97 protein-coding genes, 5 tRNA genes, 1 other RNA gene, 2 pseudogenes and 1 riboswitch (2 of these 106 cut by a window edge) are annotated in these 115,343 nt (G+C 61.5%); of the genes and pseudogenes, 71 read left to right on the top strand and 34 right to left on the bottom strand.

Translation table 11 applies throughout. The annotated features are described in order from the left end of the window. From AC3A4M_RS12100 to AC3A4M_RS12030, 15 genes are all read left to right on the top strand, one after another. On the top strand, positions 1 to 290 hold the 3' portion of the coding sequence (locus tag AC3A4M_RS12100) for a hypothetical protein (protein ID WP_498735946.1). The gene continues 193 nt to the left of window position 1, outside the view; the window shows 290 of its 483 coding nt (coding positions 194-483); its start codon lies beyond the left edge, outside the window; its stop codon occupies positions 288 to 290. A gap of 201 nt (positions 291 to 491) precedes the next feature. Continuing rightward, a complete protein-coding gene (rpsP, locus tag AC3A4M_RS12095) occupies positions 492 to 932 on the top strand; it encodes a 30S ribosomal protein S16 (RefSeq protein WP_074702046.1) in 441 nt (146 codons plus the stop codon). Further along, positions 933 to 1,175 carry an RNA-binding protein gene (locus tag AC3A4M_RS12090; protein WP_074702047.1) on the top strand — a complete coding sequence of 81 codons (243 nt, stop codon included), beginning with the start codon at positions 933 to 935 and terminating at the stop codon, positions 1,173 to 1,175. Positions 1,176 to 1,287: 112 nt separating this feature from the next. Beyond that, positions 1,288 to 1,836, top strand: coding sequence for a ribosome maturation factor RimM (gene rimM, locus AC3A4M_RS12085; RefSeq protein WP_498731659.1), 549 nt, complete (start codon positions 1,288 to 1,290; stop codon positions 1,834 to 1,836). Continuing rightward, on the top strand, positions 1,837 to 2,628 hold the full coding sequence (trmD, locus tag AC3A4M_RS12080) for a tRNA (guanosine(37)-N1)-methyltransferase TrmD (RefSeq protein WP_498735945.1): 792 nt from the start codon (positions 1,837 to 1,839) through the stop codon (positions 2,626 to 2,628). A gap of 233 nt (positions 2,629 to 2,861) precedes the next feature. Then, positions 2,862 to 3,221 (top strand): 50S ribosomal protein L19, encoded by a 360-nt coding sequence (gene rplS / locus AC3A4M_RS12075; protein ID WP_074702050.1) that lies wholly within the window; start codon positions 2,862 to 2,864, stop codon positions 3,219 to 3,221. A gap of 120 nt (positions 3,222 to 3,341) precedes the next feature. Further along, positions 3,342 to 3,968, top strand: a complete 627-nt coding sequence (gene lepB / locus AC3A4M_RS12070) for a signal peptidase I (RefSeq protein ID WP_498731657.1) — start codon at positions 3,342 to 3,344, stop codon at positions 3,966 to 3,968. A gap of 2 nt (positions 3,969 to 3,970) precedes the next feature. Beyond that, positions 3,971 to 4,726, top strand: a complete 756-nt coding sequence (lepB, locus tag AC3A4M_RS12065; protein ID WP_498735944.1) for a signal peptidase I — start codon at positions 3,971 to 3,973, stop codon at positions 4,724 to 4,726. Beyond that, entirely contained in the window at positions 4,723 to 5,436 is a 714-nt protein-coding gene (rnhB, locus tag AC3A4M_RS12060; protein ID WP_498735943.1) for a ribonuclease HII, read from the top strand. Before lepB (AC3A4M_RS12065) ends, rnhB begins: the two co-directional genes overlap by 4 nt. 89 nt (positions 5,437 to 5,525) lie before the next feature. Beyond that, entirely contained in the window at positions 5,526 to 5,852 is a 327-nt protein-coding gene (locus AC3A4M_RS12055; protein ID WP_074702055.1) for a DUF2469 domain-containing protein, read from the top strand. A gap of 129 nt (positions 5,853 to 5,981) precedes the next feature. Then, positions 5,982 to 6,338, top strand: coding sequence for a YraN family protein (locus AC3A4M_RS12050; RefSeq protein WP_264668384.1), 357 nt, complete (start codon positions 5,982 to 5,984; stop codon positions 6,336 to 6,338). Further along, positions 6,338 to 7,885: a YifB family Mg chelatase-like AAA ATPase gene (locus AC3A4M_RS12045; protein WP_498735942.1), complete on the top strand. Its 1,548-nt coding sequence runs from the start codon at positions 6,338 to 6,340 to the stop codon at positions 7,883 to 7,885. Before AC3A4M_RS12050 ends, AC3A4M_RS12045 begins: the two co-directional genes overlap by 1 nt. Further along, positions 7,885 to 9,090, top strand: coding sequence for a DNA-processing protein DprA (locus AC3A4M_RS12040; RefSeq protein WP_498735980.1), 1,206 nt, complete (start codon positions 7,885 to 7,887; stop codon positions 9,088 to 9,090). The genes AC3A4M_RS12045 and AC3A4M_RS12040 overlap by 1 nt, the downstream gene beginning before the upstream one ends. A gap of 88 nt (positions 9,091 to 9,178) precedes the next feature. Beyond that, a complete protein-coding gene (locus AC3A4M_RS12035) occupies positions 9,179 to 10,132 on the top strand; it encodes a tyrosine recombinase (RefSeq protein WP_498735941.1) in 954 nt (317 codons plus the stop codon). A gap of 206 nt (positions 10,133 to 10,338) precedes the next feature. After that, a complete protein-coding gene (locus AC3A4M_RS12030; RefSeq protein WP_074702062.1) occupies positions 10,339 to 10,842 on the top strand; it encodes a DUF3145 domain-containing protein in 504 nt (167 codons plus the stop codon). Between the two features lie 122 nt (positions 10,843 to 10,964). Here AC3A4M_RS12030 and fabF read toward each other — a convergent pair whose 3' ends face one another. The 6 genes from fabF to aceE form a co-directional block, all read right to left on the bottom strand. Beyond that, the gene (gene fabF / locus AC3A4M_RS12025; RefSeq protein WP_498731619.1) at positions 10,965 to 12,200 is read right to left on the bottom strand and encodes a beta-ketoacyl-ACP synthase II; all 1,236 of its coding nucleotides are present in this window, start codon (positions 12,198 to 12,200) and stop codon (positions 10,965 to 10,967) included. Positions 12,201 to 12,294: 94 nt separating this feature from the next. Further along, entirely contained in the window at positions 12,295 to 12,540 is a 246-nt protein-coding gene (locus tag AC3A4M_RS12020; protein WP_074702064.1) for an acyl carrier protein, read from the bottom strand. A gap of 122 nt (positions 12,541 to 12,662) precedes the next feature. Next, a complete protein-coding gene (locus AC3A4M_RS12015) occupies positions 12,663 to 13,715 on the bottom strand; it encodes a beta-ketoacyl-ACP synthase III (RefSeq protein WP_498735979.1) in 1,053 nt (350 codons plus the stop codon). Between the two features lie 11 nt (positions 13,716 to 13,726). Then, positions 13,727 to 14,707 (bottom strand): ACP S-malonyltransferase, encoded by a 981-nt coding sequence (locus AC3A4M_RS12010; protein WP_498735940.1) that lies wholly within the window; start codon positions 14,705 to 14,707, stop codon positions 13,727 to 13,729. A gap of 94 nt (positions 14,708 to 14,801) precedes the next feature. Continuing rightward, entirely contained in the window at positions 14,802 to 16,079 is a 1,278-nt protein-coding gene (locus tag AC3A4M_RS12005) for a PucR family transcriptional regulator (protein ID WP_498735939.1), read from the bottom strand. Positions 16,080 to 16,243: 164 nt separating this feature from the next. Then, positions 16,244 to 18,985: a pyruvate dehydrogenase (acetyl-transferring), homodimeric type gene (gene aceE, locus AC3A4M_RS12000; protein WP_498735938.1), complete on the bottom strand. Its 2,742-nt coding sequence runs from the start codon at positions 18,983 to 18,985 to the stop codon at positions 16,244 to 16,246. 398 nt (positions 18,986 to 19,383) lie between these two features. Here aceE and AC3A4M_RS11995 point away from each other — a divergent pair, with 398 nt between their 5' ends. The 6 genes from AC3A4M_RS11995 to gnd all read left to right on the top strand — a co-directional run bounded on the left by AC3A4M_RS11995 (position 19,384) and on the right by gnd (position 24,001). Continuing rightward, a complete protein-coding gene (locus AC3A4M_RS11995) occupies positions 19,384 to 19,803 on the top strand; it encodes a DUF3052 domain-containing protein (protein WP_074702068.1) in 420 nt (139 codons plus the stop codon). Positions 19,804 to 19,807: 4 nt separating this feature from the next. Continuing rightward, positions 19,808 to 20,266 carry a peroxiredoxin gene (locus tag AC3A4M_RS11990; protein WP_498735937.1) on the top strand — a complete coding sequence of 153 codons (459 nt, stop codon included), beginning with the start codon at positions 19,808 to 19,810 and terminating at the stop codon, positions 20,264 to 20,266. A gap of 7 nt (positions 20,267 to 20,273) precedes the next feature. Beyond that, positions 20,274 to 21,161, top strand: coding sequence for an NAD-dependent protein deacetylase (locus AC3A4M_RS11985; protein ID WP_498735936.1), 888 nt, complete (start codon positions 20,274 to 20,276; stop codon positions 21,159 to 21,161). A 62-nt stretch (positions 21,162 to 21,223) separates the two neighbouring features. Beyond that, positions 21,224 to 21,296 (top strand) — tRNA-Val (locus tag AC3A4M_RS11980). Between the two features lie 158 nt (positions 21,297 to 21,454). Next, on the top strand, positions 21,455 to 22,405 hold the full coding sequence (locus AC3A4M_RS11975; RefSeq protein WP_498735934.1) for a serine hydrolase: 951 nt from the start codon (positions 21,455 to 21,457) through the stop codon (positions 22,403 to 22,405). 159 nt (positions 22,406 to 22,564) lie between these two features. After that, on the top strand, positions 22,565 to 24,001 hold the full coding sequence (gene gnd / locus AC3A4M_RS11970) for an NADP-dependent phosphogluconate dehydrogenase (RefSeq protein ID WP_498731609.1): 1,437 nt from the start codon (positions 22,565 to 22,567) through the stop codon (positions 23,999 to 24,001). A 67-nt stretch (positions 24,002 to 24,068) separates the two neighbouring features. Here the strand turns inward: gnd and AC3A4M_RS11965 are convergent, their stop codons facing one another. The 4 genes from AC3A4M_RS11965 to msrA form a co-directional block, all read right to left on the bottom strand. Then, positions 24,069 to 25,055 carry a diaminopimelate dehydrogenase gene (locus AC3A4M_RS11965; protein ID WP_498735933.1) on the bottom strand — a complete coding sequence of 329 codons (987 nt, stop codon included), beginning with the start codon at positions 25,053 to 25,055 and terminating at the stop codon, positions 24,069 to 24,071. A gap of 153 nt (positions 25,056 to 25,208) precedes the next feature. Beyond that, entirely contained in the window at positions 25,209 to 25,796 is a 588-nt protein-coding gene (epsC, locus tag AC3A4M_RS11960) for a serine O-acetyltransferase EpsC (RefSeq protein WP_074702081.1), read from the bottom strand. Positions 25,797 to 25,839: 43 nt separating this feature from the next. Further along, a complete protein-coding gene (gene cysK, locus AC3A4M_RS11955) occupies positions 25,840 to 26,775 on the bottom strand; it encodes a cysteine synthase A (protein WP_498735932.1) in 936 nt (311 codons plus the stop codon). 119 nt (positions 26,776 to 26,894) lie between these two features. Next, positions 26,895 to 27,419 (bottom strand): peptide-methionine (S)-S-oxide reductase MsrA, encoded by a 525-nt coding sequence (gene msrA, locus AC3A4M_RS11950; RefSeq protein WP_498735931.1) that lies wholly within the window; start codon positions 27,417 to 27,419, stop codon positions 26,895 to 26,897. 100 nt (positions 27,420 to 27,519) lie between these two features. Between msrA and AC3A4M_RS11945 the strand changes: the two genes are divergently transcribed. Further along, positions 27,520 to 28,434 carry a Nif3-like dinuclear metal center hexameric protein gene (locus AC3A4M_RS11945; protein ID WP_498735930.1) on the top strand — a complete coding sequence of 305 codons (915 nt, stop codon included), beginning with the start codon at positions 27,520 to 27,522 and terminating at the stop codon, positions 28,432 to 28,434. Positions 28,435 to 28,517: 83 nt separating this feature from the next. Further along, a complete protein-coding gene (locus AC3A4M_RS11940) occupies positions 28,518 to 29,258 on the top strand; it encodes a zinc ribbon domain-containing protein (RefSeq protein ID WP_498735929.1) in 741 nt (246 codons plus the stop codon). 19 nt (positions 29,259 to 29,277) lie between these two features. On the opposite strand, the gene AC3A4M_RS11935 is transcribed toward AC3A4M_RS11940, so the two are convergent. Then, positions 29,278 to 31,053, bottom strand: a complete 1,776-nt coding sequence (locus AC3A4M_RS11935; RefSeq protein ID WP_498735928.1) for an accessory Sec system protein Asp2 — start codon at positions 31,051 to 31,053, stop codon at positions 29,278 to 29,280. A gap of 4 nt (positions 31,054 to 31,057) precedes the next feature. Beyond that, entirely contained in the window at positions 31,058 to 31,831 is a 774-nt protein-coding gene (locus AC3A4M_RS11930; RefSeq protein WP_498735927.1) for a YaaA family protein, read from the bottom strand. 70 nt (positions 31,832 to 31,901) lie between these two features. Here AC3A4M_RS11930 and rnpB point away from each other — a divergent pair. Continuing rightward, an RNA gene (gene rnpB / locus AC3A4M_RS11925) (RNase P RNA component class A) lies at positions 31,902 to 32,289 on the top strand. 38 nt (positions 32,290 to 32,327) lie between these two features. Here rnpB and AC3A4M_RS11920 read toward each other — a convergent pair. Continuing rightward, a complete protein-coding gene (locus tag AC3A4M_RS11920) occupies positions 32,328 to 33,056 on the bottom strand; it encodes a glycerophosphodiester phosphodiesterase (RefSeq protein ID WP_498735926.1) in 729 nt (242 codons plus the stop codon). Positions 33,057 to 33,407: 351 nt separating this feature from the next. Here AC3A4M_RS11920 and AC3A4M_RS11915 point away from each other — a divergent pair, with 351 nt between their 5' ends. Both AC3A4M_RS11915 and AC3A4M_RS11910 read left to right on the top strand, forming a co-directional pair. Then, positions 33,408 to 34,883: a glyceraldehyde-3-phosphate dehydrogenase gene (locus tag AC3A4M_RS11915; protein WP_498735925.1), complete on the top strand. Its 1,476-nt coding sequence runs from the start codon at positions 33,408 to 33,410 to the stop codon at positions 34,881 to 34,883. 124 nt (positions 34,884 to 35,007) lie between these two features. Then, positions 35,008 to 35,217: a hypothetical protein gene (locus AC3A4M_RS11910; RefSeq protein ID WP_074702090.1), complete on the top strand. Its 210-nt coding sequence runs from the start codon at positions 35,008 to 35,010 to the stop codon at positions 35,215 to 35,217. Between the two features lie 7 nt (positions 35,218 to 35,224). Here AC3A4M_RS11910 and def read toward each other — a convergent pair whose 3' ends face one another. The 4 genes and pseudogenes from def to orn all read right to left on the bottom strand — a co-directional run bounded on the left by def (position 35,225) and on the right by orn (position 37,170). Further along, positions 35,225 to 35,797 carry a peptide deformylase gene (def, locus tag AC3A4M_RS11905; RefSeq protein ID WP_498735978.1) on the bottom strand — a complete coding sequence of 191 codons (573 nt, stop codon included), beginning with the start codon at positions 35,795 to 35,797 and terminating at the stop codon, positions 35,225 to 35,227. A 51-nt stretch (positions 35,798 to 35,848) separates the two neighbouring features. Next, positions 35,849 to 36,031 (bottom strand): annotated as a pseudogene (locus tag AC3A4M_RS11900) (acyl-CoA dehydrogenase family protein); the annotation flags it as partial. Positions 36,032 to 36,308: 277 nt separating this feature from the next. Continuing rightward, positions 36,309 to 36,381: transfer RNA gene (locus tag AC3A4M_RS11895), tRNA-His, on the bottom strand. A 174-nt stretch (positions 36,382 to 36,555) separates the two neighbouring features. Beyond that, positions 36,556 to 37,170 carry an oligoribonuclease gene (orn, locus tag AC3A4M_RS11890; protein WP_498735924.1) on the bottom strand — a complete coding sequence of 205 codons (615 nt, stop codon included), beginning with the start codon at positions 37,168 to 37,170 and terminating at the stop codon, positions 36,556 to 36,558. A 230-nt stretch (positions 37,171 to 37,400) separates the two neighbouring features. On the opposite strand from orn, the gene mptB reads away from it, so the two are divergent. The 11 genes and pseudogenes from mptB to AC3A4M_RS11835 all read left to right on the top strand — a co-directional run bounded on the left by mptB (position 37,401) and on the right by AC3A4M_RS11835 (position 51,763). Next, a complete protein-coding gene (gene mptB, locus AC3A4M_RS11885; RefSeq protein ID WP_498735923.1) occupies positions 37,401 to 38,930 on the top strand; it encodes a polyprenol phosphomannose-dependent alpha 1,6 mannosyltransferase MptB in 1,530 nt (509 codons plus the stop codon). Positions 38,931 to 39,024: 94 nt separating this feature from the next. Beyond that, positions 39,025 to 39,459 carry a DUF3224 domain-containing protein gene (locus tag AC3A4M_RS11880; protein WP_498735922.1) on the top strand — a complete coding sequence of 145 codons (435 nt, stop codon included), beginning with the start codon at positions 39,025 to 39,027 and terminating at the stop codon, positions 39,457 to 39,459. Positions 39,460 to 39,546: 87 nt separating this feature from the next. Further along, positions 39,547 to 40,395 (top strand): ABC transporter permease, encoded by an 849-nt coding sequence (locus AC3A4M_RS11875; protein WP_498735921.1) that lies wholly within the window; start codon positions 39,547 to 39,549, stop codon positions 40,393 to 40,395. Next, positions 40,379 to 41,170: an ABC transporter ATP-binding protein gene (locus tag AC3A4M_RS11870; protein ID WP_498735920.1), complete on the top strand. Its 792-nt coding sequence runs from the start codon at positions 40,379 to 40,381 to the stop codon at positions 41,168 to 41,170. Before AC3A4M_RS11875 ends, AC3A4M_RS11870 begins: the two co-directional genes overlap by 17 nt. Before the next feature lie 56 nt (positions 41,171 to 41,226). Beyond that, positions 41,227 to 42,243 carry a glycosyltransferase family 2 protein gene (locus tag AC3A4M_RS11865; protein WP_498735919.1) on the top strand — a complete coding sequence of 339 codons (1,017 nt, stop codon included), beginning with the start codon at positions 41,227 to 41,229 and terminating at the stop codon, positions 42,241 to 42,243. Continuing rightward, positions 42,240 to 43,064, top strand: coding sequence for a CDP-alcohol phosphatidyltransferase family protein (locus tag AC3A4M_RS11860; protein ID WP_498735918.1), 825 nt, complete (start codon positions 42,240 to 42,242; stop codon positions 43,062 to 43,064). The genes AC3A4M_RS11865 and AC3A4M_RS11860 overlap by 4 nt, the downstream gene beginning before the upstream one ends. A 5-nt stretch (positions 43,065 to 43,069) precedes the next feature. Continuing rightward, positions 43,070 to 43,993: a glycosyltransferase family 2 protein gene (locus tag AC3A4M_RS11855; protein WP_498735977.1), complete on the top strand. Its 924-nt coding sequence runs from the start codon at positions 43,070 to 43,072 to the stop codon at positions 43,991 to 43,993. Between the two features lie 94 nt (positions 43,994 to 44,087). Beyond that, positions 44,088 to 44,549 carry an FAD synthase family protein gene (locus tag AC3A4M_RS11850; protein ID WP_498735917.1) on the top strand — a complete coding sequence of 154 codons (462 nt, stop codon included), beginning with the start codon at positions 44,088 to 44,090 and terminating at the stop codon, positions 44,547 to 44,549. A gap of 75 nt (positions 44,550 to 44,624) precedes the next feature. Next, positions 44,625 to 47,267 (top strand): CDP-glycerol glycerophosphotransferase family protein, encoded by a 2,643-nt coding sequence (locus tag AC3A4M_RS11845; RefSeq protein ID WP_498735916.1) that lies wholly within the window; start codon positions 44,625 to 44,627, stop codon positions 47,265 to 47,267. Positions 47,268 to 47,367: 100 nt separating this feature from the next. Then, on the top strand, positions 47,368 to 50,160 hold the full coding sequence (locus tag AC3A4M_RS11840; RefSeq protein WP_498735915.1) for a glycosyltransferase: 2,793 nt from the start codon (positions 47,368 to 47,370) through the stop codon (positions 50,158 to 50,160). A 294-nt stretch (positions 50,161 to 50,454) separates the two neighbouring features. Beyond that, positions 50,455 to 51,763, top strand: a pseudogene (locus tag AC3A4M_RS11835) (ISL3 family transposase). Positions 51,764 to 52,126: 363 nt separating this feature from the next. On the opposite strand, the gene AC3A4M_RS11830 reads toward AC3A4M_RS11835, so the two are convergent. Further along, complete coding sequence (locus AC3A4M_RS11830) at positions 52,127 to 54,238, bottom strand: acyltransferase family protein (RefSeq protein WP_498735914.1); 2,112 nt, start codon at positions 54,236 to 54,238, stop codon at positions 52,127 to 52,129. Positions 54,239 to 54,411: 173 nt separating this feature from the next. Here AC3A4M_RS11830 and AC3A4M_RS11825 point away from each other — a divergent pair, with 173 nt between their 5' ends. Further along, complete coding sequence (locus AC3A4M_RS11825) at positions 54,412 to 56,238, top strand: glycosyltransferase (protein WP_498735913.1); 1,827 nt, start codon at positions 54,412 to 54,414, stop codon at positions 56,236 to 56,238. Between the two features lie 48 nt (positions 56,239 to 56,286). Continuing rightward, on the top strand, positions 56,287 to 57,561 hold the full coding sequence (locus tag AC3A4M_RS11820; protein WP_498735912.1) for a CDP-glycerol glycerophosphotransferase family protein: 1,275 nt from the start codon (positions 56,287 to 56,289) through the stop codon (positions 57,559 to 57,561). Here the strand turns inward: AC3A4M_RS11820 and AC3A4M_RS11815 are convergent. Beyond that, entirely contained in the window at positions 57,519 to 58,748 is a 1,230-nt protein-coding gene (locus AC3A4M_RS11815) for a CDP-glycerol glycerophosphotransferase family protein (protein ID WP_498735911.1), read from the bottom strand. The genes AC3A4M_RS11820 and AC3A4M_RS11815 overlap by 43 nt on opposite strands. A gap of 285 nt (positions 58,749 to 59,033) precedes the next feature. Between AC3A4M_RS11815 and AC3A4M_RS11810 the strand changes: the two genes are divergently transcribed. Further along, positions 59,034 to 60,371 (top strand): glycosyltransferase family 2 protein, encoded by a 1,338-nt coding sequence (locus tag AC3A4M_RS11810; RefSeq protein ID WP_498735910.1) that lies wholly within the window; start codon positions 59,034 to 59,036, stop codon positions 60,369 to 60,371. On the opposite strand, the gene AC3A4M_RS11805 is transcribed toward AC3A4M_RS11810, so the two are convergent. The 4 genes from AC3A4M_RS11805 to AC3A4M_RS11790 all read right to left on the bottom strand — a co-directional run bounded on the left by AC3A4M_RS11805 (position 60,368) and on the right by AC3A4M_RS11790 (position 66,341). Next, positions 60,368 to 63,052, bottom strand: coding sequence for a GH25 family lysozyme (locus tag AC3A4M_RS11805; RefSeq protein ID WP_498735909.1), 2,685 nt, complete (start codon positions 63,050 to 63,052; stop codon positions 60,368 to 60,370). The two genes, AC3A4M_RS11810 and AC3A4M_RS11805, sit on opposite strands and share 4 nt — an antisense overlap. A 413-nt stretch (positions 63,053 to 63,465) precedes the next feature. Next, positions 63,466 to 64,776: a TRAP transporter large permease gene (locus AC3A4M_RS11800; protein WP_498735908.1), complete on the bottom strand. Its 1,311-nt coding sequence runs from the start codon at positions 64,774 to 64,776 to the stop codon at positions 63,466 to 63,468. Between the two features lie 8 nt (positions 64,777 to 64,784). Continuing rightward, positions 64,785 to 65,291, bottom strand: a complete 507-nt coding sequence (locus AC3A4M_RS11795; protein WP_498735907.1) for a TRAP transporter small permease — start codon at positions 65,289 to 65,291, stop codon at positions 64,785 to 64,787. A 33-nt stretch (positions 65,292 to 65,324) separates the two neighbouring features. Then, positions 65,325 to 66,341 (bottom strand): TRAP transporter substrate-binding protein, encoded by a 1,017-nt coding sequence (locus tag AC3A4M_RS11790; protein ID WP_498735906.1) that lies wholly within the window; start codon positions 66,339 to 66,341, stop codon positions 65,325 to 65,327. A 291-nt stretch (positions 66,342 to 66,632) separates the two neighbouring features. On the opposite strand from AC3A4M_RS11790, the gene AC3A4M_RS11785 reads away from it, so the two are divergent. Beyond that, positions 66,633 to 67,643: a LacI family DNA-binding transcriptional regulator gene (locus AC3A4M_RS11785; protein WP_498735905.1), complete on the top strand. Its 1,011-nt coding sequence runs from the start codon at positions 66,633 to 66,635 to the stop codon at positions 67,641 to 67,643. Here the strand turns inward: AC3A4M_RS11785 and AC3A4M_RS11780 are convergent. The 5 genes from AC3A4M_RS11780 to AC3A4M_RS11760 form a co-directional block, all read right to left on the bottom strand. Next, positions 67,640 to 68,149, bottom strand: a complete 510-nt coding sequence (locus AC3A4M_RS11780) for a gluconokinase (protein ID WP_498735904.1) — start codon at positions 68,147 to 68,149, stop codon at positions 67,640 to 67,642. The genes AC3A4M_RS11785 and AC3A4M_RS11780 overlap by 4 nt on opposite strands. Then, positions 68,146 to 69,375, bottom strand: coding sequence for a D-mannonate dehydratase ManD (manD, locus tag AC3A4M_RS11775; RefSeq protein WP_074702126.1), 1,230 nt, complete (start codon positions 69,373 to 69,375; stop codon positions 68,146 to 68,148). The genes AC3A4M_RS11780 and manD overlap by 4 nt, the downstream gene beginning before the upstream one ends. A gap of 110 nt (positions 69,376 to 69,485) precedes the next feature. Continuing rightward, positions 69,486 to 70,928, bottom strand: coding sequence for a mannitol dehydrogenase family protein (locus AC3A4M_RS11770; protein WP_498735903.1), 1,443 nt, complete (start codon positions 70,926 to 70,928; stop codon positions 69,486 to 69,488). Next, on the bottom strand, positions 70,925 to 72,331 hold the full coding sequence (gene uxaC, locus AC3A4M_RS11765; RefSeq protein WP_498735902.1) for a glucuronate isomerase: 1,407 nt from the start codon (positions 72,329 to 72,331) through the stop codon (positions 70,925 to 70,927). The genes AC3A4M_RS11770 and uxaC overlap by 4 nt, the downstream gene beginning before the upstream one ends. A gap of 536 nt (positions 72,332 to 72,867) precedes the next feature. Then, positions 72,868 to 72,940: transfer RNA gene (locus AC3A4M_RS11760), tRNA-Arg, on the bottom strand. A 973-nt stretch (positions 72,941 to 73,913) separates the two neighbouring features. Here AC3A4M_RS11760 and AC3A4M_RS11755 point away from each other — a divergent pair. The 4 genes from AC3A4M_RS11755 to ettA all read left to right on the top strand — a co-directional run bounded on the left by AC3A4M_RS11755 (position 73,914) and on the right by ettA (position 78,765). Beyond that, positions 73,914 to 74,906, top strand: coding sequence for a GT-D fold domain-containing glycosyltransferase (locus AC3A4M_RS11755; protein ID WP_498735901.1), 993 nt, complete (start codon positions 73,914 to 73,916; stop codon positions 74,904 to 74,906). A gap of 965 nt (positions 74,907 to 75,871) precedes the next feature. After that, the gene (locus tag AC3A4M_RS11750) at positions 75,872 to 76,438 is read left to right on the top strand and encodes a single-stranded DNA-binding protein (RefSeq protein WP_498735900.1); all 567 of its coding nucleotides are present in this window, start codon (positions 75,872 to 75,874) and stop codon (positions 76,436 to 76,438) included. A 34-nt stretch (positions 76,439 to 76,472) separates the two neighbouring features. After that, entirely contained in the window at positions 76,473 to 76,976 is a 504-nt protein-coding gene (locus AC3A4M_RS11745; protein ID WP_498735899.1) for a DUF6993 domain-containing protein, read from the top strand. 106 nt (positions 76,977 to 77,082) lie between these two features. Continuing rightward, entirely contained in the window at positions 77,083 to 78,765 is a 1,683-nt protein-coding gene (gene ettA, locus AC3A4M_RS11740) for an energy-dependent translational throttle protein EttA (RefSeq protein ID WP_074703383.1), read from the top strand. Between the two features lie 131 nt (positions 78,766 to 78,896). Here ettA and AC3A4M_RS11735 read toward each other — a convergent pair whose 3' ends face one another. Next, positions 78,897 to 79,799, bottom strand: a complete 903-nt coding sequence (locus AC3A4M_RS11735) for an acyl-CoA thioesterase (protein ID WP_498735898.1) — start codon at positions 79,797 to 79,799, stop codon at positions 78,897 to 78,899. Between the two features lie 124 nt (positions 79,800 to 79,923). On the opposite strand from AC3A4M_RS11735, the gene AC3A4M_RS11730 reads away from it, so the two are divergent. Then, on the top strand, positions 79,924 to 80,412 hold the full coding sequence (locus tag AC3A4M_RS11730; protein ID WP_498735897.1) for an acyl-CoA thioesterase: 489 nt from the start codon (positions 79,924 to 79,926) through the stop codon (positions 80,410 to 80,412). A gap of 19 nt (positions 80,413 to 80,431) precedes the next feature. Further along, positions 80,432 to 81,073, top strand: a complete 642-nt coding sequence (locus AC3A4M_RS11725) for a DUF8185 domain-containing protein (RefSeq protein WP_498735976.1) — start codon at positions 80,432 to 80,434, stop codon at positions 81,071 to 81,073. A 36-nt stretch (positions 81,074 to 81,109) separates the two neighbouring features. Here AC3A4M_RS11725 and AC3A4M_RS11720 read toward each other — a convergent pair whose 3' ends face one another. Further along, entirely contained in the window at positions 81,110 to 81,538 is a 429-nt protein-coding gene (locus AC3A4M_RS11720; RefSeq protein ID WP_498735975.1) for a globin, read from the bottom strand. A gap of 258 nt (positions 81,539 to 81,796) precedes the next feature. Between AC3A4M_RS11720 and AC3A4M_RS11715 the strand changes: the two genes are divergently transcribed. Then, a complete protein-coding gene (locus AC3A4M_RS11715) occupies positions 81,797 to 82,240 on the top strand; it encodes an SRPBCC domain-containing protein (RefSeq protein ID WP_498735896.1) in 444 nt (147 codons plus the stop codon). Between the two features lie 65 nt (positions 82,241 to 82,305). On the opposite strand, the gene AC3A4M_RS11710 is transcribed toward AC3A4M_RS11715, so the two are convergent. Further along, positions 82,306 to 82,776, bottom strand: coding sequence for an OsmC family protein (locus tag AC3A4M_RS11710; RefSeq protein WP_498735895.1), 471 nt, complete (start codon positions 82,774 to 82,776; stop codon positions 82,306 to 82,308). A gap of 111 nt (positions 82,777 to 82,887) precedes the next feature. Next, positions 82,888 to 85,440, bottom strand: a complete 2,553-nt coding sequence (gene pepN, locus AC3A4M_RS11705) for an aminopeptidase N (RefSeq protein ID WP_498735894.1) — start codon at positions 85,438 to 85,440, stop codon at positions 82,888 to 82,890. Between the two features lie 261 nt (positions 85,441 to 85,701). Here pepN and AC3A4M_RS11700 point away from each other — a divergent pair, with 261 nt between their 5' ends. The 10 genes from AC3A4M_RS11700 to AC3A4M_RS11655 all read left to right on the top strand — a co-directional run bounded on the left by AC3A4M_RS11700 (position 85,702) and on the right by AC3A4M_RS11655 (position 93,960). Next, positions 85,702 to 86,175: a ribose-5-phosphate isomerase gene (locus AC3A4M_RS11700; protein ID WP_498735893.1), complete on the top strand. Its 474-nt coding sequence runs from the start codon at positions 85,702 to 85,704 to the stop codon at positions 86,173 to 86,175. 5 nt (positions 86,176 to 86,180) lie between these two features. Continuing rightward, positions 86,181 to 87,068: an Fpg/Nei family DNA glycosylase gene (locus tag AC3A4M_RS11695; RefSeq protein WP_498735892.1), complete on the top strand. Its 888-nt coding sequence runs from the start codon at positions 86,181 to 86,183 to the stop codon at positions 87,066 to 87,068. A 64-nt stretch (positions 87,069 to 87,132) separates the two neighbouring features. After that, positions 87,133 to 87,203: transfer RNA gene (locus AC3A4M_RS11690), tRNA-Gly, on the top strand. A 111-nt stretch (positions 87,204 to 87,314) separates the two neighbouring features. Next, positions 87,315 to 87,387 (top strand) — tRNA-Pro (locus tag AC3A4M_RS11685). Positions 87,388 to 87,441: 54 nt separating this feature from the next. Further along, positions 87,442 to 88,863 (top strand): trigger factor, encoded by a 1,422-nt coding sequence (tig, locus tag AC3A4M_RS11680; RefSeq protein ID WP_498735891.1) that lies wholly within the window; start codon positions 87,442 to 87,444, stop codon positions 88,861 to 88,863. Positions 88,864 to 89,115: 252 nt separating this feature from the next. Continuing rightward, positions 89,116 to 89,715, top strand: coding sequence for an ATP-dependent Clp protease proteolytic subunit (locus tag AC3A4M_RS11675; RefSeq protein ID WP_139005487.1), 600 nt, complete (start codon positions 89,116 to 89,118; stop codon positions 89,713 to 89,715). A gap of 51 nt (positions 89,716 to 89,766) precedes the next feature. After that, positions 89,767 to 90,441: an ATP-dependent Clp protease proteolytic subunit gene (locus tag AC3A4M_RS11670; protein ID WP_074702141.1), complete on the top strand. Its 675-nt coding sequence runs from the start codon at positions 89,767 to 89,769 to the stop codon at positions 90,439 to 90,441. 206 nt (positions 90,442 to 90,647) lie between these two features. Further along, a complete protein-coding gene (gene clpX, locus AC3A4M_RS11665) occupies positions 90,648 to 91,940 on the top strand; it encodes an ATP-dependent Clp protease ATP-binding subunit ClpX (protein ID WP_498731559.1) in 1,293 nt (430 codons plus the stop codon). A 51-nt stretch (positions 91,941 to 91,991) separates the two neighbouring features. Continuing rightward, entirely contained in the window at positions 91,992 to 93,284 is a 1,293-nt protein-coding gene (clpX, locus tag AC3A4M_RS11660) for an ATP-dependent Clp protease ATP-binding subunit ClpX (protein ID WP_498735889.1), read from the top strand. 55 nt (positions 93,285 to 93,339) lie between these two features. After that, positions 93,340 to 93,960, top strand: a complete 621-nt coding sequence (locus tag AC3A4M_RS11655) for a mycothiol-dependent nitroreductase Rv2466c family protein (protein ID WP_498735888.1) — start codon at positions 93,340 to 93,342, stop codon at positions 93,958 to 93,960. Positions 93,961 to 94,254: 294 nt separating this feature from the next. On the opposite strand, the gene valS is transcribed toward AC3A4M_RS11655, so the two are convergent. Continuing rightward, complete coding sequence (gene valS / locus AC3A4M_RS11650; protein ID WP_498735887.1) at positions 94,255 to 96,876, bottom strand: valine--tRNA ligase; 2,622 nt, start codon at positions 96,874 to 96,876, stop codon at positions 94,255 to 94,257. A gap of 102 nt (positions 96,877 to 96,978) precedes the next feature. On the opposite strand from valS, the gene AC3A4M_RS11645 reads away from it, so the two are divergent. From AC3A4M_RS11645 to ndk, 6 genes are all read left to right on the top strand, one after another. After that, positions 96,979 to 97,338, top strand: coding sequence for a DUF488 domain-containing protein (locus tag AC3A4M_RS11645; RefSeq protein ID WP_498735886.1), 360 nt, complete (start codon positions 96,979 to 96,981; stop codon positions 97,336 to 97,338). Positions 97,339 to 97,356: 18 nt separating this feature from the next. Next, positions 97,357 to 98,100: an SDR family oxidoreductase gene (locus AC3A4M_RS11640; RefSeq protein WP_498735885.1), complete on the top strand. Its 744-nt coding sequence runs from the start codon at positions 97,357 to 97,359 to the stop codon at positions 98,098 to 98,100. 346 nt (positions 98,101 to 98,446) lie between these two features. After that, entirely contained in the window at positions 98,447 to 101,734 is a 3,288-nt protein-coding gene (ileS, locus tag AC3A4M_RS11635) for an isoleucine--tRNA ligase (protein WP_498735884.1), read from the top strand. Next, positions 101,731 to 103,083, top strand: a complete 1,353-nt coding sequence (locus AC3A4M_RS11630) for a bifunctional folylpolyglutamate synthase/dihydrofolate synthase (protein WP_498735882.1) — start codon at positions 101,731 to 101,733, stop codon at positions 103,081 to 103,083. Before ileS ends, AC3A4M_RS11630 begins: the two co-directional genes overlap by 4 nt. 3 nt (positions 103,084 to 103,086) lie before the next feature. After that, the gene (locus AC3A4M_RS11625) at positions 103,087 to 103,554 is read left to right on the top strand and encodes a DUF4233 domain-containing protein (RefSeq protein WP_498731551.1); all 468 of its coding nucleotides are present in this window, start codon (positions 103,087 to 103,089) and stop codon (positions 103,552 to 103,554) included. A gap of 70 nt (positions 103,555 to 103,624) precedes the next feature. Further along, a complete protein-coding gene (gene ndk / locus AC3A4M_RS11620) occupies positions 103,625 to 104,041 on the top strand; it encodes a nucleoside-diphosphate kinase (protein WP_498731550.1) in 417 nt (138 codons plus the stop codon). A 108-nt stretch (positions 104,042 to 104,149) separates the two neighbouring features. Here ndk and AC3A4M_RS11615 read toward each other — a convergent pair whose 3' ends face one another. After that, positions 104,150 to 104,734 carry a vitamin K epoxide reductase family protein gene (locus AC3A4M_RS11615; RefSeq protein ID WP_498735974.1) on the bottom strand — a complete coding sequence of 195 codons (585 nt, stop codon included), beginning with the start codon at positions 104,732 to 104,734 and terminating at the stop codon, positions 104,150 to 104,152. A 495-nt stretch (positions 104,735 to 105,229) separates the two neighbouring features. Between AC3A4M_RS11615 and AC3A4M_RS11610 the strand changes: the two genes are divergently transcribed. From AC3A4M_RS11610 to AC3A4M_RS11580, 7 genes are all read left to right on the top strand, one after another. Beyond that, positions 105,230 to 108,616 (top strand): Rne/Rng family ribonuclease, encoded by a 3,387-nt coding sequence (locus tag AC3A4M_RS11610; RefSeq protein WP_498735881.1) that lies wholly within the window; start codon positions 105,230 to 105,232, stop codon positions 108,614 to 108,616. Between the two features lie 82 nt (positions 108,617 to 108,698). After that, positions 108,699 to 108,797, top strand: a riboswitch (TPP riboswitch). Between the two features lie 67 nt (positions 108,798 to 108,864). Next, positions 108,865 to 110,340 carry a bifunctional hydroxymethylpyrimidine kinase/phosphomethylpyrimidine kinase gene (thiD, locus tag AC3A4M_RS11605; RefSeq protein ID WP_498735880.1) on the top strand — a complete coding sequence of 492 codons (1,476 nt, stop codon included), beginning with the start codon at positions 108,865 to 108,867 and terminating at the stop codon, positions 110,338 to 110,340. Positions 110,341 to 110,561: 221 nt separating this feature from the next. Further along, positions 110,562 to 110,870 carry a 50S ribosomal protein L21 gene (rplU, locus tag AC3A4M_RS11600; protein WP_498639552.1) on the top strand — a complete coding sequence of 103 codons (309 nt, stop codon included), beginning with the start codon at positions 110,562 to 110,564 and terminating at the stop codon, positions 110,868 to 110,870. Positions 110,871 to 110,925: 55 nt separating this feature from the next. Continuing rightward, a complete protein-coding gene (gene rpmA, locus AC3A4M_RS11595) occupies positions 110,926 to 111,189 on the top strand; it encodes a 50S ribosomal protein L27 (RefSeq protein ID WP_169996650.1) in 264 nt (87 codons plus the stop codon). 130 nt (positions 111,190 to 111,319) lie between these two features. Continuing rightward, on the top strand, positions 111,320 to 112,900 hold the full coding sequence (obgE, locus tag AC3A4M_RS11590; protein ID WP_498731546.1) for a GTPase ObgE: 1,581 nt from the start codon (positions 111,320 to 111,322) through the stop codon (positions 112,898 to 112,900). Continuing rightward, positions 112,890 to 114,020, top strand: coding sequence for a glutamate 5-kinase (proB, locus tag AC3A4M_RS11585; protein WP_498735879.1), 1,131 nt, complete (start codon positions 112,890 to 112,892; stop codon positions 114,018 to 114,020). The genes obgE and proB overlap by 11 nt, the downstream gene beginning before the upstream one ends. 57 nt (positions 114,021 to 114,077) lie before the next feature. After that, positions 114,078 to 115,343, top strand: partial view of a glutamate-5-semialdehyde dehydrogenase gene (locus AC3A4M_RS11580; RefSeq protein WP_498735878.1) — the 5' portion only. The gene runs 54 nt beyond the window's last position; only the first 1,266 of its 1,320 coding nucleotides appear in the window; it begins with the start codon at positions 114,078 to 114,080; its stop codon lies beyond the right edge, outside the window.

Here is a 115,343-nt window from a genome sequence, read left to right as displayed (position 1 = left end):
TCCATTCCGTCGGCGAGGATGAACTGGCAATTGCCGACGTCGCCAGCGAGACCCTCTATGTCGCGCCGGAGTCGATGGTCCGCGCCTTGGCCGACCTGCTGGCCGAGACGTCCGACGACGGCGCCCCCGTCCTGCCCGACGTCGCCGCCGCGTGGGCTTCCGAAGAAGACATGCCGCTCAGCGGCGACGCCGCAGTGGAGTCGGTCAAGCGGATCGGCGAACTCGCTGCGGATGCTGCGGAAGACGGCCGCCAGCAGCTTTACGTCTGGAGCGGTACCGAATCCGTCTGACCGGCATTCGTAGCCGCTCGCACCGGTCCGGGAAGTCGAGTCGCGCGGATTGGGCTGTATCTGGCACAATAGACAGGTACTCGATCTGCGCGGCCCCTCTCTCCGCGCAAGTATCTTGTCCTTTGAACCCCAACCACGGCCCGCCCCACGGGTGCAGACATACGGGTTCGCCCATTTTCAGAACCAGGAGTGACCACAAAAGTGGCCGTAAAGATTCGCCTTAAGCGCCTCGGCAAGAAGTTCTCAGCCCACTACCGAATCGTTGTCATGGATGCCCGCGCCAAGCGCGACGGCCGTGCCATCGAGGAGATCGGACTGTACCGCCCCACCGAGGAGCCGTCGTACATCGACATCAAGTCCGACCGTGCACAGTACTGGCTCGGCGTAGGCGCCCAGCCGTCCGAGCAGGTTGCCGCCCTGCTCAAGATCACCGGTGACTGGCAGAAGTTCAAGGGTATTGAGGGCCAGGAAGGCACGCTCAAGACCAAGGCTCCCAAGGAAGCTTTCGCTGCTCCCGAGAAGGAGTCCGTGATCATCCCCGAGGCCATCACCCCGAAGGCCAAGAAGGAAGAGGCCGCCGACGAAGCCGCTGCAGAAGCACCGGCTGAAGAGTCTGCCGACGAAACCGCAAAGGCTGAGTAAATGCTGGCTGAAGCGCTCGAACACCTGGTCCGTGGCATCGTTGACCGTCCCGAGGACGTCAAGGTCATGGTAAAGACCAACCGCCGCTCAGACATTATTGAGGTGCGGGTCCACCAGGATGATTTGGGCCGCGTCATTGGCCGTCAGGGCCGCACTGCACGCGCACTGCGCACCGTCATCGCCGCACTGGCCGGTGGCGAGCAGGTTCGCGTGGATGTAGTGGATACTGACCGCCGCCGCTGAGCACGCTTCACATCAGTCATCGCATCCGGCCCCGCACCAGATAATGGTGTGTGGGCCGGATGTTTTTGTGCCCCGATTTTCTACCCTCAGACGTAGTTCGACAGGAGATTCCATGCAGGTCCAGGTTGCGCGGATTGGCAAACCCCACGGCATACGAGGCGAGGTCACTGTCCAGGTGATGACCGATGCGCCGGAGGAACGCTTCGTTCCGGGCACCGCCTTTGTCGTTGAGCCGGCGCGATTGGGGCCGTTGACGGTTGAATCGGCCCGTTGGAACAAGGACATCCTGCTGCTGGGCTTTGCGGAAGTGGTTGACCGGAACGGGGCCGAGGAGCTCCGCGGCGCCAAGCTGTTCGTCGATACGGAAGACGTCGACGATGATGAAGACGCCTGGTACGAACACGAGCTGGTCGGACTGCGGGTGCTGGTGAATGGACAGGAAGTCGGCAAGGTCGCCGCCCTGAACACCCTTCCCGCCCAGGACCTCCTGGTCGTCACTGCAGCCAACGGCGACGAAGTCCTGGTTCCCTTCGTGGAACAGATTGTCCCCGAAGTCGACGTAGAGGCCGGCTTCATCCGCGTCACCCCGCCCGCAGGTCTTTTTGAACTCAACTCGGCCGAAAGCCAAAGCACCCCCGACGACGGCGAGGGGGAGCGCTAAGTGCGCATCGACGTCGTTAGCATTTTTCCCGAATATCTGGCTGCCCTGGAGCTTTCCCTGATCGGCAAGGCACGCCAGGACGGCCTGCTGCAGCTGGACGTGCACGACCTGCGGGAGTTCACGACGGACAAGCACCGCACGGTGGATGACACGCCGTACGGCGGCGGCGCCGGCATGGTGATGAAGCCCGAACCCTGGGCGCAGGCCCTCGAATCCGTGCTGCCCGCGGACGAATCCCGCCGCCCCGTGCTGATCGTGCCGTCTCCGGCGGGTGAAGTGTTCACGCAGGCGGCCGCCCATGAGCTTGCGGAGGAAGAGCACCTGGTCTTTGCTTGCGGCCGGTACGAAGGCATTGACGAGCGGGTGCTGGACTGGGCCGAGGAGAGATTTACCGTCCGGCCGATGAGTCTGGGGGACTATGTCCTCAACGGCGGGGAAGTGGCCGTTCTCGCGATGGTGGAGGCCATCGGACGCCTGATTCCGGGTGTGGTGGGTAACCCGGAGTCCCTGGTCGAGGAATCGCACTCCGACGGCCTGCTCGAGTACCCCGTCTACACCAAGCCTTCGCAGTGGCGGGACAAAGAGGTTCCCGAGGTGCTGCTCAGCGGCAACCACGCCAGGATCGCTCGGTTTCGGCGCGATGAGCAGCTGCTGCGCACTCTCCGCCGCCGCCCGGACCTGATTGCGCGGCTGGATCCCGGCACGCTGGACAAGGCGGACAAGGCCTTGCTCGACAGCCAGGGCTACACCGTTTCGGCCACCGGCATCGCGCCGCGCCCAGCCAGCCGCTGACCCAAGCCGGCTCAATTGGCGGTGCCCGCGGCGGTGTGGCAAAATGAAGACTTGTGTTTGCTGGGCTCACGCCTGCCACAGGGGGCGTAGAGCCAACAGCCAGACACACCGGCGTGCCATTTCCGGATGCGCCGGTCTATCAGATCTTTCGGTATTGATGGTCCTGCCGCGCGCCGGACCCTCAGGCCGTGACCAAAGTGGATGACCTGTGGCGTTCACCAGGAGTGATAACAATGCACATCCTCGATTCAGTAGACGCCGCTTCCCTGCGCAGCGACGTTCCCGAGTTCCGCGCCGGTGACACCGTCAAGGTTCACGTCAACATCATCGAAGGCAAGAACGCCCGTATCCAGGTCTTCCAGGGCTTCGTGATGGGCCGCCAGGGCGACGGCGTCCGCGAGACGTTCACCGTCCGCAAGGTTTCCTTCGGCGTCGGCGTGGAGCGTACCTTCCCGGTTCACTCTCCGATCATCGACAAGATCGAAGTTCTGACCAAGGGTGACGTTCGCCGTGCCAAGCTGTACTACATGCGCGACCGCCACGGCAAGGCTGCCAAGATCAAGGAAAAGCGCGACTTCGGCACTGCCAAGTAGCCTCCCCTTTCTTAGGGCAGCTTGAACTAAGTGGTGCAAGAAATTCCAGTTCCGCGGGCCTCGTCCGGGGAACATGCAAAACGCCGGTCCGGATTCCCGGGCTGGCGTTTTGTCTTAGCTGTGCTCGCCGCGGCAATCGTGCTCAGCGCCGTGGTGCGCGCTACCCTGATCGACGTTTACTACATCCCCTCGGATTCGATGGAGCCCCTGCTGGATACCGGAGACAGGGTACTGGTCTCCCGAACTGATTATGCCTATGGACCCATCGAGCGGGGCGACCTGGTGGTTTTCGACGGCCGCGGCTCCTTCGCGCCCTTCGACAGCGGGAACCCCGCCTACGTGGACGCGCTGCTTGGGCTGGGGCAATGGTTTGGACTCATCGGCAGCGATACGGTTTACGTCAAGCGGGTCATCGGGCTTCCGGGCGACACAGTGGAATGCTGTGCTCCGGACGGTCGGCTAATGATCAACGGGGAAGCGGTTACTGAAGACTACGTGTATCCCGGAGATGCCCCCAGCGAACAGGAGTTCGCGGTTGAGGTGCCGCACGATAGGTTGTGGTTGATGGGGGACCACCGGTCGATCTCAGCAGATTCGCGTGTACTGCTCGGTGCGCCCGGCGGCGGTATGGTTCCCTTGGAAAGGGTAATCGGCAGGCCGATGGAAATCGTCTGGCCGCTGGAACGGTCCGGCCCGCTGGAGCGGACCGCTCTTGGCATCGATCCCGAAACGGACAAAGGAAAGTGAACATGGAGCAGGCCGCAGGCAAACGGAAAAACCCGGTTCTGGCCTGGCTGCGCGAAATCGCGGTCATTGTGGCGGTAGCCCTGTTGTTGTCGTTCCTGATCAAGACCTTCCTGTTCCGGGCCTTCTACATCCCGTCTACCTCCATGGAAAATACCTTGGAGGTCAACGACCGCATCTTCGTCAATCTGCTGGTGCCCGAGCCGTTCAGCCTCAACCGCGGGGACGTTGTTGTCTTCCAGGACGACCTCAGCTGGCTGCCTCCGGCGGAAACGAACGACGGCGATGGCTGGTTCCAGCAGGCCCTCACCTTTGTTGGGCTGCTGCCGGATAGCTCGCAGCAGCATCTGGTCAAGCGTGTGATCGGTGTCAGCGGCGACCGCGTGGTCTGCTGCGATGCCGACGGGCGGATTACCGTGAACGGTTATCCGCTCAACGAGCCGTACCTGCATCCTGAATCCGACAATGCGCGCCAGCCCTTCGAGGTCGTTGTTCCCGAGGGTAAAATCTGGGTCATGGGGGATAACCGGAACCACTCGGCCGATTCCCGCGAACACCGCGACGAGGAATCCGGTGGATTCATTGACATCGACGCGGTGGAAGGCAGGGCAGCCGTGATCGCCTGGCCGTTGGGCCGGATGGGTGTGCTGGGCAGCTATCCGGAGGTGTTCGACGCCGTCCCGGCGCCTGATGAAGCGAACCCCGGCCAGGAATCGGGCTCAGTGGAGGAAACCGAACCGGCACAGGGGGCCAGCCGATGACGCCGAAGGACGCGCATCTGCGCTTCGAGCGTTCGTTCAAGGCGCAGGGCCACCGGCTGATTGCCGGTGCGGATGAAGTTGGCCGTGGAGCTTTGGCCGGCCCCGTCTCCGTGGGCATGGTCCTGATCGACGCCACCACTGCCAAGGCGCTCAAAGGTGTGCGCGACAGCAAACTGCTCAGCGCCCCGGACCGCGAAGCTCTCGTGCCGGTGATCCGGACCTGGGCCGCCGCCTACGGCGTTGGCCATGCTTCCCCAGCCGAGATTGACAGCCTGGGCCTGATGGCCGCGCTGCGCTTGGCCGGAACCCGCGCCTGGCTGCAGGTGCTCGCCGTAGCCCGGCCGGATGTCGTGATCTTGGACGGTAACTATGACTGGCTCTCGGCACAGCCGCAGGCATCGCTCTTCGATGTATCCGACGGCGCCGGGTGCGACGCGCCAGTGCATACAAAGATCAAGGCCGATTTGCAGTGCCTTAGTGTGGCCGCCGCCAGTGTCCTGGCAAAGGTGGAACGCGACGCAATGATGGTAAAGCTCGCCGACGAGTACCCAGCGTATGGCTGGGAGGCCAACAAAGGCTACGCTACCGGCAGCCACCGCGCGGCCATTCTGGACAAGGGACCTTCAAGCCAGCACAGGCAGAGCTGGCGGCTGACGCCGGACAGCCCGGCCATGGCCGCCGTTGAACTGAGCGGAGCAGGACCGCTCTGACCGGTTCTTCGCCCGCGGTAATCGCCTCCCGTGAGGACCGAAGCCCGGCGGGGAACACAGACCTACCCGAACTGCGAGAAGATGGTGGCATGAGCGCCGAAGATCTTGAGAACTATGAAACGGACATGGAGCTGCAGCTCTATCGCGAATACCGCGACGTTGCGGGTTTGTTCAGCTATGTTGTGGAGACCGAGCGGCGGTTCTACCTGGCCAACCACGTCGATCTGCAGGCCCGCTCCGCCGATGGCGAGATCTACTTTGACCTGACCCTGCAGGATGCCTGGGTCTGGGACATTTACCGCTCGGCACGCTTCGTCAAGAAGGTCCGCGTGCTGACCTTCAAGGACGTGAACATCGAAGAATTGACCAAGACCGATGACCTGACGCTGCCCAAGGACGCAGACCTCGGCAACTAGCGTTTTTCCCGCCTGCCGACGGCCAATGGCCAATGCACTAGTCCTGCACAGCAATCACGGTCAGCAGCAACGTCCACATAAGGGCCGAAGTCCCTGTGTCATGCCGGTCCGTGCCGCCACGCTGGGGGTATGAGAGCCAAAGACAAACTGGGCAAAGACGGCGAAGACCTGGCGGCCAGGTATTTGGAGCAGGCCGGGCAGCGGGTGGTTGACCGCAATTGGCGTTCCGGCACGGGGGAGATCGATATCGTTGCCCTGGAGGGGGCAACGGTTGTCGTTTCCGAGGTCAAGACGCGGCGGAGTCCGGACTACGGGCATCCACTCGAGGCGATTACGCCTGCCAAGGTGCAGCGGCTGCAGATCCTGACCCTGCAATGGCTGCGGGCGCACGGCATGTCGGGCACCGGGTACCGCATCGATGCCGTAGCCATTCTCCATGACGGGCAGACGCCTCCGGTCATTGAGCATGTGAAGGCCGTGGGCTGATGGGACTGGGCAGAACATTCTCCGTGGCACTGGTCGGCCTGTCAGGGCACATCGTTGAGGTTGAAGCCGACATAGGCCAGACCCTCCCGGCATTTGTCCTTCTCGGCTTGCCGGACGCGTCGCTGAACGAGGCGAAGGACCGGATCAAGGCGGCGGCGAAGAACGCCGGAATCCCGTTGAGCCGGCGCAAAATCACCGTGAACCTCATCCCGGCTTCATTGCCGAAGAAGGGCTCGGGCTTTGATCTGGCAATTCTGATGTCCGCCCTGCAGGCAGCCGGTGATGTCCGGCCCAGCGGCGGGACCGTGTTCCTTTCCGAACTGGGACTTGACGGCAGGCTGAGGCCCATCCGGGGAGTATTGCCGGCCGTCATGGCAGCGGTTGATGACGGCCACCCAGAGGTCGTCGTGGCGGCGGCCAATCGGGCGGAAGCGGAACTGGTTCCGGGGGTCAAGGTCCGGAGTTATGGAACTCTGGCCGAATTGCTCCTTGCCTATGGGGCGGATCCGGTCCCGTTGCTGCTTCCGGTGGGAGGGGTAGAGGAAACTCCCACCGGGCGCGAGAGCCCGTCAGCCGGTGAATGCCGCGAACCCGACATGACAGACATCGCAGGCCAGCACGAAGCCAGGACTGCCATGGAGGTTGCGGCTGCCGGCGGGCACCACGTCATGCTCGTCGGTCCGCCCGGGGCCGGTAAGACGATGCTGGCGGAACGTCTGCCCGGTCTGCTGCCGGACCTGCCGGACCACCACGCCATGGAGGTCACGGCGGTTCATTCCCTGAGCAATACAGCCGCCCATTTGACCCAGTTGCTGCGGCGTCCGCCATTTGAGAACCCGCATCACACGGCCACCACTGCTTCCATCATCGGCGGCGGTTCCGGAGTCCCGCGCCCCGGTGCAGCATCCCGGGCACACCGCGGCGTCCTCTTCCTCGATGAGGCGCCTGAATATGACCGCGCCGTACTGGATGCGCTGCGGCAGCCGCTGGAGAGCGGGAACCTGGTGCTCCACCGGGCAGCGGGGACGGCTGCCTATCCTGCCCGCTTCCAGCTGGTGCTGGCGGCAAATCCCTGTCCCTGCGGCATGGCCAGCGGCAAAGGACTGGAGTGCAGCTGCACGCCCATGCAACGCCGCCGGTATTTCGGCAAGTTGTCCAAACCTCTAATAGACCGCATAGATCTTCAGCTGCGGCTCAACCGGCTGTCGCTGGCCGACATGGCCGGCGCCGCGGAGCAGGAAGCAAGCCGTACCGTTGCGGCACGGGTGCGCGAAGCCAGGAGGGCCCAAAGGGAGCGGCTGGCGCGTTGGGGACACGAACTGAATTCTGAGGTTTCAGCCGAGCTGCTCAAGACTGAGCTGCGGCTTTCGCGCACGGCAACGGTTGACCTCGACAAGGCAATGGAGCGCGATGTGCTGACCGGCCGGGGTTATGCCCGGGTGCTCAGGGTGGCCTGGACCATGGCCGATCTGGCGGGTCTGGCGGTTCCCGATCGAGACTGCGTCAGCACAGCGCTGGCTTTCCGCCAACAGGTGGGTGCAGCATGATGACGACGACTACACCGGCCGCCGACCGCAGGGCGCGGGCGGCCTTATCACGGCTCATGGAGCCTTCGGACTGGGTGGGACTCGCCCTTGTCGCGGCCGTTGGCGCCCTGGATGGACTGCGTATCGCTACAGGCGAGGTGAAACCGGGGCCGGAGCTGCAGGCTGAGCTGTACCGCCTGCTGAACCGGGAGCAGTCACGCAGCCAGCAGGGAATGCTTTCCGAAGCCCTGCAGCGCTGGCATCCGCGCATTAAGGATCTGGACCCGGATCGGGACCTGGCCACGATCGATCGCCTTGGCGGGACTGTTCTGGTGCCAGGCGATGAGTCTTGGCCAATGGCACTGGCTGATCTGGAGCTCGCAGAACCGCTGTGCCTGTGGGTCCGCGGGCAACACTCAGGCGGAATTCCTCCAGTAGAACGCACTGTAGCCCTGGTTGGTTCAAGAGACAGCACGAACTACGGCAACTCTGCTACCGGCGACCTGGCAGCAGGCCTGACGCAGAAGGGCTATTGCGTGACTTCCGGAGGTGCCTACGGCATCGACGCCCAGGCGCATCGGTCTGCCCTGGCAGCCGCGGAGCCAGGGCATTGGCCAGCCACCGTTGCCATCATGGCGTGCGGGCTGGACCGCTACTATCCGGCGGGGAATGAGGAACTGCTCCGAACGGTGGCCAGCCGAGGCCTGCTGCTCTCCGAGCTTCCGCCGGGCGCCGCACCCACTCGCTGGAGGTTCCTCCAGCGCAACCGTTTAATCGCCGCGCTGGCCGGTACCACGGTAGTCGTAGAAGCCCGGTGGCGCTCGGGTGCGCTGAACACGGCGCACCATGCTGCTGGACTTGGCCGTCCGGTCGGCGCAGTGCCGGGCTCCATTTACTCGGCGAACTCTGCGGGCACCCACCGGCTGCTGCGGGACGGCAGCGCAGTCTGCGTAACCGACGCTGCGGAAGTCGCTGAACTGGCGGGACCCCTTGATGCAGGGGCAGCCGGAGAGCAGCAGGCGCCGCTCTCCGATCATGACGGTCTCAGCGTGGAGGACTTGCTCCTGCTGGACGCACTGCCTGTGAGGCAGGGAACCACGGTCGAGAAGCTTTCGGCTGTAGCCGGGTTGCCCATGAGGGCGGTGCTGGCGGGGCTCGGCCGGCTGGAGATCATGTCCCTTGCCCAGCAGGATTCGTCGGGCTGGCGGCGGCAACGGCGGGGCTGAATGCTGGGTGGTCCTAGCTTCCTAAATCCTGCCGAAGCCTAACGTGTGGCGTCTTGAGTTCGAGACCGGGATCGAGCACAGTGGAACGATGAATGCTCGTGAGACGCCGGAAGCTGCATTGAGCCGGCCATGGCCGGAAAACTTCAGCTCAGCGTTCAGCGGGTTTGAAAAGTACCTGACTGCCGAACGTGCCCATTCGGAACACACCACACGTGCCTATCTCGCCGACCTCCATCAGCTCTTCAACTTCGCGGCGGGCAACTCCATAACTGATTTACGTGGACTCAGTCTGCTGACTTTACGTGCTTGGCTGGGCACCATGAATGCCGACGGACTGGCCCGGTCCAGCATCGCCCGCCGTGCCGCGGCCGCCCGAATGTTTACCGCGTGGGCCCTCCGCGAAGAGCTGATCGGAAGCGATCCTGCAGTGCGCTTGCAGGCCCCCAAACGCCAACGGACGCTGCCCCACGTCCTGCAGCGGCGCCAAGTGGAACAACTCTTCTTGACGCTGTCCGAGGAAGCGGCCGAGGGGCAGCCCGTTCCGCTGCGCGACCGTGCGCTGATCGAACTTCTCTACGCCACAGGAATTCGTGTAGGGGAGTTAGCCGGACTGGACATTGACGACCTTGACCAGGACCGCAGGCTGGTACGCGTGCTGGGTAAGGGCAATAAGGAGCGCGCTGTTCCCTATGGCGTTCCTGCCGCTACTGCGTTGGACGACTGGCTTCGCCGCGGTCGGGGAGCGCTGGCCACGGATGCCAGCGGTCCGGCGCTGTTTCTGGGCCGCCGGGGAAAACGGATCGACCAGCGGCAGGTGCGGGACGTTTCCGCACGCCTGTTTGCCGGACTGGGCGACACCGCCGCCACCAGCCCGCACGCATTGCGCCACAGTACCGCCACCCATCTGCTCGACGGTGGCGCGGACCTCCGCGCCGTCCAGGAGATTCTTGGCCATGAGTCCCTGGCGACTACACAGATCTATACCCATGTATCGGTGGATCGCCTGCGAGCAAGCTATAAGCAGGCACATCCACGCGCCTAATGCGGCCGGTGAATGGCAACTCGGTAGTTACGCTGGCGGAATTCCCGGACATGCGGCAGAATGAGTCACATAATCCATCGGGTTGACGAAATACTGATAGATGTATCGTCGAATCAACCTGAGCAATAGCAGCGTCGGAATCAGATAACTGTCCGTGGGCTGAAGGTCGTTGGGGAAGACGTACCTACAGCAAATTGGAGGATGGGATGTCTGTTGTGATGACGCGTGGTGTGCTGTTTGTGCATTCGGCGCCTACAGCGCTATGCCCCCACATCGAGTGGGCCGTCGGATCCGTCGTGGACAAGCGAACGGATCTTGACTGGACCCCACAACCTGCTGCGCCCGGAATGTTCCGGGCCGAACTCTCGTGGATTGGTCCACAGGGGACAGGTTCTATGCTGGCGTCCGCCTTGCGCGGCTGGGCCCACCTGCGTTATGAGGTGACAGAAGAGCCGAGCCCCGGCGTCGACGGGGGCCGCTGGTCGCATACGCCCGAACTCGGCATATTCCACGCGGCAACAGACGTCCATGGCAACATCATGGTTTCGGAAGACCGCATCCGCTACGCCTACGAGACGGGCGCCGGTGATCCGGCAGCTGTGTACCACGAGCTCTCCTTGGCGCTGGGCGAGGCTTGGGATGAAGAGCTGGAACCCTTCCGGCATGCAGCCGAGGGCGCGCCCGTCCGGTGGCTTCACCAAGTCGGCTGACGCTCCTGCATCAAGCGTCTTCGCCGCTCATCCAACATCAAAGCAAAGGAGAGGCTGCCCAGCGAACCGCTGGGCAGCCTCTCCTTTGCTAATCTACGGCAGGAACTCCTGTTCCCGTACGGTCAGGCGTTCCGGAACACGACGACGGCGTTGTGTCCGCCGAAACCGAAGGAGTTGTTCAGCGCCACAATGTCGCCGCTGGGCAAATCCCGGGCGGAGGTCACGACGTCCAGCGGGATCTCCGGATCCTGGTTATCGAGGTTGATGGTCACAGGTGCCTTGCGTTCGTACACGGCAAGAGCCGTCATGACAGATTCGACGGCGCCCGAGGCACCCAAGAGATGTCCGGTCTGTGACTTGGTTGCCGAGACCGAGACATTGTCCACCTGATTGCCCAGGGCAGCCTTGAGTGCCGTGTACTCGGGCTTGTCGCCGACCGGAGTGGAGGTGGCATGAGCGTTGACATGGACCACGTCTACGGCCTGGGCGCGGGCGTCAAACATAGCTGCCTTGAGCGCCCGGGTGGCTCCAAGGCCTTCCGGATCCGGGGCCGTGATGTGGTACGCATCGGCGGTGACTCCGGAGCCGGCGAGTTCGGCGTAAATACGGGCGCCGCGGGCCAGGGCATGTTCCTCGGCCTCGAGGACGAGCGCGCCGGCTCCTTCGCCCATGACGAATCCGTCGCGGTCCACATCGTATGGCCGTGAGGCGTGCTCAGGGTCGTCGTTGCGCTTGGAGAGCGCCTGCATGGCGCTGAAGGCGGCAATCGGCATGGCATGGATGGCAGCTTCGGCGCCGCCGGTCATGACGACGTCGGCCTTGCCAGCGCGGATGAGATCAACGCCCATGGCGATGGCCTCGGTGCCTGAGGCGCACGCGGAAACAGGAGTGTGGGCGCCGGCGCGGGCACCCAGATCCATGCTCACCGCTGCTGACGGGCCGTTGGGCATCAGCATGGGCACAGTCATCGGCAGGACCCGGCGGGGCCCCTTTTCCCGGAGGGTGTCCCAGGCATCCAGAAGTGTCCAGACGCCGCCGATACCCGTAGCGAAAGCCACGGCCAGCCGGTCGTGGTCGATATCCTCGATGCCCGAGTCCTTCCAGGCTTCACGGGAGGCGACCACGGCGAACTGCGTGGAGGGATCCATTCGCTTGGCCTCGACGCGGGTCAGCACTTCGTCCGGCTTGTTCGAGGCCCGACAGGCAAAGGTCACGGGGAGCTCGTAGCGGGCTACCCAATCGTCTTCAAGGGTGCGGGCGCCTGACACGCCCTTGAGAGCGTTCTTCCACATCGTGGGGACGTCGCCGCCGATGGGCGTGGTGGCGCCAAGGCCGGTGATGACTACTTTGCGTGCCATTTACTTATTCTCTCCAAGGGTGTGGGGCAAAAAATGCAAGAGTCGGCGGCCGGACCGATTTCCATCCGGCCGCCGGTCCCTGTGAAGGGAAAACTTACGCCTGGGCGTTGGCGATGAAGTCCACGGCGTCGCCAACGGTCTTGAGGTTCTTGACCTCTTCATCGGGAATGCGGACGCCGAACTTTTCCTCAGCGTTGACGACGATCGTCATCATGGAGATGGAGTCGATGTCCAGATCGTCGGTGAAGGACTTGTCCAGTTCGACAGCCTCCGGAGCGAGGCCGGTTTCCTCGTTAACGATTTCGGCCAGGCCTGCCAGGATTTCTTCGTTGCTAGCCATTGAAGGCTCCTTTTCTTATGGTGCCGGCACGGTGTCCGGCCGGGGTTGTCAAACCGCTGAATACGGCTTGGAATGGAAAACTGTTCACATGCAGGGGAAAATGCAGCGGAACGACTGCGATACTACGGCAGAACGATGACCTGTGCACCGAAGACCAGCCCCGCGCCGAAGCCGATCTGCAACGCCAAGCCTCCGCTGAGCTGGGGGTTTTCCTGCAGCAGCCGGTGCGCGGCCAGTGGGATGGACGCCGCGGACGTGTTCCCGGCATCTGCGATGTCGCGGGCGACCGCGACACTTTCCGGAAGCTTGAGCTGCTTGATCATCTCGTCGATGATGCGCATATTCGCCTGGTGCGGGACGAACGCGGCCAGCTCTTCCGGCTTGACCCCGGCCTCGTCCAAGGCGCGTTTGGCAACCTTCGCCATCTCCCACACGGCCCAGCGGAAGACCGACTGTCCGTCCTGCCGCAAGGTGGGCCACAGCTTCTTGCCGTCCTCGGTCCGTTCTGCGGCAGCTGCGGAGAGAGAACCCGCGGCCTCTGCCGCCAAGGACAGCTCCCGCACGTCGTTCAGCGAATGGGTCATGCCGATGACGTCCCATTTGCTCCCGTCCGAGCCCCAGACCGACGGTCCGATGCCGGGTGTGTCGGACGGGCCGATAACAACGGCGCCTGCACCGTCACCGAGCAGGAAGGAGATGGTCCGTTCGGAGTTGTCGATCACATCCGAGAGCTTTTCAGCTCCTACCACCAGAACGTATTCGGCCGCGCCGGAACGGACCAGGGCGTCGCCCTGGGCAATGCCGTAGCAGTAGCCGGCGCAGGCAGCGGAAATATCGAATGCCGGCGCGGGCGTTGCCCCCAGCCGGTCTGCCAGGGCTGCAGCGGCCGACGGCGTGGCGTACGGGTGCGAGACTGTCGAGACGATGACGGCCCCGAGCTGGGAGGCTTCGATGCCGGCCTTCTGGAGTGCTTCATTGGCAGCGCCCTCGGCCATGTCCACAACGGAGGTGTCCGCCCCGGCCCGGTGGCGCGTCACAATTCCGGTCCGCTGGCGGATCCATTCGTCCGATGACTCAATCCACTGGCAGACATCGTCGTTCGTGACGATGACATCGGGCCGGAAGGCTCCCATACCGAGGATGCGGGAATGTTCGCGCAGTGGGGACTGGCGCATGACGGGGGTGCTCACTGGTGGATGTCTCCAGACTTATGTTCATTGATAAGGGCGGCGCCGGCCGGTGTCTGCTGTGTATGTTCGGCGATGAAGGCACGGGCCTGCTCGAGCTGATCAGGGGATTTCAGGGCCATTGTAGCGACACCCTTCATGCCACGCTTCGCCAGCCCCGTCAGCGTGCCCGCTGGCGGCAGTTCGAGCAGGCCGGTCACGCCAACGGAGAGCAGTTCTTCCATGCACAGATCCCAGCGGACGGGCCTGGAGACCTGGGCGATCAGACTGTCCAGGTTCTGCTCGCCGCCCGCAACCGGTTCGCCGTCGTAGTTGGATAGCAGCGTCAGTGCCGGAGAGGCAGGGGAAAGCTGCGGACGAAGCCCTTCCAAGACACCGACGGCGGGCGCCATGTGTTCGGTATGGAATGCGCCGGCCACCTTCAGCGGGATGACACGGGCCTTGGCCGGAGGGTTATCCGCCAGCTTCTGGAGTTGGTCAAAGGTGCCGGCTGCCACGATCTGCCCGCCGCCGTTCGCGTTCGCGGGCGTGAGCCCGGCGGCGTCGATAGCTGCGAGGACTTCCGCCTCGTCTCCGCCGAGCACTGCACTCATGCCTGTCGGCGTCTGGGCCGCGGCCTGGGCCATCGCGTTGGCGCGTTCGCGGACAAAGGCCATCGCATCGTTTTCCGTTAGGGCGCCGGCTATGGCCGAGGCCGTAATTTCACCGACAGAGTGTCCGGCCACAACCGTGGAAAGATCCAGCGGCTCGTCCGCCGTCAGTGACCTGGCCGCCATGAGGCCGGCCGCGACGATCAACGGCTGGGCGACGGCTGTATCTTTGATGGTCTCTTCGTCGGAAGTGGTTCCGTGGGCTACGAGGTCCAGCTTCGCAATGTCGCTGAGCAAGCTCAGATGCTCAGCGACGCCGGGGACGTCTAGCCAAGGGGAGAGGAATCCTGGGGTCTGGGAGCCCTGGCCCGGGCAGACAATTGCAAGCACTTATCCAGCTTTCCAAAGAGGTTGGGTTTCTTAGGGTGTTTTGGCAAACGAAGCTCGCCTGATCCCTTTGTAGGAAGTCTACAAGGACAGGTTGTTACTGCCGAGTAGGCGCCCGCTCTTGGGCGGGCCGCGCCGCGGCCACCAGGCGGCCAACAACGAGGGCTGTTTGCAGAACGAACGCCTCGCGGGGGAGCAGTGGATCCCAGCCAGTCACGTCGCACACTCTCCGCAGACGGTACCGCACGGTGTTGGCGTGGACGAAGAGTTCCCTGGCGGTCGCCTCCAGGGAATGGCCGAGGGACAGGTAGCTGGAGAGCGTTTCGCTGAGTCCGTTTCCGGCGTTGACCAGCGGCACGTAGATGTACTTGTACAGGTCGCGGCGTGCGGCGTCGTCTCCCGACATAACACGTTCGGGCCACAGATCGTTTGCCGCCACAGGACGTGGCGCACCTGGCCATGCCCTTGCGGCCGAGAGGCCGGCGAAAGCTGCCTGCGCCGACATGCTTGCGTCTACCAATGATTTGGTTTCCGGTCCATAGACAACGGGGCCGGGGCCGAACAGTTCGCTGAGCCGGATGAAGGCTGAGCCCTGGTCGGAGATGCCGCCAAGTACCAGAATCAGCCTCTCGCCCTGGATCCCCACCAAGGTATCGTCGGCAAACCGTGAACTGGCCCGGCGTATTTCGGTGACGAAGGACGGGCTCGGTTCAGGCGGGGAGCTGCCGACCATGACGGTAATCCTGCCGGCGGATTTCCAACCGACGGCGGCGATACGAGAACGCAAGGCGTCCGAGCTCTCGCCACGCAGGATGGCGTCGACGACAAGCGCCTCCAGCCTTGTGTCCCAAGCACCACGGGTCTCGGCGGCACGCGCATAGACGTCCGCGGCGGCGAAGGCCACCTCCCGGGAGTACCTCAGGACTGCCTCACGCAGCGATGCTTCGTCGCTGCCGCCGGCCAAGTCGCTGACCTGGTCCTCCACGGCTTCAACGACCACCCGGATCAACTGCAGGGCGCGTTGCAGGCTGATTGACCGGGTAAGTTCGGTCGGAGCCGTACCGAAAACGTCGTTCATGACCCAGGCAGGCGATGCCGGACGTTCATACCAGGTCACGAAGGAGGCGATACCTTTTTGTGCAACCAAGCCCAGCGCGGCCCGCTCGTCGGGACGAAGGCTGCGGTACCAGGGCAGCTCGCTTTCCAGCCGCTTGAGCGTCGTGGTAGACAATGCGCCGATCTTAGACCTGAGCCGGTCAAGGGTGGCTGCGGTAGCTGGCGGCTGCTTGCTTGAGGACGGTCTGGCGCCGCGAGCCGTGCTCTTCGGCGACGCTTGCGGGGCCGGGGTTGCGGCGTTGGTCCGGGGCTGGGGCATGCCTTGAGCATACGCACTTGGCGGCCTGTGCTCCATTCGCTCTTTTGTGTGGTTCCTACTAAAAAGGCGGGAACTGTTCCCGAGCCCGACGCGGGTCGGGGAGATAAAAAAGCAGCGGGCACCCCTTCCGGAGGTCCCGCTGCTTTTCCACTCATGCCGCTTGGTCAGGAATCGCCGCCGGCGTTTCCTGACGTACCGGCCGTGACGTCGTTGAGCTTGTACCGGTCGAAGGCTTCCTTGGGAGCGTTCTGGTCCACCTCACCGCGGCGGGCGAGCATTTCCAGAGCGCGGACGACGATCGAGTGGCTGTCGATCTTGAAGAACCGACGGGCAGCTGCACGGGTGTCGGAGAAGCCGAAGCCATCCGCACCGAGTGTGGCGAACTCATTGGGCAGGAACTGGCGGATCTGGTCCGGCACCGCCTTCATGTAGTCGCTCACGGCAACAATGGGCCCGGTGGCGCCCTCAAGCTGTCCCGTGACAAACGGCTTGCGCGGCTCGGAGCCGGGGTTCACGAAGGCTTCTTCCTCTGCCGCCAGGCCATCCCTGCGCAACTCGGTCCAGGAAGTGACGGACCATACGTCGGCGGAGACGCCCCATTCGTCGGCGAGGATCTGCTGCGCCTCAAGCGCCCAGGGTACCGAGACACCGGAAGCCAGCAGTTGGGTCCTGGGACCGTCAACCTTGGCCGGCGCCAGCAGGTAGATGCCCTTGAGCAGACCTTCGACGTCGAGCTCTTCGGGCTCTGCCGGCTGCAGGATCGGCTCGTTGTAGACCGTCAGGTAGTACATGACGTTCGGATCCTTGGAATCGGGTCCATACATGCGCTCCAGGCCGGACTTCATGATGTGTCCGATTTCGTAGCCGTACGCGGGATCGTAGGTGACGACCGCCGGGTTGGTCGAAGCGAGCAGCGGCGAATGGCCGTCTGCGTGCTGCAGGCCTTCTCCGGTGAGCGTGGTCCTGCCGGCCGTGGCGCCGATGATGAAGCCTCGGGTCATCTGGTCCCCGGCGGCCCAGAAGGAATCACCGGTGCGCTGGAAACCGAACATCGAGTAGAAGATGTAGATCGGAATCAGCGGCTCGCCGTGGGTGGCATAGGCGGTTCCTGCAGCTGTGAAGGCGGCGGTGGAACCGGCCTCGTTGATGCCCGCGTGTAGGATCTGCCCGGAAATGGACTCCTTGTAGGCCAAGACCAGATCGCGGTCCACGGACAGGTAGTTCTGGCCCTTGGGGTTGTAGATTTTCGACGTCGGGAAGAACGAGTCCATGCCGAAGGTACGGGCTTCGTCCGGCACAATCGGGACAACCCGCTTGCCGAAGTCCTTGTCCCGCATCAGATCCTTCAGCAGACGCACGAAAGCCATCGTGGTCGCAGCCATCTGCTTGCCGGAGCCGCGCTTGGCAACCTCGTAGGCCTTGTCGTCAGGCAGATGGATCGGCTCCGCAGTGTTCCGCCGCTCGGGCACGTAACCGCCCAGAGCCTTGCGCCGCTCCTGCAGGTACTGGATCTCGGGGGAGTCCTGTCCTGGATGGTAGTACGGCGGCCGGTACGGGTCGGCTTCGAGCTGCTCGTCGCTGATCGGGATCCGCAGGTGGTCGCGGAACTGCTTCAGATCATCCAGAGTCAGTTTCTTCATCTGGTGGGTCGCATTGCGGCCCTCGAAGTGGGTGCCCAGGCCGTAGCCCTTGACGGTGTGCGCCAGGATGACCGTCGGCTTGCCCTCGAACTCGGTGGCAGCCTTGTAGGCGGCGTAGACCTTGTGGTAGTCGTGGCCACCGCGCTTGAGGTTCCAGATCTCTTCATCGGAAAGGTGGGACACCATTTCCTTGGTCTGCGGAGTCTTGCCGAAGAAGTGCTCGCGGACGAAGCCGCCGGACTCGGCCTTGTAGGTCTGGTAGTCGCCGTCCGGGGTTTCGTTCATGACGCCTACCAGGGCGCCGTCCTTGTCGGCGGCCAGCAGGGGATCCCACTCACGGCCCCAAACAACCTTGATGACATTCCAGCCGGCGCCGCGGAAGAACGCTTCGAGTTCCTGCATGATCTTGCCGTTGCCGCGTACCGGGCCATCAAGGCGCTGGAGGTTGCAGTTGATGACAAAGGTGAGGTTGTCGAGGTTTTCGTTGGCGGCCAGCTGGAGCAGGCCGCGGCTTTCCGGCTCGTCCATTTCGCCGTCGCCGAGGAAGGCCCAGACGTGCTGGTCCGATGTGTCTTTGATGCCGCGGTTGTGCAGGTAGCGGTTGGACTGCGCCTGGTAGATGGCGTTCATCGGGCCGATACCCATGGAGACCGTCGGGAACTCCCAGAATTCCGGCATCAGCCGGGGGTGTGGGTAGGACGAGAGCGCATGTCCGGCCTTGGACTTCTCCTGCCGGAAACCGTCCAGGTCCTCTTCGCTCATGCGGCCTTCGAGGAAGGCACGGGCATACATGCCTGGGGAAGCGTGTCCCTGGAAGAAGACGTGGTCGCCGCCGCCGGGGTGGTCCTTGCCGCGGAAGAAGTGGTTAAGCCCGACTTCATACAGGGTGGCCGCGCCGGCGTAGGTAGAGATATGACCGCCGACGCCGATGTCGGGCCGCTGCGCGCGGTGCACCAGCACCGCGGCATTCCAGCGCAACCAGGCCCGGTACTTGCGTTCGATTTCTTCCTTGCCCGGGAACGCAGGTTCCTGGTCGGCGGGAATGGTGTTGACATAGTCCGTGGTGGTGACCATGGGCACGCCGACGCTCTGGGCGCCCGCTCGTTGCAGCAGGGAGCGCATGATGAACTGTGCGCGCTCGGTGCCTTGGGACTGAATCAGCTGGTCCAGCGATTCGATCCATTCCGCGGTTTCCTCAGGATCGCGGTCCGGGAGCTGGTGTGTCAGCCCGCTCAGGATGTGCGAGGTATCTTCTCCTGCGCTCACGTCCAACCTCTCTTATGTGCAGATTGTGTCTGCGCCGTGCATGGTCAAGCGTCCCGGCCGCGCTTACGGCGGGCAATGTCTCCGGCTTCAAGCGGAAGCATTGGTCGCTGAATCCCGGCGCAGTCCGGTTTGGACGCGCGCGGATATTCTTCGTGCAACTCTAGCCGCTCATAGTCCCATAGCGTAGCCGCGGGGCTGCCCGTGAACCCGTTGATTACGCGGTGGAACGACGCACTATCACAATTGCGGCAGGGGCTGCCTTTTTCACACCGGACGCGGCGGCTGGCTTGATGCATCCGCAAATAGGGTGTTGGCTTGTAGTATCCATTACAGGACCGACCCGGTCCTTTACATGCAGGTATGACAGTTGCAAGACAGTTCCAACCAGGAGGAGCACAGTGAGCGAGGCCGAGGCCGCCACGGTTGACAATGTGGCAGGCAAGTTGGGTTTCAAAGACGGAGACCTAATACAGGAGTTCGGCTACGACGAGGATGTGGATTTCGATCTGCGTGCCGACATCGAAGAGTTGACTGGCTCCGAACTGCTCACCGAGGACGACCAGGATTCCGTAGATGCTGCCATTCTCTGGTGGAGGGACGGTGACGGAGACCTGGTGGACGCGCTGGTGGATTCCCTCACCATGCTGGACGACGGCGGTGTGGTGTGGGTCCTGACACCGAAATCGGGACGGGACGGCTACGTGCCGCCGTCGGATATCCAGGAAGCAGCACCCACGGCAGGACTGCACGTAACCACGTCAGCAGGAGTCTCCGATGACTGGGCAGCAGCCCGGCTCGTAAGCAAGAGGAACAAATAACCGTATGAGTTTTCCCGCCGTCGGCAAGGCCGCCCCGGATTTTGAGCTGTCCAACCAGTTCGGGGAGCCGATCCGTCTTTCCGAACTCCGCGGCCAGTCCGTCGTAATCGTCTTTTACCCCTTCGCTTTCTCCGGGATCTGCACCGGCGAACTGTGCGCGCTTCGCGACGATCTGGCGTCCTTCAAGGATCAAAACGCCCGTTTGCTAGCCGTGTCCATTGACCATAAGTTCGCGCTGCGGGCCTTTGCCGAGCAGGAAAGTTACGAATTCGATCTGCTCGCCGACTTCTGGCCGCATGGCGGCGTGGCGAAGGCTTATGGCGTGTTCGACGAAGAATCCGGAATGGCAGGACGCGGAACGTTCATCGTGGACGCGGACGGAATCCTGCGTCACGTGATCAACAGCCCTCGTACCCAGGCGCGGGATATCCAGGAGTACCACCGCCTGCTGAAAGAGCTTTAGGCAGCTTATGGACCGGGGACGGTTTGACCAGGCGCTCAGTGCCATGGCCGGCCGTCGTCTTGCTGTCCTCACGGGTGCCGGCCTCAGCACGGATTCGGGCATCCCGGATTACCGGGGGCCGGACTCCGTGCCGCGCAGCCCCATGACCTATCAGCAATTCGTGTCGGATGAACTGTTGCGGCGCCGGTACTGGGCGCGCAACCATGTCGGATGGCGCCACATGCACCGGGCCGAGCCGAATGCCGGCCATCTCGCTCTGGCGGCCCTGGAGCATGCGGGGCTGATGACAGGCCTGATCACCCAGAACGTGGACCGTCTGCATGAAGACGCCGGCAGTATCAATGTGATTGACCTGCACGGGCGGTTCGACAAGGTCATCTGCCTGCAGTGCCGCCGGGTAATCGACCGTTCTGAACTTGCGGACCGGCTGGAAGGACTAAATCCCGGCTGGCCCGACTCCTCGGCCGACCCCGGCGACGTGGCCCCCGACGCGGACGCCGACGTCGGTGATACGGCGCACTTTGTCATGGCGGACTGCGAAGTGTGCGGCGGGATGCTGAAGCCGGACTTTGTTTATTTCGGCGAGAACGTTCCCAAGGACCGCGTCGCCGCGGCCTATGCGATGGTCGACCGGGCCGAGGCACTGCTGGTGGCGGGATCATCGCTGACGGTCATGAGCGGGCTGCGTTTTGTCCGCCATGCCGCCAAAACAGGCAAGCCGGTGGTCATCATCAACCGCGGCAGCACACGCGGTGATGACCTGGCGGCGGTGAAGCTCGAGGCAGGCGTCTCTGAGAGTCTGGAGAGCCTCGCAGCGGAGCTTCCCGCCCTGTTCGCCGATGATGCAGCTGGTGCCAGTGAGTCCAGTTGGCACATCGGGCCAGTTATCCGGTAGAGTATTTCCTTGTGATGTTGCGGCGGATAACGCACTGCGGCACTGTACAAAACATCACCATTGGGTCTTTAGCTCAGCTGGTAGAGCGCCACGTTTACACCGTGGATGTCATCGGTTCGATCCCGGTAGGACCCACCCTCGCAGGGTTCCGGCAACGGAGCCCTGCTGTATTTAACGGCAATACGTGGCCAGTTCCAGTCGCAGCGTGCAGGTGCTGCACAGGTTGCGCGGAGACCTCGCCCATGTTGCTGTGGTAGCAAAGATGAAACCGGTTTCCGATCCGAAGGTAGTTAATGCCTAGCACCAAACGTCGGCCAATCTTTGCCCTGGTGGGCAGTGCCGCCGCCATCCTCCTTGCCGCGCAGACTGTAGACGTAGCGGTCGACAGCCGGGGCGGGGACGAGGACCTGCAGGCCCAGGCCATCTCCAGGGCAAGCCAGGTAGAGAATCACCGGGTGAACGGCCAGGAAGGCGCTGGCGCGGATGCGAAGGCGCCTGAGCCAAGCCTGGATGAGCAGCAGTTTTCGGCCGCAATGGACGAGTATGCAGCCGCAACAGGGAAGACGTTCTCCGCCGCGGTGTACGACCCGGCCACGGATGAAACCTGGACCTACAACGCCCGCCAAGGCTATATGGAAGCAAGCATCGTCAAGGTGTCCATGGTCCTGACGCTGATCCGTGAAGCCACGGAGGAAGGCCGGGGACTGACTTCCGATGAGATGGACCTGGCGGCCCGCATGATCCAGTCAAGCGACAATGACGCCACTAACGAGCTCTACCGGAACATCGGCGGGGCCGAGGCGTTGCAGGAGACCTACGACCTGCTGGCCTTGACGAGCACGGAGGCGGGCCCCCTCTGGGGCGCGTCGACCACCACTGCAGCTGACCAGCTCAAGATCGTCAACGCCGTCATCTACGGAACCGACTGGCTGAATGAAGACCAGTTGGCCTATCTCCAGAAACTGATGAACCGGGTGGAATCGTCCCAGTACTGGGGAGTTCCTTCCGGCACCACCCACGCCTCAGTGGCACTGAAGAACGGCTGGCTGCAGGACGACGACGGCAAATGGGATGTCAACAGCATCGGCTACGTCAGTGAGGACAGCACGGAGTACGGGATCACCGTTCTCTCGTCGGGCCATCCGGAGATGGAAGACGGTGTCTCGCTGATCGAAGACGTTGCGGGCATCATCCATGAACTCGAACACAGCGATGCAGCCCAGGGGCGCGCCGGGTCCAACTGACCCCCGTAAAGCCGGTGGGCACCAAGAGCTGGCCGTGCAAAATAGTGCAACGGCTTAACCGCCCGGGCGCTGCCGGACTAGGCTGGAGCGTGGATACCTATCCGGGCTGCCCACGCGAGCAGGCCCGGGTCCACGCAAGCAAACAAGCACTGGAGAGTAATGAGCGCACACATCGGTGTGACAGGTCTGGCAGTCATGGGCGCCAACCTGGCACGGAATTTTGCCCGTAACGGTTACACCGTTGCCTTGCACAACCGTTCGGTGGAGAAGACCGATGCCCTGCTGGACCAGCACGGGGATGAAGGCGACTTCGTCCGCACCGAGTCACTGCAGGAGCTGGTGGACTCGCTGCAGAAGCCGCGCCGTGTGCTGATCATGGTCAAGGCTGGAAAACCCGTGGATTCTGTCATCGAGCAGCTGACTCCGCTGCTTGAAGAGGGCGACATTGTCATCGACGCCGGCAACTCGCACTATGAGGACACTCGCCGGCGCGAAGCCGCATTGGCCGAGAAGGGCCTGCACTTCGTCGGAATCGGAGTCTCCGGCGGCGAGGAAGGCGCCCTGCTCGGTCCGTCCATCATGCCGGGCGGTTCGCGCGAATCCTACGATTCCCTCGGCCCCATGCTGGAAAAGATTTCAGCAAAGTACGACGGCGATCCCTGCTGCCGCTGGATCGGCACCGACGGCGCGGGTCACTTTGTGAAGATGGTCCATAACGGCATCGAATACGCGGACATGCAGGTGATCGGCGAGGCCTTCGACCTGCTGCGGTCCGGCGCCGGCATTGAGCCTGCCGAGCAGGCAGAGATCTTCACCGAGTGGAACAAGGGCGAGCTGTCCTCGTTCCTGATCGAGATCACTGCGGAGGTACTGGCACATACGGACGCCAGGACCTCGAAGCCGTTTATCGACGTCGTTGTTGACTCCGCCGGCCAGAAGGGCACCGGGCGCTGGACGGTTGTCTCGGCACTGGAACTGGGCTCGCCGGTATCGGGTATCGCCGAGTCCGTCTTCGCCCGCGGCTTGTCCTCGCAGAGGGACCAGCGGGCCTTGGCGCAGGACGTGCTGGCCGGCCACGAAGAGCAGGTGCAGGTACCCGAAGGCTTCGTCGAGGACGTCCGCCAGGCGCTGTTCGCGTCGAAGCTGGTCAGCTACGCCCAGGGCATCGACATGCTCACCTCGGCCGCGAAGGAATACGGCTGGGAACTGAAGCTGGACGAAATCGCTTCGTTATGGCGTGCGGGCTGCATCATCCGCGCCGAGCTGCTCGATGACATCATGAAGGCCTACGCCGATGAGGACCGCCCCGAGAACCTGCTGTTCGCTCCGGCCTTCGCCGAAGCCATTGCGGCAGCGGTCCCGGCCTGGCGCCGCGTCGTGGCGACCGCCGTGCAACTGGGCATCCCCGTCCCGGTCTTCTCCAGCTCCCTGGCCTACTACGACGGCCTGCGCCGCAAGCGGCTGCCGGCTGCCCTAACGCAGGGCCTGCGCGACCTGTTCGGCGCCCACACCTACCGTCGGGTTGACGCCGAGGGCACCTTCCACACGCAGTGGAGCGGCGATAAGTCCGAGGTCGAGGCTGTGGACACGCACTAACAAGGCGAACGGTCCTGCCGGAGCGGTCTGATGGGCCGCACCGGCAGGACCACTAGCCTCGGCAGGATTACAGCAGTTCGGCGCGTAGGTCCGCTGCGGACTTGGGCGAGAGCAGTCCCGGCGGCACGTCCAGGACGGTCACGGCGCCGAACTGGCCCTGCTGGTTCAGCCGGTGCACCGCGCGGGCGTAGGCCACCAGGACGCTGGCGGTGAACTCCGGGTTGCTCTCGAGCGTGAGGCCGTATTCTATGACCTGCGCATGCTCGCCGCTGGTGTTGCCGCTGCGGATCGAGAAACCGCCGTGCGGCATTGCGCGGTGGTCCCGGGCGAGTTCCTCGGCCGTGATGAAATGCACCTCGGTATCGTACTGGTCAAAGTAATGCGGCATCGTCACGATGGCCTCCTTGACTGCCGCGGGATCCGCGCCGTCCGCCAGCACCACGAAGCACTCGCGTACATGCTTCTCCCGGGTCTCCAGCTGCGGACGGCCGCCATTGCGGACCTTGTCGATGGCCGTCTGCGAGGGAATGGTGTACTGCACGCCGCCGGCTACCCCGGGCACCCTGCGGACGGCATCGGAATGCCCCTGGCTCAGGCCACGGCCCCAAAACGTGTACGTGTCGCCGTCGGGCAGGAGAGCCTCACCGTAAACCCTGTTGATGGAGAACATGCCCGGATCCCAGCCGGCGGAAATCAACGCAGTCTTCCCGTTGGCGCGTGCCGGGCCGTCCACGGCGTCGTAATACTCCGGAATACGCGCATGGGTGTCAAAGCTGTCCACGGTGTTGAACTGTGCAGCCAGCACCGGTCCCTGCGCAGGGAGGTCTTCCTTGGAGCCACCGCACAGGATCAGCACGTCGATGTCGTCCTCGTAGGCCGCCAAGTCGGTCATGGCGTACACGGCGGTCCCGGCATACAGCGGTACCAGGTCCGCCGGTTGGCGGCGCGTGAAGATCCCGGTCAGCTGCATGTCGGCGTTCTTCTCCACCGCAGCCTCCACGCCGCGGCCCAGGTTTCCGTAACCGGCAATGCCGATGCGGATGGTTTCACCCATGGTCAGTCCTCTCGTCAGGTTCGCCCACCGAGCAGAGCTGCGGCGGGCGGCACTTTCGTGCCAAGCTCAACCGGCCCCTGCGGATGCGGGCCGGAAACGCCGAAGGCCCCGGGCTGCCGCAGGAGCAGTCCGGGGCCTTCGGAAGTCAGCAGATCAGATCCACATGGCGGGATCGATGTATTCGGCCGGGTCCACGGCGGGCGTCGTTTCCCGCTGCGGATCCCGGTGCCGGAATGTTGCGGGAATGCCGGTGATGATGGATTCCGGGGGTGCGTCCTTAACAACGACGGCGTTGGCTCCCACGGCGCTGTCCGCGCCGATAACAACTGGTCCCAGCACCTTGGCTCCGGCCCCGATGACCACGCGGTCCCCGATGGTGGGGTGTCGCTTGACCTTGGCCAGCGAACGGCCGCCGAGCGTGACGCCGTGGTAGATCATGACGTCTTCGCCGATCTCCGCCGTCTCGCCGATCACCACGCCCATGCCGTGGTCGATGAAGAACCGGCGGCCAATGGTGGCACCGGGATGGATCTCGATGCCGGTCACAAACCGCCCCAGCTGCGAGAGCAGCCGCGCAGGGAAGCGCAACGACGGATTGGCCCACATCTTATGCGTCGCCCGGTGGATCCAGATGGCGTGCAGGCCCGAATAGGCTAAAAAGTTCTCTACGGACCCACGGGCCGCCGGGTCGTGTGACCGGGCGGTCTCGAGATCTTCACGCAGTCGCGCTATGAAACCCATGGAAGCTTTCTGATCGGCAGTAACCGCTGGGCGGCCGGACAACTTAACCGCGAATGTCGTCGTACAGGATGGTGGAGATGTAACGCTCGCCGAAGTCCGGGACCACGGCCACAATCAGCTTACCCGCGTTCTCCGGGCGCTTGGCTACTTCGAGGGCGGCCCAGACGGCGGCGCCGGCGGAGATGCCGCCGAGGATGCCTTCCTTGATGCCGAGCTGGCGTGCCACGGCTACCGAAGCTTCAGTGGGGGCGTCGAGCACCTCGTCGTAGACATCCGTGTCCAGGATTTCGGGGACGAAGTTCGCGCCCAGGCCCTGGATCTTGTGCGGCCCGGGATTGCCGCCGGTAAGGATGGCGGAGTCCTCGGGCTCGACGGCAATGACCTGAACTGAGGGCTTGCGTTCCTTCAGCAGGCGGCCGGCGCCGGTGATGGTGCCGCCCGTGCCGATGCCCGCAACGAAGATGTCCACTTCGCCGTCGGTGTCTGCCCAGACCTCTTCGCCGGTGGTGGAGCGGTGGATCGCGACGTTGGCCTGGTTGGCGAACTGCTGCGCCCAGATGGAGTTTTCCGTGGTGGCCACGATTTCCTTGGCCTTCTCCACCGCGCCCCGCATTCCTTCGGAACCCGGGGTCAGCACGATCTCGGCGCCGAAGGCGCGCAGCATGACACGGCGCTCGGTAGACATGGTCTCCGGCATGGTGAGAATGACCTTGTAGCCGCGTGCAGCGCCCACCATGGCCAGCGCGATGCCGGTGTTGCCGGAGGTGCCCTCTACGATGGTTCCGCCGGGCTTGAGTGCGCCGGCCTGCTCGGCGGCATCCACGATGGCGACGCCGATCCGGTCCTTGACGCTGTTGGCCGGGTTGTAGAACTCCAGCTTCACGGCTACCTTCGCCGGCAGTCCATCGGCCAGACGGTTAAGCCGAACCAGGGGAGTGCGTCCAACAAGCTGGGTTACGTCGTCGTAAATACGTGCCATTATTGCTGATTCCTGCCTTTTCCGGCCCATGGCCGATATGGATGTACACACGCAGCGGGCAGTGCTGACACGCCCGGAGCAAAGATACGTTTAGCCTAGCCAGCGCTCACAGCGCCGGGCTAAGCCGCCAGCCACTGGGCGTAATATTTTCTGGCTTTGGCCAATTTCGGGTCAATTATGACGCGGCAATACCCCTGTTCGGGGTGCTTGGCGTAAAAATCCTGGTGGTATTCCTCGGCTGTGTGGAATGTCGGCAGCTCGGACACCTCGGTGACAATCGGGTTGTCCCACAGCGGCTGAGCCCGCTCGATCGCGGTTTGGAACGCCCGCTTCTGCTCCTGGTCCGTGTAGTACATGACCGAGCGGTACTGAGTGCCGACGTCGTACCCCTGGCGGTTCAGGGTGGTCGGATCGTGGGAGACAAAGAACATGTCCAGAATGACGTCCTCGGGCACCACCGTCTCGTCGAAGGTCACCGCCACGACTTCCGCGTGCCCCGTGGTGCCGGAGCACACCGCTTCATAGAAGGGATTCTGCGTGTGGCCGCCGGTGTAGCCGGAAACCACTTCGGTCACTCCGCGGGTCTTCTGGTACACCGCGTCCAGACACCAGAAGCAGCCGCCGCCCAAAACAAAAGTCTTCATGTTCGTTAACAATGTCAGACGGGCTGCCAAGATTCCCAATGTGTTCCACGTCACGACAAAAACGCGCACTCGAACCGGCCGATGGGGTAGAAAAGGACGTATGAACGACGACGAGCAGCCCGAGACCAAGCAGGACGCCGAAGACACGTCCAGCGAGCCTGCGCCGGACGCGGGTGGGACCCCTATTCTTGGCGACGTGCTGCTGGCCATCGAAGAGCTGTGGCCCGAATCCCTGTCCGAGCCGTGGGATGCTGTTGGCCCCGTGGTGGGCAGGCCTTCTGCGGAGGTAAAACGCATCCTCTTCGCGGTGGATCCCACGGCGGACGTTATCGCCGAAGCACTGGCCTGGGACGCGGACCTGCTGGTCACCCACCACCCGCTGCTGCTCAAGCCGGTGAACTCGGTGGCGACCTCGCACTTCAAAGGTGACGCCATCCACCGCCTGATCGAGGGCGGCTGCGCGCTGGTGACCGTGCATACCAACGGTGACAGCGCCGTGGGCGGGGTTTCCGATGTCCTGGCCGACGCCATGGGCCTGCGCGATGTCCGGCCGCTGGCCGCCGCCGAAAACGGCCTGCCCGAGGAAGGCATCGGGCGAGTCGGGGAACTGGCCGACGGGACGACGCTGGGCGAATTCGCCGCCACGGTGTTCAGCATGCTGCCGGCGGTAGCCGGGGGAGTGAAGGTGGCAGGGGACAAGGACGGGATTGTCCGCACCGTGGCGGTGTGCGGCGGCGCCGGGGACTCGCTCTTCGACGCAGTCCGGGCGGCACGGGCCGATGTATACGTCACCGCTGACCTGCGCCACCATCCGGCGTCGGAAGCTCGTGAGGGTGCGGTCGACGGGCGGCCCTACCTGATCGACGTCTCGCATTTCGGCAGCGAGTGGCTGTGGCTCACACCGGCGGCCGATGCGCTGGACAACGTGCTTACGGACCAGGGGTACAACGTTGAGGTCAGCGTCAGCGGCATCAACACCGATCCGTGGGATTTCATTCTGACGCCCGGGTCCTGATCCCGCGCCGGGGCAGCGGACGCAAAGGATAGGCTAGAAGGCACGCCGGGCCGCAGGGGCCGGGCAGGATCCGGAGGATTTTCATGGCGAAAGCACCAGCATCGGAGCAGTTGCGGCTGCTCGACCTCCAGGCACTGGACAGCAAGGTAACCCAGTTGGACCGCCGCAGCGCCACCGTGGCCAAGAACGCGGACATCGATGCCTTGTTGGAGAAGCTGGCCACTGCCGATTCGGAACTTGTCACGATCAACACCGAGGTTGGTGACACCCAGCGCGAACTCCAACGGGCCGAGACGGACGTGGAAATGGTCCAGACACGGATCGACCGGGACCAGAAGCGGCTGGACAGCGGATCCGGATCACCCAAGGATCTTTCCGCCCTGCAGAGCGAACTCGTGTCGCTGAACAAGCGGCGTTCGGATCTTGAAGACGTCGAACTCGAGGTGATGGAGCGGCTTGAAGCCGCCCGTGAACGGCAGGCTGACCATCAGAAGTCCCATGATTCCCTGCGGGAGGAACTGGCGGCTTTGGAGAAGACCCGGGACGCGGACCTGGCCGCCATCGCCTCCGAGCGTGCAGCCGTAGCCGCGGAGCGCGCCGAGTTGGCCGGCACCTTCGAGCCGGCCTTGCTGGCGCTCTATGAGAAGACCCGCGCCCAGCGGGGCGTGGGCGCAGCCAGGCTCTTCCACGGCAAGTCGGAAGGCTCCGGCATGCAGCTCAGCCCGGGCGACCTGGCCGACATCAAGAAGGCCGCCGAGGACGACATTGTCTTCTGCCCCGATTCCGGCTGCATCCTGGTCCGCTCCACAGAGTGGGCCAGCTAAACCGGCTGGAGGGCAAAACCTAACTGAATCTTCCGCCCTTGGCTACCATCCGTCGTCGGGCTCTGCGCCGCAAGGACCGGACGATCCTTCGTCCCGCCGCGACCGCCGGAACGTGCGCGCGTGCCGAAGAGTGGGGGCGCTCCACGGTAACGGTCCGGCCGCCCTCTGACGTGGCCCGGATGCGGAGCGTGGCTAGCACGTGGCTGGTGGCAATGACTCCGGCAGCGCTAAGGGAAACGGCTAATCGGTAGTCTCCGGCGGAGAGCTGCGAGGTGTCTATGCCCGCGAAGTCCTCAGTGGCGAAATAGGCATGGGTGTAGTCGCTCAATCCGTCGCCAAAGGGATCGGTGGGCACTTTGACGCGTCCGGTACCGAGGCTGAAGGAATAGGTCCTGGCGCTGTCCGAAAGCAGCAGGTAGTAGAGCCCAGAACTCCAATCAGGCATTTCCACACCCCGCACGGCAAACGGACCTTCGACGTGTAAAAGGTTTCCACGCACCCACGTCCGGTTCAGGGCGACGTCAGATTGGGTCGCCGTCGGGCTCGTAATCGCTCTCTTGTCCACCCGGCTGCCGGCGTTATCCGAGCGCAAGCGGACCAGATGCTGGCCGCAGTTCACTTCGGCCTCCAGCTGCTCGGCGGCAGTCAAAGGGACCCTGACCGGACCGTCTTCGGAGTCCATTTCCAGCTCGAGGTGGTAGAACCCTTCCGGCAGCCCGCTGACGTCGATTCCGGCATCCGCGGGGGTGCGGAACTGCCCGTACCCGTAGTCGGCGAACGCATCCTCAAAGTATTTGAAGTAGAGACTGCGGTTGCCCATTCGTTCCATTGGGTAGGCAAAAGAACCGGCAGCACCAGTAAGCACGAGTTGAACGGGCGCTGCGGCAGGGTCGCCGACGCCGTGCCCTTTGGGGAAGGCGACGCCGGCCGGAAACAGACGGCCGGGCCGAGTCCGGCAGGACACGAGATTGGCCACCACTTCTCCTGCGGCCTGTTGATCAGCGAGTGTCCTGGCAGCCAGGTCAGGAGCCAACCGCTGGCCGTTGCGGACCACGCCGAAACGCGGCGGAACGTTCTCGGCCAAAGCGTACAACGTGGACAGGATCAGCGGCAGGTTGTACCGAGTGACGTCCGAATGCTCGTTCACCAGATCGGAATGGGTTTCGACGTAGTTGAAATTCGCGTACTCGGAGAACAGTGGAAGGCCCGGAACAATCTGTTCGGCATGGAACTGGTCTTCGGGCGAACTGAAGAGATAGATGTTTCTATCCTTGCCGGCATCCGCCGCGATCGCCTCCGGGAGGAGTCCGTCGAGAACCTGCTGCTCCCGGGTAGAACCCTCCACAGTCATATGATCAAAAATGACGGGCCGATGCCGTCGGGCATGGGAGCCGATAAATAGCTGCGGAGCACTGGCGACAATATTCTTGAAACCGTACTTGATGCCCAGATAGAGAGCCGCGAAGCCACCTTTGGAAAAGCCCGCCAGCGTGCACTGGTCCTTCGTCAGTCCCAGCCGATCCAGCTCCGCCTCGATGAGTTTGACGACGGCATCTTCGATGGAGAAGTCCATGCCGTGGCAGAGGTAGTAGGCGAACTGGCCGTGGAATTTGTCTTTGATCCATAGCCAGTGCGACTGGCTGTTGCGGGAAGCACGGCCATCGAACTCGTACGAGTCAATGGGACGAATTCCCGCAAACATCACGATCAAATGCCTGCGGTCCAGCTTCGCCTTGCGCCGCTTGTACAGAACGGTACTTTTGCCGTGCCTGAATTCCAGTTCTTGAACGGTCAACCTGCTACCCCGCCGATTCCGGCAGGATGATGTTCAGCGCGTGCGGCTTGCGCGCGGCTCCTGCCACCAGCTCCGCCTGCCATTTCTCCTGCGCGGCCTTGAGCAGGTTGGCCGGGGTTTCCGGCGCCTTGCCCCGGCGGGTGAGCAAATGGCGGGCGAGCTCGCCCCGGGTGTGCTTGGCAAAGTGGGAGACGACGGTCCGCTTGCCGTTGCGCTCCTGGAAAACGTTGACCACTACCGTCCTGTCCGCGGCCGGCGACCACGCCGCGGCATAGCTGCTGGAGCGGCAGTCCACCAGCAGATGCCCGTCCGCATGAGCGTCCAGCGCCGCGGGCAACTGCTTCTTCCAGTAGCTGGCGAGCTTCCCTGTTTCGGGCAGGCCCACCGACATGGAGAGCCGGTACGCGGGAATGAAGTCGGGGAAGGCGATGGCTCCCCACAAGGCAGAGACAATGACGACGGCGGCGTCGGCCTTGCGCTTCTGCGCCGGGGTCATGGTGCGGTAGCCCAGAGCGTCGTAAAGGACGCCTGAATAGACGGCATGAGCGGCGGCCGACGGCTCGTTGTGCAGCCGCGTGTTGCGTTCCACTTCGGCGGCCAGCGAGGCACCGACGCCGAGACTGACCAGCGCATCCGGTTGCGAACTGACGTGGGCCAGGGCGTCCAGGACTTCTACGCGGGCTGGATTCAGCTCCGGAAAATGCAGTTCCGAGAGCTCGAACGGATGGCCGTTGGCGGCGGCGGTTTTACCTTCGGAGGGAGGAAGCAGAATCAGCACCCTACGAGCTTACAGATTCCGACGGAGGTCGCCCGCGCGTGGTGCCGCGGCCTGTATCCTTGGAACTGGATGGGTTGGCTGGGCGATCGCGTTGGCGGGTGCAAACCTGCTGCCGAGGAAAGTCCGGGCTCCGCAGAGCAGAGTGGTGGGTAACGCCCACTCGGGGTAACCCGCAGGCCAGTGCCACAGAAAACAAACCGCCAGGACCGCCCATGGGCGGGATCTGGTAAGGGTGAAAAGGTGGTGTAAGAGACCACCAGTGTCCCGGGTGACCGGGAGAGCTAGGTAAACCCCACTCGGAGCAAGGCCATACAGGGTACGTTCGAGGGCTGCTCGCCCGAGTGCCCGGGTAGGCCGCTTGAGGGCATCGGCAACGGTGCCCCTAGATGGATGATTGCCACCCGGCGGCGGGCAACTGCCGCCGGCGACAGAACCCGGCTTAAAGGCCAACCCATCCCACTCGTCGAACGTAACTCCGATGGCAAGAGTTCTTCCCCTAATCGATGCTGCCGGCTAAATGCCACGGATCGTCTGTGAACATGCCGTCTACGCCTGCGTCGAGTAATTCTTTAGCTGTCTCAACCTTGTTCACGGTATAGGGCCAGACGATCAGATCACTCTCCGTCAGCCCGCTGAGTTGCTCGGCAGGAATTCCAGCAGGGGGACCAACATGACTTATGCCATGTTGGATAATTTCATTTGAGTCAGGTATCGCGTTTTCGGAGAGCAAATACAACACCCTTAATCCTGCATCCGCCATCTGCTGGCAAACCTGGTAGTCGAAGGATTGGGCGATGACGGAGTCTTGCAAATCTTTACTTAATACCGATTCAACGAACCGATCCGTATCGGCGCCTGCCTTGAGCTCGGGAACAAGCAGGTGCTTACCTCCGAACTTAACCAACACTTCGTTCCAAGTCGTCGGCGTTCCGGATTTTCCCCCTGACGGGTGCTCGATACGTGCTCCCGCCCACTGGCCCGGTGTTATTTTTTCAATCGGGCCAGATAGCCCGATTAACGTGCGGTCTACTGTCGGGTCATGCTGCGGCACTAATGTTCCATCAGCGAGTTGCCTCAAATCCATTTCCAGTGGGAATTCAGAGTTGGCGACAGCTTCAAATGCTTCTAGGGAGGATTCAGGGTAGACAAGGGCTCCTCCTCGATGGGCTATAAATGTCGGTTCGGCTTCGCCTGTGATCCCGCAGCCTGTCAGAGCCAGGAGCATGGCTGCCGCAGACGCTATCCCTGTGATGCTTCCCCGTATCAATCTGTCTCCCCATCGTCGAATGAGCCGTATTCTATGCAAGAAACGTTGCAGTCAGAGAAGCGTGCGAGTGAGCTACCGCCGAGTTGGAACGAAGGCTGTGAGTGACTTCACACGTATCTGGAACCAGCGCCCCTCCGGAGTCTCTAGAATAGATAGATATGGGCATAGTCCTCAACACAGCTGCCGGCGACGGCGGACGTGTGCTCTGCACGAAGTAGACGGATCTTCGTTGCAGGCGTCGCCGTGGATTGCGCGGCGAGTTCCAACCGGTCTCGAGGGAGAGTCCGGCTGATGTAGGAAGGTAATTCTGTGAACCAGAAGTCAGAAGCGGCCCTGGATACGTGGATCAATCGCGAGGCGCTTGCCGAAACGATGATTCCGCTGATCGGGCGCCTGTACCGCGAGAACAACGTGGTCACATCCATCCACGGACGAAGCCTGATCAACCAGTCCGTTGTCGGCATCCTCAAGGCCCATCGGTTTGCCCGGCAGATCGATGACGTTGAATTGCCGCTGGAAGAAACTTTCCCGGTGCTTCAGGCCCTGACCGAGCTTGACCTCGGTGCCGGCTCTGTCGATCTGGCCCGCCTGCTGGCCAAGTTCAAGACCGAAGCCGCGGGCAGCGAACTGAAGGACTTCCTGCGGGAAGAGCTGGCCGAGATCGTCGGTAAGCGTGGAGCGGACGCCCGCGTCAGCACCGACGTCGTTCTTTACGGTTTCGGCCGCATCGGCCGTCTCCTGGCCCGGATCATGATCGGCCACTCGGGCGGCGGCCACGGCCTGCGGCTGCGGGCCATCGTGGTCCGCAAGGGATCCGAGAATGACCTCATCAAGCGTGCGAGCCTGCTGCGCCGCGACTCCGTCCACGGCCCGTTCGAGGGGACAATCTCGGTGGACGAGGAGCAGAACACCATCCTCGCCAACGGCACGCTGATCAACGTGATCTACTCCAACGATCCGTCCACGGTTGACTACACCGCGTACGGCATCAACGACGCCATTGTTGTGGACAATACCGGCCGCTGGCGCGATGAAGAGGGCCTGTCGCAGCACCTGAAGAGCAAGGGTGTTTCCCGCGTTGTGCTGACGGCCCCGGGCAAGGGCGGCCTGAAGAACATTGTGCACGGTGTGAACCACAAGGACATCACCTCCGACGACAAGATCGTCACAGCCGCGTCCTGCACCACCAACGCCATTACCCCTGTGCTGAAGGCCATCAACGACAAGTACGGCGTGGTCCACGGCCATGTGGAGACGGTGCACTCGTTCACGAACGACCAGAACCTGATCGACAACTTCCACAAGGGTGAGCGCCGCGGCCGTGCTGCTTCGCTGAACATGGTGATCACCGAGACCGGTGCCGCCAAGGCAGTCGCCAAGGCCCTGCCCGAGCTGGAAGGCAAGCTGACGGGCAACGCTATCCGCGTTCCTACCCCGAACGTCTCGATGGCCATCCTGAACCTGAACCTGGAAAAGAACGCCACCAAGGAAGAACTGAACACCTACCTGCGCGGAATGTCGCTGGATTCCGAACTGCACAAGCAGATCGACTACATCGACTCTCCCGAGGTTGTTTCGAGCGACTTCGTGGGCTCGCGCCGCGCCGGCATCGTCGATGGCCTCGCAACCATCGCCAACGGCAAGAACGCCGTCCTCTATGTCTGGTACGACAACGAATTCGGCTACAGCTGCCAGGTCATCCGGGTCCTGGAGGAAATGGCCGGGGTGCACCCGATGCTGTTCCCGGTTGTTGCCAAGGAACCCGTGGTCGAGGCGATCAGCTGACCTGACGGAACCTTGTTACATCGAGAGGCCGGCGGCGCTTTGTGCGCCCGCTGGCCTCTCGGCATTTGCGGCAAGCGGAGAACGGCTATGGCTTTTGCTAGGGAGCCGTTCCTAGAATGGGCCCATGACTGAAAAGACAGAGTTGTCGAGATGGGAACAGGCGCAGGCCAACTACAAGGAGGCCCAGCGCTTGCTCAAGGAAGCGCAGTCGGCGTTTGCACGCGGAGATGTCCAACAGAAGCGCGTTGACGAGCTGACCCGGTTGAAGGACATCGCCGAGGAAGACTATCTGCGGTGCGAGAAGGAGCATCGGTCAGGATTGACGGACTCCTAGCGCGGAATTAGTGGCCGAACGGATCCGGGTCCACACCCGGCATCCAAGTCAGTCCTTCTTTGGCCCAGCCCTCGTTCTTGATGTGCTTGCGTGCGCGCCGGCCCCAGCGATCATTGAGCCGATCGATGTACAGCTTGCCGTCAAGATGGTCGTATTCATGCTGCATGACGCGGGCGAACCAGCCCGTGGCTTCGAAGTCCACTGGCTGTCCGTCGACATCGAAGCCCTGGACCCTGGCCCATTCCGCACGCTTGAGCGGGTAGCTCAGTCCAGGCACCGACAGGCAGCCTTCGACTTCCTCCTCGGGATCCGGGTCGGCGCCGGATATCTTCGAGAGAGTCAGCGAAGGATTGATCACCACGCCGCGCGGCGGTACACCGTCCTCGTTGGCGAACTCGTAGGTGAACAGGCGCAGGCCGACACCGATCTGCGGTGCCGCCAGTCCCACCCCGTGAGCCGCATCCATCGTCTCGTACATATCCTCGACGAGAACGCGGAGGTCGTCGTCGAACTCAGTGACGGCGGCGGCGCGACGGTGCAGGACAGGTTCACCGGTGATGGTGACTGGACGGACGGGCATGATTCTCCTCAGTGCGAATGCTTGAAATGCTAGTTTGGCGATATGCTGGCCGACGGCGTCGCGCATGGCCTCACTGGTGCCGCCGAAGATTGAGAGGAAGCGTGCGGCCAGGTAAGCCTGGGCGACAGAGTCTTCCAAGTTGTCGCGGTGACCGCCGTGCGCCTGCAGGCAACAGTCGGGGATAGGCACTTCTCCGGCACGGCCGGGCAGGAAGGCCCTGCTCGCCGGCGGCATTCCAGAGCTTGCGGGCCATCATGTGCAGGTGCCCACTTCTGGTGGTGCGGCGAGACTTCGCGGGAATTGAACTCAACGGCTACGTCGCGAAGCATCTCATAATCTTTTCCGCAGAGACCGCGCTCCATACCAGTCTTCTCCTCAAGCTGTTGTGCGGCGCAGCATCGTGTCCGTTGCCTGCCGGGCTTGACCGGCTGAACATGAAGAAAGCCGCCTGGATCATCTCCAAGGCGGCTTTCTTGCGAAGCTACCGGTGTAAGCCACCAGCCTCATTCGGGGTGAGTAACGGGGATTGAACCCGCGACCTCCTGGACCACAACCAGGCGCTCTGCCAGCTGAGCTATACCCACCATATGCCTCTTTGTTCCTCCCGGCAGATCCCACTCTAGCGGTTCCTGCCGGTCTTCAACCACAAAAGGCAACGCAGATAAGTCTACATGCTTTTGGGGGTGCTTTTGACCGTCTCCCGCCATTTTGGCCCGAATCGACCAAAGTGTGGTGCAGCCAACACGGCCAGGGTGGGGTTAGATCACTGCCGATTGGGTGACCTCGGCAGCAATCTTCTTGGCGGTGGCCGAGTCAGGGCCGGGGAAGGGGACGAAGACTGCCTGGCGGTAGTAGCGGAGCTCATTGATTGAGTCCTTGATGTCTCCGAGGGCCCGGTGCCCGCCGCTCTTGGCCGGGGACTGGAAGTATGCGCGTGTGAACCACCGCCGTGACAGTTCCTTGATCGTGGAGACGTCGATGATCCGGTAGTGGAGGAAGTCAATGACCTTCGGCATGTCTCTGGCCAGGAAGTTGCGGTCCGTGCCCACCGAGTTCCCTGCGAGCTGTGCCTTGCGGGGCTCGGGAACCCAAGCGGTGATGTACTCCATGACTATCTCTTCCGCCTCAGCCATGGCCATGCCGTGCGGCAGTTCATCGAGCAGCTTGGAGGTGGTGTGCATTTCCCGGACAAAGTCATTCATCTGGGTAAGGGACTCGTCGGAAGGCTTGATGACCACGTCTACACCGTCCCCGAGCACGTTCAGCTCCGAGTCGGTGACCAGCACTGCCACCTCGATGAGCGCATCTGCCTCGAGGTCCAGTCCGGTCATTTCGCAATCGATCCAGACAATATGTTCATTAGAGATAGGCACCGCTCAAATGTACCGCGTCGGCAGCGGCACGTGCCCGGAAGAACATAGCTGCTGCTGCGGATCCTCCAACGAAACGTCCGGTCCGCGGTGCTAAAATCCACAACAAGCGCCGCGGCGAGCCAGCCGGGCTGCCCTCATTCGCCTGACCGTTCTGAGGCGTGCATTCTCCACGTGGCCAAGCCACAGGCTGCGAACGACGTACACACCCAGATTGATTGGACTGCATTTAGATGACCGCCAACATGCCCGCAACTGATCCCTCCACGCCTGCCGGGGGCGAAGAGGGCCCGGAGCGTGCGGCGAAGAGCATCATCGAGGGGACCGTTGGTTCGTTCATGATGTTTTTCGGCTCGCTGGGAGTGGGCTGGCTGGCATCGGTATCGGACCTGCGGCGCTGGCCGCTGCTGATCTGGCTGCGAATTGAACCGGAAGGCGTCGTCGTCTCGGTTGTCCTCCTCGCCCTGGGCGGCATGCTGATGATCCGCTCCTGGCTGCGGTTGGGACAGCAGTTCACCGTCTGGGGGGCCGAAGCGCGCAAAGCCACTTATACGGCGATAGCTGCCTGGGGCGCCCCGCTTGCCCTGAGCATCCCGCTCTTCAGCCGGGATGTCTACGCCTACATTGCCCAGGGCAAAGTCATGGTCAATAACCTCAATCCGTACGTAGACGGGTATGACCAGCTTTCGAACTATTTGCAGACCGGCGCCGATGATCTCTGGGCCAGAAGCCCGACGCCGTACGGACCCATCTTCTTGTGGATGGAAGAATTCGTCGTCTGGCTGACAGGCGGCCACCCGGAGTATTCCATCATTTTCTTCCGCATAATCGCACTGGCGGGGGCCGCGATGTGCATCTACTACGGTCCGAAACTGGCCGAACTGCACGGCATCAACCCCAACCGTGCATTGTGGCTCGCCTGCGCGAATCCGCTGTTCCTGACGACGTTCATCGCCAGCATCCACAATGACGCGCTGATGCTGGGCCTGGCCTTGGGCGGGCTGTATCTGGCGGCGACGAAGAAGCCGCTGCTGGGCGTTCTGCTGGTCACGCTCTCCATCGGCATCAAACCGATCACCATCATCTTCCTGCCCTTCATAGGACTGCTCTGGGCCGGGCGCGGGGCGAGCTGGCCCAGGAAATTCGGATTCTGGGCGCTTACCGCCGGACTATCATTTGGTCTGTTGGGCATCCTCGGTCTGATGAACGGCTTCGGCTTCGGCTGGGTAGGAGCTTTAAGTACTCCTGGCAGCGTCTGGATCTGGTACGCACCGATCGGGCTGCTGGGCGCTGTGCTCGGCGGGATAGGAGGAGCGTTCTCGCTCGACGGCGAATTGATCACCTGGCTGGTACATAAGGCTGGCACGGTGGCGTCGATCGGCGCCGTGCTTTGTCTGATGTTCCGTGGCAAACATGACCGGATTGTCCGCAGGCTGGCTCTGGCTCTGGCCGCCGTGGTGTTTCTCGCCCCGATGATCCAGGCCTGGTATGTCGTCTGGTTGCTCCCGCTCTTTGCCGCGACCGGAATCCGGAATGACTGGCAGGTAAAAACCGTGTACTCCGTCACGTCCTTCCTGATGGTCTACGCCATAGCCGACCAGTTGGATATCTTCCCGTACATCGAGTTCGATCTCGGCGCTGCCCGGCTGCTGGCGGCTTTTGTCGCCGTCGCGTTCGCCGTCTATCTCGTCTTTTTCGACCCCAAAACGCGTACGCTTTTCCGGAAGAAATACGAAGACCCCGCCGATAACCGGCTGTTCTGATTTGACCTTCGGTGGACCTTCTGATGATGGGATTTAGGGCCGCGCGCGAACGCATCAAGATGCAACCGCCGGCAATACCGGAGATACTGGTGCAATGACCAGTGAGGCCGAAGAAGTAATTGCAGCAGATTTTGACGTCACCGAATGGGATCCGGAACCCTACGAAATTGAAGGTTCGAACTCCGACCTGAGCCGGGTCCGCGTCACCAAACTCTTTGACGGACTGATCACCGGCACCAGCCGGGCAGAGCTGCTGATGGCCGGAAACACCCGTGGTGCCGGCTACGTTGCTTCCGAGGTATTCACCGGTACGGTGGACGGCAAGGAGGGAAGCATGATCATCCATCACTGGGGCCTAGCCGAAGGCGAAGCAGCTGCCAGCGCCGGACACATCATTCCCGGTTCCGGCACCGGCGACCTGGAAGGAATCGTTGGCAAGGCCACGTATTCCCAGGACGCCAGCGGCCAGCACAGTCTGGAATTGCGTGTGTACTTTCGCACAGAGCCGGTAAACGGACTGCCCAGCTAAATCCTCTAAACTCAGTAGGTGCGCCTCGGCCCGAGTCCGGGCCAGGTGCCGCACCAAACAATTCCGCGCGTAAGGGAAATACCTGGCATGAGCCTTGCCGAATATGCGGACCGGAACCGACTCCACCGAGTCGGTGCCCGGCCGTCACTGCCCAGATACCTGGCTGATGCCTGGGGGCGCCGCGACTTCGCCATCGCTATGGCCAAGTACAAGATCGAGGCATCGAACCAGCGCAACCGGTTGGGTATGCTCTGGATTTTCATCAAACCGACCCTGAACGCGATCTTGTATGGAGTCATTTTTGGGATCCTGCAGGGTGCCAGCAGACCGGAAAATTTTCCGATGTACATCGTCATCGGTGTTTTCCTGTTCGAGTTTTTTTCCACCTCGATGAACAACGGTGCCAAGTCCATCACCGGCAACGGTGCCCTTGTCCAGTCGCTGGCGTTCCCCCGCATTACGCTGCCCGTCTCCACAGTGATCCAGCAGTTAATGACTTTGGTTCCGATGTTAGGCGTCATGGTGGTCTATATTCTGGTGTTAGGCGCGCCCATCACCGTGGAATGGCTGCTGATGATCCCGCTGGTAGCGATTTTCACCATGTTCAATCTAGGTGTTGCGCTGATTGGCGCACGTCTTACCGTGCACATCCGGGATTTGACTCAGCTGCTGCCTCTTGTCACACGGATCCTCTTTTACACATCGGGTGTGCTCTTCTCGATCGACACGATACTGGCCGACCATCCTTGGGCAATCGCGCTGTTCGACTACCATCCAGTCCATGAGGTCCTGTCCATTGCCCGTGGTGCGCTGATGCCCGGGCTTGATTACGATCCGATGTACTGGCTGTACTTTTCGGTTTGGTCCGTGCTGGTATTCGTTGCGGGCGTATTGTTCTTCTGGGCTGCTGAGGAGCGTTATGGCCGAGTCGACTAAAACAGGAGTGGAATTGGCCAACCCGAATGCCTCTGCTAATGGTCAGAAGCCCGTAGTGGTCGTTGATGATCTGCACGTCAAGTACCGGGTCCACGCGGGCGGCAAGCCAGTCAAGGGCACAGGTCGCTCACTGCTCAAGCGGAGCGGTGGGGGGATACGTGAGGTACATGCCCTCAAGGGGGTCTCGTTCACCGCGTATGAGAACGAATCTATCGGTGTGATCGGTTCCAACGGATCCGGCAAGTCCACCTTGATGCGGACCTTGGTCGGCCTCACGCCGCCCAGCAACGGAGCTGTCTACGCCTCGTCCCGGCCGAACCTCCTGGGCGTTGGCGCAGCGCTGATCCCGGACCTCTCCGGCGAAAAGAACATCCAACTCGGCGGTCTTGCCCTCGGCTTTTCTAAACAGGAGATCAACGGCCTGCGGGATGACATCGTGCAGTTCGCTGAACTGGAAGAGTTCATCGACCTGCCGATGCGCACCTATTCCTCGGGCATGCAGGCCCGGCTGAAGTTTGCGATCGCCGCCTCCAAGCAGCACGAGATCCTGATCGTGGACGAGGCACTTGCAGTGGGCGATCAGCGCTTCCGCAAGCGCAGCGAGGCCCGAATTCGTGAAATCCGCGAGAACGCCGGTACCGTGTTCCTGGTATCCCACTCCATGAAATCCATCCTTGACACCTGCAGCCGCGTCATCTGGATCAACAAGGGCGTCCTGCAGATGGACGGCGATCCAAAGGAAGTCATCGATGCGTATCAGGACACCAAGAAGTAGAGCCTTTGACACCTGAACTTCCACCGATCGGCGCCCTTCCCGGTGTCTCTTATGTCATGCCCGTTCTCAATGAGGCTGAGCATATTGAGGGAGCCATCCGCAGCATCCTGGGCCAGGATTATGCGGGCCCCAAGGAGATCGTCCTGGCCATGGGACCGTCTACGGATGCGACCAATGACGTTGTCCAGCAGTTGCAGGGCGAGGAACCGCGGCTGCGCACGGTCACGAGTCTGACTGGTCGGACTCCGGCCGGGCTGAACCTCGCGATCGAGGGCTCGCAGTACCCAGTTATCATCCGGGTGGACGCGCATACCGAACTGGAGCCGCACTACACGGCCAGGGGAGTTGCCACCCTCCTGCGTACCGGTGCCGCCGACGTTGGCGGCCTGATGGACGCGCAGGGGAAGACGGCCTTTCAACGGGCCGTAGCAACGGCCTACCATTCCCCGCTTGGCCTTGGCGGCGCGGCATATCACAGCGGAGCTCCGGAAGGGCCGGCTGAATCCGCTTACCTGGGGATTTTCCGCCGTGAAGCCTTGGACGCCGTCGGGCTTTTCGAAGAATCCCTTTGGCGCGGACAGGACTGGGACATGTGCCTGCGCCTACGCCAGGCCGGATACGCCGTCTGGTTCGATCCGGAACTGACAGTCACTTATTGGCCGCGTTCGAGCTGGAACAAGCTGGTCCGGCAGTTCTACGCGGCCGGCATCTGGCGTGCAGAACTCGCCCGCCGCCACAAGGAAGGCAAGTCAATACGGCATTTCCTGCCGCCGCTGCTGGTGCTGGGGCTTGCCCTGGGCCTCGTGGCCGAGGTACTCCTGCTGGCGAAAATCCCTGGCACGTGGCCGATCTGGCTCGCCGTGCTGGTGCTGCTGGCCGGATTTGTCCCGGTCCTGTACGCGCTGGGCATCATTTATGCTGCGCTCACCATCAAGGCACGGTTGACCATAGCCGAGCGCCTCAGGCTGCTCATCGTGCTGCCCAGCATTCACGTCAGCTGGGGGCTGGGCTTCATCCGCGGCCGGATCATGGGCGCCCGCGGAACCGTGGACACCAGCAGGAGGAAGTCATGACCCGCACCGAGCGTCCCGCCCGGCCCACCCTTGAGCAGTTGCGCGCGGTCGCCCAGCCACCGGAGGTACGCAGCCGCAAGAACGCCGAGCACTGGACCGCGGAACTGTACCTGCGCCACATTTCGATCTACCTGACCAGTGCGCTGGTGCGGACGCCGATCTCGGCAAACGGCGTCACCGGCCTGATGATTCTCTCCGGCTGGGCCATCTCCGCTTCCCTCCTGATCCACGGCATCTGGGGACCCTTGCTTGCGGTGTTCTTTTCCCAGCTCCAACTCTATTTCGACTGCAGCGACGGCGAAGTCGCCCGCTGGCGCGGAACCCAGAGCCCCAAGGGAATTTTCCTGGACAAGATCGGCCACTACACTACGGAGGGCCTGATCCCGTTGGCCCTGGGTCTGCGGTGCCTCGGCGACCTCGGCCTGCTGCAAACGGATCCGGGCATCGCATACATGCACCTTTTCCTTGGCGCCGTGCTGGCACTGGGGATCGTGCTGAACAAAGCCCAGAACGAGATGGTCCACGCCTCCCGTGCCCTGGCCGGAATGGACAAACTGCCCGATACCGCCGCTGCAAAGGCCGTACCGGCTGCAAGTTTTGTGGGGAGACTGCGGCGGCTGGCAAGGTTCCTGCCGTTCCACCGGGTGCTGCACTCGGTGGAGATGAGCCTGCTCATCCTGGCGACCTCGATCGTGTCCCTCGTCGCCGCGCAGCCGGTGCTGGGGGAGCGCTGGCTGCTCTACATCCTCGTACCCGGAGTGATTTTTGTGAACCTTGGCCATTTCGTCGCCATCATGGCCTCGCCGAGGCTGCGGAAGTGAGCGCCATGGAAGGCACCAAAGAGAGTACGACGGCGGGAGATGAGTCGACAGCATCGCCGACCTTCGGCGTCGTAATCCTGACGCAGGGAACCCGCCCGGATGACCTGCAGCGTGGGTTCGCCTCGCTGCAGGTACAGCAGGGCGTTTCGCTCGACGTTGTGGTTGTGGGCAACGGCTGGCAACCTGAGGGATTGCCCGCGGGATTCAAATCACTTCATCTGGAAGAGAACTTGGGCATTCCTGCCGGGCGCAATGCGGGGGTGCCGCACGTATCCGGCGAGTATCTTTTCTTCCTTGACGACGATGCCTGGCTGCCGGACGAGCATTTTCTGTGGAACGCGGCCCAGCTCTTTCGGAGCCAGCCAGACATTGGCATGATCCAGCCGCGTATTGAAGACCCTGCCAATCCCGACGGACCGCAGCGGTGGATTCCGCGTCTGAACAAGGGCGAAGATACTAAGTCCAGCAACGTATTCTCCGTTGTCGAGATGGCCATCGTGATGCGCCGGGATGTTTTTGACCGGACCAACGGTTGGCCCGCAACATTCTGGTACGCCCATGAAGGCATAGAGTTCGCGTGGCGCGTCTGGGACACCGGTTTCCGGACTTGGTACGCCGGCGACCTCCGCGCCGGTCATCCGGTGATTGATCCCCGCCGGCATGAGGAGTTCTTCCGGCTTAATGCCCGGAACCGAGTCTGGCTGGCACGCAGGAACCTGCACTGGCCCTTCAGCTGGATTTACGTCGCCTCCTGGACCGCGGTGCAGTTCGTCCGCTCTGCACATCAACCGTCGGAGCTGAAACCTTGGCTTGCAGGATGGCGCTCCGGCTGGCAGCAAGATCCTTGGGGGCCAAATGAGCAACGCCGCAAACTCAGATGGGTAACGCTTTTCCGGATGGGTGCTGCCGGCCGTTGGCCCGTGATCTGATGCAGCGACACTCCTCTGGAGGGAGCGCTATCCATTGTTGGATAAGATGGCATTCAGACAAATTACAGATGAAGTCAAGGTTTGAGGTTTAGACATGGGCAAGACGGTCATAACGTATGGAACGTTCGACCTGTTTCACATAGGCCACTTAAAGATCCTGCAACGCCTCAGTGAGCTTGGTGATCGCCTGATCGTGGGTGTTTCTACTGACGAGTTCAATGCAGTGAAGGGCAAGAAGCCCGTTGTTCCTTTTGAACAGCGGATTGAGATCGTGCGTTCCATACGCTATGTCAGCGAGGCTATACCGGAAGACAGATGGAGCCAGAAACGCGAAGACATAGAAAAGTACAGTGTTGATGTTTTTGGTATCGGCGAAGATTGGAAGGGTAAATTCGACGATCTGCAAGACAAGGTGGAAGTTGTCTATCTACCTCGTACGTCCGGCATATCGACGACAGAAATGAAGCGGGTATTGAGTGCATTTGACGAGCGGCATGTTGAAGAACTAAAGCGAACGCTCGACAGCATCAGCCAAATTGTTAAAGAGCTGAGCTAGCTGTAGCCCTTGTGGCCCAACAGTGCACTATGCACGAAGCGAACTAGAGGACCTCATTGATCCTCGGAGGAAATATTGAAGAAGTCAGCCACTATCGACCAGCTCGTTGGCAAGGCAAAAAAAGTTCTGTCATCGGAGCTCTATGCCAGAGCACGTAAGCAGCCTATCCGGAGTGGGACTGTGCTCTACGAGTCCTTCTCTGGCAACGGCATGCTTTGCAATCCGGAAGCGATATTCCGCTCACTGCTCGATAATCCAGATTTCGTGCACCTGAAGCATATATGGGTACTTTCTTCACTGGACGATTATGCAGCCACTGTGCGGGAATATTCTGGTAATCGGCGTGTCCGCTTCGTTCGGTACGGCTCGACTGAGTATTTCGAAGCGTTGGCCACTTCTGAGTATCTCTTTAACAATGCGACTTTCCCTTGGCAGTTTTCCAAGCGGCCAGGCCAGACGTATGTTAATACGTGGCACGGTACGCCATTGAAGAAGATGGGGTACGACGTTGAAAACGGCGGCCCTGACACAAGAAATATCCTGCGTAATTTTGTCCAATCAGATTTTCTTGTATCTGCGAATAATTTCATGACAAAGCAGATGTATCTTCAGGGATATAAGCTGGCTAATCTGTATCGCGGTACAATACTTGAAACGGGTTATCCAAGAATCGATCGTCAGAATCTTTCTTTTAGCGAACGGACCCGGCTATTTCAAGGTCTTTCCCAGCATGGCATACATGACGATGGCCGCGAGATCATTCTTTATGCTCCTACATGGAAGGGCGATTCTTTCTACGAACCGTCCAATGATGCCGCCGCATTGCATCGCACGATTGTCGAGCTCGAAAAGCTAATCGACCCCACACGTTACCGGGTACTGCTTAAAATCCACCAAGTTGTTTATAAAGCGGCCGTTGAAAATACCGATCTATTCGGATACCTAGTTCCTAATGATGTTCCAACGAACGCTGTTCTAGGCCTCACTGACGTCTTGGTGACTGATTATTCGAGTATCTTTTACGATTTCCTAGCAACTGGTCGTCCGGTACTGTTCCATATTCCGGATTTGAACCGTTACAAAGCAGACCGCGGCTTGTATACCGAACCGGGGGAGCTGCCTGGTCCGGTATCCACCACTGTGGACGAGCTTGCCACCGCCATCCGGCGATACGGTGACGCTACATCGAATACGTCGGATGAAATCACGAAGCGTTATGGCACTGCGCGTCACCGCTACGCCTCCCATGAAGACGGGGAGTCCACGGCCAGGCTCATTAATGCAGTGTTCCATGGCCGGAGTGATGGCGAGGGCCTCCTGACAGACCACAGGGACGGCCGGGAGCGAGTCCTCATCTACCTAGGAGGAATGGCTTCCAACGGGATAACCACATCAGTACTGAACCTCCTGGACAGTATCGACCATGATCGGTTCGATGTCTCGGCACTTTACTCGTACAGCCGTAACGCGGCGAAAATGGCTAATGCAAACCAGATTAACAAGAGTGTTCGCCTTTTTCCCCGGCAGGGCTATCCGAATGTGGGATTCAAGGAGCGGCAGAAATACCGTTCCATGCTTAAGGAGGGCATCCCCCGGGATCTTGATTTCGTCAACTCTCCGCAGCCTATTTGGGATGATGAGTGGTATCGCTGTTTTGGGGACAGTGAATTCGACTACATTGTTGACTTTAGCGGATACGGACCGTTTTGGACATATCTGCTACTGCGCGGTAAAGCCAAACAGCATACGGTATGGCTGCATAATGACCTGAAATCCGATGCGGAAAGGGAGATCAACGGGGACAGGCCACTTAAGACGAACTTGGAAGCAGTATTTTCCACTTATAAGCACTTCGATAAACTCGTGTCCGTATCCAGCGAACTGAGTCGGTTGAACCAGGAGCATCTATCGGAATACGCTCCCGCCGGGAAGTTCACATCTGCAGTCAATACGGTCAACGGCAATAAGATCGTTACTATGACCTCCCCTGTTTACCAGCCAGTAAATGTATTCGGGTCCGGCGACGATGAACTGGTTGGTAGCGAACTTCCCGACTTGGTAGCTTCTCTTAGAAGGAAGTACAAAGCTGGCGATATTGCGGCAGAAGCCACTCGCCAAGCTTGGCTGGAGGAGTTCTTCCCACCGGAGTTCGCTGGGAAGACCTTTGTAAGTGTTGGGCGTCTTTCTCCTGAAAAGAACCATGCCCGACTGATTGAAGCCTTTAGCAAGATTCATTTAGCGAATCCGGAGACGAGGCTCCTCCTCATCGGCAACGGTCCCTTGCTGCGGGAATTGGAATCTGTGGCAGCGGGGTTTGGTGTCTCCGAAGCCGTTGCTTTTGCAGGACAGCAGCAGAACCCGTACGGACTCATGGCGGCGGCCGACTGCTTTGTTATGTCGAGCGATTATGAAGGACAGCCAATGGTTATCCTGGAGGCCAAGATTCTGGGTCTTCCCATTGTTACGACCGCATTCGGTTCTGTAGCCAGCGCTGTTCCTCCGGGAACAGGTTTGGTTGTCGAACGTTCGGTCAAGGCCTTGGCGCGCGGAATGCAGGATTTCCTTGATGGTAAGGTGCCGGCTTCGGAATTCGATCTGGAGTCATACAACCACGAAGCTGTAGAGATGTTTTATACGGCAATTGGTGCCGGAAACAATCCGGACGGAAAAAGTTTCCCATCGGCCCGGCCGGAGACGGTGAAGACTCCTTCCCCTTAGCAGACCTTGGTCCTTGGTTGTGTTCCTCCTGCACAAGATATCTGGAGCGTATTGCCATGACTTTGATTGGAAATGAGTAAACAGAGTGAACGGATTCTCCATGCCGCAGTATGCCGGCAAGCTACTGGACCGCGTTAAGAGCGGTGCCGCTCGCAGTAACGCTCGACGGCAAGCTTCTCCTGAGATGGCCAGCATCAGACCTGCCGTATCGGTTGTGATTCCTGTGTACAACGCCGATCGTTACATAGAAGAAACCGTGCGATCCGCGCTCAATCAGTCGCTTCCCGCAGGCCAAATGGAAGTCATTGCGGTGAACGACGGGTCGACTGACTCAAGCGCACCGATTTTGGATAGACTCGCCGTTGAGGACCAGCGTGTCGTAGTGATCCATCAAGAGAATTCCGGCGGTCCGAGCGCGCCCCGGAATGCTGCTTTGGAAAGAGCCGCAGGACGATACGTGTTCTTCCTCGACTCGGACGATGTCCTTGCTCCCAATGCTTTAGCACGGATGGTTGACATAGCTGACAGGGAGGCGTCCGATGTCGTCTTGGGACGTTTTGGCAGTCTCAATGGGAGACACATACCGGACCAAATGTTTCGTCGGACCGTCATGGATGCCGATGTAATCGAGACTAATGCTTGGGATAGTTTGGGCCCAATCAAGCTCTTTAGAAGATCCCTCATCGAGTCGCTGTCGCTGCGTTTCTCAGAAGACCAGTGGATCGGTGAAGATCAACCTTTCACCGCAGCCATGTATCTGAACGCGGCAAAGGTGACTGTCCTGGCCGACCGCGTGTACTGCTATATCCGAAAGCGGGATGATGGGCAGAATATAACGTCTCGCCAGCAGAAGCTGTCGGACAAAGCCAAAACGACAACACGGCTGGCTGCAGTCGTGGCGCAGTACACCACTCCGGGACCTAAGCGCGATCGTCTGATTCGGCGCGTCTTCACGTCTACATTGCCAGCGGCTCTGGGAAAGCTGTGGCTTGAGGCATCCGAAGATGAGCGTCGCCAATTCATTGCCGCAGCTCAAGAAGGGCTGGCGCCATACTACACCGAGGGTGTTGAGAAGTATTGCACGACGGCCGGACGGATCAAGAACGACCTTCTCATGAGGGGAGAAGCTGAGGCACTTGTCGCGTTAGCAGAATATGAGGCGGCCGGTCGACGCGTTTCCTGTTCCATTAGCGAAGGGCGAGTGAGTGTTGACCTGCCCGCGATCCTCGAAGAGCGTGTACCCGAACGCCTGCGAGTTGATGTAGAGGTCCCACCGATCTCTCACAAGTTGACGGACCTGTATGCGGTAAACTCCAGCTTTCTTATTGCAGGTTACGCTGGGTTCTCTGGAATCGAGATCGCACCTGATTCGGTCCGAGTGGTTTTGGTCAATCGTGACTCCGCCGAGGAAGTTGCAGTCACGACGCAGCTCCTGGGCTGGCACACAGTTGGAAATACGGGCGTCAGGGAATTTTCCGTCGAAACCAACGTTCTGACTGCCCTTGCATCCATTGGAGCGACAAGCGGTGCGTGGGGGATCTTCCTCGACGTCGGGCATCGGGGCGTCACTCGACGGACGCGCTTCGGGAAACATAATAATGCGGTTTTGGACAGCAAAGTTGGAATCACCGCTACCTCTCCGGCGGGCCTAAAACGCTCCGTAATTGCCTACTTCAACGCCGGATATAGGAACCTCACTTTCGATGTTGACGGGACTGTGCACAAGGGTGCGGTTGCGGTGGATGTCATTGGTATGAGGCATGACGGGAATGGCGAAACGAGTTGGTTATCACTCCTCACCCATGTTTCACCTGTACCCAGCACTCCTCCCACTTTCAGCACAGTCAATGGAACTGCGCTGGCCAGCCAGCGGTTTTCGACGGACATTTTTGAAGTGACTTATCCGCTCGGAGAAGGAACCTCAGTCGTTGCGTTGCAGATGAATGACGGGAGCATCGACCATGCGCTCGAATTGCCCTCACCAACCTGGATCGATGACCAAGACCTCGTGGTTTCCTCGGACGCTGAAGGACGCATGGTCGTAGGTGTTGCAGAGCATCCGAGCAACCGTAATTCTGCCTCAGCTCCGCAGAAGTCGGATCACGCATTGAACGTCTATTGGTGGGATGGCAAGCCGAATTTTGGTGACACCATCGGTCCGTGGCTTGTAGAGCTCATAACTGGCAAACCCGTCGTGAACACCAAGGGAAAGCGACACATCGGAAACACGCTGGTAACGGTTGGCTCGCTGCTGAACTATCTGGATCGCGGTGGCCTGGACGTTTGGGGTACCGGCCTGATAGCTCCCATGGGGGAGGAGACCGTACGCCGGCTGGCCGAGCGGAAGCCACGGCGCATTCACGCTGTTCGCGGACAGAAAACCTATGATGAGCTGACCCAAAAACTCGGTTGGGATGTGCCTAAAGTGTTCGGCGACCCCGCCCTGCTCCTGCCGCGCTTTTATACGCCATCCGATACAGGGGAAACCGGTCACATTGCCGTCTGTCCTCATTACGCCCATAAAGGACACTTCCACACTGCCGGACCTAGCGCAATTAAGTTTATCGACGTGGCTTCGGCACCGTCGGCCGTTATCGACGACATTGCTTCCGCATCGGTATGTATTTCGACTTCGCTTCACGGCGTGATCATCGCCCAGGCGTACGGAGTGCCCTGGGTATGGCTGCATATCACCGATAAACCACTTATGGGCGATGAGTTCAAGTTTGAGGACTTTTTCTCTGTTATCGACAGTGCGGCGGTCGCCCGCGTATCGGTTCATGCGGACGAGGTGCGGACATTGGATTGGGAAGCCATTGCACGTGAGGCTTCCCTTCCCCGGAACCTGACCAATTTTGACGAACTGCTCGATGCCTTTCCCGAGACATGGTGAAGGTGATTCAATGACGTCGATTCGAGATCAGGCGACATATCGGGAGGAGCATCCGTCCGCTGAGCGGTAAAGGCTGCTCCTCGGTGCGATGAGCCGCTATCATCCCCAGCCACCAGCCCCTTGGTATGAATAATCGCTCCTAAGACTAGCGTCAATCACACCCGGGGGCCGGCGGCTTTTAACCGGCTCATCGGAATCGAGGGTGTAACTAGCGTTGACGTCTCGGTCCCCGGATAAAAGTCGAGACTTTTCGATGATGGAAGTTCCTACACTGTCCACCCGAAAGACCTCGACGTGCCTAACGCTACCTTCGATGCTCCTGACCTGACCACATTCTGCCGTCTCGATGAACTTGGCCTGCATGCCGTCGGCCAGCAAGTGCGCACCGGGTACGTGGTGCTGGAGCGCCGGGTGAATGACCCGGACGACTGGTGCCATGGGTGCGGTTCTCCAGGCGTGCCGAGGGATACCGTGAAGCGATGACTCGCGCATAAGCCCTTCGGCTGGCGGCCGACGACGTTGTTGGTGCGCGTCCGTCGCTACCGGTGCACCGGATGCGGGCGGACGTGGCGGCAAGATACTTCCAAAGCGGCCGAGCCACGGGCGAAAATCTCCCGTCAGGGGCTGCGGTGGGCGCTGGAAGGCATCGTCATCAACCACCTTACCGTCAACCGGATCGCGGCAGGCCTGGTCGTGTCTTGGCATACCGCCAACAACGCTGTCCTGGCCGAAGGCAAGCGCGTGCCCATCGATGATCCGGCCCGCTTTGACGGCGTGAGGGTCATCGGCGTGGACGAGCACGTCATACCCGGCCCGGGGACAAATACGTCACCGTAATCATCGACCTCACCGATCCGGGACGGCACGGGATCGGCGCGCTTGCTGGACATGGTCGAGGGCCGCTCGAAACAGGTGTTCAATCAGTGGCTCGGCGACCGGCCCCAGCAGTGGTGGGGGGGGGGAAGGGATCGAGGTCGTGGCCATGGACGGGTTCACAGGCTTCAAGACAGCCGCAGCCGAAGAGCTGCCCGACGCGGCACCGGTGATGGATCCCTTCCATGTCGTCCGCTTGGCCGACGACGCTCTGGACCGGTCCCGGCAGCGGGTCCAGCAGCAGATCCACGGGCACCGCGGCCGCGCGGGCGAACCGCTCTACAAATCCAGAAGGACGCTGCACACCGGCGCCGGGCTGCTCACCGAGAAGCAGACCGCACGGCTCACGGACTTGTTCACAGATGACAGGCACGTTGAGGTCGAAGCGACCTGGGGCATCTACCAACGCATGATCAGCGCCTACAGGGAGCCGGATAGGAAAGCCGGGAAGAAGATGATGCAAGCAGTGATCCATGCCCTCAGCCGCTCGGTTCCCGCCGTACTGACAGAGCTGATCACGCTCGGCCGAACCCTGAAGCGCCGTGCGACGGACATTCTGGCGTTCTTCGACCGACCAAGGACCAGCAACGGCCCCACCGAGGCGATTAACGGGCGACTCGAACACCTCCGCGGCTCAGCACTCGGATTCCGCAACCTAATCAACTACATCGCCAGATCACTACTCGAAGCCGGAGGATTCAGACCTGGATTACACTCTCGATTCCGATGAGCCTTTCAACCGTGCTGTTCTTTGAGCCGCGGAGGCGGATTCGGATCGTTTTTATTAGGACGGCCGGAAGCCCCCCGCCCGGATGCGGTAAATCGGATCCGGGGGCGGCGGTTGTGACGATACAGGAAGCCCTGTCAGATTAGAGCCAGTCCCGACGACCATCGGTGGTGCAGCTGACTGCGCAGTGGCGCAGAATTCAAAAAGCTCTTGTCCAGTTCTACGGTAAGTAGTACAGGGGCGGGCGGCATAGCATTCCCGGCGAGCGGTCTGGCCGATGCCATCGTCTGGCAGTGTACCTGCGGCGCGGGGCGTGTGTATCAGTAAATTATCACGCATGGGCCTATAGGGGCGGCAGCAGCAAGTTCAGCGCTTCCCGCCCACTAGCGACTCGATCTCATCCTCTATAAAGGGCGAGAGGGTGCGGGCGTACGTCGTCGTGAGATGCGAGCCGTCAAAGTAAGTGACTAAGCCGCCATTCACACCGTAGCAACGGTCTTGACGGCACACCAGGTCTGAGAAGTCCGCTACCTTGACATTATCTATGCCGAGTTGAGCAGCGGCGTCAGCAAGCGGATCGGCCTTCAACCACGACTGGCGTTTTCCTGAGCATGCGTCAGGTTGCTCGTCGTTTTCCGCGATGCAGTCCGGGATGGAAGGAATGTTCGCGCCCTTGGGATATGGAGTGTCGCGGATGACAAGAATGTTGGTTCCGTTTTCCGCCCAGCGTTGGAGATAGGTGCTGTACCCAGCGGCGGCAGCTGCGCCCGGAGGAGCTGATTGAGCGGGTTGCTCAACGGGGATTGAGAGCTGTGAGGTGACCACCAAATCGAATTTGTCCCCGGCTGTGGATTCCTGGGCCCACTTTCCTAGCTCCCGGCAGCCGTCAGTCTTCGCCTGAGTGTCGAAAGTGACTTCAGCATCCGTGTAGTTGCAGGCACTGGCGAGAAACGTGGTAATCGTCCAGTTGTGCTCATCGGCAAGTTCCTGTAGTGCAGGCAGCCAGTGCCCCGCGTGAGAGTTTCCGACCAGGGCCACCTTTGTAGGGCCGTCCCCGTATTGGCAAGTCATCCTGGTCTCGAATGGCGGGTGGTTCCAGCAGCCGTCTGAGTACGCAGCCGGTTTGTCCTGCTTGGCCAAGGCCGGATCCATCAGCAGTTCCATATTGCCGCTACAGCCTGGATCGGCCAGCACAGATGCACCGAGGCATTTCTGGTCTCCAGCATTCAGCTGGGCCATTTGTTGGCTCGCCTGGTTTGTTCGGAAGCTGACTTCCGCAAGTTGCAGGGAGCCCAGCAGAGCAACCACGCTCATGCCGACTGCTGCAAATTTGTAGGTGGAGGTAATCCGCAGGAAGGGGGCTGCCTCACGGGTTTTGTCCTCCACGTACACCTTGGTCAGCGCGGCCAGTACCAGGCTGGCCAACAGGACGACGAGTTTGTCTAGCCAGCCCATGCTTCCTCCGCTGGCGTAGGGGAGGAGAACTAGGAGCGGCCAGTGCCAAAGGTAAACAGAGTAGGAGACGCCACCCAACCACTGGATGGGCCTCGTTTTTAGTATTCGTGTAGGTGATAACTTACTGTCCGAATTGGCAAATATAACCAGCGCCGTACCGAGAACCGGCAAAAGCGCTGTATAACCTGGAAAGGGGGTGAGATCGGTATAGGTGACTCCGGCTAAGCCGATCCCGCCTATCCCCACCCAGGCGATGGCTGTAGCAGTGCCCGACCCTAGGCGTTTTAGGTTTATGATAATCAGAGCAACTGCTGCCCCACACGCTAGTTCCCACATTCGCGTAGGTGTGATGAAGTAGGCACTTCCCGGTTCGGTGGCCGTAGCTGTGATTGAAGTGATCAAAGAGCCAGCTATAACGGCGAGGACGAGTCCGAGAACGCTGCGTACGGGGCTGACCCTTGTACGGCTACATGCCCAAGTTGCGGTCATTATCAGGATTGGCCAAAGAAAATAATACTGCTCCTCCACTGACAGAGACCAAAAATGCTGGACAGGTGTTGGAGCGTTGTCATCGGCCAGATAATCGATCGAACTGCCGGCCAGGACCCAATTCTGGACATACAGAGCCGAAGCCATGATTTCAGTGGCTATCTGTGTCCACTGGGTGGATGGCGCCAGAATGCGGGACACGATGGCCGTAGTAACCAATACGACGAATGCGGCGGGAAGCAATCGTCTGATACGCCTGCCCCAGAACTCGCAGAGATCCCTAACTCCTCGCGGTGGGCGGCGAATAAGATGGGAGGTAATCAGGAAACCGGAGATGACGAAGAAGACGTCAACTCCGACATATCCGCCTGTTAATGACTCTGGCCAGAGATGGTAAGACACGACAAATGCGACGGCTAGGGCCCTCAAACCCTGGATGTCGAGACGATATCCAGTGCCCTCGACCTGTTTCTTGTTGGCAGCAGTTGAGTCTTTGGGAGTGGGGAGCGCGATGGCAGGTCCTCCAAAAAGCATTGAGGCAAATTACCGTTGAACAGTCTACGGGTGTTCTGGGCCTAGAGTTAATCTGAAGTTATATCTAGGCTCTTGTGTGCGTTGTACATGGTTGCACGTCGTAAGGAACCAGCCCTGGCAAAGAGGTTGCCTGACGGGACGCGTCCGGCACTTAGGAAAATTGGGGGAATTAGATGACGGTGGACATTGGCAAAGGTTCCGCACCCTTGCGCCCCACTGGCCGGCCTACATTAATGGTGACATGGTCGATTGACGACACCTTCGGAGGCATGACGACAATGTGCCTTGGAAGGGCCGGTATATTTCATGAGATGGGCCGAAGTGCGGCCATCGTTACATTTAATCCGGATCCTGCTTATGCGCAACGTCGGACCGACTTGATCGATGCAGCCAAGCTGCATCCAGCAGTCCCGATCCTGAACATCTATGACTATTACTCGACTGCCGAGCCGTCGGCTCGGCCCATAAGCGGGTCCTTGCCGGAACGCCCGCTAAATGTGCGTCGACCGGCAAGGTTTCGCCCGGACGGTACGGTGTTCAGCGTCGAATCCGTAGCGGCCGATGCTAGCGGTGTCACAGCAACCGAGTACTTCCGAGCAGACGCTTCCCTTTTCGCCAGGGACTACAAAGATCCGATTGGTCCGGAGGGAAAGGCAGATCGACGTATCACCTTATATAACCGAGCCGGCGAGGCTGTGGCCGAATTTAGATCCGCCGGAGCGTTTTACCGTGCTTGGCTGGCAGAACTCGTTGCCGAGCGCGAGACTGACATTATCGTGGACAGCAAATTCTCAGCTAAGTTTTTATGGTCCTTTCGCCACCCACAAGCCAAAAAGTTTGTTGTAATTCACAGTTCGCATGTTCGGTCTGGACAGAATCCGTTGACGGGACAGCTTGCCAGCGGTCATGTTCCCATATTCGAGCACCGTCATTCGTGGGATGGCATCGTTTTCCTCACGGAGGGTCAGCGCGGCGATGCTGTTGAACGGTTTGGCCGTTCATCAAACTTTTACGCCGTATCGAATAGCCGGGAACGCAGCGCGTCGGAGCCTCCGTGGTCGTCCAGAGACCCGAACAGACTTATCATGATTTGCCGGCTCACCCCGGTCAAAGACATTCCAGCAGCGCTCCGCACGCTGGCAGTTGCGTCCGAAAAAGCCCCTGGACTGTATTTGGACATTTTCGGGGAAGGACCGGAAGAGGGAAACTTACGCACGTTGATCGAATCGATGGGATTATCCGGACGTGTGACCCTTCATGGCCACTCACCTAGGGCTGCAGATGAGTTGGACACGGCGGGGATGCTCTTGTCTACGAGCAAGTCCGAGGGACAGGCACTCACGGTCATGGAAGCTATGGGCAGAGGATGCGTTCCAATCGCTTTTGATATGAAGTACGGGCCGAAAGACATGATAGAGAACGGCATCAACGGCATTGTTGTTCCTCCGGGCGATACCGAGGGCGCAGCCGATGCCATTGTGCGACTGGTGGAGACACCCGCCGAGCATCGACAGATGTCATCGGCCGCATACGTTCGTGCCGAAAAATTCAGTAAAAAAGCCGTTGCTTCCCGGTGGACAGAGGTTTTAGACGCTGCGCGGAGCGAAAAGGCAAGGACCGCATCGTTGGACGATCTAGTTGTTGAACTCCAGGCCTACACTGGATTCTCCGACGGGTCTTTCGAAGTGCGATGCTTCGTGTCGAGTTCCGAATTCCAGCGTCAGGATAAGGATCCGGAATTGGTATTAAGACTGATTTCTAGGAGCACAAAGGGATTTATTGACGTAACGCCGCGAATGGCAGCCCGGAATGGGCCGGTCATTGATGTGGCATGTACGGTCACCGCAGCTACCTTGGAGGGGTTTTCTGATGCTGTTGACTGTTATTTGCACGCATCGATATCGGATGCGATAAATAGTATCAGGATCGGCTTCGGAAATACTGCGAATGTCCTTCGCCCATATACGACGATATACGGAAACCTTAGCTTGAAGAAATAACAATCCTGAAGTCTAACCCTTGTCTATAGATTTGAATCGGAGTATTTTGTGAGAGAACAGTTGGCGGAGATTGTATCGTCTGCTTTGCAATCCTCAACGGCTAAACGTGCTAAGGAATGGTTGGGCCTGCGTCCGACGATTCGCTCCAACCATGAAATTCATGGGGTGAGGGTTCCGGGAGATGTAATCGTCTACTTTGGGGATATAGCATCGAAGACATACCAGTTGGAGCAATGGCTGCCAGTGCTAGAACATCTGAACAGCTTTCACAAAGTGCTCTTGGTCTTCCGAAAGGTTGCTGCCCTGCGAGAAATACGATCGTCTACCAGTCTACCAATGATTTTTGTGCGCAGGTTTGAGGATTTGGTGGCCTTATACGAGCAGAATGAATACGGTATTTGTCTATACGTGAATAATGGGGCCAGCAATTTCCAGTCATTGAGCGATTCGAGGATTATGCATGTCCATATCAACCATGGCGAAAGCGACAAGCTTTCCATGGTTTCCAATCAAGCGAAGGCTTACGACAAAGTGCTTGTGGCAGGGCCAGCAGCTGTTGCCCGACACAAGGCTGTACTTGTGGACTTTGACGACTCGAACCTTCTGATGGTGGGACGGCCTCAACTCGACTTGGATTTCGCCCCACAACTGCAACCTTTTACTGGTCAAACTATTATGTATGCGCCAACGTGGCAGGGCGAGAACGCCGCTAATAATTACACTTCAGTGGACGTCTACGGAGCTCAAATTCTGGATGCAGTATTAGCTTTGCCGGCTACAAGAGTCGTTTACAAGCCCCATCCCAGAATTATCGACTCAACTACGCCAGGAATTGAGGAGGCACATCAGTGCATAATGGAGAAGATCAACCGTGCAAACGAAGCAGGAGCCCAGCATATAATTTCGGAATCGGGCAACATTCTCGCCATGTTCGAACACACGGACGCACTTGTTTCAGATGTATCTAGCGTAAGTCTTGACTTCCTATACCGGCATCCGGACCGACCCCTGATGATAACCGATCGGCGGAGCAATCGGTCGCAGTTGGCTAGGGACACACCTTTGGCTGATGCCTGTTTAGTCATTGACCAAAACTCAATCAGCCGAATCAATGACTTGATAAAGGGGCTCGTGCCTAAAGATACCTTCTCTGAAGGACGGAAACAGATGCGGCGCTATTATTTCGGTGATTTAGGATCAGGCGAATCCACGGCCGCTTTCGTGAAAACAATAGGCCAATTGTTGGCCGACCGCCGATCGAAATTGAAGAGCTATGACTTTCATGGCAGTCCGTTGGAATCAGCCGATGACCGTTCCGTCTGAGCAACGATATCCATCACTGCCTTTATGAAGCGGTCGCTGCTTTTACCCGGTGCTATATCCCCGAAATGTTTCTCAATGAGCCGCTGCTGCTCTACGCTCAAAGGAAGGGAGCAGATCCGACTGATTTTTTCCGGCACCTGATCGGCTTCGGAAGCTTGAATCATGGGAACAACTTTAGGTAATTCGGAATGTTCGACAGTTGCACGTTGCTCTGCCGGCAGGGTGAGGAGAAGGGGCTTACCCTGCGATAGCCAGTCGAAGGCCATTGCGGAAATATCAGTGATGCCGACGTCCGCTTCTCCCATCGCAGCATAAAAATCGGGACGTCGATCGACATAGTGTCCCGCCGTTGGGTCGGTCCGATTGGCTATTTCGACCGCACGGGTGATCTCCCGTAGAGCCTGGGTCTGCTGAGGAATCCGGGAACCGGTCAAAGGATGGGGTCTGAAAATGAAACGGAAGTTTGGATTATTTAGCAGGGCACGCGAAATTCCGGGGCCATGTGATAGCACGGAACCGTACGCCATTTCGGGTCGGTCTCCTTCCCATGTGGGTGCATAAAGAACCGTGATTCTACCGTCTCCAGTCGAGGACGGGCTGAGCCGCATATGGTCGATTTGCGGACGGCCAACTTCAACGAGCTTTGCTGGATCCATTCGCTTCACGCTCGTCAAGATGCGCTCGCGCGCGGCTTCGGCGGCAACGAAAACGTAGTCGTAGGCCTTCAGTTGATTCGAAGCCATGGAAACCTTGTCACTTTCCCCATGACTGAGATGAATGTGAAGTGGATCAGTTTGGCGAAGTACCGTGAAATTCGCTTGGCTGTTGTTCACATAGAAGATGGCCCTAACGCCGTGCTGGCGCACGAATTCTTCTACTTGTGACACACCTTTCGCCAGCACAACCGGGATAGACGAATCCCGGAGTAACTTCTGGGCCGCGAGGGGTCGACGCGCTAGCAGCACAACGGACATTTGTTCTGCTAGGTCCGCCATCGGTCCTAGCCACTGCCTAACCTGATACAGGTTCTGCAGGCCGTCTCCGAAATAAACGATGCAATCGATTTTGTCGGGTAGCGTTGGATACTTCGAGGCGAGCCGTCGTCGTACTTTGGCATCTGCCAAAAAGTCCTGTAAGTGTGCGTTGACGGCTGCTGCGGCGCGCCGTCCCTTGCGGATCGCGGACAAAAAAGCTCCTGCTCGTAAGAATGGTCCTGTCCATTATCTCCCCTAAGAAACCGGGCTTCCTCTTGACATGCCGAGAGGGGAAGCGTTGGTCCTAACGATGGTCAAAAGAGCATGATTTATGGACTAGCATTATCATCCAACACCATCCGGGAAGGGATTTTGATGATAACGGGCCGCGCCTTATCGATATTGAAGAGGCGTGCCATGCGGCTCCAGTCACGCATCCGGAGACCGCGGGTTCAACCTGGGGACAGCGGTCCCAGCGCCAGTGCAGACTCGGCAAAATTGACTGTCGTTTTACCTGTATTCAATGCTATGCCATACCTGCAGGAACTCTTGGTCAGCTTGTCAATCCAGGATCTAGATCAAGCGCTCTACGAGGTAATCGCTGTTGATGACGGATCTACTGACTCCAGCGGGCTGGTCCTTGATGAACATGCTTCACAGCACCCCAACTTCCGCGTAATTCATCAGTCGAATAGCGGCTGGCCAGGGCAACCGCGAAACATGGGGATAGAGGCAAGCCATGCGCCGTACATATTCTTCTGCGATGCGGATGACGTTCTGGGTCCTGAATCACTTCGCCGGATGCTAGATTTCGCAGTTGCCCATGACGTTGATGTGCTCGTGCCGAAACTGATCGGACTCAACGGCAGAGGCGTCATGACCCAACTATTCTCAACCACTGAAGTCGACGTGGACCGAAGGAAGATACTGGCGTCGCTGTCACCGCAAAAATTGATCCGGCGGAGTCTCCTCGACGATCATGCTATTCGTTTTCGCGAGGACAAAGTCAGGTTGGAAGACGGCATGGTCATCGCGAAGTGCTATCTACTGGCAGACACGGTATCTGTAGTCAGCGATTATGATTTTTATTTTCTCCGCGCGCGGAACGATGGAATGAACATTAGTTCCCAACGCACCGATCCCGAGGGCTATACCCAATCCGTCGCCGACATCGCCAACATCATCCATGAGTGTGAGCCTTCTAAAGAGCGGGCCGACCGGATGGTGCTTGACCTTTTTCAGCGCAAGTGTCTGCGCATCTATGACCAGCAACGCTTCCGTTCACTGTCCAAGCGGCGGAAGAAACGATGGGTCAACGCTCATGCCGACTTCCTGGAGCGGTTCATCGCGCCTGAAGTTGAAGCAGAATTGTCGGCGGATCATCGAAACAAGTGCCGGCTCCTTCGCGAACGGGATGTCAATGGCCTTGAACTCGTCGTGACCGAGCCGGCGCTGTCTCCCAATGTGCAGGTGTATGCAGTCGAACTGAATCCGGACATGATAGAACTTGAACTGAGGTTCAGCTGCTCGACAAACTACGATCAGGCAGAATGCGTGGTACGGCGTCGAGGGGAAGCCACTGAGGTGCGGTTTCCACTGACGGCAGTAAAGTCCGGGCCAAACCACTTTAGGGTGCTCATCCGACCTGAAAACTTAACAGCATTGGGCAATACCGTGGTGGATGCATTCGTTCAAGTAGGGACCCGTGGGGTCTTGGGTCCTGAAAGGCGCTTGGCAGCGGGGGCAGGTCTTCAACTGCCCGTGCTGGCATTTGGCCTGAAAGCCTATGCCACTGGTGCCGGGAACTTCAGTCTCGACTTGGGTTACGCCCGCTAGAGAGTTCCCACCAGCGCCCGGCGGAGGACAGCTGCTGACGATCTGAATTGCGTGCCTTCGTAGAACCACATATAACCCTGCGAATCAAGGCCGAGCATATCTGCCTGCGCATCGGAATTGAAATCTCCGGGTCCGAGAATCTGGAGGAATATGTTCCAGCCCCCACTGCCGATTTTGCGTTCGATGCCTACAAACCCGTCTTCAGCTATCCGGCTTCCGGCTAAGAGCCACAGGGTACCGTCATGCTTGCGTGCGACGAGATCTGCCGCGCCATCCCCCGTGAAATCCTTGACAGCAGCAAGCTGATTGTACTTGTCCCAATCGGAAGCGATTCTTGTACGGGTCCCGTGGTGCCCATTCCCTGGAGCCCGATAGAGGTACGCAATCCCGTCCGGACGCACCGCAACCAGATCGTTGTGACCATCATTGTTGAGGTCTCCAGAGCCGAGTAGCTTCATGAACTGGTTCCAGCCGTTGGCGCCATTCATGTGCCACTTCCTGAATGCGCTTTGACCGGAAATGACTTTGCCTGATCCGGGATAGAGCCAAAGCGTATCGTCCTTGCGCTGGGCTAACAGGTCGGGGTTTCCATCACTGTCGTAGTCACCCACACCTATAATGTGGTTGAAATGTTGCCAGCCCGTGCCGATTTTAGTACGGCCGCCATAGCTGCCATTGCCGTTACCAGGCATGAACCACAGAGATCCGTCGGCCATCCTGCCGATAAGATCAGCCCTTTCATCACCGTTAAAGTCTCCGGGGGTGATGACCAGATTGTATTCGGACCAATCCTGGCTGCCCGTCTGCTGCCGGGGTCTGTAACCTTCTGGGTCAGCAAATTGTGTACCTGCATAGAAGCCGATCCGTTTGTCAGGATAAATCCCTATAAGGTCTTGTTTTTCGTCCCGGTTGTTATCCCATACACCAAGAATCTGTTGGAATGCCTGCCATCCGCTGGTCCCAATCTTTTGTTCGGAACTGAAAATAGCGTTGAGCGCCGGCGCACGGCCAGTGCCGCTTCTCATCCACAATGTACCGTCAGCTTTTCTGCCGATGATGTCTACTCTGCCGTCACCCGTGAAGTCTTGGGGAGCGACGAGTTGATCGTAGCCCTGCCAGCCGTCCGCAACCCGGATTCTTGAGGCGGTTTTGCCCGTACCGAGACCAGGATATAGATAGACGATCCCGTCGGGTCGTCTGGCTATCAGATCGCGGCGAGCGTCGCCATTGACATCTCCGACACCGATGACATCGCTGAACTGGTTCCAACCGTAGGATCCGACAAGGACCCGGGGCTCGAACGAGACTCCGCCTTTGCCTTTGTAGAACCACAGCGAGCCGTCGTTGTGGCGGGCCAAAAGATCAGGGCGCGAATCGCCGTCGTAATTTCCTACACCGATCAGCGCGTTGTAGATCTGCCAGCCGCCGCCAACGCGGGTCGGCGTGCCGTAGCCGCCGGCGCCGTTACCGGGGTAGTACCAAAGGGTGCCATCGGTACGCCGCGAGAGGAGATCGCTTCGCCCGTCCCCGTTTAAATCTCCTGGGGCTGCGCTGAGGACGGAAGTAGTCACCGTGTCACTGGCATTCTTTGCAAAGTTGCGCAGCTGAGTCATTGTGCCGTGCCAGACATTCGAGTCGCCGACGAACGGACCGCTTGAACTGTACTGCCAGATATCGAAGCCGGACCAGCCTGCGGGCAGCCGCGGTTCGGCCAGCGTGTACCCATCCAGGGGGTAATGGGCCACATGGAGCGGATGGTCCTTTAAAGCCGTGCTGCTGCCTGTGCAGTAGTCCCACCAGTCTGCCGTGGTGTAGATGGCGGGTAGCCGTCCGGTGCGGGCCTTGATCGTATTGGAGAAATCCTTGATCCAAGCGACCATCTCACTCGGGGACATATTGTAGCAGGTGTTGCCGAGCTCCGGGTAAGGGTTGTATTCGATGTCCAGCAGGGGCGGGAGCGTCTTGCCGTCGGCAGACCAGCCGCCGCCGTTGTTAACCATGTAGTCGGCCTGGGCCTTGCCTGACGAGACATTTGGGATCGCGAAGTGATACGAACCGCGGATCATGCCCACGTTGTAGGAACCGGTGTACTGTTCCTGCCACTCCGGATTCTGATAGGAAAGGGCCTCGGTGGTTTTGACGTAGGCGAACCGGGATCCGTAGTTCCATTCGGTGGTCCAGTTGACATCAGGCTGGTGACTGCTGACGTCAATGCCCTGGATCCCGTCCGGGCTCCACTTGTTGCGGTTGACCATGGGGACGGACAATGCTTGCACCGAGCTGGTCCGGTCGATCTCCAGGACGTCCAGCTGATCCTGGAGCTCTTCCTGCTCCTCCGGCTGCTTGAGCTCGGCCTCTCGTTGCTGCCGTTGTGCAAGTCCATGACCCATCTGGGCACCGTGGTCGCCCTGAAGCACTTCGAGCAGTTCCCTCAGCTGTTTCTGCGAGAGTTCTTCCACCGGAACTTCGATGTGGGCGTCGATTTCGGGAGTGCCAGTCGCTGTGGGCGCAGGCTGCGGATTCCGGGTGGATTCAAAAGACGGTAGCGGAGCTGGTTCTTCGCTGTCCTTGGGCTCATTAGTTGCCGGCGTTTCCGCCGGATTCGATCCTTCCGGCGCAGCAGCCGTCGGCGTGGGCTGGGGGACTTCCTGAGTTGCGGGCAAAGCCGTGGACGTACTCACGGGAGCAGTTGAATGGGTCTCAGTTGGTTCTTTTGTGATCACCGGCGGCGGCGGTGTTGCGTTAGCGCTGGCTGCTGGAGGGAGGATGAACCCCGAGACCGCAAGAGACAAGACGGTCAGGCCGACGATTCCGGTTCCCCATATCCGCATGAAGCTTGAAGGGGCTTGGAACTGTGGGCGAGGGCGCATAGGTTTACTCCGGTATTCCCCAAGCGACGGGGTATGGCTGCCCGGGAGGGCAACAGCTTTGGTCGTCGTCGGTTAAACGGTAACACTCTGTGAATATTGGGACCAGAGTTGATATTGGTGCTTTTGAGACTGCTCGGGAGGAGTAACAGGGGGAGAGGCAAAGAAATGGGCCTCCGCTCAATTGTGAACGGAGGCCCATTGGTGCGGAATTCTGGTTCATTCAGCTACGGCGCTACTAGCCCCAGAGCGGTCGGCAGCCACATACTCAGCTGAGGCACGAACACAACGACAAACAGTCCGATGATGAGCGAGATGAAGAACGGCACCAATCGCTGGATCACCGGTTCGATCCGCAGTCCCGCCACGCGGGCACCGACGAACAGGACGTTTCCAACCGGCGGCGTGATCGTTCCTACGCAGAGGTTGAAGACGATCATGGTTCCGAAGTGGACCGGGTGAATGCCGAATTCCATGACGATCGGCAGGAAGATCGGCGTGAAGATCAGGATTGCCGGGGTGGGGTCCATGAACGTTCCGACGATGAGCAGGATGATCATCATCAGGATCAGGATGATCGTCGGGTTTTCCGTCAGGCCAAGAATGCTGTCTGAGATCAGATCGGGGATCCGGGCGAAAGACATCAGCCAGGACATCGCGGTGGACACGCCAACCAACAGCATCACGATAGCGGTGGTCTTGGTGGCGTCCAGGAAAATTCCCGGAAGATCCTTGACCTTGATCGTCTTGTAAATGAAACCAAGTGCCAAGCAGTAGACGACGGCGATGGCCGCCGACTCTGTCGGTGTGAAGATTCCTGCGAGGATACCGCCGATCACGATGACGATCATCAACAACGACGGAACTGCTTTGAGCAGCGTCTGAATTGCCACGGCGAAGGAGACTTTTTCCGTCGACTTCAGCTCCGGACGTTTCCGCGCGTAGAAATAGACCACTGTCATGCAGGCAAGAGCCCACAAGATACCCGGGCCGTAGCCTGCGACGAACAGGGCGGCGATGGACGTGCTGCTGACCAGCGAGTAGACAATGAACGTGTTGCTGGGCGGAATGAGCATTCCGGACGGTGCAGAGGCAACGTTCACTGCGGCCGCGAAGCTGCGGTCATAGCCTTCCTTGGCCTGGCGAGGACCCATGACGGTTCCAACGGCAGCCGCTGCGGCGACTGCGGCCCCGCTGACCGATCCGAAAAGCGCATTGGCAACGATGTTCGTCTGTGCGAGCGATCCCGGTGCACGTCCTACGAGGACCTTGGCCGCGTCAATGAGGCGGGATGCGATGCCGCCATTGTTCATCAGTACGCCGGCCAAGATAAAGAACGGGATGGCCAGCAGGGTGAAGGAGTTGATCCCCGCGAACACTTGCTGCGAGGTCGTCAAGACTGCACGGTCAAAGCCGAGAACGGCGATGATCGCAGTTACGGTCGAGACGCCGATGGCAACGGCGATCGGCACGCTGAGAATGATAAGGACTGCAATCCCGATGAGAAGGATGAGCCCGGCGAGTAGTGCTGTTTCCACGGGCTCTCCTAGATAACGTCCGGATTGTCGTCTTCGGCGATGGCTTCCTCTTCGCCTCGCAGAACGGCAATCGTGTGGTAAATCGCATAGAAAATGATGATCACGCCGGTAATCGGCATCACCAGGTACAAGGGGCCCACGTTAACCGGCAGACCGGTAAGCGCCTGGCTCCAGGCCTGAACGGAGACGCGGTAGCCGCCCCAGATAAGGATCACCGAGGCAAAGACCATGATGACTACCTGGACAAAGACGGCTACCGCGCGCTCCGCGCGCTCGGGCAGCTTGCGCACCACGAAATCAACGGCGATATGGCCACGCTCGGCGAATACCAGTGCCGCGCCGAACAGGCCCAACCAGACGAACAGATACTGGGCCAGCTCCGAGGTCCATGCGCTGGGGTCTTGTATGACCTGACGCGTGAAGACCTGCCAGACGACCGTCACGACGAGAACCGCAAACAGCACCACGCAGGCGACTGCAAGCAGTTTGTCGAAGAATTTCTTTATGGCATGCATAGCTGTTTTTTCAATGACTCTCTGAGTAGGGGATTACTCTGCCGCGGCGCGGGTGGCTTCGTACAGGGCCTTGGCGGAGTCGGTGGTCACGTATTCGTCGATGAGCGGCTGCAGGGCCGTGCGGAAGGCTTCCGTATCGACGTCGTTGAACTTGGTTCCTGCGGCTTCAAGCTCCTTGATGGCCGCGTCGGTCTCGGAGAGCCAGAGTTCGGTGTGCTCGGTTACGGCTGCATCCCACTCGGCCTCGAAAGCAGCGCGGTCCTCTTCGGACATTTCAGCGAGCACATCGGTGTTGATGACCAGGTAGTCGAGGCCAACAAGGTGGTTTGTGTTCGAGAAGTACTCGGCAACCTCATTGTGCTTCTGCGTCAGGTAAGAGATTTCGTTGTTCTCCGCACCGTCAAGTACGCCGGACTGCAGTGCGGTGTAAACCTCGCCGAATGCCATCGGAGTTGCGGAGCCGCCCATGAGCTCGATCATCTTCATATGGACGTCGGACTCCTGGACACGGATCTTCATTCCCGCGAGGTCCTCGGGGGTGTTAATCGGCTTCTCGGTGTTGTAAACGCTGCGCGTTCCCTGGGTGAAACCGCCGAGGACAGTGATTTTTTGATCCTCGAGGGACGAGTAGAGCTCCCCGGTGATTTCCTCGTCGCCGACAACCTTCATCTGGTGCTCAACGTCGTCAAACACCTGAGGCAGGTTGAAGACCCGGAAGTCTTCATTGAGGTTTTCCAGCTGAGTGCCGGAGACGATGGCCATCTCCACGGTGCCGTCGCTGACCAACTGGATGGCTTCCTGCTGCGCGCCGAGGGTCTCGTTCGCGTAGACATCGATGTCCCAGCGGCCTTCGGTGGACTCCGACAGCCGTTCGCCGAAGCTGTCCAGGGCGATGTAAGAGGGGTGGGTTTCGGTCTGGTTGAGCGCCAGTCGCATGGTCTTGCCGTCCGCGCCGCCGTCGGCACTGCCGGAACCGCCACCACAGGCTGTCAGTGCCAACGCCATCGCTGCCACGGACCCCATCACTGCAAAAGCTTTGTTGCCCTTCATGGTTTACCTTTTCCTGCCCGATGAGCGGGCATTGTGTGCAGCCGCGGAGAATCCGCGGCTTTCCGTTTTCATTGCTGCCGGTTCCAGCTGCTGGCCGCAGTGGAATGGCCGCCTTCATGCATGCTGCGAATCCGCCCCAATCTGTGCACACGCCTCGTTGTGCGTGCACCGGAATGGCAGGTGGCGCCATGCATGCGTTCTAATGATTCAGCCAAAAATGGAGCGTGCGCGGCAAGCAGTTGCCATATATTGCCTTGGCCACCCCGTAAGATGTTCTGCAGGAGGACAAGTATGAGTGAAATTCAGGGGACGCCGACTATTTACGACGTCGCCCGGGTTGCCGGCGTGTCCTCATCCACGGTTTCGCGGGCCTTTGCCCGGCCCGGCCGGGTGAGCCATGAAACGGCGCAGAAGATTTTTGCGGCCGCGATCAAGCTCGGTTATCGGTCCAAGCCGATGAACGGAGCAGGGCAGCCTGGCGGAACGCGCACATCCATGATCGCGTTAGTCATCGCCGACATCCGGAACCCGGTGTATGCGGAGATGGTCCGCGGCGCTGAAGCTGCGGCAGCCGAAGCCGGCTACACTATGCTCCTTGCACACACCCAGGAATCTGACCGCCGCGAACGCCAGGCGTTGGAACGGGCCATGTCCACGGTTGACGGGATCGTGCTTTCCAGTTCCCGTATGTCGGATTCTGCCATCCGGATGATGGCCAAGCAGAAACCGACGATTGTCATGAACCGGGCAGTTGCCGATGTTGCCAGCGTGGTGACCGATAACGCCAGGGGGATCCGTCGCGCCGCCGAGCATCTGGGCGAACACGGACACGACACCATCACCTATCTGGCAGGTCCGGAAGCCTCCTGGGCAGACGGCATGCGTTGGCGGTCCCTGCGGGAAGCGGCCCTGGAGCTTGAACTGAATGTTCGGCGCACGGCGCCGGCTCAGCCCACGGTTCGCGGCGGGGAGGATGTGGCTGCCGAATGGCTTCAACATCGTACGTCGGCAGTTATTGCCTACAACGACCAGATGGCCATTGGATTCATCCGCGCGCTGCAGCAGCAGGGGTTTAGCGTGCCGGAAGATGTCAGTGTGGTGGGCTTCGACAACAGCTATGGCGCGGATCTGATAACGCCCGCGCTGACGACCGTTGCGGCACCCCTGTATGCCTTGGGCACTACGGCGGTGAATAATCTGCTCGCATTCGCCGCGGGGGCTAAGTCCCAATCGGGTCAGCCGGTAGTCCTGCCGACCCGATTGGTTGTGCGTAATTCAACGGCCAGGCGGGCCCAGCGTTAGCTAGTCTTTTCCAGCCATAGCTTGGCCGACTGTGCCAACTCGGCGGGCGAAGCGGCGATGTCAAGGACGACGCCAGGCTCCGTCACATCGAGCGGTTCCAGCGTTTCCAGCTGGGACTTGAGCAAGGCGGGCGGCATAAAATGTCCGCTGCGCGAAGTCATTCGGTCCTCGAGCAGTTCTTGGCTCCCTTGGAGATGGATGAATACTACTGAGGAATCAGCGGCCCGGATAAGGTCCCGGTAGGACTTTTTGAGGGCACTGCAGGCAATGACCAACGAGCCCGGAGCCTGTGCAAAAGTGGCACCGATCTTTTCGAGCCAAGGCTTGCGGTCGCCATCGTTGAGCGGGAGACCCGACTCCATCTTGTCCACATTGGCACGCGGATGCAGGGCGTCCCCGTCGGTGAACTCCGCGCCGATGTGCTCAGCCAGGAGTTCACCGACGGTGGACTTTCCGGATCCGGAAACGCCCATCAGCACCACATGATAGGGGCCCGAGGTTGTCACCAGTCGTGCACCGTCCCGTCGGCGAGACGGTTGTACGGTAGGTAGGCCTGTTGGTAAGGGAAGGAAGCTGCGGCTTCTTCGTTCAACTCAATGCCGAGTCCGGGCTTGTCGCCCGGGTGCAGATAACCGTCGGCAAAGACCATGGACTGCTCAAACACCGTATTGGTCTTCTCGCTGTGCTCCATGTATTCCTGGATACCGAAGTTATGGATAGCCAGTCCGACGTGGGTTTGCGCTGCAAGGCCGACCGGGGAGACATCCGTAGGGCCGTGGAAACCCGACTTGACCTGGTACTGGGCGGCGAAGTCCATGACCTTCTTCAGCGGAGAGATGCCGCCGAAGTGGGTCGAAGCCGCACGGACATAGTCGATCAGCTGTTCTTTGATCAGCGTCTGGAAATCGAAGACCGTGTTGAAGATTTCTCCGATCGCCAGCGGGGTGGTGGTGTGCTGGCGGACCAACCGGAGAGCTTCCTGGTTCTCAGCGGGCGTGCAGTCCTCGAGCCAGAACAAATCGTACGGCTCCAGTGACTTGCCCAGCTTGGCTGCCTGGATCGGTGTCATGCGGTGATGGCCGTCATGCAGGAGCGGCAGTTCCGGGCCGAACTCGTTACGGACCGCTTCGAAGACAGTAGGAAGGTGGCGCAGGTAGGCACGGGTGTCCCAGTCTTCCTCGGTCGGCTGTGCACCTCGGCCGGCGGGTTCGAAGTCATAGCGCTCACCCGTAGCCTGTGCCTGGGCAGCAACGCCGTAGAGTGCCTTGATCCCTGGCACGGACGTCTGCACACGGATGGACTTGTAGCCTTCTTCCAAATGCTGGCGGATGGAGTCGAATAACTCGGGAATGTCGCGGCCGGAAGCATGCCCGTATGTGCGCAGACCCGTCCTTGATGCGCCGCCCAGCAGCTGGTAGACCGGCAGCCCGGCAACCTTGCCCTTGATGTCCCACAAAGCCATGTCGACTGCGGCGATGGCGGCCATGGTGACAGGACCCCGGCGCCAATATGAGCTGCGGTAGAGGAACTGCCAAGTGTCTTCAATCCGGTGCGGATCCTTGCCGATCAGCAGCTGCGCAACGTGTTCCTTCAAATAAGTCGCCACGGCCAGCTCGCGGCCGTTCAGAGTGGCATCTCCTAGACCGGTAACACCGTCATCCGTGGTGATTTTCAGCGTCACAAAGTTCCGGCTGGGGCTGGTCACAATGACATCAGCAGCAATGATCTTCAAGATAGGCCTTTCAATGATTTCAAATCTTCACGTAACCGTAGCTAGGCCGGAAACCGGGTGGCAAGGAGTTGCCACAAGTTGCCGGGTTTCCGACCTAGCGCCCGTTGCCCTTACTGGTCTATGAACGTTCCGCGCAGGGCATGGACCATTTCAACGACGCCGTCTTCGGCGGCGAATTCCGAGTCCAGTAGTTTCACCAGCGCGGCAGTTCGTTCCCGCCCGTCCAATGCCAGCAGTGGCTTGATGCGTTCAGCCTCGGCATCGCGCACGTCCGCGCCGTCGTTACTGGCTTTTGTCAGGTAGTCGATCCATGCGGCAATCAGGCGGGCACCTGCCTGTCCAGGGCGTCCGGCCGCGCGTTCCGCCTGGATCACAGGGACAGCGCGCATGCGCAGTTTGCTGCTCCCGTCGATGGCGATCTGGGCCAGCATGTGGGCTATGCGCGAATTGCCAAACCTTGCCAGCAGGGCCGCCCGGTACTCGTCGACCTTGAGCTCCGGCTCAGTAAGGTGTTCCGCGGCTTCATCCCAGAATTCTTCGATCCAGGCAGCGCAAACGGGATCATGCAAGGCCTGCGCTACGGTGTGGCTGCCACGGAGTTGGCCAGCATAGGCCAACAGGGAGTGGGCTCCGTTAAGCAACCACAGCTTGCGCCGTTCAAAATGCTCAATCCTGTCGACGAACACTGCGCCGGCATCCTCCCAGGGAGGCCGGCCGGCAGGGAACTCGCCGCAGAGGACCCAGCTATGGAACGGTTCCGTTACTACCGGGGACCGGTCCGCAAAGCCGGTTGCAGCGGCTACGCCGGCTACATCCTCATCCGTAGTCCGCGGCGTGATCCGGTCAATGGAGGTATCCACGAAGGATACGTTTTCATCGATCCAGCCAGCCAGTTCCGGTGCTATCGCCGATGCGAGACCGTGTACGGCATTGCGCGCAGCCGTGCCGTTGGCGCTGAGGTTGTCGCAGGAAACCACGGCAATTGGCCCGGCTTCTGCCCGCCGACGTGCATCCAGGCCGGTGAGCAGCCGTGCAGCGGCGGTCGAGGGAACGCCGCGACGGCCGGAGCCGCTGGAACCAACGAGGGCTGCCGACGCTTTCCACCACTGGCCCAGCAAGGCAGCGTCGGCGGCTACCGGCTCGGCCGCTAGATCGAGCTGCCGGTCGGAACCGAGGTAGTACGCAGCTTCCGTCACCGTCAGCGTGACGATCGCCGTCGTCGGTTGCGACAGTAACTCGCCGAGCCGACCAATGTTGCCGCCGTCGTACGCCGCACTGATGCTTTCGATGACCTCGAAGCTGTCTGCGTCTTCGGCCCGCTCGACGAGGGTGTAAAGCCCGTCCTGGGCCTCAAGTGTTTCGGCAGCTTGCGGGCTGCGTCCGGTGAACGAAGCGATGCCCCATTCGTGGTTGGCGTCTACTTTATGCGTGTACCACGCTTGGTGGGCACGGTGGAAAGCGCCGAGCCCAATGTGGATAATCCGGATCGGCGCGGGGGTGCCTGCCCGGTAGGTCTGCCGGTTCAGTGGCTGGGCTGCGGTTTGTGCAGTCACAGTTTGAAAGCCCTTCGCGGTGCGGCATCGACAATATCCACGATCAGCTCGGCGGCACGGGACTCGGAAACGCGGTGTTCGGCAACAAGCCGTGCCAGGAACGAAGCTTCAACCCGGCGGGACGCATCGTGGCGGGCCGGGATGGAGCAGAAGGCGCGGGTATCGTCGATGAAGCCGGAGGAGCGGTAGAACCCGGCGGTCTCCGTGATGGCCGAGCGGAAGCGCAACATTGCATCCGGTGCATCGAGGAACCACCACGGGGCACCGACGTAGACGGCGGGGTAGAAGCCGGCCAAGGGGGCCAGTTCCCGTGAAAACACCGTTTCATCCAGGGTGAAGAGGATCAAGTTGAAGTTCTCTGCTGTCCCGAAGTCCTGGAGGACCGGGCGGATGGCTTCGGTGTAGTTGACGGCGAAGGGGATGTCGTGGCCGGTGTCAGCGCCGTATCTTTCGAAGGTCGGTAGATGGTGGTTGCGGAATGAGCCGGGGTGGACCGTCATGACCAGACCGTCCTGGACTGACATGCGCGCCATCTCGTACATCATGTGGGCTTCGAAAGCGTCACGGTCGGCATCGGTGGCTTCCCCACGGCGGGCCTTGTTGAAGAGGCTTTCCGCCTCCGCACGGTCCAGCTTGAGCGTCTGCGGAGTGCGGACTCCATGATCCGCGGAGACGGCGCCATGGTCGACGAAGTGCTGCCGGCGGTTTTCCAATGCACGGATGTAGCCCGCGTATCCGGTGGTGCCGTCGCTGGCGGTGGTAATCAACCGGTCGACGTTTTCGATCCAAGTCGGATGGCTGATGTTCAAGTACGCGTCCGGACGGAACGTAGGCAGAACCCGACCTTGGAACGTGGCATCAGCAGCCAGCGCCGCATGGGACTCCAAGCTGTCCAGCGGATCGTCAGTCGTGGCAAGGACCTCAATGTTAAAGTCCTTGAAAAGCTGGCGCGGGCGGAAACCGGGTTCACTGAGCCTGTTCTGGATGGCATCGAACGTGGCGTCGGCGGTCGCTTCGGAGATTTCCTGTTCGAGCTTAAACACGTGTTCGAATTCGGACCGCAGCCAGTATCCGGACGCGGTGCCGTCAAACAACGGCCAGGCCTTTGCGAACTCCCGCCATACATCGCGGGGCGAGGCCGTGGTGGATCCTCCCACGCGCAGCCGATCGAGCGGGACACCACTGGCATGAATGAGCCGGGTGACGTAGTGGTCAGGGCTGATCAGCAGCGTTGCAGGATCAGGGAAGGGAGAATTTTTGTCCAGGACGGTGGCGTCCACATGACCGTGGGGAGAAATAATAGGCAGGTCTTGGACAAGTTCCAGGAGCCCGCGCGCGATCTTTCGGACGCCGGGTTCAGCAGGTAGAAGCCGATCAGGTTCGGCGGCTAGAGAGATTGACATTGCACTATCGTTGCCAAGCACGTGAAGTGTGGTCAACGAGTTGCCATTTGTTGGCAGCGCCTACTGCGCTTGAGCCCGGATTCTCCGCTTTAGCCAGCGACGTCCCTTTGCGACCACACTGTTGTTGACGTGGCGCACGGAGAATGACCCGTGGGCCGTTGCATAGATTTGCATAGGCGGTCTTTGGACGACATCGACGATATCGAAAGCCAGACGCTTTCCGCTTTGATCGCCGAGCAGATGAAAGCGTCGAAGATATCGCCCGGCTCGCTCTCAGGCAACTCCACAATCCATTTTCCGCTGGAGGCCGGCACCATCGTGACATCGTCTGTGTGCCTGCGGCGGAACATGAGTTCGGTGCCTGGTGCTGTTCCGTGCGGGGCCCGCACGAGCAGAGTTTCCCCGCTCCATCCAACGTGCTCTATCGCTGCGCGGGCAGACGCCCGAGTAACGCGGTCTGGCCTGGCCGTGGGAGAGCCAGGACGTTGTGTCCGCGCGTCCTGTCAGGGCGATTCTGCCTAAATTACTGTACGAGGTGCCCCCGGCGCGACTCGAACGCGCAACCTACGGATTAGAAGGCCGTTGCTCTATCCATTGAGCTACGGAGGCTAGCGATTAACGAGCATAGCTTAAATACGGGCATGGCCCTGCCACCGGTGAGGACGGGATCTATATCTAGGTATGTGCCGGTATACAAAAAGTCTTATATTTCCGGCATTGTGCCAGCTTTACGCTGGCCGTACTGCGAGTTGATCCATTGTCCACATCTAGGTGCTGACTCGCAGGAACTGTATCCCATCAAGAATAAAACGGTCGGAAGGGTCAGGCTTTTAGCTGTGCTAGTCACTCCGGTAAGAACACTGTACTTACCACGCCACGATACACCAGGAGTGAGGTCGGGGACTGGCGGCCGAGTCGAACTGGAACGTTTTGATAGCGGAGGTTGCTGGCAGGGCGAGGATTTGGATGCAGAGCGGCCAGAGGACCGAGCCTGGGTACTGAAGCAGCACTTCCATTTACTTCGCCTCGACTTCCTCCTCAAAGACGCCTCCCTTGTCGTTGCCAGTAAAGGTGGCCCCGACGTCGGGGCGAACGGTGTCGAGGGATTCGTCGAAGTTGTTACAACGCGGGCTACGGCGCTGTCGATGGCCACGATAAAGGGTTCTGTTGTCGGCGTGGATAAAGGTTGTACCTCCCCGTGGAGTTTGCCGTCGTTGCCGAGCATTTTGCTGTTGAGGATGGACCGGCCAAGTTCTTGATGTGATGCTCGATCCGGTAGTTTCTCCGGTGCCAGCGGCTTTGGCATATTCGGCCTGAAACAGGTCGCACTTGAAATAAGGGCCGGAGTCATAGCAGGTGCTTGCGTTGTTTTTGTAAAATGGCAGGGCGTAAAGGGTCGGGGTAGGCGGTGACCTCCATATCGGGAGGTATTCATTCCTTCTGTATAACTACCGCGGGCTGCGAGGGCGGTTTGTGATCGTGCAGGAAACGTGAGGTCGCCTAGTGAGAGTAAGTGGAATTGCGCGTAAAGTAGTTTGCTTGTCAACTGCTATGCCACAGTCTCTCTACCGGGGGTAAAGAAATGCTCAAACGCCGTATTCGGAAAGTTCTCCGCAATCTTGAAAGTGTTGCTGATGGGGTGCAGAACCTGGTTGCCGGGCATAGTGAGGAAGCGAGGCTATTGCAACGCCAAAATGAGTTACTCTTGCGCCAAAACGAGCTGATCATTAAAGAGCTCCAGGAATCGCGCCGGCACGGGAAGACGTTGGACCGGCTCGTTTCCGAGTCGTACCAGTCGCGGCGCGTTCAGGACAGCATACGTGTGACGTTAGCCGCCCCGGTTCTTGACCACATGCAAGCGTTCCTCGCCGAGCGGCAGCTTGGGATGATCGAGACGCTGCGGTTGGTGCGTAGTGAGCGGTTGAGTTTTGCCCGCTTCGGAGATGGCGAGTTCAAGCTGATGACCCGGTTGGCGTACAACTCAAAGTTCCAGCGGAACTCGAAACAGTTGATGGACGCACTGCGCGGCACGTTGGACTACGGCGTCGAGAACCTTGACACGTTGCTGATTGGTCTACCATTCGGCTATCGGGACGTGTTCTGGGGCGGATTTTATGGTGAGACGTGGCGACAAATCCACCCGATCCTCGAACGCATCGAGCGATTTGGGAACAGTCATGTCTCACGTCCGATCTGCTTCCAGGTACACGGTACTGAAGCTGTTGAGGCGTGGCGTTCCGTGTGGGACGGCCTCACTGTCACAGTCGTGACAGGGGAGGGCTCACGTTTCGGGCTTGTCCCGGGACTGTTCAACTCCGCTGCTTCTATCGGGTTTGAGTACACGGCGCCGCGGGACGCCTTCACCGAGCTGCCCCAAATCCTTGACCGCCTCGAATCGGACGCCTCGGATCTGATCTTGATCAGCCTTGGGGCAGCCGGCACGATCCTTGCAAAAGACCTGGCTGCGGCTGGCCGCTGGGCATTGGATATCGGTCACTTGAGCAGCAGTTATGAGTACGGTATCAACGGCGGAGACTTCCCCGAACATTCACCCATGATCCGGGAAACTACTTAATCCACGTAAAAAGGTGGAGCTGTATAGGGTCTCGATACCCGGACGAACGATGCCATGGACTACTTGATTCGAAATCTCACAGGGGCGTCGAAGCGGTGTAGTTCGATTCAAGCTCGACTTCAGAGGGTGCTGAGCAGTTACTTCCAACCCCCATGAATTTCGTAGACGCAATTCCACGTCTTTTTTCTCCCCGTCCTCAAGCACTCTCCTCGTGAATTTTACTATTGACCCCGCCATCCCTGAACGCGGGGCGGATTCTCACTTCACCCCCTTTAGAAGCCCTTGCACCACATACAGAGCAACTCCATGGCCGAACGTAAAAGAGCGTTATCGTCGTTCGGCCCGGCACTGACGGCTACCCATTAAGTACCGAGCGGCAAATCCTCGACAAACGTTCTCAACGTCGAAGCCGCCGTAAATATCAATCCGGGTCTCTACTCGCTAGAGTCTGAGCGCGAGGTGAATCGCGCCAAGAAGCACATCGAGAAGAAGATGAACGTTTCATAAGAGGCAAGCTGCTCGTCAATCAAGAAGACAATCCGCCAAGTTGAGCGCAAGCTTCACAGGCTCAATCTGTCGCCCTCGACGTAGACCGGCCGCGACTTTGCCACTGGCAAGATCAAACCCAACGGCATCATGTCTGAGAAGCAGGTTGTCGGTGTCGAAAAGTAAACTCTCGCGCGATCGCATAATCCACGTTGGGAGAGCAGCGGTGTACTGGCCAAAGTCAGATTATGAGGCACCTGCTCTATCCACTGAGCTACCGAGGCTGGCGGCGGATCGCTCCGCCAGTCAGCAAGTTTATCCTCTTGCCTGCGATTCTTCGAAGTCACTTCTCGTCCTGCACAGCGACGCGTGATGTCCGGCACTCCACAAACGTGCTCCTATGGCTACTTTTGGGCAGAAGGGATTTGCAGACTGGGGATGTCGGTAACTCCGCCGGCATCGTGAGGAGGAGCAGGATCATGACAGACATCATTACTGTCCGGGGAATTATAGGAACCGATATCAAGGCTGGAACGACCAGGGGCGGGACTGCTTGTGCTGACTTCCGGCTGGCTTCCCGAGAGCGGCGATTCGACCGTGAAACCCAGGAATGGGTGGACGGTCAGACCAACTGGTACACGGTGCAGTGCTATCGGAAGTTGGCCGAGAATATCGGATCAAGCCTGAGGAAAGGCCAACCCGTCATCGTTACTGGCAAGCTCCGGCTTCGCCAATGGACCAGCGATGACGGGCGGCAGGGGACGGCCTGTGAGATCGACGCTGAATCGCTGGGTCATGACTTGTTCTGGGGAACGAGCAATTTCGTTCGCAGTATTTCGTCGAGGCAGGAGCCGCAAACCCAGCAGCTCTCAGCGAGCCCCCTCCCCGGTGCGGAACAACGGTCCCCCGACGGCGTCAACGCTGGCACAGGAGAGGTATACGACTGGGGAACGGACGCTTCAACGGAGGCAGTTCCTGACTTCAACGATGACAACTCAATTTCGATTGGTGAGCGCGATGGGAACGGACTGCGGATGGCGGGATAGGAGAGACGGAGCCGGGGCGTGACAGAATGACAGCGTGAAAAATCTGCACCGACAGGAACGTTCAGTTCAAGTACGCTTTGCTGGCGCCGCGTGGTTATTTGCGGCCGGCTTCGCGCTGGCAGGATGCTCGGCTGTCGGATCGGGAGCTGCCGATTCAGCGAAAAGCAGCGATGCGCCTGCCGCCGCAACAGTGCCTGCAACAACTGAAACTGCTGAACCTGCCGTTGAGACGGAGCAAGCGTCGGCCGTGGAAGTAGCCGAAAGGCAGGTACGGGGGCAGCTTGAGAAACTCGCAGCTTCGTCGCCCCGGCCGAATGAGTCGCAGATGATCAAGGCGATGACCGACGCCGGATTCGGTGAAGACGAAATTGAAGTCTCGGCCGATATCACTCCCACAGGCCTGGCCGTCGACGCGATCGAGGCTGCAGCACCGGTAGATGAGCAATGCATTATCGGGCAGGTACGTGAAGGCGAGGTTGCGATGTCAGTGCTGCCGGTTCTGCCGGCCGGAAACTGCTTTGTCGGCCATGGCTCCTGACCGCAACGGCTGCAGCGTCTAACTGCACGCGAATGGCGGCTTGAACCATGGCAGACGCCGGCCCTCAAATGTGAGTTCTGCCCCGCCACCCACTAGCCTTATGGGCATGGCGGAATTTATTTACACAATGACCAAGGCCCGCAAAGCCGTTGGCGACAAGGTCATCCTCGATGACGTGAGCATGTCCTTCTATCCCGGAGCCAAAATCGGCGTTGTCGGTCCGAATGGCGCCGGTAAGTCCACCATCCTGAAAATCATGGCTGGTCTGGACACTCCGTCCAATGGCGAGGCCCGGCTCAGCCCCGGATATTCGGTGGGAATCCTGCTGCAGGAGCCGCCGTTGAACGAAGAAAAGACCGTCCTGGGCAACGTCCAGGAGGGCGTCGGCGAAATTTACGGCAAGATCCAGCGCTTCAACGAGATCTCCGAAGAGATGGCCAGCCCCGATGCGGACTACGACAAGCTGCTCGACGAGATGGGCAAGCTGCAGGAGGCTATCGACGCCGCCGATGCATGGGACATCGATTCCCAGCTCGAACAGGCCATGGACGCGCTACGTTGCCCGCCCGGCGACTCCGACGTAACCGTACTCTCCGGAGGTGAGCGCCGCCGCGTTGCACTGTGCAAGCTGCTCCTCCAGAAGCCTGATTTGCTGCTCCTTGATGAGCCCACTAACCACCTCGACGCCGAGAGCGTGCTCTGGCTCGAGCAGCACCTGAAGTCCTATGCCGGGGCAGTGCTGGCCGTGACTCACGACCGGTACTTCCTTGACCATGTGGCCGAGTGGATCGCCGAAGTTGACCGCGGGCACCTCTACCCGTACGAAGGTAACTACTCCACATACCTGGAGAAGAAGCGTGCCCGCCTCGAAGTCCAGGGCAAGAAGGACGCCAAACTGGCGAAGCGGCTGTCGGAGGAGCTGGACTGGGTCCGCTCCAACGCCAAGGGCCGTCAGACCAAGTCCAAGGCACGTCTGGCCCGCTATGAGGAAATGGCGGCCGAGGCGGACCGCGCCCGGAAGCTTGACTTCGAAGAGATCCAGATCCCGCCGGGTCCGCGCCTCGGCCAGCTTGTCGTCGAAGGCAAGAACCTGCAGAAGGGCTTCGACGACCGCCCGCTGATCGACGGGCTGTCTTTCTCCCTGCCGCGCAACGGCATCGTTGGCGTCATCGGCCCCAACGGCGTCGGCAAGACCACGCTGTTCAAGACGATCGTTGGCCTCGAGGAACTCGACGGCGGCGATCTGAAGATCGGCGACTCCGTCAGGATTTCCTACGTGGACCAGAGCCGTGGGGGAATCGACCCGAACAAGTCGCTGTGGGAAGTCGTATCCGACGGACTGGACTTCATCCAGGTCGGCCAGGTGGAGATGCCGTCCCGCGCCTACGTATCCGCCTTCGGATTCAAGGGCCCGGACCAGCAGAAGAAGGCCGGGGTGCTTTCCGGCGGCGAGCGTAACCGGCTGAATCTGGCGCTGACCCTCAAGCAGGGCGGCAACCTGCTGCTCCTCGACGAGCCGACCAACGACCTCGACGTGGAGACGCTGTCCAGCCTGGAGAACGCGTTGCTCGAATTCGCCGGCTGTGCCGTGGTCATTTCCCACGACCGTTGGTTCCTGGACCGGGTGGCCACCCACATCCTGTCCTATGAAGGCACCGAGGAGGACCCGGCGAACTGGTACTGGTTTGAAGGTAACTTCGAGGCCTACGAGCAGAACAAGATCGAGCGACTCGGCCCGGATGCTGCCAAGCCGCATCGCGTTACGCACCGTCGGCTTACCCGCGACTAGATCGCGGCTCCCTCAACTGCATAGGCGGCACACTGGCAGATGGTGCAACTGAAGATGTCGCACAACTAAAGAAAATGGTCCGTCCGGCTGCTGACAGCCGGACGGACCATTTTGATTCGGTCGCAGCGTCGCTATGCGTCCACGGCCTCGACGGGAATACGCATCATGCCTTCCTGCGCCACTGTGGCCACGAGCTCACCGGAGCGGGTAAAGACCCGGCCGACACCCAATCCGCGTGCACCGGAAGCGCTTGGCGAATTCTGGACATAGAGCAACCACTCATCCGCCCGGAACGGCCGGTGCCACCACATGGCGTGATCCAGACTCGCGAACTTGATGCCGGGGCTGATCCACGCTATTCCATGGCGCCGCAGGATCGGTTCAAGCAGCGTGTAATCGCTGGCATAAGCTAGCGCCGCCCGATGCAGGTTCAGATCGTCTGGCAGCGGGCCTTTGGATTTCATCCAGACAGCGTTGGTCGGCTCACGTTCTCCTTCGGCCCGGAGGTACAAGGGGCTCTGCACGTGCCGGATATCGAAGGGCCGTTCGTGCGCCCATTGCTGCGCGATCGGATGCTCGAATTCGCTCAGGAGATCGGCCGTACTCGGCAGCGACTCCGGGTCGGGAATGCCCTCCGGAAAGGGCTCGTGATGGTCCACCCCGTCGGCCGGTACCTGGAAAGAAGCGATCATGGAGAGGATGGGCACGCCGCTCTGATAGGCATGGGTCCGCCTGGCTGAAAAGGACCGCCCGTCGCGCAGCTTCTGCACGCCAAAGGTGATGGGCGCATTGGCGTCCCCCGGGCGGAGGAAATAGCCGTGCATGGAATGGATCTGCCGGGCCTCATCCACCGTGCGGACAGCGGCCAGGATCGATTGCGCGAGAACCTGCCCGCCGAAGACCCGTCCGTGAGGCTGCGGCTCCGAAATTCCAACGAAAATCTCCTCATCGGTATTGGCGCCGTCCGCGTCCGAGAGGTCCAGCAGTTGCAGCAGGGCCGTGGTGGGCTCAATGCGCTCGTCAGAGGCTGTCATGGAATCTCCTTGCCGGCGTTACCCGAGAGTAATGGAACCCTTCCGAGACTAGTTCGCACCGGCCCCCGGCTCAACTACCTCGGCCGGTTCGCGCCGCGCGGCCGTGGCTTGAGAGGATGGTCTCATGCCTAAAGTGTCCCGGTTCCCGTTGCAGCTCCGTTTCAGCGACATCGATTCCTACGGCCACGTGAACAACGTGACCTTTCTGAGCTACTTGGAGACGGCACGCGTCCGGCTGCACGGCAGCCCTTCAGGACAGACTACGGACGACGGCGGACAGCTGTCCGTGAGCGATCTGGCCGGAGCGGGGAACTTCACCTTGGTGGGCCGGCAGGAGATTGAATACCTCGCGCCGCTGCTTTTCCGGCCGGAACCGGTCTACGTCAATGTCTGGGTGACGGAGGTGGGCGGCTCCAGCTTTGGGCTGGGCTACAACGTTTCCGAAGAGGACGGTTCGGCAACGTACGCCGTGGGGGAGACCACGATGGTACTGGTGAACCGCGAATCCGGCCGGCCGGTACCACTGCCGGACCTGTACCGAAAAGCGTTGGAACGTTACCAAGGACCGGAAGTCCCCTTCCGGCGTCGTGCTTCGGAAAGTGCAGGTGCCTGATTCCGTGGGCGAAACGATCATGCTGAGCTTGGCCGATCCACAGGTGACGGCGGACTTGCGCACGTACATCACACGGGCGCGCGCTGCCGACGACGGCGCCGTCCACCTGCAGGTCTCCGGCGCTGTCCTCGCCGCCTATGTTTGCCTCATGAGGCCGCGCTTGCTGGGGGAAGCAACGCCGACCATTCTGGGGCTGCGGACAATGCCGCTGGGGCGTCCGGCCCAGGCCGAAATGACCGTATCGCTGGCATCGATGGCCGACCGGCTGGCACGGATGGCTGAGAATGACGTTGTCCTGCCGCTGCCGCCGATGCAGGTCAAGGAATCCTGGACCGGGGTACTGCCTCCGCGCTCGGGCTGGGAACCGGTGGAGCAGATTTCGTCCGAGGATCTGCGGGCTGCCGCCGAGACGGGAATTCGGGAAGTGGCAGCAGCCGTGCCGGCGCAACCGGGCCAGTTGATCGTCAATAATGCCCGCAGCGCTGTATGGGGCAGATCATTGCCGGCGGCCAGCGTGCCTTTGCCTGCCGGTGCGGCATTCGCGGCGCTGACGCTGGGCTTCCTGGATGATCAACCGGCAGCGCTGTTCCGCAGTGGCCGCTGGCTGCGGTTGTCCACGGCCCGCGGCCATGTGCTGGTTCGCAGCGGTGCGTCCCTTTAGGCCTTGCACTCGAGGGCGGGAACGGCAGCAAGCGAGCTAGGCGCTGTTAACCATGGAGTGGGCTGCCCGCTCGAAGTAATCCCATAGGGTCTGTTCGTACAGCGGCGGCAGTTCGAGCGAGTCCACGGCCTTTCGCATGTGGGTCAGCCAGCGGTCGCGGGCGTCGAAATCAACCTTGAACGGCTGGTGACGCATCCGCAGCCGGGGATGGCCGCGCTGCTCGCTGTACGTGCCGGGGCCGCCCCAGTACTGCTCGAGGAACATCCGCATCCGTTCCGTGGCAGGTCCCAGATCCTCCTCCGGGTACATCTTCCGGAGCACTTCGTCCTCAGCGATGCCCTCGTAGAAAACGTCCACCAGCTTCACGAAGGTCTCATGTCCGCCCACGGCATCATAGAAGTTGTCCGTGTACTCCGGCTGCTGGAACGCGTTGGCCGCCCGTGGTGCCGGCTGCAGCGTCGCGATGGGCTGGCCGAACCGCGACTGCAGGGGGACGGTGGCTGCACCGCCGTCCGCGGCGGCAGCAGGGGTAGCTTCCGGCAGCGAGGCAGAGGGAAGGTTTTTATCAGTCATAACTATTGGCAGCCTGTTCGTTGGTATCTGGTCCCATTGTCTCCAACATTGGCCCGTTGCGGCTAATTCCCCGTGGCTCTGGATCCGGAGCGGCGAGGAGGAATTAGTCTGGTGGCGGCGGGAGTTGTTGCGGCGATCAGGAGGGCACGAATGCATGAGGACATCAGCATCGAACATGACCTGGTCATCGACGCGCCGCCCGAGAGAGTCTGGAGCCTGCTGACCGATCCTGACGCCATCCGTCGCTGGTATGCGTTCGATGGTGCGGTCTGCGAAGCGGTTAACGGTGGCCGGATTGAACACAGGTGGCGCGACCATGGCCGTTTCCTCGGGAAGGTGCTGCAGGTCCAGCCGTACGGACTCTTCCAGTACCGCTATGCGGCACAACCTGAGACGGAACCGCAGCTAGGCGCCAGTACCGTGGTGACCTTTCGGCTGGAGCCGGAAGGGACCGGCACCAGGCTCTTCGTGACCGAGCATGGATTCGAGCAGATCGCCGGGTCGATGGTGGAGGCCCGTGAACTGGCCGCGATGAACCTCACGGCTTGGCGAACCGGGTTCACCACGTTGAGCGATCTGGCCCGCAGCCGCTGAACACCGCTCGGGCGTGTTGCCGGGTTGTTCCATCTTGGGTCGGGCGCAGCCGGCCGGGAGCGGGGTCAGTTCACTGTGACAGGTTCATGCATTATCGGGAAATTGACGCTGCGGGCAATGAAGCAGACCTGGTTCGCGTCGTGGTGCAGCTTCTGTGCCAGGTCGTTGTGGGCCGGGTCCGCAACAGTGACGCGCGGCCGAAGCGTTACGGAAGTAAATTCGCCGCTGCCGTCCCGATTCAGGTGCAAGGTGCCCTCGGCGTCGTCCGTGTATTCGGTCACCACGATGCCGTTTTTCACCGCAACGTGCAGGTAGGAGAGCATGTGGCACTGGGACAGTGCGGTGAGCAGGAGCTGCTCCGGATTCCACCGGTCTTTATCCCCATGGAAGGTGGGGTCGGCGGTGCCGGCAAGATCCGGAAGTCCCGGCGAGGTGATGACGTGGTCACGTCCGTAGCTCCGGTAAGACGAAGTGCCTTCGCCACGGTTTCCGGTCCAGGCGAGCGATATGCGGTAGCGGTGGTTGCTGAGGTCCATGACCGGATTAAAGCACGTGGAGAAGTTATGCGTGGGACATGCCTGCGGGGAACCAGTCCCGCAGGCATGTCCTGACTGTGCGACCGTCGGGGGGACGGTCTTTCGGCGTCGTTACTTGTCGGCGGCCTGGGCCTTCAGCGCCCGCACAATGCCGTCGCGGCTTTCCAGTACCAAGCGCCGCAGTGCCGGCGAGTCCGCGCCGAGCGCCGCGAGGAACTCATCGGTGAGGTCCACGGTGGACTGCGTGGCCAGCTGCGAGGGGTAGAGCCCCACCACAATCTGCTGCGCGATCTCATGCGTGCGGGTGTTCCAAATGTCCTCGACCGCGGCAAAGTACGCAGCGGCGTAGGGCTCCAGCAGGGCAGTGTCGTGGACCCGGTTGAAACCGGCGATGACGGACTGCTGGGTGGCGTTGGGCAGATCACCGCGAACGACGACGGCGTCCCAGGCCGCCGCTTTCGCATCAGCTGTGGGGATGGCCGCCTTGGCCAGAGCGGCGGCGCGCTGGCCCGTGGCCGTGGCGTCGCGCTCGAGCTCGGCGTCGATCTCCGGCTGCCCGAATTCGCCGCCTGCTACCAGCGACGTCAGCAGCTCCCAGCGCAGGTCCGCGTCGACGGTGAGGCCGTCCATGATCCGCTCGCCGGAGAGCAGCGAAGCCACTGCGTCGAGCTGGGCATCGGTCTGGGCATGCAGCGCGAAGGCCTTGACGAACTGCAGCTGGGCGTCGGAGCCCGCCTCGGCGATTTGGCTGAGGTCCCACAGCCGGTCAGCTGCAGCGAGGGTCAGGCGCTTGCGGTCCGCGGGGTTGACGTAGAAGGCCAGTGTGGTTGCAAGCTGGCGCAGCAGTACCAGCACCACCGAGGAATCGGATTCGTAGGCGATGTTGTTCAGGATCAGCTCCGCGTACTCCCGTGCCGGGGTTTCGCCGTCGCGGGTGGCGTCCCAGGCGGAGGCGAGTACCAGGGTCCGCGGCAGGGACTCGGTGAAGTCCTTCACATGGACCTTCGACGTCGCGAGGGAGACCTCGTCCAGCCGGATCTTGGCGTAGGCCAGATCATCGTCGTTCAGGAGCACCAGCGCAGGCCGTTCGTGGCCGGCGAGTTCGGGCACTTCCGTGCGCTCGCCGTCGACGTCGAGCTCCTCGCGGTGGGTGCGTACCAGCTTGCCTTCGGCATCGAGGTTGTAGAAGCCGACGGCGAGCCGGTGTGGCCGGATGGTCGGGAACTCGGGTACCGCGGACTGGAGAATCGCGAACGAGGTGATCTTGCCGCCGTCGTCCGTCGTGATTTCCGGACGCAACGTATTGACGCCGGCGGTCTCCAGCCACAGCGCGGACCACTCCTTCAGGTCGCGGCCGCTGGATACCTCCAGCTCCGAGAGCAGGTCCTCCAGCTCAGTGTTCTGCCAGGCATGCTTGCCGAAGTATTCGCGCACGCCGGCCATGAACTGCTCCTGGCCGACCCAGGCCACGAGCTGGCGCAGGACGGAAGCTCCCTTGGCGTAGGTGATGCCGTCGAAGTTGACCTGTACGGCCTGCAGGTCCGGGATGTCCGCGACGATGGGGTGCGTGGAGGGCAGCTGGTCCTGCCGGTAGGCCCAGGACTTCTCCATCGAGGCGAAGGTGGTCCAGGCCTGCTTCCACTCCGTGGCCTCCGCGGCAGCCAGCGTGGACATGAACTCGGCAAAGGATTCGTTCAGCCACAGGTCGTTCCACCAGCGCATGGTGACCAGGTCCCCGAACCACATGTGCGCGAGCTCGTGCAGGATGGTGATGGCCCTGCGCTCCACCATGGCCTCGGCCACCTTGGACCGGAAGACATAGTTCTCCAGGAAGGTCACGGCACCCGCGTTCTCCATCGCGCCGGCGTTGAACTCGGGGACGAAGAGCTGGTCGTACTTGGCGAACGGGTATGGCGTGCCGAACTGCTTCTCGTAGAACGCGAAGCCCTGGCGTGTGAGTTCGAAGATGTTCTCCGCGTCCATGTACTGCATCAGCGACTTGCGGGCGAAGACGCCCAGCGGGACGGTGCGGCCGTCGGAGCTGGTGAGCTCGCTGCGGACCGACTGGTACGGGCCGGCGATGAGCGCGGTGATGTAGGAGGAGATACGCGGGGTGGGCTCGAAGTCCCAGGTGGAGGCGCCGCCGCCTTCCCCGATGGGCCCGGCGGCGACGGGCGCGGGGGTGGGGGAGTTGGAGATGACGTCCCAGTGCGACGGCGCAGTTACCGTGAACCGGAAGGCAGCCTTCAGATCCGGCTGCTCAAAGACGGCGAACATGCGGCGGGAATCGGGCACCTCGAACTGGCTGTAGAGGTAGACCTCGTTGTCCACCGGGTCCACGAAGCGGTGCAGTCCCTCGCCGGTGTTCATGTACAGCCCGTCAGCGTCGATGGTGAGGACATTGGATGCCGCCAGGTTGGGCAGCTGGATGCGGACGCCGTTGGAAACCTCCGCGGGATCCAGATCCACACCGTTAAGCGTTACGGAGCGCACCGTATCCGTGATGGCGTCGATAAAAGTCGACGCACCCGCCGTTGCCGAGAATTTCACAACGGTCGTGGAGCCGAAGACCTTCTCGCCCCGGGTCAGGTCCAGGGTGACGTCGTAGGACTCGACGTTGAGCAATGCGGCGCGCTCGCGGGCTTCGGCGCGGGTCAAATTCAAACCTGGCAAAGTGATGCCTCCAGTGTCGTAGCGGGTCCCGGCGGGGACGGTGCGGAGTGCAGGGGCGCTCTGAAAGGACCCGTGCACAGTGCGGCCATTCTTTCACCAGGCCCGTGGATGTACAGCACCGGCGTGATGCAATGAAGGAAAAGTTCCGGTTCCGTTGCGTCGCCGGTCCGGCCTTGGCCGCTGGCAAGCACGTTGGTTCAGAGTAGGCTTGAAGCCGTCATTCTTCCGCCCCTCCCGCCTGAAGGACCGTATATGCGCGTTCACATTGCCACCGACCACGCCGGACTCGAGCTGAGCCACCATCTGATCGACCACCTGAGCGGCAAAGGCTACGAGGTCATTGACCACGGCCCCAAGGAATACGACGCCGAGGACGACTACCCGTCGTTCTGCATCAACGCGGCGCTCGCAGTCGTGGCAGACCAGGCTGCGGGCCAGGACGCCCTCGGCATCGTGCTGGGTGGATCCGGCAACGGCGAGCAGATCGCGGCCAACAAGGTCAAGGGCGCACGTGCGGCGCTGGCCTGGAACCTGGACACGGCCAAACTGGCGCGCGAGCACAATGATGCAAACGTCGTCGCGGTGGGCGGCCGCCAGCACAGCGTGGAAGAGGCTACCGCGATCATCGAAGCGTTCCTGGCTGAGCCGTTCTCCAACGCCGAGCGCCACGTGCGGCGGATCGGCAAGATCGCCGCGTACGAAACCACCGGCGAAGTTCCCGCCTAAAGCACATGCCTGAAGGCCACTCGGTCCACCGCCTCGCCGCACAGTTCAATTCCGTCTTCGGCGGTCAGCGCCTCGCCGTCAGCAGTCCGCAGGGCCGCTTCGCTGCCGGCGCGGAGCGGGTCAACGGACACATCCTGGAAGCTGCCCGCGCGCACGGCAAGCAACTGTTCCTGCACTTCGACAACGAGCTGATTCTGCGCGTCCACCTGGGTCTCTACGGCGCCTGGGACTTCGGCGGCGACCAGACTTTCCGCGGCGCCTCCAGCATCGGTGCCCCGCGCCGGGTAGGGGAGCGTGAAGCGTACGACGACGATCCCCACCCTGCGTACGACGGTCCGCCGGAGCCGTTGGGCCAGGTGAGAGCCAGGCTCGTGTCAGCGCACGGCTGGGCGGATCTGCGTGGGCCGACGGCCTGCGAAGTGATCACCGAAGGCGAGCGGTCCGCCGTCGTCGCCAAACTGGGGCCGGACCCGCTGCAGCCGGATGCCGGCCCGGACGAGTTTGTCCAGCGGCTGACATCCAAAGGCTCCGCGGTGGGCACACTGCTGATGAGCCAGGATGTCATCGCCGGTGTCGGCAACATCTACCGGGCGGAGACGCTGTTCCGCGGCGGGCTGAATCCGTGGCGCCCGGGCAAAAGCCTGTCAGCGGAGGAAGCGGCACTGCTGTGGGAGGACATCGCTCTGGTCATGCACGACGGTGTCCGGGACGGGCGGATCATCACCACGCGCGCCGAACATCGGGATGGCAGCGGGCGGCCGGTGTGGCCGGACAACGCGCACTATGTCTATCAGCGCCAGGGGCTCGGCTGCCGCGTCTGCGGCACTGACGTGGTGCTGGCAGAGATGGGAAACCGCAAGCTCTACTGGTGTCCCAGCTGCCAGCAGGCCTGAACGGAGCGCCGGAACCACCGATTTGCGAAACAGGTCCGTGGTCATGCTAGAGTTTCAACGTCCTGGGGATGTAGCTCAATGGTAGAGCCTCAGTCTTCCAAACTGATTACGCGGGTTCGATTCCCGTCATCCCCTCTGCGATGAGACGGACCGGCAGCGGTCCGTCTTTTTCGTTAAGGCGGCAGTCCTTTTGCCGCCGCCGATTGTGCACGGAGTCTGCTTAGGCCGTAGACTTGCCGTGCACTACGGGGCGTAGCGTAGTGGCTAGCGCGCCTGCTTTGGGAGCAGGAGATCGCAGGTTCGAGTCCTGTCGCCCCGACTCTGTATTCTTGGTGCAGATCCAACCCCTATAGCTATCAGGAGTTCTAACGCTGTGAAGAGCGCTGTCGAAAACCTCACCCCCACCCGGGTCAAGCTCAATGTTGAGGTTCCCTTTGAGGAACTCAAGCCCAGCATTGACGAGGCCTACAAGACAATCGGCTCCCAGATCCAGGTGCCTGGCTTCCGCAAGGGCAAGGTTCCCTCCAAGCTCATTGACCAGCGGGTTGGACGCGGCTACGTCATCGAGACGGCCATCAACGAGGGCCTGAACGGTTTCTACCAGAACGCTGTGCAGGAGAGCGGCATCCGCCCCCTGAGCCGCCCCGAGGTTGAGATCACCGAGGTCCCGGACCCGGCTGCCACCGAAGGCCAGCTGTCCTTCCACGTCGAGGTGGACATCCGCCCCGAAATCGAACTGCCGGAGTACTCCGGACTCGAGGTCACCGTGGAAGCTGCCGAAGCCAGCGACGCCGACGTCGAAAAGGCCCTGGACGACCTGCGCGGCCGGTTCGGCACGCTGAAGTCTGTCGACCGTCCCGCCGCCCAGGATGACTTCATCACCATGGACCTCAGCGCCAAGGTGAACGGCGAAGAGGTTGATTCCGCAGCGGACCTGTCCTACCAGGTCGGCGCCGGAACCATGCTCGAGGGCCTGGACGAAGCCGTAACCGGCCTGAGCGCGGACGAAGACGCTACCTTCATGACCACGCTGGCCGGTGGCGAGCACGCCGGTGAAGAAGCCGAGGTCAAGGTTGTCATCAAGGCCGTCAAGGAGCGCGAGCTGCCGGAGGCAAACGATGACTTTGCCCAGCTGGCCAGCGAATTCGACACCATTGCCGAGCTGAAGGAAGACCTGGCAAAGCAGGCTGCCGACAGCAAGGTCATGGAGCAGGGCGTCGAAGCACGCGACAAGGTGCTGGACAAGCTGATGGAACTCGTTGAGGTTCCGGTTCCCGAGTCCGTGATCGAAGAGCAGCTCGAGCAGCACTTCCGCCCGGAGAACAGCGACGGCAGCGAAGAGCACGACACCGATGAGCACCGCGCCGAAGTTCGCCAGAACACCGAGCGTGCCTTCCAGAACGAAATCATCCTCGACGCCGTGGCGGACAAGGAAGAGGTCGGCGTCAGCCAGGCAGAGCTGATCGACTACATCGTTTCCTCCGCCAGCCAGTACGGGATGGATCCGAACCAGTTCGCACAGCTCATCGACCAGAGCGGCCAGGTGCCGATGATGGTTTCCGAGGTCCGCCGCCGCAAGGCCCTGGCCAAGGTGCTGGAGCTGGCCAAGGTTACGGACACCAACGGTGCCGAGGTCGACCTCAGCGACTTCGTCCGCCCCGCCGGTGAAGAAGAGCCGAACGTTGAGGACATGATCCAGGCTGCGCAGGCAGAAGCCGCTCAGGCGGAGGAAGCTCCGGCAGAGGGTACTTCGGAGGAGAGCGTGGACGACAGCGCTGCCGAGTCCAAGGCCTAAACAGCAGAGCTTCATGGCGGCCGCCTGCCCTTCACGGGGTGGGCGGTTGCTGCGTTTAACCACCTGCCTGCATGGTCCCGGCGCGCTGATGCGCCGTCAGCGAACAGCCCGTAAATAAGGCAGAAACGAGCACTGATCCGCGTTAGTGTCCAAGAAGGAAAAAGAACCTGGGGACTGCACCGGCCACCGGTGCAGCCTGTGGGGACAAGCGAGAGGTATTTCAGAATGTCCAGTGAATCAACCACTCCGAAGATGGCCACCGTCGACCCGGCCACCCGGGAAGACTACATCTACAACCGCCTGCTGAAGGAACGCATTATCTGGCTTGGCTCGGAAGTGCGGGACGAGAACGCCAATGCCATCTGTTCCCAGCTGCTGCTGCTTTCGGCCGAGGATCCTGACAAGGACATCTACCTCTACATCAACTCGCCCGGCGGCTCGGTGACGGCAGGCATGGCCATTTACGACACCATCCAGTTCATTCCGAACGATGTCGTCACGGTTGCCACCGGCCTGGCAGCTTCCATGGGCCAGTTCCTGCTGTCCTCGGGAACCAAGGGCAAGCGCTACGCTACTCCGCACGCGCGCATTCTGATGCACCAGCCCTCCGGCGGCATCGGCGGTACTGCGTCCGACATCAAGATCCAGGCCGAGCTGATCCTGCACATGAAGCGGGTCATGGCGGAGCTGACCGCGGAGCAGACCGGCCAGACTGTGGAGCAGATCCTCAAGGATAATGACCGCGACAAGTGGTTTACCGCCGAGGAAGGCCTCGAGTACGGCTTCTTCGACAAGATTTCGGCCCACGCCGGCGGCGTTACCGGCGGCGGCGGAACTTCACAGGATTCATGATCGCAGGTTCTGCGACACGGCCCTACGATCATTAGAAGCAGGAGAATCACGATGAACCACAATTTTGCTGCCGCTGCCGGCGGCCACGCAGCCAACCTTCCGACCAGCCGTTATGTGCTACCGCAGTTCGAGGAGCGCACGCCTTACGGCTTCAAGCGCCAGGACCCCTACACCAAGCTCTTTGAGGACCGGATCATTTTCCTCGGCGTGCAGGTGGACGATGCCTCGGCGGACGACGTCATGGCGCAGCTGCTGGTCCTGGAATCCACGGATCCGGACCGCGACATCACGCTGTACATCAACTCGCCCGGCGGCTCCTTCACCGCGATGACGGCCATCTACGACACCATGCAGTACATCCGTCCCGAGATCCAGACCGTGTGCCTCGGACAAGCGGCCAGTGCTGCCGCCGTACTGCTGGCGGCGGGTACCCCGGGCAAGCGTCTGGCGTTGCCGAACGCGCGTGTGCTGATCCACCAGCCGGCACTCGGGGGCGGTGAGCGCGGGCAGGCTTCTGACCTTGAGATCCAGGCGGCCGAGGTCATGCGTATGCGCACTTGGCTCGAAGACACTCTGGCGCTGCACAGCGGCAGGACCTCGGACCAGGTCAACGTTGACATCGAGCGTGACAAGATCCTGACGGCCGAGGACGCGTTGTCTTACGGCCTGATCGATCAGGTCCTCGATTCGCGTAAGATCCACAAGCCGGCCATCAACAAGGCCTAATGATTGTGTGTCGGCAGCTTCATTGCTGATCCGCTCAGCCCGTGGTGCTTAACATGGCACCACGGGCTCTGTGGTTACTGAAACTGTCAGCCAAGTGATTTAGAGTGGAAGCAAGTCAGCCGCCTTCATTCGTCTGAGCATGGGAGCTCCACCTGCCGCTCCCGGGCGTTGACCGATTCCAGTAGGACCAAGTAAGGGGACTGAATATGGCTCGCATTGGTGAGAGCGCTGACCTGCTCAAGTGCTCCTTCTGCGGCAAAAGCCAGAAACAAGTCCGGAAGCTGATCGCTGGCCCCGGCGTCTATATCTGTGACGAATGCATTGAGCTCTGCAACGAGATCATCGAAGAAGAGCTGTCCGAGGTTTCGGACCTCGGTTCCTTCGAGCTCCCCAAGCCGCGTGAAATATTCGACTTCCTGCAGGAATACGTTATCGGACAGGAACCCGCGAAGCGGGCACTGGCTGTTGCCGTTTACAACCACTACAAGCGCATCCAGTCGGGGCACGCGCCCAAGAGCTCAGCGAACCTCGGGGACACCAGTCCGCTGGACGACGTTGAGGTCGGCAAGTCCAACATTCTGCTGATCGGCCCTACCGGTTGCGGCAAGACCTATCTGGCCCAAACCCTCGCACGCCGGCTGAACGTCCCCTTTGCCGTCGCGGATGCAACTGCCCTGACCGAGGCCGGTTACGTCGGGGAAGACGTCGAGAATATCCTGCTCAAGCTCATCCAGGCCGCTGACTATGACGTCAAGAAGGCCGAGCAGGGCATCATTTACATTGACGAGATCGACAAGATCTCTCGCAAGAGCGAGAACCCGTCCATCACCCGCGACGTTTCCGGTGAAGGTGTCCAGCAGGCACTGCTGAAAATCCTCGAGGGAACCGTGGCCTCCGTTCCGCCGCAGGGCGGCCGGAAACACCCGCATCAGGAATTCATCCAGATCGACACCACCAATGTGCTCTTCATCGTGGCCGGCGCCTTCGCCGGGCTGGAAGAAATCATCGGTTCACGCGCCGGACGCAAGGGCATCGGGTTCGGCGCTCCGCTGAGCGACGCCAGCAAGGACGCCGACAGCTACGGCGAAGTCATGCCGGAAGACTTGCTGAAGTTCGGCTTGATCCCCGAATTCATCGGTCGATTGCCGGTGATCACCACGGTGTCAAACCTTGACCGCACCGCGCTGATCCAGATCCTCACCGAACCCAAGAACGCGCTGATCAAGCAGTACCAGAAGATGTTCCAACTGGACGGTGTTGAACTCTCCTTCGAACCGGAGGCTCTGGAGGCCGTGGCCCAGCTCGCGCTCGAGCGGGGGACAGGTGCCCGCGGACTGCGCGCCATTGTCGAGGAAGCCCTGCAGCCGGTGATGTTCGATCTGCCCAGCCGCGAAGACATCGCTTCCGTGGTGATTACCGCCGATGTGGTGAACGGCAAGGGGGAGCCCTCCCTCATTTCCCACGACGTTGTTGCCAAGCGGCGGAACAAGTCCGCCTGACCGGAACGGGCGCCGCACAATCCAGACAGATGACCAGGTAGAGGACGGAATATGGCCCGCATTGGTGGAAACGGCGACCTGCTCAAATGCTCTTTCTGCGCCAAAAGCCAGAAACAGGTCCGGAAGCTGGTCGCGGGCCACGGGGTCTACATCTGTGACGAATGCATCGAGCTGTGCAACGAGATGCTCGCGGAAGAATTTTCGGTAGCGGCCGAGGCTGTCGGCTTCGAACTGCCCAAACCGCGGGAGATTTTCGAGTCCCTGCAGGAGTACGTCATCGGGCAAGAGCCTGCGAAGCGCGCCTTGGCTGTTGCGGTCTACAACCACTACAAACGTACCCAGCCGGCTCCGGTATCCGAAGCTTCTCCTGAATCCGCAGACGCCGGCACCCTGGATGACGTCGAGGTCGGCAAATCCAATATCTTGCTAGTGGGCCCGACGGGCTGCGGCAAGACTTTTCTCGCGCAGACCCTGGCACGCCGTCTCAACGTCCCGTTCGCCATAGCCGACGCGACGGCCCTGACCGAGGCCGGCTACGTCGGCGAAGATGTCGAGAACATTCTGCTAAAGCTTCTGCAGGCCGCTGACTATGATGTCACGAAGGCCGAGCAGGGGATCATCTACATTGACGAGATCGACAAGATCTCGCGCAAGAGCGAGAACCCTTCCATCACCCGCGACGTTTCCGGTGAAGGTGTCCAGCAGGCACTGCTGAAGATCCTGGAGGGGACCGTCGCCTCCGTTCCGCCGCAGGGCGGCAAGAAGCAACCCCAGCAGGAAGCCATCCAGATCGATACGACCAACGTGCTCTTCATCGTGGCCGGCGCCTTCGCCGGACTCGAGGAAATCGTTGACAGCAGGTCCGGAGGCAAGGGAGTCGGCTTTGGCGCCGCACTGCGCGAGGTTTCTAAGGACATGGACAGCCACGGGCAGGTCATGCCTGAGGACTTGCTCAAGTTCGGACTGATACCGGAATTCATCGGACGCCTGCCGGTGATCACCTCGGTATCGAAACTGGACCGTCCGGCACTGATCCAGATCCTGACAGAGCCAAAGAACGCACTGATCAAGCAGTACCAGAAGATGTTCCACCTCGACGGCGTGGAACTTACATTTGAGCCCGAGGCCCTCGAAGCGGTGGCGGAACTCGCCCTCGAGCGGGGTACAGGTGCCCGTGGACTACGCGCCATTGTGGAAGAAGCGCTGCAGCCGGTGATGTTCGAGATACCGAGCCGGCAGGATATCGCTTCCGTGGTCATTACCGGCGACGTCATCAAGGGTAAAGGCAATCCCATCCTGATCCCGCAGGACGTTGCTGCCCTGCGCCGGAACAAATCCGCCTGATTCCGGGTTGCGCATTTTGGTACCACAAGTGTTTCCACAATAAGGAGTTCCAAGTATGTCCGACAACAACTCACCATCGACCGTTGACTTCTGGTTCGACCCCGCATGCCCGTTCGCCTGGATCACTTCACGCTGGATGCTTGAGGTTGAAAAGGTCCGTGAGGTCAAGGTGGACTGGCACGTCATGAGCCTGGCCGTACTGAACGATGGCCGGGATGAGTTGCCCGACAACTACAAGGAATTCCTGAAGACCGCCTGGGGTCCGGTCCGTGTCATCATTGCCGCGCGGGAACTGCACGGAGCCGACTACGTCAAGCGGCTCTACGACGCCATGGGCACCCGCATCCACAATGAAGACAACAAGGACATTGAAGCCGTCATCACGGCATCGCTGGCGGAGGTGGGCCTTCCAGCGGATCTGGCGGCATTTGCCACCTCCGATGAGTATGACGAGCAGCTGCGTGCCAGCCATGAGGAAGGCATCGGCTTGGTGGGCGACGAGGTCGGAACCCCGGTAGTCGCTTTCAACGGAACCGCCTTCTTCGGACCGGTGCTGACCCGGATTCCCCGCGGAGATGCCGCGGGCCGGATCTTCGACGGAGCCGTAGCGCTGGCGGAATTCCCGCACTTCTACGAGATCAAGCGCTCCCGCACGACCAGTCCCGAGTTCAACTAAAGCAACGGCACGCCGGAGGTCGCGCGGGAAAAAATTCCGGATGCCTCTGGCGTGTCGGCTTGCGGGGGAGTATAAATATTTATACGCATCCCCCAAAAGATGCGGGAACGAACACCAAAGATTCAGAGACAAGTTGAATGGACTCAGTTCCACCAACTGCCAGCCAGTGACAAGGCTTGGAAGACCTGAAGTTCTGCGGAGTTCGGGAGATTCTGAATGTCACTACATGAATCATCGAGTCGAAGCCCCACCAACGGCTAAACGCTGATGGGGCTTCCCCTCGTTTACGGCCGGTTACGCCGGCTCTTCAGCCGCGGCGAGTTCGACGCCGGAGACGGTTAGTTCACCGTCGGCTTCCGTGAGCTTCAGCTCATTGGCGTTGCCTGCAGCCTTCAGATCGCCCAGACCGGCTTCCAGCTGTGCCACCTGCTTCGCGGATCCGCTGATCAAAGCAGTCACGACCTCGGTACGCTGCTTGACCTTGGCCTCGGACTTTGCCTTCCGGATACCGCCCAGGGCCAGGCCGACCGTGCCGAGCAAATCCTTGTCGGCGTCCGCGGCGATGCCGGACAGCGCCGCCGTCGTCGGCCATTCGGTGCGGTGGACGGAACCTGCGCGCCACCATCCCCACACTTCCTCCGTAGCGAACGGCAGGAAGGGCGCGAAGAGTCGCAGGAGGGCGTCCAGGGTTGTGGCCAGCGTCGCCAGCACACTTGCCTGCTCCGCATCACCGGCGCCGCCGTAGGCACGGTCCTTGATCAGCTCGACATAATCGTCGGTGAAGGACCAGAAGAAGCTCTCGCTGATCTGGAGCGCCCGGGCGTAGTCGTACTTCTCGAATGCCGCGGTAGCCTGCTCGACCACATCGGCCAACTGGCCCAGCAGCGACTTGTCCAGCGGGTTGGTGATCACCGATGCGTCGGAGGAGATGACCGACGTTTCGGTGGCCCCCAGATTCAGTACAAACTTGGAGGCGTTGAGCAGCTTGATGGCCAGCCTGCGGCCGATCTTCATCTGTGCGATTTCGTAGGCCGTGTCTGCGCCCAGCTTGGCCGAAGCAGCCCAGTAGCGCACCGCATCGGCACCGAACTGCTCAAGGACATCCGTGGGAACCACGACGTTGCCCTTGGACTTGGACATCTTCTTGCGGTCCGGGTCCAGGATCCAGCCGGAGATCGCGGCATGCTTCCACGGTGCACAGTTGTTGAGCGCGTCCGCACGCACTGCAGTGGAGAAGAGCCAGGTGCGGATGATGTCGTGGCCTTGCGGACGCAGGTCGAACGGAAAGACCTTACCGAAGAACTCTTCGTCGCGGCTCCACTTACCCACGATCTGAGGTGTCAGCGAGGACGTCGCCCAGGTGTCCAGTACGTCGGCGTCTCCGGTAAAGCCGCCGGGAACGTCGCGCTGGGATTCGTCGTAACCCGGGGCTGCTTCCGCTGCCGGATCCACTGGCAGCATTTCGTCCGCCGGCAGCACGGGATTGTCGTACTCCGGGTTCCCTGCGGAATCCAAGGGGTACCAGACCGGGATTGGAACCCCGAAGAAACGCTGGCGGGAGACCAGCCAGTCACCGTTAAGTCCTTCGATCCAGTTTTCGTAGCGGGAACGCATGAAGGCCGGATGGAACTCGATGTCCCGGCCGCGGCCGATCAACCGCTCCCGGCGGTCGGCGTCGCGGCCGCCGTTGCGGATGTACCACTGGCGAGACGTGACGACCTCGAGCGGCTTGTCGCCCTTTTCGTAGAAGTTGACCGGGTGGGACATCTTCTTCGGCTCGCCGTCCAGTTCTCCGGCAGCGTCCAACAGTTCGACGACCTTCTCCTTGGCGGAGAAGACAGTCTTGCCGGCGATCTCGGCGTAATTTGCCTTGCCCTCTTCGGAAGTGATCCATTCCGGAGTTTCGGCGGCGATGCGGCCGTCCCGTCCCACAATGGCCCGGGTAGGCAACTGCAGTTCCCGCCACCAGGTGACGTCGGTGAGGTCGCCGAAGGTACAGACCATGGCAATGCCGGCGCCCTTGTCCGGCTTGGCCAGCGGGTGGGCCTTGACCTCTACTTCGACGCCGAACAACGGGGATTTGACCTTCGTACCGAACAGCGGCTGGTAGCGCTCGTCGTCGGGGTGGGCAACGAGTGCCACACAAGCGGCCAGCAGTTCGGGCCGGGTGGTTTCGATATGGATCTTTTCGCCGTCCGGCGTTTCGAAGGCATAACGGTAGTACGCCCCGGGCATTTCCCGGTCTTCGAGTTCCGCCTGGGCAACCGCAGTGCGGAACGTGACGTCCCAAAGCGTCGGGGCTTCGGCCATGTAGGCGTCGCCGGCGGTCAGATTCGCCAGGAAGGCACGCTGGGAGACGGCACGGGAGACGTCGTCGATGGTCCGGTAGGTCAGTTCCCAGTCGACGGACAGGCCGAGCGTGGTGAAGAGGTTTTCGAAGACCTTTTCGTCCTCGACGGCAAGCTCCTCGCAGAGCTCGATGAAGTTCCGCCGGGACACGACGTCGAAATCACGCTGGTTCTTTGCGGGCTTCGCCGGCGGCTGGTAATCCGGGTTGTACGGCACGGACGGGTCGCAGCGGACACCGTAGAAATTCTGCACGCGGCGTTCGGTGGGCAGGCCGTTGTCATCCCAGCCCATCGGATAGAAAACGTTCTTGCCCTGCATGCGCTGGAAGCGGGCCAGAACATCGGTCTGCGTGTAGGAGAACATGTGGCCCACATGCAGCGAACCCGACGCGGTCGGCGGGGGAGTGTCGATCGAGTAGACCTGTTCCCGGGTAGTGTCCGGATTGAACTTGTAGGTTCCTTCCTCGCGCCACCGCTGGGTGAGGACAGCCTCAAGGCCCTCGAGGGCCGGCTTGTCGGGGACGTTTACGGTTGCGGGCGTGTCTGTGCCCGGTTCATGTTCAGCCATGGGGTCATTCTCCCATGACGGCAGGAGGGGATTCATATCCGCGGTATGGGTCTGCTCACAAGGCTCCTGCCGGAAGTGCGCTGTCCGGCGTAGCATGCGGCTATGGGAAGCATCCGGATCAAACGCATCTATGAAGAAGCCGAACCGGCGGACGGCTACCGTGTGTTGGTGGACCGGCTGTGGCCCCGGGGCATCAAGAAGGACGACGCGCACATCGATCTATGGCTTAAAGACGTCGGTCCCTCCGACAGGCTCCGCAAAGAGTTCGGCCACGATCCGGAGAAATTCGATGATTTTGCCCGCGCCTACCGCAAGGAGCTGCGGCAGTCCGATGCTGTCCAGGTTCTGATCGACGCCGCAGGGAAGCACGGCCAGATGACATTGCTCTTCGGTGCCAAGGACGAAGAGCACAACCAAGCGGCTGTGTTACACGAGTACTTAATAGCGAAATTGCGCTCCTGACCTGTTTAGGCTGGTTCTGTGACCAAACGTGCAGTAGTGACCGGGGCAAGTTCAGGCATCGGCGAGGCATCAGTGAGGGCGCTGGGTGGCAGTGGCTGGGATGTGATCGCTGTTGCGCGCAGGGCGGAGCGGCTCGAAGAGCTGGCCGCCGAAACCGGGGCCACGGCTTATGCCGCCGACATTACCGATGCTGCCTCCGTGGACCGTCTGGTCGAGGATGTGCTGGCAACCGGCGGAATCGACGCGCTGGTTAATATCGCCGGCGGTGCCTTCGGCGCGGAATCGATGCTTGAGGGCAAGCTGGCCGACTGGGAGCACATGTACAACGTCAACGTCCTCGGCACGCTGCGCATGATCCAGGGCTTCCTCCCAGCATTGCGCGAAAACGGCGAAGGTTCTGTGCTGCTGCTGACCTCGACGGCGGGATTGGCGGCTTACGAAAACGGCGGCGGATACGTGGCGGCCAAGTTTGCAGAGCACTCGATGGCGAATACCCTGCGGCTCGAAGAGGCAGAACACAACGTGCGCGTAATCGAGATCGCCCCGGGTCTGGTCCGCACCGAGGAGTTCTCGCTCAACCGGCTCGGCGGGGACAAGGCCGCGGCGGACAAGGTCTACCAGGGCGTGGACAAGCCGCTTGTCGCCGCTGATGTAGCCGACGTCGTCGCTTATTCACTGAATCTGCCGCATCACGTCAATCTGGACCAGGTAGTCATCCGGCCGGTCGCGCAGGCAGCGGCACACAAGCTGATCCGGGGCTGAAGCGCCACCAGGCCGCCGATGTTTCGACATTGGAGGCCGCAGCCATCTAAACTGGAAGGCAACAGCTTGGACCCGGCCATCACCGGTGAGCTTCCGGAAGAACAGTTCCATGCCAACCGGCGCGGCACCCAGTAGAACCGGACGGGTAAGCCCGTCACAGCAGTGAATGAGGGGCTGCCCCTTCAGGTTCCGCGAGGAGCCCGGGGAGGTCAGCAAGTGAGGTGGTACCGCGGGTTCCGCTCCCGGCCGCCGGGTTAGTTGAGACAACTGGCACGGCTGCTTGGTTCAGAGCACGTCCTCGCAGGAAGTGTCCACGCTTGCTAGCTGTCTTTCCAGGATGACGAATATGCCCCAGATTTATCCCAAGGCCACCACCGCCGGCGCAGCCGCTGCCCAGAGCTCCCCGAAATTCCCGGAGATCGAGGAACTGGTGCTCAAGTACTGGAAAGAAGACGGCACCTTCCAGGCCTCGATCGACCAGCGCGACGCCGGCGAAAACGGCGCCAACGAGTTCGTGTTCTACGACGGCCCGCCCTTTGCCAACGGCCTGCCGCACTACGGTCACCTGCTGACCGGCTACGTCAAGGACATTGTCGGCCGGTACCAGACCCAGCGCGGCAAGCGGGTTGAACGCCGTTTCGGCTGGGACACCCACGGCCTGCCCGCCGAGCTGGAGGCGATGAAGCAGCTCGGCATGACCGACAAGCAGCAGATCGAAACCATGGGCATCGACAAGTTCAACGATGCCTGCCGCACCTCGGTGATGAAGTATGCCAGCGAGTGGCAGGCCTACGTGACCCGCCAGGCCCGCTGGGTGGACTTCGAGAACGACTACAAGACGCTCAATGTCGAATACATGGAGTCGGTCATCTGGGCGTTCAAGCAGCTGCATGAAAAGGGCCTGACCTACAGCGGCTACCGCGTGCTGCCCTACTGCTGGAAGGACGAGACGCCGCTGTCCAACCATGAGCTGCGCATGGACGACGACGTCTACAAGAACCGCCAGGACCAGACGGTCACCGTGACCTTCCCGATCATCGCGGGTGAAAGCGCGCTCAGCACCGAGCTGGCCGGCGTCAACGCCCTGGCCTGGACCACCACGCCCTGGACCCTGCCTACCAACCAGGCCCTCGCCGTCGGGCCTGAAATCACCTACGCCGTGGTCCCCGTTGGCCCCAACGGCAGCACCGCCGAGGGGGATAAGTTCCTCATCGCGCAGGACCTGCTGGGCAGCTACGCCAAGGACCTGGGGTACGACGACGGCGCTGCCGCAGCCGACGCTGTCACCGCAACTTACACCGGCGCCCAGCTGGACGGCCTGCAGTACCAACCGCTGTGGGACTACTACACGGACGCCGAAAAATGGGGCACCGGGACGTCCTGGCGCTTCGTCGTGGCGGACTACGTGACCACCACCGACGGTACCGGTCTGGTGCACCAGGCTCCGGCCTACGGTGAAGACGACCAGAGGGTCTGCGAAGCCCACGGCATCCCCGTTATCGTTTCCGTGGACGAAGGCGCCAAGTTCCTGCCCTACTTCAGCGAGGGGCCGCTCTCGGAGATCGCCGGGCTGCAGGTCTTCGAGGCCAACAAGCCGATCACCCGTGTCCTCAAGGCCCAGGGTAGGCTGGTCCGCCAGGCCAGCTTCGAGCACAGCTACCCGCACTGCTGGCGTTGCCGCAACCCGCTGATCTACCGCGCCATCTCGTCCTGGTACGTCGAGGTCACCAAGATCAAGGACCGGATGGTTGAGCTGAACCAGCAGATCAACTGGATCCCGGACAACGTCAAGGACGGACAGTTCGGCAAGTGGCTGGAAAACGCCCGCGACTGGTCCATCAGCCGCAACCGGTACTGGGGCAGCCCCATTCCGGTCTGGGAATCGGATAACCCGGACTACCCGCGCCAGGACGTCTACGGCTCCCTGGCCGAGATTGAAGCCGACTTCGGCCGGCTGCCGCTGAACGAGGCGGGCGAGCCGGACCTGCACCGGCCCTTCATCGACGAACTCACCCGGCCCAATCCGGACGACCCCACCGGCAAGTCCACCATGCGCCGCGTGGAGGATGTGCTGGACGTCTGGTTCGACTCGGGTTCGATGCCGTACGCCCAGGTCCACTACCCGCACGAGAACCAGGACTGGTTCGAGCACCACAACCCGGGTGACTTCATCGTCGAGTACATCGGCCAGACCCGCGGCTGGTTCTACACCCTGCACATCCTGGCTACCGCACTCTTCGACCGGCCGGCGTTCCGCAACGTGATCAGCCACGGCATTGTGCTCGGTTCGGACGGGCAGAAAATGTCCAAGAGCCTGCACAACTACCCGGATGTCTCCGAGGTGCTGGACCGCGACGGTTCCGACGCCATGCGCTGGTTCCTGATGTCCTCGCCGATCCTGCGCGGCGGTAACCTCATCGTCACCGAACAGGGCATCCGCGACGGCGTCCGCCAGGTCATCCTGCCGCTATGGAACGTGTGGCACTTTTTCAAGCTCTACACCAACACCGCGGACAACGGAGCCGGCTACGAGGCGAAATCCGTTGCCGGCGACACCGGACGGATCGAGTCCCTGGACTCCCTGGACCAGTACATCCTGGCCCATACCGGCGACCTGGTCCGCTCCATCACGGAGAGCCTGGACAGTTACGACGTCTCAGGAGCCTGCGATGCGCTGCGCGAGTACCTGGACACGCTGACCAACTGGTATGTGCGCCGCAGCCGCCAGCGGTTCTTCGATGAGGACCAGGACGCGTTCGACGTGCTCTTCACCTGCCTCGAAGCGGTGTGCCGTTCCGCCGCGTCGCTGCTTCCCCTGGTGACGGAGGAAATCTGGCGCGGCCTCACCGGAGGCCGCTCGGTGCACCTTGCCGAATGGCCCGACGCCGGTATGTTCCCGGCCAAGGAGGACCTGGTCACCCGGATGGAAAGCACGCGGATCATCTGCTCCGCGGGTTCCAGCCTGCGCAAGGCAGCGAACCTGCGGGTGCGGCTGCCGCTGTCCGAACTGACCGTCGTCGCCGCCGGTGCCGAAGAGCTGGCCGGCGGATACGAGGACATCATCAAGGACGAGCTGAACATCAAGTCCGTCCGCCTGATCGACGCCGGTACCGCTTCCCCCGAGGAGTTCGGCATCGAGCAGAAGCTTGTGGTCAATGCCCGGGCCGCCGGTCCGCGGCTGGGCAAGGATGTCCAGACCGCCATCAAGGCGTCCAAATCCGGAGAGTGGTCCGTGGACGACGCCGGTATGGTCACCGCCGGCGGACTGGAACTCCAGCCGCAGGAATACACGCTGGAAACGGTCGTCACGGACAGCGCCGGTGGAGGTTCTGCCTCCGTCGCGGTACTGCCCGGCGGCGGTTTCGTGGTGCTGAACACGGAAGTGACCCCGGATCTGGAAGCCGAGGGTGTGGCCCGCGACTTTGTCCGTACCATCCAGCAAGCCCGCAAGGACGCCGACCTGGTGGTCAGCGACAGGATCCGCACCACGGTCAGCGCAGAGCAGGCGGTGCTGGATGCCCTGGGCACCCATGAGTCGCTGGTCTCCGAAGAAACACTGACCGTCGAGCTGGTGTTGGTGCCTTCGGACAACGGCCAGGAAGTCACTGTCGAGAAGGTAGAGGGAAAATCATGAGCGACGAATTCGGTGTAGAGAGTGTCTACGCAGAACTGCTCAGCCGTGCTCCGGAAAACAAGATGGAGCCACGGATGGAGCCCCTTTACCGGGCGATGGAGATCCTGGGGGAGCCGAACAAGGCGTTCGCCAGCATCCACCTGACCGGTACCAACGGCAAGACGTCGACGGCCCGGATCATCGAAGCGGGACTGCGCGCCCATGGTCTGCGGACCGGGCGCTACACCAGCCCGCATCTGACCAAGGTGACCGAGCGGATCAGCATTGACGGCGAGCCGGTGAAGGACGAGACCTTCGTGCGCATTTGGGATGAAATCCGTCCCTATCTCGAAATCGTCGATACCGAACTGGCTGCTGCGAGCGAACCGCGGCTGACTTACTTCGAGTGCGTCACCATTCTGGCGATCGCCGTTTTTGCGGACGAACCGGTCGAGGTGGCGGTCATTGAAGTAGGATTGGGCGGCATCACGGATGCCACCAACGTGATCGACGGCCAGGTTTCCGTCATCACCCCGATCTCGCTGGACCACACGGACCTGCTGGGGGAGACCACCGAAGAGATCGCGTTGGAGAAAGCCGGGATCATCAAGCCGGGCAGTTTCCTGATCAGCGCGGCCCAGCCGGCCGATGCGGCCCAGGTGCTGCTGGAGAAAGCCCGTGACGTGGGCGTGCCGTTCCGGTTCGAAGGAGTCGAATTCGGCGTCGAGTCCCGGCTCATGGCCGTCGGCGGCCAGCAGCTAACCATCGCCGGTCTGGCAGGGCGCTACGAAAACCTGCTGCTTCCGCTGCACGGGGCACACCAGGCGCAGAATGCTGCAGTTGCGGTGGCAGCCCTTGAGGCGTTCCTGGGCGGCGGCGTGAAGGAACTGAACATCGACCTGCTGCGCGAAGGGTTCAGCCAGGTCACCTCGCCGGGCCGCCTCGAAGTGGTCCGAACCGCGCCCACCGTCATTGTCGATGCCGCCCACAACCCGGACGGCATGCGCGCGACGGCCGCCGCGGTGAAAGAGGCCTTCAACCTCTCGCGGCTGGTGCCGATCGTCGGTGTGCTGCAGGAAAAAGATGCCATCGGCCTGCTTGAGCAGCTCAAGGAACACCTGGGCGAACTGGTGGACGAGATCTGCGTGACGGTGTCCAACTCGCCGCGCGCCATCCCTGCGGAGCAGTTGGCGGAGGATGCGATGGCTGCCGGCTTTGCCGAAGATTCCATCCACGTGGCCCAGAAGCTGGACGACGCGATCGAATGGGCGGTGGAACGGGCCGAAGCGCAGAACGATCTCGCCGGCGGAGTCCTGATCACGGGTTCCATCACCTTGGTCGCCGATGCACGCATACTGCTGGGAAAATAACACATGGCAAAACTGACAAAAGCACAACGTGAATGGCGTCCGGATATGCCGAAGAAGCGGCGTTCCATCAAGGTCATGTTCGCCTCGACGGTGCTCCTGCTGGAGGCCTTCGTCGTGTTCTTCGGGACCCTCGTGGCTTTCGGGCTGCACAAGGACCGCTTCCCGCAGCCGGTGATTCTCAGCGTCGGCATTGCGCTGGCCCTGGTGCTGGTCCTGTGCTGCGCGCTGGTCCGCAAGCCGGCCGGAATAGCCCTGGGCTGGATCCTGCAGTTGCTGATCATCGCCACGGGGTTCGTCGAGCCGATGATGTTTGTCGTCGGCGTGTTGTTCGCGCTGACATGGTGGTACGGCGTCAGGACGGGCATGCGGCTGGACCGGGAGAATGCCCAGCGCGACGCCGAACAAGCCGAATGGGAACGAACCCACCCGGAAGAGAGGCCGCAGCCGGGGCCGGAGGCAGCAGAAGGCTAGCCCCGGCGGCGTCGCATAGGATTGAACGGGCTCTCGAGCCAGAACTGAAGCGATTTGAGGAGAAGAAAACGTGAGCGTTGAACGCACTCTTGTACTGGTCAAGCCGGACGGTGTGACCCGCGGGCTGACCGGAACCATCCTGGCCCGGGTGGAAGCCAAGGGATACAAGCTCGTCGAGCTGAAACTGGTCAACGCAACCCGTGAGCTGCTGGAGCAGCACTACGCCGAGCACGTCGGCAAGCCGTTCTACGAGCCGCTGGTGGAGTTCATGCTCAGCGGGCCGGTTGCGGCAGCTGTCTTCGAAGGGCAGCGCGTGATCGAGGGCTTCCGTTCGATGGCCGGATCCACGGAACCGACGGCGGCGGCACCGGGGACTATCCGGGGCGATCTCGGACGTGACTGGGGCCTGAAGGTCCAGCAGAACCTCGTCCACGGCTCGGATTCGCCTGAATCCGCCGAGCGCGAGATCGGTATCTGGTTCAGCTGAACCTCCCGCAGCCGGTCTCCGGCCGCAACGGCAAAGGCCGCGTACATCCTCGCCGGATGTGCGCGGCCTTTGCCGTACGGGGTTAGCAGCACCTCACTGCGGCTTGCCTCAACCCCCGAGGAACACGTTCATAAAGCGGATGAAAACGCTCGCCGCAGTGGCTACCCAGAGGATGATCGTCAAGGTCCACGCCCAGTCGCTGGCGAAGGCGACCACGCCAGCCGGCGCCTTGATCACCCCATGCACCAGGTTGCGTACGGTCACCATAACGAACATTGGGATCATCATGGCCCAGACCACTATGCAGTAGATGCACAGGATAAAGATGTCGAACAGTGCCTGGCTCCACAGCCAGACCACAAAGATGAATCCCAGGGTCACGCCGACCTGCAGACCGATCCAGTACCAGCGGCGGAGCCGGGCGCCGGCGAGCATTGCCATCGCCGTCGTAATCGGAACGGCAAAGGCCACGATCCCGATGAACGGATTCGGAAACCCGAAGATCGCTGCCTGCCAGGTCTTGAAGACTTCGCCGCAGGACACCCACGGATTGACGTCGCAGCTGGTGATGTGGCTCGGGTCTACGTAGACGGCAAGCCGCTCCAGGACAAGGATGGCCGAGGCGATCCAACCGACGACGCCGGCGGCGAGCAGGAGCCAAGCGAAGGGTTTGTGCCGCGAATGTACCGCCACGGCCTTGTCCGGACGATGTCCGGCCGGGACGGTTTCTGCGCCGCTTTCGGCGTGGGCCGCATGGTGGTTCACCGGGCTCCTCTTCCATCAGGGAATGTCTGGGACGATTCTAACCGCTGCAGGAGCGCCAAATGATAACGAAAACCGGGCCCATATGAGAGAATGGCTCTTGGCTGGTAATGGAACCACATGCCACTACCGGTCCAGCGACAGGCTTCCAGGTTTGTCGGCGATGCTTCCGGTATCGGAGCCCATCATCCGGATGGGCCCTGCGGAATCCGCCAGATGACCCTACCGATGAAGAGAATATATGCGGTAGTAGGAAAAGCGCCGCTGGTCCCTGAGTGTACCGCGCCCCACAGATGGCGCGAGCTCGGGAGATACGACAAGGACTTCCGGTGACGGGTGGCCACGTGGCCCGAAGGATAACCGGCTACTTTCCTTGGCGGTACCGGAATGTGGCCGGTGCCTCCAGGGGCTGGAGTGCAGTAATAAATGGATAATGAACAGGTAAACCCGGCAACATCCGATCAGTCGGATACTCCCGGAGCGGCGGGCACAGACAGCGCCGCCGCAATCGCAACACCAGAAGCAACCGAACCTACGGCCAAGGCGCCGGTCAAGCGAGCTACCCGCGCCCGACGCAAGCCCGCGGCGGAAACAGCGGAGGTTCCGTCGACAGCAGGGACGGAGAGTACCGCCGACGCCGCAACCGCGGCTACGGATGCCACAACGGAGCCCGCGGAAGCAGCCGCCGGCCGGGCCACCGGGGAAGAAGCAGCGGCACCGGCGAAGACCCGCGTGCGCCGGACCCGCAAGACGGCACCGGTCGACGAAGGTTCAGCAGCGGGCGTCGCAGTGCCGCCCATGCCGACAGAGCCCCCCGCAATGGCCGCTGCCGATACAGTTCCGGCAGCAGAGCCGGCCGAGGACGCCGCCGAGGCGAAGGCGCCGCGCAAGCGCAGGAAGGCCCAGCCCCGGACCGGAAATCCTGAGGTCGCCGCGGACAGCGCAGCAAGCACGCCCTCGCAGGAAGCCTCGGTTGAAACGGCGCCGGAAGCCGCCGGCACCGAGACCGACGTCGCCGCGGGCAGCACCGCCGCCAGCACCGACACGGGTGTAGAGCCCGCGGCAAGCGCCGAGCCCGCCACGCGTACCCGTACCCGTGCGCGCCGGACGGCGGCTCCGAAAGCTCCGCAGGAGAGCCCGGCCGCAGCCGAACCGGAGGCGTCCCCCACGGATTCGTCCACCACAGCTCCGTCTGCCGCAGAGCCGGTTTCCGGCCAGGCTGCCGAGAACGCGCCGGCGGCAGAGGAACAGGCGGAAGAGGCCAACGAGCCAGCGGTGCTGAGCCCCTTCGCCGTCCCCGAATCGCCCGTACAGGTCCTCTTCCATGCGCCGGACCTGACCGCTGTCCGCCCTGTCCGTCCGGCCGCCGCCGAGGAAGAGGCTGACGAGGATGAAGAAAGCGGCCGCCGCCGCAGCCGCCGGAACCGCCGCAGTAAAGGCCGGAACCGTGCCGACGCAGCCGAAACCGGCACCGAGACCGAGACAGAGGCCCAGGGCGAAGACATTGAAGAAGCCCCGGCGGAGTCCGGTGACGGCGTAACTGCCCGCCGCCGTCGTCGTCGGCGCCGCGGCGACCAGGACCTCGAACTCACCGGCGGGCAGGACGATGATCCGCCCAACACAGTGACCCGTGTGCGCGCTCCGCGTGCGGTCAGCGAGACCCCGCCGAGCGACCGTGTCTCCTCGGTGAAGGGCTCCACCCGTCTCGAGGCCAAGAAGCAGCGCCGTCGTGAATCGCGCGAAACCGGCCGGCGGCGCCAGGTCATCACCGAGGCAGAGTTCCTGGCACGTCGTGAATCTGTGGACCGCCAGATGATAGTCCGCCAGCGCGATGACAGGATCCAGATCGGCGTCCTCGAAGACGGCGTGCTGGCCGAGCATTTCGTGTCCAAGACGCAGCAGGACTCCCTGATCGGCAACGTCTACGTCGGCAAGGTCCAGAACGTGCTGCCCAGCATGGAAGCGGCGTTCGTTGACATCGGGCGCGGCCGCAATGCCGTGCTGTACGCCGGCGAGGTCAACTGGGAAGCCGCGCATCTGGAGGGCCAGCCCCGCCGGATCGAGAACGCGCTGAAGTCCGGCGACTCGGTGCTCGTCCAGGTCACCAAGGACCCGGTAGGCCACAAGGGTGCACGCCTGACCAGCCAGATCTCGCTGCCCGGACGCTTCCTCGTCTACGTGCCGGGCGGATCCATGACCGGCATCTCCCGGAAGCTGCCTGACGTGGAGCGCAACCGGCTCAAGAAGATCCTGAAGGAACACGTTCCCGAGGGCGCCGGCGTCATTGTCCGCACCGCGGCCGAAGGCGCCAGCGAAGAAGAGTTGATGAACGACATCAACCGGCTTCGTGCGCAGTGGGAAGGGATCGAACGAAAGTCGACCTCCAATAAGACCCTGCCGCCTGAACTGCTCTACGCCGAGCCTGACCTGACCATCAAGGTGGTCCGCGATGTCTTCAACGAGGACTTCTCGAAGCTCATCGTGTCCGGTGAAGAGGCCTGGGACACCATCGAGGCCTACGTGACCTATGTGGCACCGGACCTCGTGGACCGGCTGGAGAAGTGGACCGGCGCCGAGGACATCTTCGCGGCCAACAGGATCGACGAGCAGATCCACAAGGCCCTCGAACGCAAGGTCTTCCTACCCTCGGGCGGCTCGCTGGTCATCGACCGCACCGAAGCCATGACCGTGGTTGACGTCAACACTGGCAAGTTCACCGGCTCCGGCGGCAACCTCGAAGAGACCGTTACCAAGAACAATCTGGAAGCGGCCGAAGAGGTAGTCCGGCAGCTGCGCCTGCGCGACATCGGCGGCATCATCGTCATCGACTTCATCGACATGGTGCTCGAGGCCAACCGCGATCTGGTGCTGCGCCGCCTGGTGGAATGCCTGGGCCGCGACCGGACCAAGCACCAGGTAGCCGAAGTGACGTCCCTGGGCCTGGTCCAGATGACCCGCAAGCGGATGGGTACCGGACTGCTCGAGGTCTTCGGCGAGAACTGCGAGCATTGCGGCGGCCGCGGCGTCGTCACCCATGACGAACCGCTGGAGCACCGCCGTGCCGCGGTTGCTGCCGAGCATCATCAGCACCTTGTCCGCGCCGAAAAGCCGGGGCGGCCGGAGAAGCCGTCCCGAAGCGAAAAGCGCCGGAGCAAGAGCCAGAACAACCAGGGCAGTGCGCCCTCCGCTCCCGACGCGGTTGTAGAACCGGAGCATGAGGACGACGCCGAGCGGCAAGCCAAGGCGCAGGCGGCCCGTGCCGCACTGGCGTCCATCGCCGCGGCGACCCACGCAGCCCACGAGGCAGAGGAACACGAGGCTGCGCTCAAGTCAGAACCGGCTGCGCGCAAGGCAGAACCGGACGCCGCCCCCGAGGCTCCGGTCTTGACCATCAACGGCGAAAAGGTTGTGCTGCCCCGTGCCGAGCACAGTCCGGTGGCGGCCAGTGAGGAGCCGGCCCTGACTCTGGCGAGCCTGACGGATGCCTTCAACAAGGTAAGTCCGGAGATCGTCACGAAACCAGAGCCGGAACCGGAGGCAAAGCCTGAGGCGGCGGCGCCGCCGGAGCGCCGCGGCCGCCGTCGTCGTGCCGCAAGCAGTCCCCAGGGAGCCGCGAATCAGGCACCCATTGAGCAGCGGGACGGCATGGAGCAGTCCGCGAAGGCTGCCCCGGAGGTTCGGCCGGTCTCCGGATCGGGCGGCGCCGATGCGTCGGCGGACCGTGATGAAGCGGCGGCTAAGCCGGAGGCTGAGAAGAAGACTCCGGTGCAGCCGGTGATTCTGGGAGTCGGAGTTCCTGCGTCGGAACTCTGATCCAGCACTGAGCAATTCCTGCTAATGAATCAGGGGCGGTCCTTTCATGTCGAAAGGACCGCCCCTGATGCATTAGGCTGGCAGCAGTGACACGGGGTGCCGGCGACTAGCCGGCTGAGATTTGAGACCCGTTGAACCTGAACCAGTTAGGACTGGCGGAGGGATGTCGCTGCAGTCTTCGGGCCACTGGCTGGCCAGCTGTGGAATTCTGCCGTGCACGTTCCGCCCTGAGCAGCAACGGAGCAGCCATGACCATTCGAACTACCCCCAGGGTTTTAAGCATTGCGGGGACCGATCCGACCGGCGGCGCCGGGATCCAGGCAGACCTGAAGAGCATCGCAGCGAACGGCGGCTACGGTATGGCCGCAGTGACCGCACTGGTAGCCCAGAACACCCAGGGTGTCCGCTCCGTCCATGCACCGCCGCCAACTTTCCTCGCCGAGCAGCTGGCCGCGGTCAGCGACGACGTCTGCATCGATGCGGTGAAGATCGGCATGCTTGGTGACAGCGAGGTGATTGGAACGGTAGGCCGCTGGCTCGCTGAGGTGAGCCCCGCCGTCGTTGTTCTGGACCCGGTGATGGTGGCCACCAGCGGCGACCGACTGCTGGCAGCGGAAGCGGAGGAGGCGCTGCGCGGCTTGCTCAACCAAGCCCACCTCGTGACGCCGAACCTGCCGGAGCTGGCGGTGCTGCTCGGTGCCGAGACCGCCGCCGACTGGCAGGAGGCGCTGGCGCAGGGGCGGGAGCTCTCCCGCCGGCATGGCGTCATGGTTCTGGTCAAGGGCGGACACCTGCCCGCGGAGGACTGCCCCGATGCGCTGGTGGATGTGAACGGGCGGCTGGCGGGCGAGGTGGTTGAATTCCGCTCAGGCCGGGTGCGGACGAAAAACACGCATGGGACCGGCTGCTCGCTCTCGGCGGCGATGGCTACGGTGCAGGCACGGACGGGGGACTGGACGGAGTCGCTCAAAGAGGTGAAGGAGTGGCTGTTCGGCGCGCTGGTGCGCGCGGACGAGCTAGAGGTCGGGAAGGGCAGCGGGCCCATCCACCATTTCCACCAGCACACGCCGCGTCCGGCGGACCGGTTCAGCAGGGAAGCCTGGGAACGCACCGCAGACATCCGGGCGGAGATCATGGAACTGGATTTTGTGCGGTCGCTCGCGGCAGGAACCCTCAGCGAATCGCAGTTCGGTTACTACCTGGCCCAGGACGCGCGCTACCTTAATGGCTACTCGCGGGCACTGGCCCGTGCCAGCGCGCTGGCGCCCACCGAGCAGGAACAGCTGTTCTGGGCCAAGGGCGCACACAACTGCCTTGAAGTCGAGGCGCAGCTGCACCGCGAATGGCTCGCCGGGCGCAACATCGCGCCGGCACAAGGACCGGTCACCAAGGCCTACGTGGACCATCTGCTTGCCGTCAGCGCTGCGGGGAGCTACGCCGAGCTGGTGGCCGCCGTGGTGCCGTGCTACTGGCTGTATGCGCACGTCGGCAGCGAACTGTATGGCCGGTACATGTCCGCAGGAGCCTCCGGCCACCCGTACGGCGCGTGGATCGAGACCTATGCGGACGACGATTTCGCGGAGGCCACCCGGCAGGCCGTGGCAATCATGGACGCGGCTGCCCAGCAGATGCCGGAGCAGGAGCGCGAACGGATGATGGCCGCCTTCGAGCATTCGGCCCGCTACGAGCTCCACTTTTTCGATGCGCCAAGGCTCTATGCTTGAGCCACGGCCGGTGTGGGCGAGCTAACAGTGCAGTTCCGCGGCACGCCGCCCGGGCGCCATTTGCAGGAAATAGCGGAAATAGCGTAATCTTGATCTTCGGTGCGAACGCCTTCGAAGGGTAAATCCCGTAGGCGTCACTGCACAGTGCTGGCAGGCATCCTTTTACCGCCTGTATTCAAAGCGCATAACTGTATTAAACGTCGAGAGAAGTGAGTTCCCAAGTGGTGTACGCGATTGTCCGCGCAGGCGGCCGCCAAGAAAAGGTTTCCGTCGGAGACCTCGTAACCCTTGACCGCGTCCCCGGTGGAGCCGGTAGCACCTTCGAGCTGCCCGCGCTGCTCCTGGTCGATGGCGACAAGGTTACCTCTGCAGCTGATGAGCTGGCCAAGGTCAAGGTCACTGCAGAGATCATTGAGAATCTTCGCGGGCCGAAGATTGTCATCCAGAAGTTCAAGAACAAGACCGGCTACAAGAAGCGCCAGGGTCACCGTTCAGAACTGACCAAGGTCAAGGTCACCTCCATCGCGTAATTGCGGTCGGCAGGCTTCCAGCAGTTTCCATAGACAAAAAAGGTAGGCATAGCAAATGGCACATAAGAAAGGTGCGAGCTCTACTCGCAACGGTCGCGATTCCAACGCTCAGTTCTTGGGCGTAAAGCGCTTCGGCGGCCAGGTTGTTTCCGCTGGTGAGATCATCGTCCGCCAGCGCGGCACCCACTTCCACCCGGGCGCCAACGTCGGCCGTGGCGGCGACGACACCCTGTTCGCCCTCGAGGCCGGTGCGGTTGAGTTTGGTACTCGCCGCGGACGCCGCGTTGTGAACATCGTTGCTGCAGCAGCTGCCGAGTAATTTTCGGCAGTAATTCAGCTTTCCAGTGAGGCGGGCCGCGGGTCCGCCTCACTGGTGTTTAACCAGACTAGAATCACTGATGGGCACATCCGGTGCGAACCGGGATCACCTGAAGTAAAAGGAGATAAACGTGGCAACTTTCGTTGACCGGGTTGTATTGCATGTATCCGGTGGAACCGGGGGCCACGGCTGTGTTTCCGTCAAGCGTGAAAAGTTCAAGCCGCTGGGCGGTCCGGACGGCGGTAACGGTGGCAACGGCGGCGACGTCATCCTGCGGGTCGACTCGCAGACCACCACCCTGCTGTCCTACCACCACGCACCGCACCGGCACGCCAGCAACGGCGACTTCGGCAAGGGTGATCTGCGCCATGGCAGCAACGGCGAAACGCTGATCCTGCCTGTCCCGGACGGCACCGTGGTCAAGACCAAGGACGGCGAAGTGCTGGCCGACCTCATCGGCGAGGGCGCCGAGTATGTGGCGGCGGCCGGTGGCCAGGGCGGGCTGGGCAATGCGTCTTTGTCCTCCCAGAAGCGCAAGGCCCCCGGCTTTGCCCTGCTGGGTGTACCCGGCGACGAGCGGGACATCGTCCTGGAGCTGAAGACCGTGGCGGATATCGCGCTGGTGGGCTTCCCCTCGGCCGGTAAGTCGAGCCTGATTGCGGCCCTGAGTGCCGCGCGGCCGAAGATCGCCGACTATCCCTTCACCACATTGGTGCCCAATCTGGGCGTAGTCCAGGCCGGCGAGGTGCGTTTCACCGTCGCCGATGTGCCCGGACTGATCCCCGGTGCCAGCGAAGGCAAGGGCCTGGGCCACGAATTCCTGCGCCACGTGGAGCGGTGCGCGGCCCTGGTGCATGTTCTCGACTGCGCCAGCCTGGAAGCCGACCGCGACCCGATCTCCGATCTGGAGACCATCGAGGCGGAACTGGCTGCCTACGCCGTCGACCTCAGCTACGCCGGTGCCGACGGCGCCGTCGTGCCCTTGAACGAGCGTCCCCGCCTGGTGGCGCTGAACAAGGTGGATGTGCCCGACGGCAAGGACATGGCGGAATTCGTCCGGCCCGAACTGGAGAAGCGCGGCTACAAAGTCTTCGAAATCTCTGCGGTCAGCCACGAAGGACTGCGCCAGCTGAGCTTCGCTATGGCGGACATCGTCGCCGCGGCACGCCAGGAGGCGGCAGCCGCGCCGGCACCGGTCAAGGTTGTCCTGCGGCCCAGGGCCGTCAACGAGGCCGGGTTCATCATCCGCAAGGAAGAAAAGAACCTCGAGCCGTTGTACCGTGTGCTCGGCGAGAAGCCGGAGCGCTGGGTCAAGCAGACCGACTTCAACAACGACGAGGCCGTGGGTTACCTCTCGGACCGCCTGGCCAAACTGGGTGTCGAGGACAAACTCTTCAAAGCCGGCGCCGTGCCGGGTTCCACCGTGGTCATCGGCGAAGACGACGCCGTTGTCTTCGACTGGGAGCCGACCATGATGGGCGGCGCCGAGCTGCTGGCCGGCGCACCGCGCGGGACCGATATCCGGCTGGACGACTTCAGCGGCCGTCCCACGCGCAGCCAGAAGCGCCAGGAACAGCAGGAGCGCAAGGATGCCAGGGCCGCGGCACGCGCGGAGCTGGAAGCCGAGCGCAAGGCCGGCATCTGGACCGAATCAGTCAATTACAAGCACCACGCCGGAAGCGGGGCATCGGAAGAAGACGATGAAAGCTAGCGCTCAACCGGCGGACCGTACACTGCTGCGGACCGCCGGCAGGGTAGTAGTTAAGGTCGGCTCATCGTCGCTGACCTCCGTGGCCGGGGGTATCTCCGAGGACGCGTTGCTGTCCCTGGTGGACGTGCTGGCCGCGCGCCGCAACACCGGCACGGAGCTGATCTTGGTTTCCTCAGGTGCCATCGCGGCCGGACTGGCTCCGCTGGGTCTGGGGCGCCGTCCCCGTGACCTGGCCACCCAGCAGGCGGCTGCCAGCGTGGGCCAAGGGTTGTTGATGGCCCGCTATACTCAGGCCTTCGGCGCCCACGGCGTGGCAGTCAGCCAAGTGCTGCTGACCGCCGAAGACCTGATGCGCCGCCAACACTATGCCAACGCCTATCGGGCGCTGAACCGGTTGCTGCACCTCGGCGTCGTTCCGGTGGTTAACGAGAACGACACCGTGGCCACGCATGAAATCCGGTTCGGCGACAATGACCGCTTGGCGGCGCTGGTGGCCCACCTGGTCAAGGCCGATGCGCTGGTCCTGCTTTCCGACGTCGATGCCCTCTATGACGGGCCGCCGAAGGCAGGGGCCAAGCGCATTGCGCACGTTTCCGGGCCCGCCGACCTGGACGGGGTCAGCATCGGCCGCACGGGCAAGGCCGGCGTGGGCACCGGGGGAATGGTGACCAAGGTCGAGGCCGCCGCCATGGCTACCGAGTCCGGCATTCCCGCGCTGGTGACGGCAACGGCCAATGCCGCCGCGGCACTGGCGGGCGAGGACGTGGGCACGTGGTTCAGCACCAACGGCACGCGCCGCCCGGTGCGGCTGCTCTGGCTGGCACACCTGGCCTCCATCCAGGGCCGCCTGACAATCGACGACGGCGCCGTGCAGGCCGTGCGCGAACGCCACCGCTCGCTGCTGCCGGCTGGCATCACGTCGGTTAAGGGCACCTTCGAACCGGGAGACCCGGTGGAAGTGGCCGACTCGGCCGGGCGTATCGTCGCCCGCGGACTTGTGAACTTCTCCTCCTACGAGCTGCCCCGGATGCTGGGCCGCTCCACCAAAGAGCTGGGGGCGAGTCTCGGGCGCCAGTACGAGCGCGAGGTCATCCACGTGGACGACCTCGTGGTCCTGTAGGACCGCAGGCTACGTAACGCGAAAACGGTCAAGGACTATAACAGCTAAAATCGGACTATGACCCAGACAGCTGACTCCCAGATCCCGGCCGTTACCGAGCAGTCCGCTGCAGAGCAGCCGAATGTCACTGCCGCCGTCCATAGTATTGCCGAACGCTCGCGCGCGGCTTCACGGCGGATGGCCCGTGCCAACCGGGCGTGGAAGGACCGGGCGCTGGTAGAGATCGCCGAGCAGCTGGTGGCCAAGCGCGACATTGTGCTGCATGCGAACCGGCTGGACGTCGAGGAAGGCCGGAATAACGGCACGAGCACGGCGATGCTGGACCGCCTGAAGCTGGATCCTGCCCGCATCGACTCGCTTGCGGCGGCGCTGCACAGCCTGGCCGGCCTGCCGGATCCCGTCGGTACCGTGATGCGCGGGCAGACGCTGCCCAATGGTCTGCGGCTGCGGCAGGTCCATGTGCCCATGGGTGTGGTTGCTGCCATCTACGAAGCGCGTCCCAATGTCACCGTGGACATCGCCGGCCTGGCGCTCAAGAGCGGCAACGCCGTCATCCTGCGGGGCGGTAGCGCGGCCGCCGAGACGAACGTGGCCTTGCTGGGGATCATCCGCGATTCGCTGGACAGGGTGGGCCTGCCCTCGGATGCGGTGCTGAGCGTTGATGAGTACGGCCGCGAGGGTGCGAACGCGCTGATGCAGGCCCACGGCAAGGTGGATGTGCTCATTCCCCGCGGCGGCCGCGACCTGATCCAGACCGTGCTGAACACGGCCAAGGTGCCCGTGATCGAAACCGGCGAAGGCAACGTGCACATTTACGTGGACGAATCCGCAGACACCGAAATGGCCGTGGAGATCCTGCTTAATGCCAAGACCCAGCGGCCCTCGGTGTGCAATACCGTAGAGACCTTGCTCCTGCATTCCGGAGCTGGGGCGGGGCCGGACGTGCTCCGCTCGCTCGCGGGGGCCGGTGTCCGGCTCCACGTCGATGACCGTGTAGCCGCGATCGTGCCGGACGGAATCCAGGTGGAGCGGGCAACGGATGAAGACTGGGGCCGTGAATACATGGATCTGGACCTCGCCGTCGCCATGGTGGACTCGATGGACGACGCGCTGGACCACATCCGCAGATGGACCACCGGACACACCGAGGCCATCATCACCAATGATCTTGGTAACGCCGACCGTTTCGTTGCAGAGATTGATTCCGCTGCGGTGATCGTCAACGCCTCCACCCGGTTTACCGACGGCGGCGAGCTGGGCTTGGGCGCCGAGGTAGGCATCTCCACCCAGAAGATGCATGCCCGTGGCCCCATGGGCCTGCGG

It is taken from the genome of Arthrobacter sp. Soil_C_60, assembly GCF_057656375.1.
Note: the sequence above shows the minus strand (reverse complement) of the source record. Positions and strands in the feature narration are given on the sequence as shown.

Coding starts and splice junctions, on each gene's coding strand:
- AC3A4M_RS12090 (WP_074702047.1), top strand. CDS start 933: ATGCTGGCTGAAGCGCTCGAACACCTGGTCCGTGGCATCGTTGACCGT.
- rimM (WP_498731659.1), top strand. CDS start 1,288: ATGCAGGTCCAGGTTGCGCGGATTGGCAAACCCCACGGCATACGAGGC.
- rplS (WP_074702050.1), top strand. CDS start 2,862: ATGCACATCCTCGATTCAGTAGACGCCGCTTCCCTGCGCAGCGACGTT.
- lepB (WP_498735944.1), top strand. CDS start 3,971: ATGGAGCAGGCCGCAGGCAAACGGAAAAACCCGGTTCTGGCCTGGCTG.
- rnhB (WP_498735943.1), top strand. CDS start 4,723: ATGACGCCGAAGGACGCGCATCTGCGCTTCGAGCGTTCGTTCAAGGCG.
- AC3A4M_RS12055 (WP_074702055.1), top strand. CDS start 5,526: ATGAGCGCCGAAGATCTTGAGAACTATGAAACGGACATGGAGCTGCAG.
- AC3A4M_RS12050 (WP_264668384.1), top strand. CDS start 5,982: ATGAGAGCCAAAGACAAACTGGGCAAAGACGGCGAAGACCTGGCGGCC.
- AC3A4M_RS12045 (WP_498735942.1), top strand. CDS start 6,338: ATGGGACTGGGCAGAACATTCTCCGTGGCACTGGTCGGCCTGTCAGGG.
- AC3A4M_RS12040 (WP_498735980.1), top strand. CDS start 7,885: ATGACGACGACTACACCGGCCGCCGACCGCAGGGCGCGGGCGGCCTTA.
- AC3A4M_RS12035 (WP_498735941.1), top strand. CDS start 9,179: ATGAATGCTCGTGAGACGCCGGAAGCTGCATTGAGCCGGCCATGGCCG.
- AC3A4M_RS12030 (WP_074702062.1), top strand. CDS start 10,339: ATGTCTGTTGTGATGACGCGTGGTGTGCTGTTTGTGCATTCGGCGCCT.
- fabF (WP_498731619.1), bottom strand. CDS start 12,200: ATGGCACGCAAAGTAGTCATCACCGGCCTTGGCGCCACCACGCCCATC.
- AC3A4M_RS12020 (WP_074702064.1), bottom strand. CDS start 12,540: ATGGCTAGCAACGAAGAAATCCTGGCAGGCCTGGCCGAAATCGTTAAC.
- AC3A4M_RS12015 (WP_498735979.1), bottom strand. CDS start 13,715: ATGCGCCAGTCCCCACTGCGCGAACATTCCCGCATCCTCGGTATGGGA.
- AC3A4M_RS12005 (WP_498735939.1), bottom strand. CDS start 16,079: ATGCCCCAGCCCCGGACCAACGCCGCAACCCCGGCCCCGCAAGCGTCG.
- AC3A4M_RS11990 (WP_498735937.1), top strand. CDS start 19,808: ATGAGTTTTCCCGCCGTCGGCAAGGCCGCCCCGGATTTTGAGCTGTCC.
- AC3A4M_RS11985 (WP_498735936.1), top strand. CDS start 20,274: ATGGACCGGGGACGGTTTGACCAGGCGCTCAGTGCCATGGCCGGCCGT.
- AC3A4M_RS11975 (WP_498735934.1), top strand. CDS start 21,455: ATGCCTAGCACCAAACGTCGGCCAATCTTTGCCCTGGTGGGCAGTGCC.
- gnd (WP_498731609.1), top strand. CDS start 22,565: ATGAGCGCACACATCGGTGTGACAGGTCTGGCAGTCATGGGCGCCAAC.
- AC3A4M_RS11965 (WP_498735933.1), bottom strand. CDS start 25,055: ATGGGTGAAACCATCCGCATCGGCATTGCCGGTTACGGAAACCTGGGC.
- epsC (WP_074702081.1), bottom strand. CDS start 25,796: ATGGGTTTCATAGCGCGACTGCGTGAAGATCTCGAGACCGCCCGGTCA.
- cysK (WP_498735932.1), bottom strand. CDS start 26,775: ATGGCACGTATTTACGACGACGTAACCCAGCTTGTTGGACGCACTCCC.
- msrA (WP_498735931.1), bottom strand. CDS start 27,419: ATGAAGACTTTTGTTTTGGGCGGCGGCTGCTTCTGGTGTCTGGACGCG.
- AC3A4M_RS11945 (WP_498735930.1), top strand. CDS start 27,520: ATGAACGACGACGAGCAGCCCGAGACCAAGCAGGACGCCGAAGACACG.
- AC3A4M_RS11940 (WP_498735929.1), top strand. CDS start 28,518: ATGGCGAAAGCACCAGCATCGGAGCAGTTGCGGCTGCTCGACCTCCAG.
- AC3A4M_RS11920 (WP_498735926.1), bottom strand. CDS start 33,056: ATGCTCCTGGCTCTGACAGGCTGCGGGATCACAGGCGAAGCCGAACCG.
- AC3A4M_RS11910 (WP_074702090.1), top strand. CDS start 35,008: ATGACTGAAAAGACAGAGTTGTCGAGATGGGAACAGGCGCAGGCCAAC.
- def (WP_498735978.1), bottom strand. CDS start 35,797: ATGCCCGTCCGTCCAGTCACCATCACCGGTGAACCTGTCCTGCACCGT.
- mptB (WP_498735923.1), top strand. CDS start 37,401: ATGACCGCCAACATGCCCGCAACTGATCCCTCCACGCCTGCCGGGGGC.
- AC3A4M_RS11880 (WP_498735922.1), top strand. CDS start 39,025: ATGACCAGTGAGGCCGAAGAAGTAATTGCAGCAGATTTTGACGTCACC.
- AC3A4M_RS11875 (WP_498735921.1), top strand. CDS start 39,547: ATGAGCCTTGCCGAATATGCGGACCGGAACCGACTCCACCGAGTCGGT.
- AC3A4M_RS11870 (WP_498735920.1), top strand. CDS start 40,379: ATGGCCGAGTCGACTAAAACAGGAGTGGAATTGGCCAACCCGAATGCC.
- AC3A4M_RS11865 (WP_498735919.1), top strand. CDS start 41,227: ATGCCCGTTCTCAATGAGGCTGAGCATATTGAGGGAGCCATCCGCAGC.
- AC3A4M_RS11860 (WP_498735918.1), top strand. CDS start 42,240: ATGACCCGCACCGAGCGTCCCGCCCGGCCCACCCTTGAGCAGTTGCGC.
- AC3A4M_RS11855 (WP_498735977.1), top strand. CDS start 43,070: ATGGAAGGCACCAAAGAGAGTACGACGGCGGGAGATGAGTCGACAGCA.
- AC3A4M_RS11850 (WP_498735917.1), top strand. CDS start 44,088: ATGGGCAAGACGGTCATAACGTATGGAACGTTCGACCTGTTTCACATA.
- AC3A4M_RS11840 (WP_498735915.1), top strand. CDS start 47,368: ATGCCGCAGTATGCCGGCAAGCTACTGGACCGCGTTAAGAGCGGTGCC.
- AC3A4M_RS11830 (WP_498735914.1), bottom strand. CDS start 54,238: ATGCTTTTTGGAGGACCTGCCATCGCGCTCCCCACTCCCAAAGACTCA.
- AC3A4M_RS11825 (WP_498735913.1), top strand. CDS start 54,412: ATGACGGTGGACATTGGCAAAGGTTCCGCACCCTTGCGCCCCACTGGC.
- AC3A4M_RS11795 (WP_498735907.1), bottom strand. CDS start 65,291: ATGCATGCCATAAAGAAATTCTTCGACAAACTGCTTGCAGTCGCCTGC.
- AC3A4M_RS11790 (WP_498735906.1), bottom strand. CDS start 66,341: ATGAAGGGCAACAAAGCTTTTGCAGTGATGGGGTCCGTGGCAGCGATG.
- AC3A4M_RS11785 (WP_498735905.1), top strand. CDS start 66,633: ATGAGTGAAATTCAGGGGACGCCGACTATTTACGACGTCGCCCGGGTT.
- uxaC (WP_498735902.1), bottom strand. CDS start 72,331: ATGTCAATCTCTCTAGCCGCCGAACCTGATCGGCTTCTACCTGCTGAA.
- AC3A4M_RS11755 (WP_498735901.1), top strand. CDS start 73,914: ATGCTCAAACGCCGTATTCGGAAAGTTCTCCGCAATCTTGAAAGTGTT.
- AC3A4M_RS11750 (WP_498735900.1), top strand. CDS start 75,872: ATGACAGACATCATTACTGTCCGGGGAATTATAGGAACCGATATCAAG.
- ettA (WP_074703383.1), top strand. CDS start 77,083: ATGGCGGAATTTATTTACACAATGACCAAGGCCCGCAAAGCCGTTGGC.
- AC3A4M_RS11735 (WP_498735898.1), bottom strand. CDS start 79,799: ATGACAGCCTCTGACGAGCGCATTGAGCCCACCACGGCCCTGCTGCAA.
- AC3A4M_RS11730 (WP_498735897.1), top strand. CDS start 79,924: ATGCCTAAAGTGTCCCGGTTCCCGTTGCAGCTCCGTTTCAGCGACATC.
- AC3A4M_RS11725 (WP_498735976.1), top strand. CDS start 80,432: ATGCTGAGCTTGGCCGATCCACAGGTGACGGCGGACTTGCGCACGTAC.
- AC3A4M_RS11715 (WP_498735896.1), top strand. CDS start 81,797: ATGCATGAGGACATCAGCATCGAACATGACCTGGTCATCGACGCGCCG.
- AC3A4M_RS11710 (WP_498735895.1), bottom strand. CDS start 82,776: ATGGACCTCAGCAACCACCGCTACCGCATATCGCTCGCCTGGACCGGA.
- AC3A4M_RS11700 (WP_498735893.1), top strand. CDS start 85,702: ATGCGCGTTCACATTGCCACCGACCACGCCGGACTCGAGCTGAGCCAC.
- AC3A4M_RS11695 (WP_498735892.1), top strand. CDS start 86,181: ATGCCTGAAGGCCACTCGGTCCACCGCCTCGCCGCACAGTTCAATTCC.
- AC3A4M_RS11675 (WP_139005487.1), top strand. CDS start 89,116: ATGGCCACCGTCGACCCGGCCACCCGGGAAGACTACATCTACAACCGC.
- AC3A4M_RS11670 (WP_074702141.1), top strand. CDS start 89,767: ATGAACCACAATTTTGCTGCCGCTGCCGGCGGCCACGCAGCCAACCTT.
- clpX (WP_498731559.1), top strand. CDS start 90,648: ATGGCTCGCATTGGTGAGAGCGCTGACCTGCTCAAGTGCTCCTTCTGC.
- clpX (WP_498735889.1), top strand. CDS start 91,992: ATGGCCCGCATTGGTGGAAACGGCGACCTGCTCAAATGCTCTTTCTGC.
- AC3A4M_RS11655 (WP_498735888.1), top strand. CDS start 93,340: ATGTCCGACAACAACTCACCATCGACCGTTGACTTCTGGTTCGACCCC.
- valS (WP_498735887.1), bottom strand. CDS start 96,876: ATGGCTGAACATGAACCGGGCACAGACACGCCCGCAACCGTAAACGTC.
- AC3A4M_RS11645 (WP_498735886.1), top strand. CDS start 96,979: ATGGGAAGCATCCGGATCAAACGCATCTATGAAGAAGCCGAACCGGCG.
- ileS (WP_498735884.1), top strand. CDS start 98,447: ATGCCCCAGATTTATCCCAAGGCCACCACCGCCGGCGCAGCCGCTGCC.
- AC3A4M_RS11630 (WP_498735882.1), top strand. CDS start 101,731: ATGAGCGACGAATTCGGTGTAGAGAGTGTCTACGCAGAACTGCTCAGC.
- AC3A4M_RS11625 (WP_498731551.1), top strand. CDS start 103,087: ATGGCAAAACTGACAAAAGCACAACGTGAATGGCGTCCGGATATGCCG.
- AC3A4M_RS11610 (WP_498735881.1), top strand. CDS start 105,230: ATGGATAATGAACAGGTAAACCCGGCAACATCCGATCAGTCGGATACT.
- thiD (WP_498735880.1), top strand. CDS start 108,865: ATGACCATTCGAACTACCCCCAGGGTTTTAAGCATTGCGGGGACCGAT.
- rpmA (WP_169996650.1), top strand. CDS start 110,926: ATGGCACATAAGAAAGGTGCGAGCTCTACTCGCAACGGTCGCGATTCC.
- proB (WP_498735879.1), top strand. CDS start 112,890: ATGAAAGCTAGCGCTCAACCGGCGGACCGTACACTGCTGCGGACCGCC.